100 protein-coding genes and 1 pseudogene (2 of these 101 only partly in view) are annotated in these 115,343 nt (G+C 52.3%); 65 read left to right on the plus strand and 36 right to left on the minus strand.

All coding sequences use genetic code 11. The annotated features are described in order from the left end of the window. The 5 genes from AC27KL_RS06810 to AC27KL_RS06830 all read right to left on the minus strand — a co-directional run. Positions 1 to 576 carry the 5' portion of an ABC transporter ATP-binding protein gene (locus AC27KL_RS06810; protein ID WP_487169237.1) on the minus strand. The gene continues 384 nt to the left of window position 1, outside the view, so 576 of the gene's 960 nt are visible here — the first part of the coding sequence; its start codon is at positions 574 to 576; its stop codon lies beyond the left edge, outside the window. Continuing rightward, on the minus strand, positions 573 to 1,565 hold the full coding sequence (locus tag AC27KL_RS06815; protein ID WP_487169238.1) for an ABC transporter ATP-binding protein: 993 nt from the start codon (positions 1,563 to 1,565) through the stop codon (positions 573 to 575). The genes AC27KL_RS06810 and AC27KL_RS06815 overlap by 4 nt, the downstream gene beginning before the upstream one ends. Before the next feature lie 19 nt (positions 1,566 to 1,584). Then, on the minus strand, positions 1,585 to 2,532 hold the full coding sequence (locus tag AC27KL_RS06820) for an ABC transporter permease (protein WP_487169239.1): 948 nt from the start codon (positions 2,530 to 2,532) through the stop codon (positions 1,585 to 1,587). Continuing rightward, positions 2,529 to 3,467, minus strand: coding sequence for an ABC transporter permease (locus tag AC27KL_RS06825; RefSeq protein ID WP_339321536.1), 939 nt, complete (start codon positions 3,465 to 3,467; stop codon positions 2,529 to 2,531). Before AC27KL_RS06825 ends, AC27KL_RS06820 begins: the two co-directional genes overlap by 4 nt. Before the next feature lie 127 nt (positions 3,468 to 3,594). After that, positions 3,595 to 5,301 carry a peptide ABC transporter substrate-binding protein gene (locus tag AC27KL_RS06830; protein WP_487169240.1) on the minus strand — a complete coding sequence of 569 codons (1,707 nt, stop codon included), beginning with the start codon at positions 5,299 to 5,301 and terminating at the stop codon, positions 3,595 to 3,597. 506 nt (positions 5,302 to 5,807) lie between these two features. Between AC27KL_RS06830 and AC27KL_RS06835 the strand changes: the two genes are divergently transcribed. Continuing rightward, positions 5,808 to 7,877: a GxGYxYP domain-containing protein gene (locus tag AC27KL_RS06835; RefSeq protein WP_487169241.1), complete on the plus strand. Its 2,070-nt coding sequence runs from the start codon at positions 5,808 to 5,810 to the stop codon at positions 7,875 to 7,877. Positions 7,878 to 8,029: 152 nt separating this feature from the next. Then, on the plus strand, positions 8,030 to 8,929 hold the full coding sequence (locus tag AC27KL_RS06840) for a divergent polysaccharide deacetylase family protein (RefSeq protein ID WP_340998027.1): 900 nt from the start codon (positions 8,030 to 8,032) through the stop codon (positions 8,927 to 8,929). On the opposite strand, the gene AC27KL_RS06845 is transcribed toward AC27KL_RS06840, so the two are convergent. Continuing rightward, complete coding sequence (locus tag AC27KL_RS06845) at positions 8,904 to 9,605, minus strand: N-acetylmuramoyl-L-alanine amidase (RefSeq protein WP_340998029.1); 702 nt, start codon at positions 9,603 to 9,605, stop codon at positions 8,904 to 8,906. The two genes, AC27KL_RS06840 and AC27KL_RS06845, sit on opposite strands and share 26 nt — an antisense overlap. Before the next feature lie 227 nt (positions 9,606 to 9,832). Between AC27KL_RS06845 and AC27KL_RS06850 the strand changes: the two genes are divergently transcribed. After that, positions 9,833 to 10,012, plus strand: coding sequence for a YqzE family protein (locus tag AC27KL_RS06850; protein ID WP_036706753.1), 180 nt, complete (start codon positions 9,833 to 9,835; stop codon positions 10,010 to 10,012). Between the two features lie 91 nt (positions 10,013 to 10,103). On the opposite strand, the gene AC27KL_RS06855 is transcribed toward AC27KL_RS06850, so the two are convergent. The 4 genes from AC27KL_RS06855 to AC27KL_RS06870 form a co-directional block, all read right to left on the minus strand. After that, entirely contained in the window at positions 10,104 to 11,093 is a 990-nt protein-coding gene (locus tag AC27KL_RS06855) for a hypothetical protein (protein ID WP_487169242.1), read from the minus strand. 252 nt (positions 11,094 to 11,345) lie between these two features. Further along, positions 11,346 to 12,275: a YqhG family protein gene (locus tag AC27KL_RS06860; RefSeq protein ID WP_339321530.1), complete on the minus strand. Its 930-nt coding sequence runs from the start codon at positions 12,273 to 12,275 to the stop codon at positions 11,346 to 11,348. A gap of 1 nt (position 12,276) precedes the next feature. Further along, complete coding sequence (locus AC27KL_RS06865; protein WP_036706761.1) at positions 12,277 to 14,013, minus strand: DEAD/DEAH box helicase; 1,737 nt, start codon at positions 14,011 to 14,013, stop codon at positions 12,277 to 12,279. Between the two features lie 135 nt (positions 14,014 to 14,148). Next, positions 14,149 to 15,069, minus strand: coding sequence for an ArsR/SmtB family transcription factor (locus tag AC27KL_RS06870; RefSeq protein ID WP_487169243.1), 921 nt, complete (start codon positions 15,067 to 15,069; stop codon positions 14,149 to 14,151). A 322-nt stretch (positions 15,070 to 15,391) separates the two neighbouring features. Between AC27KL_RS06870 and AC27KL_RS06875 the strand changes: the two genes are divergently transcribed. The 17 genes from AC27KL_RS06875 to AC27KL_RS06955 all read left to right on the plus strand — a co-directional run bounded on the left by AC27KL_RS06875 (position 15,392) and on the right by AC27KL_RS06955 (position 33,992). Further along, a complete protein-coding gene (locus tag AC27KL_RS06875) occupies positions 15,392 to 16,951 on the plus strand; it encodes a spore germination protein (RefSeq protein ID WP_487169244.1) in 1,560 nt (519 codons plus the stop codon). Then, complete coding sequence (locus AC27KL_RS06880) at positions 16,948 to 18,156, plus strand: Ger(x)C family spore germination protein (protein ID WP_487169245.1); 1,209 nt, start codon at positions 16,948 to 16,950, stop codon at positions 18,154 to 18,156. The genes AC27KL_RS06875 and AC27KL_RS06880 overlap by 4 nt, the downstream gene beginning before the upstream one ends. After that, the gene (locus AC27KL_RS06885; protein WP_487169246.1) at positions 18,153 to 18,377 is read left to right on the plus strand and encodes a hypothetical protein; all 225 of its coding nucleotides are present in this window, start codon (positions 18,153 to 18,155) and stop codon (positions 18,375 to 18,377) included. Before AC27KL_RS06880 ends, AC27KL_RS06885 begins: the two co-directional genes overlap by 4 nt. Before the next feature lie 13 nt (positions 18,378 to 18,390). Next, positions 18,391 to 19,503, plus strand: coding sequence for a GerAB/ArcD/ProY family transporter (locus AC27KL_RS06890; protein WP_487169247.1), 1,113 nt, complete (start codon positions 18,391 to 18,393; stop codon positions 19,501 to 19,503). 135 nt (positions 19,504 to 19,638) lie between these two features. Then, complete coding sequence (locus AC27KL_RS06895) at positions 19,639 to 20,118, plus strand: EVE domain-containing protein (protein WP_487169248.1); 480 nt, start codon at positions 19,639 to 19,641, stop codon at positions 20,116 to 20,118. Positions 20,119 to 20,336: 218 nt separating this feature from the next. After that, positions 20,337 to 21,389 (plus strand): hypothetical protein, encoded by a 1,053-nt coding sequence (locus AC27KL_RS06900; RefSeq protein ID WP_487169249.1) that lies wholly within the window; start codon positions 20,337 to 20,339, stop codon positions 21,387 to 21,389. 280 nt (positions 21,390 to 21,669) lie between these two features. Beyond that, positions 21,670 to 22,230 (plus strand): ECF-type riboflavin transporter substrate-binding protein, encoded by a 561-nt coding sequence (locus AC27KL_RS06905; protein ID WP_487169250.1) that lies wholly within the window; start codon positions 21,670 to 21,672, stop codon positions 22,228 to 22,230. Positions 22,231 to 22,272: 42 nt separating this feature from the next. Further along, positions 22,273 to 23,979, plus strand: coding sequence for an ABC transporter ATP-binding protein (locus tag AC27KL_RS06910; RefSeq protein WP_212951727.1), 1,707 nt, complete (start codon positions 22,273 to 22,275; stop codon positions 23,977 to 23,979). Beyond that, on the plus strand, positions 23,972 to 24,802 hold the full coding sequence (locus AC27KL_RS06915) for an energy-coupling factor transporter transmembrane component T family protein (RefSeq protein WP_487169251.1): 831 nt from the start codon (positions 23,972 to 23,974) through the stop codon (positions 24,800 to 24,802). Before AC27KL_RS06910 ends, AC27KL_RS06915 begins: the two co-directional genes overlap by 8 nt. Positions 24,803 to 25,118: 316 nt before the next feature. Then, complete coding sequence (locus AC27KL_RS06920) at positions 25,119 to 26,267, plus strand: TolC family protein (RefSeq protein ID WP_487169252.1); 1,149 nt, start codon at positions 25,119 to 25,121, stop codon at positions 26,265 to 26,267. Between the two features lie 24 nt (positions 26,268 to 26,291). Then, on the plus strand, positions 26,292 to 27,926 hold the full coding sequence (locus AC27KL_RS06925) for an efflux RND transporter periplasmic adaptor subunit (RefSeq protein ID WP_487169253.1): 1,635 nt from the start codon (positions 26,292 to 26,294) through the stop codon (positions 27,924 to 27,926). A 43-nt stretch (positions 27,927 to 27,969) separates the two neighbouring features. Next, positions 27,970 to 28,689: an ABC transporter ATP-binding protein gene (locus tag AC27KL_RS06930; RefSeq protein WP_487169254.1), complete on the plus strand. Its 720-nt coding sequence runs from the start codon at positions 27,970 to 27,972 to the stop codon at positions 28,687 to 28,689. After that, entirely contained in the window at positions 28,686 to 29,897 is a 1,212-nt protein-coding gene (locus AC27KL_RS06935; RefSeq protein WP_487169255.1) for an ABC transporter permease, read from the plus strand. The genes AC27KL_RS06930 and AC27KL_RS06935 overlap by 4 nt, the downstream gene beginning before the upstream one ends. A 110-nt stretch (positions 29,898 to 30,007) precedes the next feature. Continuing rightward, positions 30,008 to 30,886, plus strand: a complete 879-nt coding sequence (rarD, locus tag AC27KL_RS06940; protein ID WP_487169256.1) for an EamA family transporter RarD — start codon at positions 30,008 to 30,010, stop codon at positions 30,884 to 30,886. Positions 30,887 to 31,224: 338 nt separating this feature from the next. Further along, positions 31,225 to 31,983 carry a TrmB family transcriptional regulator gene (locus AC27KL_RS06945; protein ID WP_036706774.1) on the plus strand — a complete coding sequence of 253 codons (759 nt, stop codon included), beginning with the start codon at positions 31,225 to 31,227 and terminating at the stop codon, positions 31,981 to 31,983. 238 nt (positions 31,984 to 32,221) lie between these two features. Further along, on the plus strand, positions 32,222 to 33,409 hold the full coding sequence (locus AC27KL_RS06950) for an MFS transporter (protein WP_487169257.1): 1,188 nt from the start codon (positions 32,222 to 32,224) through the stop codon (positions 33,407 to 33,409). A 52-nt stretch (positions 33,410 to 33,461) separates the two neighbouring features. Then, positions 33,462 to 33,992 carry a hypothetical protein gene (locus AC27KL_RS06955; protein ID WP_487169258.1) on the plus strand — a complete coding sequence of 177 codons (531 nt, stop codon included), beginning with the start codon at positions 33,462 to 33,464 and terminating at the stop codon, positions 33,990 to 33,992. A gap of 107 nt (positions 33,993 to 34,099) precedes the next feature. Here the strand turns inward: AC27KL_RS06955 and AC27KL_RS06960 are convergent, their stop codons facing one another. Further along, entirely contained in the window at positions 34,100 to 34,327 is a 228-nt protein-coding gene (locus AC27KL_RS06960; protein ID WP_487169259.1) for a hypothetical protein, read from the minus strand. Next, positions 34,302 to 35,195: a DUF2268 domain-containing putative Zn-dependent protease gene (locus tag AC27KL_RS06965; RefSeq protein ID WP_487169427.1), complete on the minus strand. Its 894-nt coding sequence runs from the start codon at positions 35,193 to 35,195 to the stop codon at positions 34,302 to 34,304. The genes AC27KL_RS06960 and AC27KL_RS06965 overlap by 26 nt, the downstream gene beginning before the upstream one ends. A gap of 413 nt (positions 35,196 to 35,608) precedes the next feature. Between AC27KL_RS06965 and AC27KL_RS06970 the strand changes: the two genes are divergently transcribed. Continuing rightward, entirely contained in the window at positions 35,609 to 36,727 is a 1,119-nt protein-coding gene (locus AC27KL_RS06970; protein ID WP_487169260.1) for a hypothetical protein, read from the plus strand. Positions 36,728 to 36,789: 62 nt separating this feature from the next. Here the strand turns inward: AC27KL_RS06970 and AC27KL_RS06975 are convergent, their stop codons facing one another. Together AC27KL_RS06975 and AC27KL_RS06980 are read right to left on the minus strand one after the other, a co-directional pair. After that, positions 36,790 to 37,659: a copper amine oxidase N-terminal domain-containing protein gene (locus AC27KL_RS06975; protein ID WP_339321511.1), complete on the minus strand. Its 870-nt coding sequence runs from the start codon at positions 37,657 to 37,659 to the stop codon at positions 36,790 to 36,792. 240 nt (positions 37,660 to 37,899) lie between these two features. Further along, positions 37,900 to 38,076: a hypothetical protein gene (locus AC27KL_RS06980; RefSeq protein WP_339321510.1), complete on the minus strand. Its 177-nt coding sequence runs from the start codon at positions 38,074 to 38,076 to the stop codon at positions 37,900 to 37,902. Positions 38,077 to 38,245: 169 nt separating this feature from the next. On the opposite strand from AC27KL_RS06980, the gene AC27KL_RS06985 reads away from it, so the two are divergent. From AC27KL_RS06985 to AC27KL_RS07000, 4 genes are all read left to right on the plus strand, one after another. Then, positions 38,246 to 38,578, plus strand: coding sequence for a sigma-70 family RNA polymerase sigma factor (locus tag AC27KL_RS06985; protein WP_310860627.1), 333 nt, complete (start codon positions 38,246 to 38,248; stop codon positions 38,576 to 38,578). A gap of 532 nt (positions 38,579 to 39,110) precedes the next feature. Next, positions 39,111 to 39,458: a hypothetical protein gene (locus tag AC27KL_RS06990; RefSeq protein ID WP_339321507.1), complete on the plus strand. Its 348-nt coding sequence runs from the start codon at positions 39,111 to 39,113 to the stop codon at positions 39,456 to 39,458. 326 nt (positions 39,459 to 39,784) lie between these two features. After that, positions 39,785 to 40,171 carry a BlaI/MecI/CopY family transcriptional regulator gene (locus AC27KL_RS06995; protein WP_339321506.1) on the plus strand — a complete coding sequence of 129 codons (387 nt, stop codon included), beginning with the start codon at positions 39,785 to 39,787 and terminating at the stop codon, positions 40,169 to 40,171. After that, the gene (locus tag AC27KL_RS07000) at positions 40,171 to 41,985 is read left to right on the plus strand and encodes a M56 family metallopeptidase (RefSeq protein WP_487169261.1); all 1,815 of its coding nucleotides are present in this window, start codon (positions 40,171 to 40,173) and stop codon (positions 41,983 to 41,985) included. The genes AC27KL_RS06995 and AC27KL_RS07000 overlap by 1 nt, the downstream gene beginning before the upstream one ends. Before the next feature lie 66 nt (positions 41,986 to 42,051). Here AC27KL_RS07000 and AC27KL_RS07005 read toward each other — a convergent pair whose 3' ends face one another. The 5 genes from AC27KL_RS07005 to kduI all read right to left on the minus strand — a co-directional run bounded on the left by AC27KL_RS07005 (position 42,052) and on the right by kduI (position 46,419). Further along, a complete protein-coding gene (locus AC27KL_RS07005; RefSeq protein ID WP_487169262.1) occupies positions 42,052 to 42,684 on the minus strand; it encodes a glycoside hydrolase domain-containing protein in 633 nt (210 codons plus the stop codon). A 758-nt stretch (positions 42,685 to 43,442) separates the two neighbouring features. Further along, a complete protein-coding gene (locus AC27KL_RS07010) occupies positions 43,443 to 43,862 on the minus strand; it encodes an NUDIX hydrolase (RefSeq protein WP_339321503.1) in 420 nt (139 codons plus the stop codon). A gap of 121 nt (positions 43,863 to 43,983) precedes the next feature. After that, positions 43,984 to 44,736: a 2-dehydro-3-deoxy-D-gluconate 5-dehydrogenase KduD gene (kduD, locus tag AC27KL_RS07015; protein ID WP_339321502.1), complete on the minus strand. Its 753-nt coding sequence runs from the start codon at positions 44,734 to 44,736 to the stop codon at positions 43,984 to 43,986. A gap of 35 nt (positions 44,737 to 44,771) precedes the next feature. Continuing rightward, entirely contained in the window at positions 44,772 to 45,536 is a 765-nt protein-coding gene (locus AC27KL_RS07020; protein WP_036706788.1) for a DeoR/GlpR family DNA-binding transcription regulator, read from the minus strand. A 49-nt stretch (positions 45,537 to 45,585) separates the two neighbouring features. Continuing rightward, complete coding sequence (gene kduI / locus AC27KL_RS07025; RefSeq protein ID WP_339321501.1) at positions 45,586 to 46,419, minus strand: 5-dehydro-4-deoxy-D-glucuronate isomerase; 834 nt, start codon at positions 46,417 to 46,419, stop codon at positions 45,586 to 45,588. Positions 46,420 to 46,704: 285 nt separating this feature from the next. Here kduI and AC27KL_RS07030 point away from each other — a divergent pair, with 285 nt between their 5' ends. The 14 genes from AC27KL_RS07030 to AC27KL_RS07095 all read left to right on the plus strand — a co-directional run bounded on the left by AC27KL_RS07030 (position 46,705) and on the right by AC27KL_RS07095 (position 69,313). Continuing rightward, positions 46,705 to 47,895 (plus strand): glycine C-acetyltransferase, encoded by a 1,191-nt coding sequence (locus AC27KL_RS07030; RefSeq protein ID WP_487169263.1) that lies wholly within the window; start codon positions 46,705 to 46,707, stop codon positions 47,893 to 47,895. Between the two features lie 63 nt (positions 47,896 to 47,958). Next, entirely contained in the window at positions 47,959 to 48,921 is a 963-nt protein-coding gene (locus AC27KL_RS07035) for an L-threonine 3-dehydrogenase (protein WP_487169264.1), read from the plus strand. Positions 48,922 to 49,122: 201 nt separating this feature from the next. Beyond that, on the plus strand, positions 49,123 to 50,937 hold the full coding sequence (locus tag AC27KL_RS07040; protein ID WP_487169265.1) for a S9 family peptidase: 1,815 nt from the start codon (positions 49,123 to 49,125) through the stop codon (positions 50,935 to 50,937). A 262-nt stretch (positions 50,938 to 51,199) separates the two neighbouring features. Further along, the gene (locus AC27KL_RS07045; RefSeq protein ID WP_487169266.1) at positions 51,200 to 52,339 is read left to right on the plus strand and encodes a GntR family transcriptional regulator; all 1,140 of its coding nucleotides are present in this window, start codon (positions 51,200 to 51,202) and stop codon (positions 52,337 to 52,339) included. A gap of 485 nt (positions 52,340 to 52,824) precedes the next feature. Next, positions 52,825 to 54,237: an ABC transporter substrate-binding protein gene (locus AC27KL_RS07050; protein WP_487169428.1), complete on the plus strand. Its 1,413-nt coding sequence runs from the start codon at positions 52,825 to 52,827 to the stop codon at positions 54,235 to 54,237. A gap of 90 nt (positions 54,238 to 54,327) precedes the next feature. Next, positions 54,328 to 57,294 carry an extracellular solute-binding protein gene (locus AC27KL_RS07055; protein WP_487169267.1) on the plus strand — a complete coding sequence of 989 codons (2,967 nt, stop codon included), beginning with the start codon at positions 54,328 to 54,330 and terminating at the stop codon, positions 57,292 to 57,294. Between the two features lie 68 nt (positions 57,295 to 57,362). Further along, a complete protein-coding gene (locus AC27KL_RS07060; protein WP_246537002.1) occupies positions 57,363 to 58,271 on the plus strand; it encodes a carbohydrate ABC transporter permease in 909 nt (302 codons plus the stop codon). Positions 58,272 to 58,274: 3 nt separating this feature from the next. Then, complete coding sequence (locus AC27KL_RS07065) at positions 58,275 to 59,147, plus strand: carbohydrate ABC transporter permease (RefSeq protein ID WP_052147278.1); 873 nt, start codon at positions 58,275 to 58,277, stop codon at positions 59,145 to 59,147. 16 nt (positions 59,148 to 59,163) lie between these two features. Next, a complete protein-coding gene (locus AC27KL_RS07070) occupies positions 59,164 to 61,221 on the plus strand; it encodes a YIP1 family protein (RefSeq protein WP_487169268.1) in 2,058 nt (685 codons plus the stop codon). A 12-nt stretch (positions 61,222 to 61,233) separates the two neighbouring features. Continuing rightward, a complete protein-coding gene (locus tag AC27KL_RS07075) occupies positions 61,234 to 63,837 on the plus strand; it encodes a DUF5696 domain-containing protein (protein ID WP_487169269.1) in 2,604 nt (867 codons plus the stop codon). Position 63,838: 1 nt separating this feature from the next. Continuing rightward, on the plus strand, positions 63,839 to 64,735 hold the full coding sequence (locus AC27KL_RS07080) for a carbohydrate ABC transporter permease (RefSeq protein WP_036713845.1): 897 nt from the start codon (positions 63,839 to 63,841) through the stop codon (positions 64,733 to 64,735). Positions 64,736 to 64,750: 15 nt separating this feature from the next. Beyond that, a complete protein-coding gene (locus AC27KL_RS07085) occupies positions 64,751 to 65,704 on the plus strand; it encodes a carbohydrate ABC transporter permease (protein ID WP_052147280.1) in 954 nt (317 codons plus the stop codon). A 114-nt stretch (positions 65,705 to 65,818) separates the two neighbouring features. Further along, complete coding sequence (locus AC27KL_RS07090; protein ID WP_487169270.1) at positions 65,819 to 68,638, plus strand: alpha-mannosidase; 2,820 nt, start codon at positions 65,819 to 65,821, stop codon at positions 68,636 to 68,638. A 258-nt stretch (positions 68,639 to 68,896) separates the two neighbouring features. Then, complete coding sequence (locus tag AC27KL_RS07095) at positions 68,897 to 69,313, plus strand: VOC family protein (RefSeq protein WP_487169271.1); 417 nt, start codon at positions 68,897 to 68,899, stop codon at positions 69,311 to 69,313. Positions 69,314 to 69,392: 79 nt separating this feature from the next. Here AC27KL_RS07095 and AC27KL_RS07100 read toward each other — a convergent pair whose 3' ends face one another. The 3 genes from AC27KL_RS07100 to AC27KL_RS07110 form a co-directional block, all read right to left on the minus strand. Continuing rightward, positions 69,393 to 69,818 (minus strand): SRPBCC family protein, encoded by a 426-nt coding sequence (locus AC27KL_RS07100; RefSeq protein WP_487169272.1) that lies wholly within the window; start codon positions 69,816 to 69,818, stop codon positions 69,393 to 69,395. 75 nt (positions 69,819 to 69,893) lie between these two features. Then, positions 69,894 to 70,850 (minus strand): sigma-70 family RNA polymerase sigma factor, encoded by a 957-nt coding sequence (locus AC27KL_RS07105; RefSeq protein ID WP_487169273.1) that lies wholly within the window; start codon positions 70,848 to 70,850, stop codon positions 69,894 to 69,896. A 302-nt stretch (positions 70,851 to 71,152) separates the two neighbouring features. Then, a complete protein-coding gene (locus AC27KL_RS07110) occupies positions 71,153 to 72,100 on the minus strand; it encodes a helix-turn-helix transcriptional regulator (protein WP_487169274.1) in 948 nt (315 codons plus the stop codon). A gap of 112 nt (positions 72,101 to 72,212) precedes the next feature. On the opposite strand from AC27KL_RS07110, the gene AC27KL_RS07115 reads away from it, so the two are divergent. Continuing rightward, the gene (locus AC27KL_RS07115; protein ID WP_487169275.1) at positions 72,213 to 72,644 is read left to right on the plus strand and encodes a VOC family protein; all 432 of its coding nucleotides are present in this window, start codon (positions 72,213 to 72,215) and stop codon (positions 72,642 to 72,644) included. 49 nt (positions 72,645 to 72,693) lie between these two features. After that, positions 72,694 to 72,990, plus strand: a complete 297-nt coding sequence (locus AC27KL_RS07120) for an anthrone oxygenase family protein (protein ID WP_487169276.1) — start codon at positions 72,694 to 72,696, stop codon at positions 72,988 to 72,990. A gap of 137 nt (positions 72,991 to 73,127) precedes the next feature. Here AC27KL_RS07120 and AC27KL_RS07125 read toward each other — a convergent pair whose 3' ends face one another. The 3 genes from AC27KL_RS07125 to AC27KL_RS07135 form a co-directional block, all read right to left on the minus strand. Continuing rightward, on the minus strand, positions 73,128 to 74,582 hold the full coding sequence (locus AC27KL_RS07125) for a serine hydrolase domain-containing protein (RefSeq protein WP_487169277.1): 1,455 nt from the start codon (positions 74,580 to 74,582) through the stop codon (positions 73,128 to 73,130). A gap of 147 nt (positions 74,583 to 74,729) precedes the next feature. Continuing rightward, positions 74,730 to 75,410 (minus strand): response regulator, encoded by a 681-nt coding sequence (locus tag AC27KL_RS07130; RefSeq protein ID WP_487169278.1) that lies wholly within the window; start codon positions 75,408 to 75,410, stop codon positions 74,730 to 74,732. Continuing rightward, the gene (locus AC27KL_RS07135; protein WP_487169279.1) at positions 75,385 to 76,629 is read right to left on the minus strand and encodes a sensor histidine kinase; all 1,245 of its coding nucleotides are present in this window, start codon (positions 76,627 to 76,629) and stop codon (positions 75,385 to 75,387) included. Before AC27KL_RS07135 ends, AC27KL_RS07130 begins: the two co-directional genes overlap by 26 nt. A gap of 532 nt (positions 76,630 to 77,161) precedes the next feature. Between AC27KL_RS07135 and AC27KL_RS07140 the strand changes: the two genes are divergently transcribed. Beyond that, positions 77,162 to 78,916 (plus strand): glycoside hydrolase family 35 protein, encoded by a 1,755-nt coding sequence (locus AC27KL_RS07140; protein ID WP_487169280.1) that lies wholly within the window; start codon positions 77,162 to 77,164, stop codon positions 78,914 to 78,916. Positions 78,917 to 78,954: 38 nt separating this feature from the next. On the opposite strand, the gene AC27KL_RS07145 is transcribed toward AC27KL_RS07140, so the two are convergent. From AC27KL_RS07145 to AC27KL_RS07175, 7 genes and pseudogenes are all read right to left on the minus strand, one after another. Next, a complete protein-coding gene (locus AC27KL_RS07145) occupies positions 78,955 to 79,848 on the minus strand; it encodes a cation diffusion facilitator family transporter (RefSeq protein ID WP_487169281.1) in 894 nt (297 codons plus the stop codon). 261 nt (positions 79,849 to 80,109) lie between these two features. Further along, positions 80,110 to 80,757, minus strand: a complete 648-nt coding sequence (locus tag AC27KL_RS07150) for a metal-dependent hydrolase (RefSeq protein WP_339321483.1) — start codon at positions 80,755 to 80,757, stop codon at positions 80,110 to 80,112. Positions 80,758 to 81,016: 259 nt separating this feature from the next. Next, positions 81,017 to 81,220 (minus strand): annotated as a pseudogene (locus tag AC27KL_RS07155) (helix-turn-helix domain-containing protein); the annotation flags it as partial. Positions 81,221 to 81,392: 172 nt separating this feature from the next. Beyond that, entirely contained in the window at positions 81,393 to 82,313 is a 921-nt protein-coding gene (locus tag AC27KL_RS07160) for an aldolase (protein ID WP_487169282.1), read from the minus strand. 102 nt (positions 82,314 to 82,415) lie between these two features. Beyond that, on the minus strand, positions 82,416 to 82,541 hold the full coding sequence (locus AC27KL_RS07165) for a paeninodin family lasso peptide (RefSeq protein ID WP_036713858.1): 126 nt from the start codon (positions 82,539 to 82,541) through the stop codon (positions 82,416 to 82,418). A gap of 16 nt (positions 82,542 to 82,557) precedes the next feature. Beyond that, positions 82,558 to 84,507 carry an asparagine synthase-related protein gene (locus AC27KL_RS07170; RefSeq protein ID WP_487169283.1) on the minus strand — a complete coding sequence of 650 codons (1,950 nt, stop codon included), beginning with the start codon at positions 84,505 to 84,507 and terminating at the stop codon, positions 82,558 to 82,560. Between the two features lie 98 nt (positions 84,508 to 84,605). After that, positions 84,606 to 85,040 carry a VanZ family protein gene (locus tag AC27KL_RS07175; protein ID WP_487169284.1) on the minus strand — a complete coding sequence of 145 codons (435 nt, stop codon included), beginning with the start codon at positions 85,038 to 85,040 and terminating at the stop codon, positions 84,606 to 84,608. A 171-nt stretch (positions 85,041 to 85,211) separates the two neighbouring features. Between AC27KL_RS07175 and AC27KL_RS07180 the strand changes: the two genes are divergently transcribed. The 20 genes from AC27KL_RS07180 to AC27KL_RS07275 all read left to right on the plus strand — a co-directional run bounded on the left by AC27KL_RS07180 (position 85,212) and on the right by AC27KL_RS07275 (position 107,442). Then, positions 85,212 to 87,170: a glycosyl hydrolase family 28-related protein gene (locus AC27KL_RS07180; RefSeq protein WP_487169285.1), complete on the plus strand. Its 1,959-nt coding sequence runs from the start codon at positions 85,212 to 85,214 to the stop codon at positions 87,168 to 87,170. A gap of 243 nt (positions 87,171 to 87,413) precedes the next feature. Further along, a complete protein-coding gene (locus AC27KL_RS07185; protein WP_036713863.1) occupies positions 87,414 to 88,163 on the plus strand; it encodes a YveK family protein in 750 nt (249 codons plus the stop codon). Beyond that, positions 88,144 to 88,833, plus strand: a complete 690-nt coding sequence (locus AC27KL_RS07190; protein WP_487169286.1) for a CpsD/CapB family tyrosine-protein kinase — start codon at positions 88,144 to 88,146, stop codon at positions 88,831 to 88,833. The genes AC27KL_RS07185 and AC27KL_RS07190 overlap by 20 nt, the downstream gene beginning before the upstream one ends. Before the next feature lie 185 nt (positions 88,834 to 89,018). Beyond that, positions 89,019 to 89,909: a UTP--glucose-1-phosphate uridylyltransferase GalU gene (galU, locus tag AC27KL_RS07195; RefSeq protein ID WP_036713868.1), complete on the plus strand. Its 891-nt coding sequence runs from the start codon at positions 89,019 to 89,021 to the stop codon at positions 89,907 to 89,909. A 15-nt stretch (positions 89,910 to 89,924) separates the two neighbouring features. After that, the gene (locus AC27KL_RS07200; RefSeq protein WP_487169287.1) at positions 89,925 to 90,623 is read left to right on the plus strand and encodes a sugar transferase; all 699 of its coding nucleotides are present in this window, start codon (positions 89,925 to 89,927) and stop codon (positions 90,621 to 90,623) included. 15 nt (positions 90,624 to 90,638) lie between these two features. Beyond that, positions 90,639 to 91,568, plus strand: a complete 930-nt coding sequence (locus AC27KL_RS07205) for a glycosyltransferase family 2 protein (protein ID WP_487169288.1) — start codon at positions 90,639 to 90,641, stop codon at positions 91,566 to 91,568. A 26-nt stretch (positions 91,569 to 91,594) separates the two neighbouring features. Continuing rightward, on the plus strand, positions 91,595 to 92,971 hold the full coding sequence (locus AC27KL_RS07210) for an O-antigen ligase family protein (RefSeq protein ID WP_487169289.1): 1,377 nt from the start codon (positions 91,595 to 91,597) through the stop codon (positions 92,969 to 92,971). A gap of 1 nt (position 92,972) precedes the next feature. Then, on the plus strand, positions 92,973 to 93,755 hold the full coding sequence (locus AC27KL_RS07215) for an SGNH/GDSL hydrolase family protein (protein WP_487169290.1): 783 nt from the start codon (positions 92,973 to 92,975) through the stop codon (positions 93,753 to 93,755). Beyond that, positions 93,752 to 94,918, plus strand: coding sequence for a glycosyltransferase family 4 protein (locus AC27KL_RS07220; RefSeq protein ID WP_487169291.1), 1,167 nt, complete (start codon positions 93,752 to 93,754; stop codon positions 94,916 to 94,918). Before AC27KL_RS07215 ends, AC27KL_RS07220 begins: the two co-directional genes overlap by 4 nt. Then, complete coding sequence (locus AC27KL_RS07225; protein WP_487169292.1) at positions 94,915 to 96,258, plus strand: lipopolysaccharide biosynthesis protein; 1,344 nt, start codon at positions 94,915 to 94,917, stop codon at positions 96,256 to 96,258. Before AC27KL_RS07220 ends, AC27KL_RS07225 begins: the two co-directional genes overlap by 4 nt. Before the next feature lie 61 nt (positions 96,259 to 96,319). Further along, on the plus strand, positions 96,320 to 97,189 hold the full coding sequence (locus AC27KL_RS07230; protein ID WP_487169293.1) for a glycosyltransferase family 2 protein: 870 nt from the start codon (positions 96,320 to 96,322) through the stop codon (positions 97,187 to 97,189). Positions 97,190 to 97,218: 29 nt separating this feature from the next. Continuing rightward, positions 97,219 to 98,412, plus strand: a complete 1,194-nt coding sequence (locus AC27KL_RS07235) for a glycosyltransferase family 4 protein (protein ID WP_487169294.1) — start codon at positions 97,219 to 97,221, stop codon at positions 98,410 to 98,412. After that, positions 98,409 to 99,608 carry a glycosyltransferase family 4 protein gene (locus AC27KL_RS07240; protein WP_487169295.1) on the plus strand — a complete coding sequence of 400 codons (1,200 nt, stop codon included), beginning with the start codon at positions 98,409 to 98,411 and terminating at the stop codon, positions 99,606 to 99,608. The genes AC27KL_RS07235 and AC27KL_RS07240 overlap by 4 nt, the downstream gene beginning before the upstream one ends. Continuing rightward, positions 99,605 to 100,744, plus strand: a complete 1,140-nt coding sequence (locus AC27KL_RS07245) for a glycosyltransferase (RefSeq protein ID WP_487169296.1) — start codon at positions 99,605 to 99,607, stop codon at positions 100,742 to 100,744. The genes AC27KL_RS07240 and AC27KL_RS07245 overlap by 4 nt, the downstream gene beginning before the upstream one ends. 2 nt (positions 100,745 to 100,746) lie before the next feature. Beyond that, complete coding sequence (locus AC27KL_RS07250) at positions 100,747 to 102,123, plus strand: sugar phosphate nucleotidyltransferase (protein ID WP_339325195.1); 1,377 nt, start codon at positions 100,747 to 100,749, stop codon at positions 102,121 to 102,123. A 59-nt stretch (positions 102,124 to 102,182) separates the two neighbouring features. Then, a complete protein-coding gene (locus AC27KL_RS07255) occupies positions 102,183 to 103,514 on the plus strand; it encodes a UDP-glucose dehydrogenase family protein (RefSeq protein WP_487169297.1) in 1,332 nt (443 codons plus the stop codon). Between the two features lie 39 nt (positions 103,515 to 103,553). After that, on the plus strand, positions 103,554 to 104,723 hold the full coding sequence (locus AC27KL_RS07260) for a nucleotidyltransferase domain-containing protein (protein ID WP_212950849.1): 1,170 nt from the start codon (positions 103,554 to 103,556) through the stop codon (positions 104,721 to 104,723). Between the two features lie 104 nt (positions 104,724 to 104,827). Continuing rightward, complete coding sequence (locus tag AC27KL_RS07265) at positions 104,828 to 105,124, plus strand: lasso peptide biosynthesis PqqD family chaperone (protein ID WP_036711668.1); 297 nt, start codon at positions 104,828 to 104,830, stop codon at positions 105,122 to 105,124. Next, positions 105,121 to 105,600, plus strand: coding sequence for a lasso peptide biosynthesis B2 protein (locus AC27KL_RS07270; protein WP_036711672.1), 480 nt, complete (start codon positions 105,121 to 105,123; stop codon positions 105,598 to 105,600). The genes AC27KL_RS07265 and AC27KL_RS07270 overlap by 4 nt, the downstream gene beginning before the upstream one ends. A 36-nt stretch (positions 105,601 to 105,636) precedes the next feature. Next, positions 105,637 to 107,442, plus strand: coding sequence for an ABC transporter ATP-binding protein (locus tag AC27KL_RS07275; protein ID WP_487169298.1), 1,806 nt, complete (start codon positions 105,637 to 105,639; stop codon positions 107,440 to 107,442). An 89-nt stretch (positions 107,443 to 107,531) separates the two neighbouring features. Here the strand turns inward: AC27KL_RS07275 and AC27KL_RS07280 are convergent, their stop codons facing one another. The 4 genes from AC27KL_RS07280 to AC27KL_RS07295 all read right to left on the minus strand — a co-directional run bounded on the left by AC27KL_RS07280 (position 107,532) and on the right by AC27KL_RS07295 (position 111,112). Next, positions 107,532 to 108,539, minus strand: coding sequence for an ABC transporter ATP-binding protein (locus tag AC27KL_RS07280; protein ID WP_487169429.1), 1,008 nt, complete (start codon positions 108,537 to 108,539; stop codon positions 107,532 to 107,534). Positions 108,540 to 108,566: 27 nt separating this feature from the next. Then, a complete protein-coding gene (locus AC27KL_RS07285; protein ID WP_339321458.1) occupies positions 108,567 to 109,367 on the minus strand; it encodes an ABC transporter permease in 801 nt (266 codons plus the stop codon). Further along, entirely contained in the window at positions 109,364 to 110,140 is a 777-nt protein-coding gene (locus AC27KL_RS07290) for an ABC transporter permease (RefSeq protein WP_487169299.1), read from the minus strand. The genes AC27KL_RS07285 and AC27KL_RS07290 overlap by 4 nt, the downstream gene beginning before the upstream one ends. A gap of 144 nt (positions 110,141 to 110,284) precedes the next feature. Continuing rightward, positions 110,285 to 111,112, minus strand: coding sequence for a hypothetical protein (locus AC27KL_RS07295; RefSeq protein WP_487169300.1), 828 nt, complete (start codon positions 111,110 to 111,112; stop codon positions 110,285 to 110,287). A gap of 331 nt (positions 111,113 to 111,443) precedes the next feature. Here AC27KL_RS07295 and rhaD point away from each other — a divergent pair, with 331 nt between their 5' ends. The 3 genes from rhaD to AC27KL_RS07310 form a co-directional block, all read left to right on the plus strand. Then, a complete protein-coding gene (rhaD, locus tag AC27KL_RS07300; RefSeq protein WP_487169301.1) occupies positions 111,444 to 112,292 on the plus strand; it encodes a rhamnulose-1-phosphate aldolase in 849 nt (282 codons plus the stop codon). 307 nt (positions 112,293 to 112,599) lie between these two features. Then, positions 112,600 to 113,859: an MFS transporter gene (locus AC27KL_RS07305; protein ID WP_487169302.1), complete on the plus strand. Its 1,260-nt coding sequence runs from the start codon at positions 112,600 to 112,602 to the stop codon at positions 113,857 to 113,859. A 182-nt stretch (positions 113,860 to 114,041) separates the two neighbouring features. After that, positions 114,042 to 115,343, plus strand: partial view of an NAD-dependent succinate-semialdehyde dehydrogenase gene (locus tag AC27KL_RS07310; protein WP_487169303.1) — the 5' portion only. Its footprint extends 123 nt past the window's final position; only the first 1,302 of its 1,425 coding nucleotides appear in the window; its start codon is at positions 114,042 to 114,044; the stop codon falls past the right edge of the window.

The raw sequence follows: 115,343 nt of genomic DNA on the forward strand, positions 1-115,343 counted from the left end.
ATTGACGACCTGGGCCTGGATCGATACGTCCAGCGCCGATATCGGCTCGTCGCAAATGATGAACTTCGGATCGACCGCGAGCGCGCGGGCGATCCCAATACGTTGGCGCTGTCCGCCCGAGAACTCGTGAGGGTAGCGGGTGGCATGATCGGGGTTTAAGCCAACCATGTGGAGCAGCTCCTCGACCCGATGCCTGCGCGCCGAACGGCTGTCGGCGAGACGGTGAATGTCCAGCGCCTCCCCGATAATGTCCATGATCGTCATGCGCGGATTCAACGATGCGTAGGGATCCTGGAAGATCATCTGCATCTCCCGGCGGAGCGCCTTCAGCTGGCGCGGCTTGAGCCGATAAATGTTCGTTCCCCCGTACCAGGTTTCCCCTTCCGTCGGCTCGTACAAGCGGAGAATCGTCCGTCCCGCCGTCGATTTTCCGCATCCCGATTCGCCTACCATTCCAAGCGTCTCTCCTTGGCGGACGCTGAAGCTCACGTCATCGACGGCCTTCAAGGTCTGGCCCCGTCCCAAGTGAAAATGCTTGCTCAGCCGGTGGACCCGGAGCAATGGCTCTGTGCTCATCTGGCCACCTCCCGTGCCAGCGGATGCAGCAGCCAGCAGCTTGCGCTGTGCGTTTCCCCGATGGCGGTCGTTCCCGGCAGCCGCTCCTGGCAGATGCGCATCGCATCCCCGCAGCGGGCCCAAAACGGACAGCCGGCCGGCGGCTTGGAAAGGTCGGGCGGCGTGCCGTAGATCGGCACGAGGGGCTCATCCTTGCTCCGGTCGATGCGCGGCAGGGATCGCAATAATCCACGGGTATACGGGTGCTGCGGCTGCTTGAATATTTCCCGCTTGGTGCCGGTCTCGACGATTTGGCCGGCATACATGACGATCACGCGGTCGCACAGATCCGCCACGATGCCCAAATCATGCGTAATCAGGATGATCGATGTCCCGAATTCGCGCTGCAGAGATTTTAGCACCCGCAGAATCTGGGCCTGGATCGTCACGTCCAGAGCCGTTGTCGGCTCGTCCGCGATGAGCAGCGCCGGGCGGCAGGCCAGTGCCATGGCAATCATCGCCCGCTGCCTCATCCCGCCGGAGAATTCGTGCGGATATTGCGAGAAGCGCGAGGCGGGATGGGGAATCCCGACCATCTCCAACATATCGATCGCCCGCCGTTTGGCTTCGCTTGCCGTCAAACGTTGATGTTTGTGCAGCACCTCGGTAATCTGGCGGCCGACCGTCATCGTCGGATTCAGCGATGTCATCGGATCCTGGAAGATCATCCCGATATCCTTGCCCCGAATGGATTGCATCTCCCGCTCTTTCAAACGCAGCAGATCTTTTCCCTGGAACCGGATCGTTCCTTCGCGGATTCGGGCGGTCTGCTGCGGCAAAAGCCGCATGATCGCTTGGGCCGTCACGCTTTTGCCGCAGCCGGATTCGCCGACGATGGCGACGGCTTCGCCGGGCTGGACATGGAATCCGATGCCGCGCACGGCCTGCACCTCGCCGCCGCGGACGGGAAAGGAGACGCGGAGATCTTGGACTTCGAGCAACGGTTGCATGGGAGAACCCTCCTTGTCCTTATTTTTTCATTTTCGGATCGAGCGCGTCGCGAAGCCCGTCTCCGAACAGATTGAAGCACAACATCATCAAGCTGATGAACAGCGCAGGGAAAGCAAGGCGCCAAGGATAAATGATCATGGTCTTCAGCGCGTCATTGATCATCGTCCCCCAGGACGCGGCCGGGGATTGCACGCCCAGCCCAAGGAAACTCAGCACCGCTTCGCTGAAGATGGCCGTCGGCACGGCCAAGGTCAAGGTGACGATAATCGGGCCCATCGCATTCGGCAGGAGGTGCCGGAACAAAATGCGCATGTGAGGCGAACCCAGGGAACGGGAGGCGAGGGCATATTCCTGGTTTTTGAGCTGCATCATCTGCCCGCGCACGATCCAGGACATATTGATCCAGCCGGTCACGCACAGCGCCAAAATAATCGTGCCCAGGCTCGGCTCGAAGACCACCACGAGCAGGATCGCCACCAGCAAATCGGGAACGGAGTAGATGATTTCGGAGATTTTGTTCATCGCGTCGTCGAGGCGTCCGCCGACGTAACCCATGATGCCGCCGTAGACCACGCCGATCACGAGATTGATGGCCGCGGCGGAGAAGCCGACGGTGAGCGAAATGCGGGCGCCCATCCACGTTCGGGCGAACATGTCGCGGCCGAGATCGTCGGTTCCGAACCAATGTTCGGCGGAAGGGGGCAGATTCGTCTGATCCAAGTTGTTGGAGTAGTAATCGTAGGGCGTCAGCACCGGGCCGATGATCGCCATCAAGATGATCAGCAGCAGGAAGGCAAGGGCCGCCATGGCAACCCGGTTGCCGAGCAGGCGCAGCCAGGCTTCGCGCCATGCGGACAAGCCTGGTTGTCCGATCGCTTCCGCCGCATGTTCGCCGACGTCGGCCTTCCGGAAATCTTCCAACGTCAAGGCGCGTTCTTCGGCGGTCGAGGAATGGGGCATGGTCATACGGCTTTCTCCTTTCCCGATACGAGCGTGATACGGGGATCGATGAGTCCGTACGCGATGTCGGTGATGAAACGGGCGCACATGAGAATGAGTCCATAGAATAGGGTAATGCCCATAATAAGCGAGTAATCGCGGTTGCTGATGCTCGTGACGAATATTTTGCCGAGCCCTCCGATCCCGAAAATTTGCTCGATGATGAAGGATCCTGTCACGACGTTGGCTGTGAGCGGCCCAAGGTAGGTGACAACGGGCAGAATGCCGTTGCGCAGCACATGCCTCCGGATGATGGCGCTGCTGGACAAGCCTTTGGCCTTGGCGGTTTTAATGTAATCGGCCGTTAACACTTCAAGCATGCTCGAACGGGTCAGGCGCGCGATAAAGGCGATCGGCAGGGCGGAGAGCGCCAGGGTGGGCATAATGTAATCGAGCGGCCCGTTCAGGCCGACGACATGCAGCCATTTCAGCTGTACGCCGAAAATATATTGAAAAAACGAAGCCAGCACGAAGCTGGGAACCGATACGCCCAAGACGGCGATAACCATCGAGGCGGAATCAAGCAGCTTGCGGTGCCGCAGCGCCGCCACCATGCCCAGGCCGATGCCGACGATCACCGACACGATAATCGAGACGACGCCGAGCTTTAGGGAATAGGGGAAGGCATCGCGTATGGTTTGACCGACTTCCCGGTCCTGCATTTTCATCGAAATGCCCAAGTCGCCTTTTGCCAGGTTGGACAAATAGACGAAATATTGCTCGTAAAGCGGCTTATCGAGTCCGTATTGGGCCATGAGCCGGGCGCGGATTTCCGGCGGAACCGCCTTTTCCGACATGAACGGATCGCCGGGGATGGACTTCATGAGCAAAAACGTGACGGAAGCGAGTACCCACAGCGAAAGCACAAGATAGAACAGCTTGGTCAAGGAGTACCGAATCATGGCTGCATCCTCCTTCTAGTCAGGTTCGTTCCTTCCTCCGCGGATATGAAGAAGCGGGACGCACCGGCAGCCAGCAGCCAAGCGCATCCCGAACGGACTTCATGCCGGGCAGGTCAATAAGCGCCCGTTATTCGAAGTAACCCCGGTTGTAGACGATATTTCCTTGATAGTCGATATACACGTTTTTGAGATTCGGTTTTCTGAGGGCGACGTTGGTATAGTAGTAAAGCGGAAGGATGGCCTGATCCTGCTCGATCAGTATGCGCTCGGCCTTCACCATCAGTTCCATCCGCTCCTTGTTATCCTGCGACTCCTTCGCCTCGCGGACGAGCTTGTCGTACTCCGGATTGCTGTATCCGATATCGTTGTTCCCGCTGCCTGTCATGTACAGATCGATGAAGGACATCGGGTCGTTGTAGTCGGTAATCCATCCGGCCCGGGCCATTTGATAATTGAGCGCGGTGCGGTTCTTCAGGAAGACGCCCCATTCCTGGTTTTCGATTTTCGCCTTGATGCCGAGATTTTTGTTCCACATGTCGGCGACGGCTTCGGCTACCTTTTTGTGGCTTTCGTCCGTATTGTAACTGAGCGTGAATTCAGGCATGGCGGACAACCCCAGCTCGCTAAGCCCCTTTTGCAGCAGCGCTTTCGCTTCCTCAACGTTCTCCTTGAAATAATCGTCCTTGTGCTCTGAACGGAATTCGCCATTTTCCCCGGCGATACCCGGAGGAACGATGCCGAATGCGGGCAGCTGTCCGCCGAGCGTCACCTTGTCGACGATCTGCTGGCGGTCGATCGCCATCGCCAGTGCTTTGCGGATATTGACGTTATTAAATGGCTTCTGTTTATTGTTGAACAAATAGTAGTAGGTGGAGGCGATGCCCTTGATCTCGAGTTCGTTCTGCTTCGTCTGCTTCAGGACCGGAATCTGTTCGTTTGGAATGCGTCCGGTCGGCATGCCGGCAAAATCGAGCTGGTCGGTTTCGTACATGTTCAGCTCCGAGCCGGAATCGTCGACCATGGTCATCTGCACTTTCGTGAATTTGATGTCGTCCTTGGCGTAGTACTGGTCGTTTTTCACCAGCACAAGCGAGCTTTGCTGCTTCCATTCGCTGATTTTGAACGGGCCGTTCGATATGATGGTGCTTGCGTCGGAGGCCCACTTCGGATTGGTTTTCGCCGAAGAATGAACAGGGAAATAGGTCTGGAATGAAAGGAGGCTTAAAAAATACGGAGTGGAGTGCTCCAATTCGACCTCAAGCGTATTGGCGTCGACGGCTTTGACGGCAACCGAATTCGGATCGGCGTTTTTTCCGGTGTTATATGCTTCCGCGCCTTTGATGTAGTACAGCTGATAGGCGTACGGAGGCGCAGGCTCGGTCTTCGGATCGAGCACACGCTTCCACGAAAACTCGAAGTCAGCCGCAGTCACGGGATCTCCGTTCGACCATTTCGCGTCCTTCCGCAAATGGAAGGTATACTTGGTTCCGTCCGAAGAAACATCCCATTTCTCCGCGGTACCCGGGACCACCTCGCCGTTTTCATTGCTCCGGGTCAGCCCTTCATACAGCCCGTTAAGCACGGCGAACGACACGTTGTCTTGCGACTGGCCGGGATCAAGCGTGGGCGGATTCGAATGCAAATTGAAGCGGAAGACCTGCTCCTTCGGCGTTTCGGTCTTGTTCCCGGGCGCCGGCTCGGCGGGTTTTTCGTTGTTCGCCTTCGGAGGCGGGGAAGAGTTGGCGTCCTGGCCGCTGCTTCCGCAAGCACTCATAAAAACGCTTACAGCCGTTAATAGCAGCACCGCCAGCATGGATTTTCGTTTTTTTCGCATAGCGTACCCCTCTCTTTTGATATGAAGTGGTCCACCGGGCCGAAGTAAAAACGATGAAGCGGGTGCGATCCAGCCATCGGCGTATACCCTATCATTTTATAAACATGCCGACTCGTCTCCATTTATTCCCAATCGCGATAAATTTCGTGAAAAGCGTCATGCCGCCGCAATCGATCGATAAGCCGGCCGGCCTCATGGCCAGAGAGTCGTATGCGAATTGGGGTAATGCCGGAGTATCAATCGCCGGAATATCAATCGAAAGAGACGGGCTGAATGAACCGCTTAACGATGCGCCGACAGCACTATTTTTACACTACTTTTGTCGAATGTCTTGAACATGCATATTTAATATATTAAATATGTATTATATATCTGCAGTGAAAGAAATATCGGTTCAGTTTTCAGGCGAGACAGCGTGTGCGGGATTCTTGAATGTTCAGCCGGTAGAACAAGGTCTTTTCTTTCATTTGCCGACCAATTCAGCGTAAAGTTGAGGTGCATTGTTCATGTTACGAAAGTTCACCACGCTTTGTCTCGCATTGGTTTGCGTGCTGTCCATGTCCCTTCATGCAACAGCGGAATCGGCAGCCGGCCCGTCATCCTCCTCCAAGGGGATCAAGTGGCCCGATTCGCAAGCGCTCCCGTCGTTCGCCAAAGTTAAGCATCTGGATGTGGCGGATGTCTACGACGCGCCTGGGGATGTCAAAATTTTGCTGGCGACGCTGCAGGGCATCGTCAACCGGAATCAACCGCGGATTTATTTGCTTGAAAACGAGGAAGAAGGAAAAATGACCTGGCTGAACGATCTTCAGGTGCCTTATACGGTGCATAACGACCCTTGGGAAGTGGTATCGGAATTCAAACATGAAGCGAAGGGACTTATCGTATACGATCCGAAGGTGCCGGACAGCATCAACGTGGCGACGACGCTTGCCGGATTGAAGGATGCCGTTGTGGCCAGTCCGGACCTCGTGCCGAACCTCACGGCCGCTCCATACGGCCTGAACGTGCTCGATGATCTTCAAGGCAAATTCAAGGATCGGATGGACGCCTACAATTGGCAGTACGAGAACTTGTGGAAGCAGACGACGCACCGGATGCTCATCGGGCTCAGCCCGGATACGTCGGTGAAGCTGCCTCCGGGACTTCCGCCGTCGTTTAAGGTGGTGGCGGAGGAGAAGACGCAGGAACGCGATGCCAAAAACCGCAACACGTATGATCTCGATCTGACCTCTTTTTTGGGCAGGGATGCGGTATACCTTCGGTTCGAGGATGCTTTCCAGCAGGACGGATGGGGCTCCGCCGTTCATGAAGTAACGGTACAAGCCGACGGCCGGACCATCGCCCGATTCGTGCCTGGAACCGACGGCGAAACCCCTTTCCTGTACGATGCCCAAAGCTCCCAGCTCTCGAGCGGCAGCGGCGGACACCGGTTTGCGGACAACGGCCGGTACTTCGTCTACGAGTTTAAATTGCCGGCAGGGACCAAGTCGTTGACGGCTTCGGTGGACATGTGGAACCAGTTCAAAGTATATGCCGGCAACGAAGCGCCGCCTTCTTCGGAACGGAAGGAGCCTTACGGGTATTTGCGCGATTACGCGGTCGCCAACAAAGCGATGGTGTTCTGGCTGGGCACCAATACGCCGGAGCAAAAGGCGTTGTTCGACAAAATCCTGTCCGATGTTCCGGCGGGGACGCCCTATCTCGGCTGGTTCAGCAATGATACCGAAGGCGAGTTCAACGGGGTGGAGCTTTTGTCGAATCACAGCGTATACGTGCTGGCTGCCGATTGGTTCAGCAACCTGACGGTATTCTCCGGCACGCAGGCGAAAGGTCTCGGTCCGCTCCCGAACGAAAAGGTCAAGGCGCCGAAGCTTGAAAATAAAATATATGTCACTTATACCTTCAGCGAAGGCGATAACTTCCAGTACAACCAGCACCGTTTGCGCCATTTGTGGGACGACCCGAACCGCGGCAAAGTGCCGATCAATTGGACCTCCAGCCCGCTGCTCTATGACGGCGCGCCTGCGATGCTGAGCTATTACCGGAGCACCGCCACCGCCAACGACCAATGGGTCGCAGGCCCGTCCGGCGGCGGTTATTTCTACCCGAACGCCTGGCCGGAGACAACATTGCCCGATTTCCTGAAAAAAACTTCTTCCTATCTTAAAAAGACCGGCATGACCGTTCCATATGTCCTGAACCGTGTGGCGAACCAAAACGTTCCGCTCGGCGATACGGTGGTCAAAGCGTATGCGGAGACTTACCGGCCGAACGGGCTTTTCCTGAGCTGGGAAGACCGTTTCGGAGTAGATATTCTAAACGGGAACCTGCCGGTGTCGACGATCCGGGGCATCGGCACGGTAGAGGACGGGCAAAAGGTGCTGGCGGAAGCCAAAGCGAACTGGGACGGCCAATCGCCGCTGTTCGTATCGCTCGGACTGCTGGCCTGGAGCATGACGCCGACCGATGTGGTGAGGTTGACGGATTCGCTGGGTCCGGAGTTCCAGCCGGTTCTCGCTGACCCGTTCTTCACCCTGATCCGGGAGGCGAACGGACTGCCGGCGAAACCGTAACCTTGGCTAACATGACGAAGCGGTCAACGCGATGATACGCGTTGGTCGCTTTTTTATCTTTTCCTTTTTGGAGACGAATACATATTTCCACCTGCTTTCTCAAACAATGAGGGAAGAAGTATTGCAGCAAGCGAAAAGGAGGAAGAGGGCTCTTGAAATCATCGAAGACATCACGTTGGGGCATGTGCATGAAGACCGCCGGGCTGGTCCTGCTTCTGGCTGCCGTCCCCGCATTCGGCGCATCGGCGCAGCAGTCGTACGGTGCGTATGCGGATTTGAAAACGTTCCTTGAACAGGGAAAACACGGGGAAGCCGCTCAAAAGGCCGCGAAAAAAGAAAAAAAGGTTGCGGTAATCATCGATGACTTCGGGAACGGGCAGGGGGGGACGCAAGAGATGTTGTCCTTGCCGATCAAGCTCACCGTCGCGATCATGCCGTTCCTTCCGACGACGCAAACCGATGCGGAGCTGGCTCATCAAAAAGGTTACGACGTCATTGTCCATATGCCGATGGAACCGAAGCATGGAAACCCGAAATGGCTCGGACCGGGAGCGATTACGTCCAAAATGAGCGATGAAGAGGTGCGGAGAAAGGTCGAAGAGGCGATCGACAACGTTCCCCATGCGATCGGGATGAACAACCATATGGGATCGAAAATTACGGGCGACGAGCGGATCATGTCCATCGTGCTGCAGGTATGCCGCGAGCGGGGGCTGTTTTTTGTCGACAGCAAAACGAACTACCACTCGGTCGTGGGCAAACTGGCCGCAAACATGGGCATGCCGCCGGTCGCCAACCATATTTTTCTCGACGACTCCCACACGGTCAGCCATATTGCCAAACAAATGAAAGCCGTCGAAGCGTATGCCCTCGAACATGACAACTGCATCACGATCGGACATGTCGGAACGCAAGGCAAAAAGACGGCCGAAGTGCTGAAAAACGTTGCCCCGAAATTGCAGGAGCATGTCTCTTTCGTCGGCATCAGCGACTTGGTGCGGGATATTTGGGGCTGGCAACCTTCGCCTATATTACCGTCAAATAATAATTGATCCCGTCCGCAATCGCCTTGGCGATTTGCAATTGACCTCTGCGGTCGGTCAGCATGGCGCGGTCTGCGGCATTGCTGAGAAAGCCGGTTTCGACAATGACGGCCGGATCGGCAATTTGGTTCAACAGGTAAAATGGACGGCCATGCTCGATATTTCCTTTAAAGCCGTATAGCTGATCCAGCTGTTGCTGAATGGCCGAGGCAAGCAGGACGCTGCGGCCTTCGTTTTGAAAAAGGACAAGTCCGCCGCGTTTGGAGGTGTTTCGTCCCCAATTGACATGCAGGCTGACGACCACCAGGGTCGGGATTTGCCGGCTGAGCTCTTTTCGCTGCGCCAAATCCCGCAAATGCCTGGACCTCGTGCCAAGCCAATGGTTTTCCTCGCTCAGCGCGTAGTCGCCTGTCCGGTTCAGCACGGCATGGTAGCCCATGCTGCGAAGGAGCATAAACACTTTTTGCGCGATGGCAAGATTGATGTCTTTTTCCATAATATTCTGGAATGACGTTCCTCCGTCGATGCCGCCATGTCCCGCATCGATGATGATGACGTCGCGGATAAACGCAGGGTGATCCTTCACTTCCTCCGGGCTTAGCGCATGCTGAGCCTTTACAGTTGGAGGAAAGGCAAGCACAGACGCCATAAAAACGAGAAAAACGGGCTTCAAAAGTTTGTTCATACGTTGAGGCCATCCTTTCGAAACGTATCCGGATGAACCAAAGTCTGGTCCAGTCCGTTCCTGCACAGCTTTAGAATGCGCAATTGTCGGAAAAAAATGCATGTGTAGGATGGACGTTGCAAATCATGGGATAAACTGCCGCGGTGGATTCCGGGGAAGCTTTGTTTAAAAACGCGGGGTTTTGCGAAAGCTAATGCTATCACAGCTGCGAAAGGGGATGCGCACAAGTGGCTAGCGGAGAAGAGCTTGTCAAATACATCACGGAACGCGTCGTGACGTTTATGGAAACTCCCAAAGAGGAACGGCGGCGCAGAACGAAGGAACCTTGGTCGGAAAAATGGTTCGGCATGATCCCGCTCGGAATCATGTTGATGAAGCGGCCGTCCGACAAAAAAGACCGGAAATAAAAAATCGGGAATACATTTGAAAAAGACGCCTTGCCGAGTATGGCCGGGCGTCTTTGTTATGTTCAACATATCGGCTGCTTCGCACTTGGCTTCATAAATAGGATACGTTCAATGATCGGAATTCGCCCCGCGCCATGAGCTCGGAGGCAGGAAGAAACCTGGTGCCGTTCGGTCCGGTGGCCGCGTATAACGTTTCTTTGCCGATGCCCGCAACCTGCCAAGCATGCAGTCCGTTCACGACGAAAGGAGCTCCAAAGTCCGCATTTCGCCCGGGGGACGTAAATACGAGGCTGCTTCGTCCGTTCCGCATGGCTTGAAGCAAATCCTGGCTGCCAGTCAGCGATAGCTTCGGCGATTGAAGCCAAAGCAGATTATCGTACGGATCGCTTGTCCGCTGCTGCTTTGGCAGCATCGTGCTCGTCAGATGGAGTCCTTTTCGGGAAGCGAGGCCTCCAAGGGGCGCTTTTTCTCGGCCGGACGGCACCGGAAGCTCTTCGCCGGTAATCGCGTGAAGATAAATCGTTGATTTGCCGGGCAGCGTAATTTTCCACACCGGCAGCAGGGTAAAGTAACGCGCTTCGACGTTTGAGCCGGCGGCCAGCTTCGAACCCGGCCCGAGGATGCCTCGTTCTTTCAATTGCTCACGCAGCGCTTGGGCGTTGAACGGCATCGCATCCTCGCGTCCGTATTCGCTCAGCATGTAGTTGCCGTCATCGGTTGAGGTCAGAAACAAATAGCCGACCGGTTTGCCGTCTCGGCTGACGGTCACAAGCCAGCTGTGCGTGCCCGGTCCGAGCGGATCGTACGAGATGCCGGCGTCCTTCCAGTCCTGGAACGAATCTTGTTTCGAAAGCTCGCTCACGATGGTCTCCGTAAAGCTTTGCAGCGAAGACGGGACGGCGGCTTGACGCAGGCCGTAAACGGCAGTAGAGGCCGGCAGGGCCAAATGGGTCGCTGCGTCGGAATTCGAGGCGCCGCTGCTGCCGGATGCAAGCGCGGCCCCTGTCGGGACGAGACATCCGGCGAGAAGGAGCGCAGCCGCCGTTTTTGTGGCAAAAGAAAGCATAGTCGCAGGGTTCATTGGGTTCACCCTTTCCTTTTTTCCGCTTTTTCCCGAGATACATAGGCTTTTAAAGTTTACGGCAGGACGAACATTCGGTTCATCCCGGGATAAGCTCGCTAAATGGCGATTGATTTTCTTTGAAGCACGCCGATAGACTTTTTTCTTATTGTAATGGACAAGCCGTAAAAAGGCTGTTGCATGCTGTCACGCGGACGGAGGCGGCTCCGGTTCTATTTTTGCCTGCTTTTAGCGAGGAAGGTCTAAATAAATCTACCCTTTTGAGCGGAGATGAAACAGGCCGCAGGTTATGGCGGACAGATGTACTTTGGGCTCGTATTGCCATGTCGTTTCGCTCCGTCTGCTGGCGAATTGCTCTCGGATCGCGGCCAGCTTCTCCTCGTCGGGTTCCTTCAGAAGATCCTCGTAATAGATGTCGATGACCGCGAGTTCCTCCTTCAGGCGTTCCTTTGCCTGTTCGGCCCAGCCGTAGTCCATCTCGGCAAGCTTTCCGGTCAAATAGGATTCCAGCAGTCCGGCTGCGGCGTCAATCGAAAGCGTTGCCGGCTTGATATGAACGTTTTCGGGCAGGCGCGGACTCAAGGCCAGTCCCTTCAGCCGATCGGGAAACGGGGAAGCGATCTGCCCGCTGACAAGGGAAATTCCGATGAAATGAAGTTCTTCCTTTTTCATGTCGCACGCCATTTCCGCTTTGAAGCAGACGCCCAGCCACGGCTCGTAAGGGGCCGAAAACAGCGTTTCGCGCTGCAGCGAAGGCGGCTGCTCGAACAGATACAGGCAGAAACCTTCCTGGCGGGCGGCATTCCAAATCTGCTGCAGCCTTGCGCTGCCGTAAGTGACGTCCTCGCGTTGGATGCGCCCGGGGCCGAGCTGCGGCAGGAGGGGCGCCGTTCCGTAATAACGCGACAGGAGATGATCCTGCTGCCGCGCGGCCGCGGTTTTTTCCTGCTCGTGTTGGTCGTAGCGTTCCGGGTCGAAAACGAACGTAAAGGATAACGTCTCCGGTTCCGCGCCGGTTCGGTCGACGAATCCCCAATAATAAGGCCTGCCCGTCAGCTGCCGGTCAGCCTGCGGAGACAGCTTGACCGTCACATGGTACGGCGATTTTTCGATGATCTGGCATTCCGTGCTTTCCAGGTAGGTCATCATATGTTCCTGGACCTCCTGCGGAGACATGCTCATCTCAGGCTTCCTCCTCCTTCATCGTTTCCGATTCATAATCGACCTGCTGCTTGATTTGGTCCAGGGTTTGGCCAAGCGAGTTCACTTTTTGCCGGATTTCCTCGTTCGAGTCGGATTCGAGAAACATTTTGACGAGTCTTTTTTCCAGCGATTCCTGTTTTTCGAACCGTTCGAGGATGACGTCGAGCCCGCCGATAACCATTTCGAACATGTTGATCTTTTCGTGGAGCAGATGAAGAATATGCTCCTCGATCGTCCCGGAGGTGGACAGGTTATAAATTTTGACGTCGTTTTGCTGTCCGAGGCGGTGGACCCGCCCGATCCGCTGCTCGACGCGCATCGGGTTCCACGGAAGGTCGAAGTTGATCATATGGTGGCAAAACTGCAGGTTGATGCCTTCGCCGCCGGCTTCGGTCGCGATCATCACCTGGGCGCGCCCGCGGAAAAGATCCATCATCCAGTCTTTTTTGCCGCGGTTCATGCCGCCCCGGTAAGGAACGCAAATCAGGCCGTGTTTTTGAAAATATTGGAGCAAATATTCCTGGGTCGCCCGGTATTCGGTGAACACGATGACCTTTTCGTTCATTTGCCGGATCAGCTCGATCGTTTTTTCGGCTTTGGTATTGGCCTTGATCGCGCGAATGGCGTTGACCAGCTCCCACACCTTGGCGGTGAGGGGCGATTCGTCCGGGATTTTTTTCGAAAGATTCACCAGCGTCAGGAATACCGCGTCCCGGCTGCTGCAAACCTCCCGCTGCAGGGTCACGAGCGACAGCATGCTGCTCAGATTTCCTCCGGACGCCCGGTATTCGTCTTTGACAAAGGCCGTCACGCCGTCGTACAAAGCCTGTTCTTCAGGCGACAGCTGCAGGCTGACGTTGGTGACGTGCCGTTTCGTGAACTGGACGGGGCCCTCGCCCCGGCGGTTTCGGATCATGACTTTGGCGAGTTCGTCCTTCAGCTGCTCCTGGTTTTTCGGCTGCCGCTTGCCGACGACGAAATTGGTGGCGAAATCGCCCTGGCGGCCCAGCTGCCCGGGTTTCAGCAGCGTGATCAAATTAAACAGCTCCGTCATGTCGTTTTGCACCGGCGTGGCCGTGAGGAGCAGGCAATATTTTTTGCGCAGCTTTTGAATGAACTGGTAGTTGGTCGTCTTTTTGTTTTTCAGTTTATGGGCTTCGTCTATGATCAGCATGTCGTATTCCTGGCTGAGCAAAAAGTCTTTGTGCGGATCCCGTTTGGCCGTATCGATGGACGCGACGACGATATCGGAATGCCAGGTGTAGGCTTTTTTCTGGGCGATGGCGGGAATGCCGAATTTGCTGTTGAGCTCGCGCACCCACTGCAGCACAAGGGAAGCAGGCACGAGGATCAGCACTTTCGATACGAGGCCGCGAATCATGTACTCCTTCAAAATCATCCCGGCTTCGATCGTTTTGCCAAGGCCCACTTCATCGGCCAAAATGGCTCTGCCGGACATTTCGAACAGCACCTTGCGCGTGGTGTCAAGCTGATGCGGGAGCGGGGAAAGTCCCTGCAAATGCTTCAGGCACTGCAGTTCGTCGAAGCTGGTGACCAGCCGCGCTTCCTCTCCCCGGATGGCCAGCTGCGCCAGCCCCCAGTCTCCCCAAGGGCCTCCTTTTTCCAGGCGGTTATTCAGCTGATCCAGCCAGCTGCGGTCGATATGCAAGGGAACCGGAAGGGTATGCGGGTTCTCGCTCGTATTGGAAGTGTTCATGCCCCTACCTCCTTCGATGTTTTCGTATACTAGAGGATTCAGCCAAAATCCATGCGTAGCATTTAGTATGCACGTAATCGAAAGAGTTCATAACCGGCAACGAAGGAGGATGGGGCCGGGGGATATAGAGGAGGGTTAATAACGGATCTGCACTTCGATGTCTTGTTCATAATTGCCGAAGTTTCTGCCGAACAGGCTGACGCCGCCGGGATATTTGGCATCTTCGGGCGAACTGATCCGGAAGCGGATCGGTTTGGCGGGGGCGATGGGAATGTCCTGGATGCTGACCCTGGACAGCCGGACGCCGTCCATGAACGTGCCGTCGGCATTGATCCAGAGCGTTTTGAGCAGCCCGTGCTGGGTGCTTCCCTGATCCCACCAAAGCGGGGTAAGCTTTCCGCGCACGCTGCCGAAGTCTCCCGGGGACGTCCATTTGCAAACCTCAACCCCGCCGACCGAAAACAGAATGTCCGACGGCCAGTTTTCATCGTAACCCGGAGCTTCGGAACAGATCTCCAGCGAGATGCGGATGTCGGTCAGAAGTTTGCTCTCTACCATGTAATTGGGGATTTGGTATTCGACGTAACCGCTGGCGAACCAGAGATGCTGGGCATGGACATGTTCCGGTTCGGCAAAATAGCGGGGGTCGTCCCGCATGCCGATCAGCTTGGCCTCCGATGCCAGCCCGCAGGTAGGCTTGACTTGATAGGACACGTAATGGCCGACCGGAATCGATACCGAATAGCCGTTTTGGTCCGGATGGATAATTTCGTCCGCGCTGCCGGACGGCTTGAAAACGAGCGTGAGCCGGTCCAGGACCAGAAAGCATTTTTTCTGCATGCCGCGCTTTCCGGACGAAATTTCGGTGTCGATGATGCCGGCTTCCTTCAGCTGTTGGACATGTTTGGTGACGATGGCCGAAGAGATGCCGAGTTTTTGGGCCATTTCCTTGATATTGAGCGGTTCCCGGCTCAGCATCTCTACCATTTTAATTCTCGTGTCGGAGGCCAGGGCCGCAAATAAGGAAAGGCTGTCTCGGTTTACGTTGAATTCCATGAAAATATCCACCTTTTGTCGTATTCATCATGCGGTCGAACATGTAATAAACATGCGTACGGAATGAATTATATAATTAAACGGTTAATCAAACAAGCGGAATCAACGGCAGGGAGGAGGGGGATTCGGGATAACCTGCAAAGGGCAGCGAAACATATGGTTAACGAAAGGGTTAACGGGGATGGATGGACGGATGGCTGTTGGTCACCCGCCGGAAAGAGCCCGCCAAGTTGAATAAAATTTTCCTTGCGGAGCAAAGCTTTGAATAACAAACTATTGAAGCGTTTGGGTGACCCACATTACATCAAGGACGGGAGCAGCTATGTCGATACGTTTTTGGTCGCAAAAAAGAAAAAACGCAGAAAAGCCGCAGGAGTCCCGAGAGTCGCTGCCCGCGGACCGGAGCGCCAAACGTCCGGAAACCTTCGATGAACGGCTGGAGTGGGTGCGGCAAGAACTGGTCCACTGCTCCGACTTGATCATCCATACGTTTCATGCGGGCGCGGACCGGAGATGCGCCTTGGTATTTTTCCGGGGCATGATCGACAAAAACACGGTCCAGGACGAATTGTTGCGGGATTTGCTTTCGCTGGAAGCCGAAGACGCACGGAGGTTCAACGAGCAGCTGTTCGAGCAAAAGCGTTTGTCCGTCACGGACCTGAGCGTCGTCACCGACATGGATCAGGGACTTGCCGCCGTTTTGGACGGGCACGCGCTGCTGTTGGTCGACGGAGACCCGCGAATGCTTGATATACCATGCAGTTCGATCGAAAAAAGGGCGATCGAGGAAGCGCCGAACGAATCCGTCATCCGGGGGCCGCGCGAATCCTTTATCGAAGACCTGGACGTCAATATCAGGTTGCTCCGGAAACGCCTCAAAACCCCGTCCTTTAAACTGGAGTCGATGGACATCGGCACGCAAACCAAAACCAAAGTGGTCATTGCTTACATGCAGGGGATTTGCAAGCCGGAACTGCTGGAAGAAGTAAAAAAACGATTGTCGGGAATCGAGATCGACGGCGTCATCGGAAGCAGCTATTTGGAGGAGTTCATCAAAGACAGCCCTTTTTCTCCGTTTCCCCAAATGCAATACACCGAACGGCCCGACGTGGCCGCGGCTTCCCTGCTCGAAGGAAGGGTAGCCATTCTCGTGGACGGAACGCCGATCGTATTGATGGCGCCGGTGACCCTGTTCATGCTGATGCAGGCCGCCGAGGATTATTTCCAGCATTACGTGGCGGCGACATGGATCCGGTGGATCCGGTACGTCTTTCTGATTGCTTCCTTGACGCTGCCTTCCACCTATATCGCCATCACATCGTTTCACCCGGAGATCATCCCTTCGAGTCTGCTGATATCGATCGCGGCCTCCAGGGAGATCGTTCCCTTTCCGGCGCTTGTCGAGGCTTTTATCATGGAGATCGCCTTCGAGGCGCTGCGGGAAGCCACCGTCCGCATCCCGAAAGCGATCGGCCAATCGGTTTCCATCATCGGTGCGCTGATTATCGGGACGGCCGCGGTGCAGGCGGGAATCGTCTCGGCCTTTATGGTCATTATCGTTTCCCTTACCGGCATCGCCTCTTTCATTAGCCCCCACTTCGATTTGGGATTGGCGTTTCGGCTGCTCCGGTTTCCCATCATGATTTTATCGGGGGTGTTCGGCCTGTTCGGACTGGCTTGCGGCTTGATTTTAATTTATATCCATCTGATCAATCTGCGTTCGTTCGGGACGCTGTATTTATCGCCGCTGACGCCATTGATCATCAGGGATCTCAAAGATACGTTCATCCGGGTGCCGTGGCCGCTGATGAACAAACGGCCCGCTTTCGCAGGGGCGAACCGGAGAAGGCAAAACGTCGTGCAGGAGGATGAAGGGGATTGAAAAAGGCACCGATGATACGAAAAGCCGTCATGTTGGCCGTCTTTTCGCTCCCTCTGCTCATGCTGAGCGGCTGCTGGTCTTCTTTGGAGCTGAACGAGCGGCTTTTCGTGCGAATGTTGATCGTGGACAAAGCGGAGCAAGGCATCGAACTGACGCTCGTTTTTCCGCTCCCGAACCGGTTGATTCCGGGAACAGCGGAGGGTACCGGGCAGCAGGAGGGGAAGGCCCATTCTTACATGACGCAAGCCGGAGCCGACATTGGTCAAGCTTACCGCAATATACAGGCCAATCTGACCCGAAGAATCAATTTTGGGCAAACGAGGGTGATCGTCGTCGGCAGGGAGCTGGCGGAGGAGGGGATCGAACCGGTACTCGAGTTTATCGGGCGCAACGCGCCTTTTTACTTGAATTCCAAAATATACGTCACGACGGAAAAAGCTCGTGATATCGCCACGATCGCCACCGTCAGCGAAAGGTTTCCCAGCGATGTTGTGGCGGCCTTTTCCCAATTCCGCTCCACGATCGATACGGCCTCCAAAGATGTAATGGCAGCCAATTACAACGGCGGGGATGCGGTGCTTCCTTTATTGCGGCTTGACAAGATCAGGATCGAAACGGAAAAGGAAAAGGAGCAGACATGGGTTCATCCGGTGGGCGCCGCCGTCCTGAAAGAGGGGAGGATGGTCGGCATGTTAACCATGAAGGAAATGCGGGGCGGGTTATGGATCCTCGGCAAATTGAAGGATGCGGAGATTACGGTGCAATCGCCGACGGATGGAAAGGATATCAGCTTCATGATCCGAAATGCACATACCCGTACGAAACCGAAACTGTCGCGCAGCCGGATTTTGATACAGATCGAAACGGACGCGGACGCCGGCGTTCTGTCATCCGATTCCAACATCGATTTGGAAGATCCTCGAATGCTGAAGCTCGTCGAACAGAGCCTGAACAGCGAAATACACCGGAGAATTACCGGAGCCATTACCAAAACCAGGAGCATGAAAACGGACGCGTTCAATTTCTCGAGCTACATCGATTGGACTTACCCCCGTCAGTGGGAACGCATCAAACCGCATTGGAGGGAGATTTACGCGGAATCTCTGGCGTTCAGTGTGCGGCCGGACGTGAAGATTCGGCAGATCGGCACGATCAAGGAATCGGTCGTGAATACATTGACTCCGAAACGAAGGGATGAAAAATGATCGTCATCGGCATCGCATACATCTGCATCATCGGTTATGAGTGGCGGTACCTCACCAAGAAAAGACGAAAAAAACGCACGTTTGCTGCCGTATTGGGTACTGCGATTGTGATGTGCCTGTTCCTGGAGGCATTATACTTTTGGGAACACCAGTGGACGATCGCCAAGCTGATCGAAGGGATATTCGGCCCTGTCGAGAAGCTGTTGAAAGCAGGGAAATGAAAGGAAGGCTGTCATGCCGAAGGAGAAGGTCTCGCAATCCCAGATCTATATGCTGTATTCGCAATACCTGTATACGACCACGCTCGGTTTTATCATCCCTCTGCTGATCAAAAGCGCCCAATACATGGCCTGGGTTTCCCTGCTTGTGGGAGCCGGCCTGGGCTTGGTAATGACGTACGGCGCCTACCGTTTGGCATTGAAGCGGCCGGATCGGACTTTTGCAAGCTACGGCGGGGAACTGATCGGCAAATGGCTGCATTATCCGTTGACCTTCGTGATGCTGTTTACGGCCTTGTTCGTCGCTGCGCTTATTTTGCGGGAGCTATTGGATCTGATTTTACAAATTTATTTGCAGGATACGCCGGATTGGGCGATTGCGATGCTGTTCGGGTGCACCTTCGTTTATGTCGTCCGTTCGGGAGTCGGAACCATTTTCCGGGCCGCGCAAGGTTTTTTCTTCATCAGCGCCGTTTGGATTTTTATGGTTCCGCCGTTTGTTTACAAAGAGCTTAATTTCAACATGGCCATCGCCCTCGTGAACCATTTCAATTTTGCGGGAATATGGAACGGGAGCTATTCGATGGCGGCACAGTACGGGGAAATGGCGTTTATCGTGTTCCTGTTTCCTTTTTTCGCAAAACACGCAAAAACGATGAAGTCCCTTTGTTGGGCGACCGTCACCTCGATCGTCATCGTTCTGGTCGGCCTGATATCATCGATTTTGCTGTTTGGGCCGTCCCTGGCCGGAAACTTGACTTATCCGGAGCTGGAGCTGATCCGGTACATTCCTCCGGGAGGTTTTTTTGAAAACTTGGACCCGCTCATTATCGCGATTTGGCTCTCCAGCTTGTTCATTAAGATCAGCTTGCTGCTGTTCATATCCGTGATCGGCTTGACGCATGCCTTCGGGCTGAAGGACCATAAGCCGTTTTCGCTTTCGATGACCGTCGCGATGGTGGGTCTTTCCCTGGTTATGGTGCGGACGGTGCCGGAGCTGGATTATTTGATCGATCACGGCTTTGTCCCGCTCCTGATCGTCGCCGAGCTGATTCCTCTGCTTTATTTGGCCGCCGACGGGATCCGCTCCTTGTACGGCCGGCGGAAAACCCGCGGAAAAAACATGTAAGTCTAAGTCGAAAAAACTTCCGAACGCTACTGACATAAGGGTGTCAGGAGCGTTTTTGTATATTGAAAAGGAAGACCAGGAAGGCTGCTTCATAGGAAAGCAAGCCTTCTTCATCCATAGGGAGGGAAAACGGATATGCAACTCGAACAAATCAACGAACAGAGCCGCTTCTGGATCGGCGTGGTATCGGCGTCTCATGTCAAACGGGGGGTAGCGGGAGGATTCGCCCAGCTCTGCCACGGCAAGTCGGCGCCGCTGCGAAAGATGCGTCGGGGTGATTGGCTGATCTACTACTCGCCGCGAACGGAAATGGGTACAGGTCGTCCGCTGCAGGCGTTTACCGCCATAGGGGAGGTTGCCGACGACGAAGTGTACGCATTCCCGATGTCGGAATCGTTTGTGCCCTTCCGAAGAAATATCCGGTATTCCCCTTGCCGCGAAGTGAAGATCGCCGGCCTGCTCGACCGGCTCACCTTTGCGCGCGGAAATGCGCATTGGGGTTATTCGTTCCGTTATGGCCATCTTGAGATCCGGCGGGACGATTTTATGACGATTGCCGGCGCGATGCTGCACGAAGCCGACCATGGTTGCGGCGCGATCGGCCGCGCCGAATGAAAATGCGGGTGGAAAGGGCCTTATTCCCCAGGAAATAAGGCCCCTTTTCGTTTGGCCTGATGGAGCTCGGTGTCATCCGAGTTCTGCACAAGGCTGGTCTAGGTACGCTGGTTGTCGGAAATGGCATGTTCACCCGGCCCGAAAAGGGCGATAAGGAGCTGAAACTTTTTCAGCGCCGCTGCGTTTAGATCATAAATCCATAAAAAGGGAGCAAGGAGATGAAAAGACCGCTTTTTATTCTATTGGCCGCATTGGTGATCGGAGGATGTTCCAATACGGAGGCGGGCAAGACGGAGCGTCATGCCGCCCCGGTGCCGTCCGGAACGGTCATGCAAGAGGGCGGCGAAACGGCGGATCCCGGCGGCAGCGGAACGGATCGTAAGGGTGCAGACGAACCGGCGAAGCAAGCATCGGGACCGAAAGACGGGACTTTCGAGGCTGCGGGCTCCGAGCCCGACCCAACCCGTGGGGCAGGCACGGAAGGAACGAAAACAACTGCTTCGCAGCAGCAAGCCGGAGCCCAGTCCGGCAGCCTGCCGCGGTTGGATGCGGCCCGGCTTGCAAATACCTACGGTTTTGCGGACAACACCGGAAAGTACATCCTTTCGTTCGAAAACATGGAGGCAGACGACCTCGATACAGCCATTGGAAAAGACGGTCGGCCGCTCAACATCCGATTCGTCAAAAAACAGCCTCAAGGCCCTCAGGATAACGGAACCCGGTCCGCGAACAACTTCAGCAACGTCCAAGGACTGCTGTACGAAGTCGTGGACGGCAATGCCGAGCCGAACGAAACCTATTATTTGGCCAACAGCGGCAGGTTTAACGTCGCCTCCCTGCTGCAGGTGAAGCCCGAAATAAGGGTAGGGGCAAGTGACGAAGTAAAGCGGAACATCGAGGCTGCCAAATCCCAAAAGATCGAGAAGATTTGGAAAATAGCCGACATTGCGCCGGACAAAGAGCTGTACGTGGTTCAATTCCGGAAGCGGGGAAAAAAGATCACGGCGTCTCTCGTGCTGCGGGAGGGGGAGCGGATCGCGGCGAAGGATTTCACGGCCGACTACGATCCGGTTTCGACCTGGCGCGTGGACGACGGCGGGGAGATGACACCCGGAATGTTCTCGGTTCTGTTCGCCGCATCGGGCGAAGGCGGGGTCGTATTGTGCGTGGCCTGGGCCGGAGCGGAGGGGGAAAACGACTATATTTTCAAACAGAAGGGAAATGAACTGGCGGACTTGAATTTAACGACGGGGCGGTACATGTCTTACTAACGCCATAGAAGCCAAACGGATGCTCGGAGCCTCTCCCCGAAAAGCAAACAATATTCAAAAGACCTTATTTCCGATCAAAGAAATGGGTCTTTTTTGGTTTTTTGCGGCCATTTTGCGTCACTCCGCGTTTAGCTGCAAAAAAATCTATATGCTATTTTACAAAAAAAGTTTTGCCTTCCCGCCCATGTGCCCTTATATTAAGAGTACAATCATCTATTAATGTTCGTATTTGGACGTGAAAGATGTTGGAATATCTCGCTTTCGGAAAGGTGATATTGCTTTGAAGAAATCCATTTTTCAATTAAGCACAAGAACCGTGGTGACCATCGGCATCGGCGCCGCCCTGTACGGAGCCACCAGCTTCATCGGCATTCCCGTCGGTCCCGATACGTCGCTGCGTCCGGCCATCGCGCTGCTGGCGATTTTCGGCGCGTTGTTCGGGCCGGTCGTCGGATTCGTCGCAGGGCTGATCGGCCACGTGCTGAACGACCTGCTGACCAGCGGTACGGTATGGTGGGGCTGGGCGCTCGGTTCGGGCATTACGGCCGCGTTTATGGGACTCATCTATTTGTCCAAAGGATTCGATCCGCAAAACGGAAGTTTTAAAGGAAAGCATATCGGACTGTTTATCGTGTACGGCATCGTCGGCATCGTCTTGTCGCTGCTTTTCTCCGGCTGGTTCGACATCGCGTTTATGGGCGAACCTTCCGACAAGCTGGTCGTGCAGGTGGCCGCGGCCTCGATTTCGAACATCGTCGTCTTTTTGGTGCTTGGCGTTCCGGCCGTCATCGGCTTTGTGAAAAGAAACGCCAAAACGAGCCATTTGAGCGTGAACGAGTAGGCGCGCGGGAAGCGCCCGAAGGAATAGGAGTTTTTGAAGGTTATGCAGCCAATCATCTCGTTTCAACAATACGGATTCAAGTATAAAAACCAGTCGGAGCCTACGCTGAAAGAGATTACGCTGGATATTTATCCCGGCGAGAAAATCTGGATCGCGGGTCCCAGCGGCTCCGGCAAATCGACGTTGGCCCATTGCATCAATGGGCTTATTCCTTTTACGTACGGAGGGGAGACCAGCGGCAGCCTGAAAATTGCCGGCCAGAACCCGTCGGAATCGAGCATATTTAAGCTCAGCCGCACCGTCGGAACGATCCTGCAGGATCAGGATTCCCAGTTCGTCGGGCTGACGGTTGCCGAAGATACCGCCTTCGTCATGGAAAATAAAGCGATGCCGCGCCCGCAAATGAAACGGGAAGTGGCGGCATCTTTAAATAGGGTCGACATGCTGGAATACGCCGAGCACAGCCCGTACGAGCTGTCGGGCGGTCAAAAGCAGAGCGTGTCTTTGGCCGGGGTGTTGTCCACCGACGCCGAGGTGCTGCTGTTCGACGAGCCCCTGGCGAATTTGGACCCGGCTAGCGGACGGAAGGCGATGCAGCTGATCGACGACATCCATCGCCAAAGCCAAAAGACGGTAATCATCATCGAGCATCGCGTGGAAGACGTGCTGCAGCAGCCGGTGGACCGGATCGTGCTTATGAATGAAGGGCGCATCGCGGCCATAGGAACCCCGGACGAAATCTTGTCTTCGGGCGTGCTCCACGGATTCGGCTTGCGGCCGCCGCTGTACGTCGACGCGCTTCGGTATGCGGGCGTACCGCTGGAAGGCGTGAGCGGCTTGCGGCTGCCGCAGCGGCTCGACATCCCGGACCTGAAGGAGAAACTCGACCATTGGTGCGAAACCTGCGGGGACGTTTCGGACCGGAAGACTGCCGCGCCGCTGCTGGAGGTCAAAGGGCTGAACTTCGGCTACGAGGCGGAGCATCCGGTCATCAAGGACGTGTCCCTGCGGATCGGCGCCGGGGAAATCGTGGCGCTGCTCGGCAACAACGGCGCGGGCAAGTCGACGTTGTCCCAGCTGATTACCGGCATTTTGAAGCCGCAATCGGGCGAGCTGCGTTATGACGGGCAGGATATCGGCTCCTGGTCGATCCGCCGCCGCGGCGAAGCGATCGGGTACGTGATGCAAAATCCGAACCGGATGATCACGCAGCATATGATCGCCGACGAGGTGGGCCTTGGGCTCAAGGCGAGAGGCGTGCCGGCGGCCGAGATCAAGCGGCGGGCGGAGGACGCGCTGAAGGTGTGCGGGCTGTTCCCGTTCCGCAATTGGCCGGTCTCCGCGCTCAGCTACGGGCAGAAAAAGCGGCTGAGCATCGCGTCCATTTTGGTGCTCGAACCGAAGCTGATCCTTTTGGACGAGCCGACGGCCGGACAGGATTACCGCCATTATAAAGAGTTTATGGATTTTATCGCTTCGTTGGCCGGACAAGGCATCGGCTTTTTGCTGATCACCCACGACATGTATTTGGCGCTCGAATATGCCGTGCGCGCAGTCGTGCTGAGCGGGGGGCGGGTCATCGCCGAAGATGCGGTAGCGCAGGTGCTGAGCGATCCGGCGGTGACGGAGGCCGCCCATTTGAAGGAAACGTCGCTGTCGCTGTTTGCGAAAGCCAACGGGCTGGCATCGCCTGAGCGTTTCGTGCAGGCGTTCATTAACGCAGAGAAAAAGGGGAAAGGCCATGAATAGAACGGGAAGCCTCTACGCCCCTGGGAACTCGCTGTTTCACCGGCTGGACGGCGCGGTCAAGCTGGTGCTTTTTATGGCCTGGACGGTCATGACCTACATGTTTATGGATTTGCGCGTCTTCGTGCCGATGCTGGTCGTCGGGATCGCCCTGCTTGTCACCGCGGGCATTCCGTTTAGGCGGATGGCGTTTTTGTTTTGGCTGATGATCATTTTTACCGTGCTGAACAGCATTTTTATCGTGCTGATCACGCCCACGTTCGCGACGCGGCTTACCGGTACAGATACGCCGGTCATTCCGCTCGGGTACAACACGATCAACAGCGAAACGCTTTTTTACGTGCTGACGCTGTCGGCCAAATATTTGACGCTGCTGCCGATCACGATCCTGTGCATCTTCACCACGCAGCCGAGCGCGTTTGCCGCAAGCCTGAACCGGATCGGCGTCCCGTACAAAATCGCCTACGCGGTCAGCATCGCCCTCCGGTATATCCCGGATCTGACGGAGGAATTCCGCAGCACGCTGAATTCGATGCAGGCGCGCGGCATGGGCATCTCCAAAGAGGACGGCAGCATCGCCCAGCGGATCCGCAACTTGGCTGCGGTCGTCGTGCCGGTCCTTCAATCGGCGCTGCACCGGATCGATTCCGTCACGAACGCGATGGAGCTGCGCGGATTCGGGACGCAAAAACGCCGTACCTGGTACAGCGGCAAAGACATGGAACCGCTCGATTGGACGATGGCCGTGCTTGCGGTCGTGCTGCTCGCAGCCGGAATCTGGCTGAAAGTTCAGGTGCTGCGCGGATTTTGGTATCCTTTTTCATAACATCCCGTCCCTCTTTGGCTACAACATAAAGGGAACCCGGAGAAGATCGTCATCCTCTTCGGGTTCTTTTTTTGCGTTTTGACACAAAAGGTTTACTTGCCCCTCCTTGATCTACGGGGAATCCCGCGTGAAAGACGGGACTTTCTTTCATCCATTCGATGTAGATGACAAAAATGTAAGGCGAATGTAAGGGAGAACGATGGAATGAAAAAATGCGCAATGGTACAGTGTTATGGGAATATGTCCCATGTGAAAGGGTTCCGGAAGTTTCGGCATAAGCCGGCATGAAAAAAAGATCAGGATCGGGAGGGCGACGATGAAAGGGACTGGACGTTTGGCTTTGACCGCTGCCGCGGCGGCTTTTGTTGCATTGGCGATGCTGCAGCCTGCCCGGGCGGAAACGGTGGTCAAAGGTTATATCGTGGAATCAAGCGCCGACCAAGTCAAACTGACGTTGGAGCAGGCCGTCCAATGGGCGAAAGCAAGCAGCCATTTGCTGAAGGCGGCCAATCAAAACGTGGAACGGAACGCGATCATGCTCCAAAGCGCGGCGGACGAGCTGAAGCAGGTGACCAGGCGGGACAACCATGACGGTGAGGATGACAACGGTCCAAGTGACGCGGAAGCGCTGCGCGCGGCGTACAAACGATACGAGGCCGCCGCAAGCATGTACGAAGATGCACAGAAGCAAGTTCCCCTTGCCATGGATCAGCTGGAATTTCAAACGATGAAAGCCTACCATGAGGCGATCATGGCTGCCGATCATGAGGCAGCGGACAAAGAAGCGTTGGACGTTGCGCTCCAGGAGGAGAACATTGCGCTCGCCAAGGCGGCCCGCGGCAAAATATCGGAGATCGACAAAGCGAAGGCGGTTCAGGCGAGAATGGAAGCCGAGAAAAAACTCGCGGAAAGCAAAGCCGCTTCGCAAAAAGCCGAGGATGCCCTAAGCAAACTGTTGGGGAAAAAGCAGGGGACGGCATACGAACTGGTAGACATACCGATATACAGCAAGCCCAAAGCGCTTGACATCGGGTTACATATTCAGGACATGACTTCTTCCGGCAGCCCGGCGTTGTACAAGCAGGAAAATGCGGTGAAGCAAGCGATGGCGGAAGCGTCTTTTTACAACGGGACGGCGGCGAGCGAATATCGTCTGAAAGCGCTGGACGTCGAAACGGCCAAGATGGAGCTTTCCCAAGCCAAGGAGCAATTGGCGGATACGCTAAAAAACGCTTATTTAAGCATTCAGCAGTACCAATCGCAATACGAAGAACTGCTGCGCAATCTTCAGAATGCCCGGAACGAGCTGGCGCTGGCCGAAAATAAATGGAAAAGAGGGCTCGTGCCCGGCATTGAAATCAAAACGATCGAGACCAAGGTAAAGCAATGGGAAAGAAAGGCGACGGAGCTTGCGATCCGGCAGAAGGAAGCGGAATTTGCGCTGTACAAACCATGGCTTTTATAAAGAAGGCCAAGCGGATGCGAAATGATGAATGTGGAGGAAAACGGCGTGCTTGAAATCGAAAATCATCAGACATTAACCTCTCTGAGGCGGAAGCGCAGAAAACGTTGGATTTGGATGGCGTTCGCGGTCGTTTTATTATGCGGCGCCGGCATTTTGATCTATTTCGAAACCACCCCGAAACCTGCCGCGGCGCTCCCGAATGAAACCGTGAAGGTCGAGCAGGGAGACGTGACGGATACGCTTAGCCTGGCAGGGATCGTTCAGGCGACCAAAGAGGCAAACCTGAACTTTACCAGCGCAGGGACAAGCAAACTGGTCAAGGTGAACGTCAAACCCGGCGACAGCGTGAAAGCCGGACAGGTCCTGGCGCAGCTGGACGATTCGGAAGCGAAAATGCAGATTAAAAGCGCCGAGTCCAATTTGGCGATTGTCAAAGCAAAGCTGGCCGAGGTGCAAAAAGGCGCCAAGCCGAACGAAATCGAGGCGCAAAAAGAGAATGTCGCAAAAGCGAAAATGGCACTCGATTCGGCGAATGATCCATTTGCCTTAAAGGAAGCCGAAAATCAGAAAGCGGCGGCCGAAGCCAATCTGGAAAAAGCCAAGCAGGCCGTCCTGGAGCCGGGGAAAAACGCCGCATTAAGGGAAGCGGAGCAGCAAGTTGCGGCGGCAAAAGCCAATTTGGATAAAAGCCAAAAAGAGTATGACGACCAGTCCTATTTGTTCGGCCTTGGCGCCGTTTCTTTGAATGAAGCGACGGAGGCCGAGAGAAACCTGGAAAAAGCCAACATCGAATATGAGAACGCCAAACTTCAATATGCCAAAGCGCAAACGGCATTGCAGGATGCGTTAGATAAGGCGCAAAAAGAATATGAAAACGCAGAGCTGCAATATGAAAAAACGGTGATCAAAGGCAAGCAGGCGGAGGAGGAAGCCAAACTTTCCTACCAATCCGCTTTGGCGGGCTTAAAAGCCGCCGAAGCGCCGCCGGAGCCTTCCGCGGTGTTGTCGGCCGAAGCTGCCGTATTGCAGGCCGAAGCAGATTTGAAACAAAAAGAAAGCGAGCTGTCCAAACTGCAGATCACCGCTCCGTGGGACGGATTGATTTTGAAGGTAAACGGGGATGTCGGAACAACCCCGACCGCTCCATTCATCGTCATGAACAATGCGAACTCCAACCGGCTGAAAGTGCAGGCCAAAGTGGACGAAACCGACATTGCAAAAATGAAAACGGGGCTTGAAGCGACCATGCGGACGGACTCGTATCCTGACAAGCAATACGAAGGCAAAATCAGCTTCGTTTCGCCGCAAGCCGTGACCGATGCCGGAATAACGACTTACACCGTGGAGCTTTCGATCCAGGATCCGGAAGGGACGCTGAAGACGGGGATGAATATGCAGATATCGATCCATTTGGCTACTCATAACAACGTTTTGTATATCCCTTTGGCTGCGCTGCAGTCGGAAGGCGGGCAAGACGGCGTGTATTTGGCGCCCGACCCGGCGCACCCTGAAACGTATGTGTTCCAGCCCGTTGAAATCGGCATTTACGCACCCGACCGGGTAGAAATCATATCAGGCGTGAACAAAGGAGCCACCGTCGTCATACCGGCCGAACCTCCGGCGGACAACAGCCCCGAGAACGCCGCTTGGAGCGGTTAAACAGCCGTACGCGTTACACACGCATAAGGGGGAGCATGAACATATGAAAACGGTAATCCAAATCGAAGACATGAAAAAGGTATATCATGTGGGAGATCAGAAGATAGAAGCCCTCCGCGGCGTAAACCTGACCATTGGCGAAGGGGAATTTGTAGCGATCATGGGTCCCTCCGGATCGGGAAAATCGACGATGATGAACATGATCGGTTGCCTGGACCGGCCCACTTCCGGAAAATACGATCTCGACGGCTATTCGATTCTGGAAGCGAAGGAACATGAGCTGGCGATCATTCGAAACCGAAAAATCGGGTTCGTATTTCAAAAGTTTCATCTTCTTCCGCGGGCGACGGCGCTAGCCAACGTGGAACTGCCGATGATGTACGCGGGAGTACCCGCCAAGGAGCGGCGTAAAAGAGCGATTGAAGCTTTGGTTCAGGTAGGGCTGGGGGACCGGCTGCTAAACAAGCCGAGCGAGCTGTCGGGGGGACAGCAGCAGCGGGTGTCCATCGCGCGGGCGCTCGTGAACCAACCGGTCATTTTGCTGGCCGATGAGCCTACGGGCGCCCTGGACAGCCGGACAAGCACGGAAATTATGGGAATCTTCCAACGGCTGAATGACCGGGGAGCGACCATACTGCTTGTCACGCATGAAATGGAAACGGCCGAATACGCCAAACGGCTGGTCGATTTCCGCGGCGGCGCGATCGTCGGGTCGAGGGACATCATGAACCGCAGACTGGCGGCGGAGGAATCGGGCGGATGAATGTAACGGAAATCGTACGCGTATCGCTGGCGAGCCTGATGGCCAATAAGCTTCGATCCCTGCTGACCATGCTGGGGATCATCATCGGGGTCGGAGCGGTCATCGCGATCGTAGCGATCGGCAAAGGTTCGGCGGCCAGCGTTGAAAAAGAAATCAACAGCATGGGCAGCAATCTCATCATTGTTTATTCTTATGTTCCGGACGTTGGCGCAAACGGAACAAATTCGTATGAAGCCAACCAAATGACGCTGGATGACGTTCAACGGATCGAAAAGCTGCGTACCGTTGCCGGCGTCGCCCCCAAAGGCGCCTCCGCCAGCGCAAAGGCGGCAAGGGGGCACCGGAATTTCGATATTCAAGTGGAGGGAACCCTCAGCCGGTTTGACAAGGTATTCAGATTTAAATTCGCGCAAGGCAGAAGTTTTACCCAACATGAGATGGAACACGGCATGAATGTGGTCATTCTGGAAAGCGAAGCCGCGAAACGCCTGTTTTCCGGGGATCAAGGGAATATCGTCGGCCAGACGATCCAGATCAACCGGATTCCATATACGGTCATCGGCGTGCTTGAAAAAATGGAAGGTTTCACTACGCAAAACGATCAATTATACATTCCGGTGACCACGATGAAAAACCGTTTTGGCGCAAAAAGGATCGACTCGATGTTCATCTCGGCGAAAACCCCGGAACTGATCGACAAAGCAAGCGCAGATATCGGAGAGTCGCTCCGGATTCAGCATAATCTGAAGCCAAGCGACGCCAGAAATTTCAGGATCGAAACCCAGAAGGAATATTTGGAGTCGGCGCAGGGCGTCAACCGGATCATGACCAACCTGCTTCAGGGCGTCGCCGCGATATCGCTGTTCATCGGGGGCGTCGGCATTATGAACATCATGATCGTATCCGTGACGGAAAGGACGCGCGAAATCGGGATACGCAAGGCGATTGGGGCCGGACGCGGACATATTATGACGCAGTTTCTGGCCGAAGCGGTGATCCTCAGCATGCTGGGTGGGGCAACCGGTATTTTGTTTGGCATCGGAGCGGCGGTCCTGCTCGAAAAATTCGCCTCTTTGCCGATCGTCATTACGCTTCCGCCCATCCTGCTGTCCTTCCTTAGCGCGGTAGGGATCGGCATTCTGTTCGGCGTTTATCCGGCCTACAAGGCTTCGCGTTTGAAACCGATCGATGCGTTAAGTTACGAATAAATTGCGCATCTATCAAGTGCGGCGACTGCCAAGCAATAATTTACTTTACTTAAGCGACGATCGAGGCGTATAATCCGTTCAGACATCAGAGAGAGCAGGGGGAAAGAATGATGAACAACGGGTTGATCAACGCGATCATCGCGTATATCATGTGGGGGGTTCTCCCTCTTTATTGGAAGTTGTTTGACCATGTGCCGGCAGGCGAAATTCTGTCACATCGGGTTGTCTGGTCGTTCGTCTTCATGGGTATTCTCGTCGCCGTCCAGCGCCGCTGGGGCGACATGAAGCGGATTGCGGCTAACCGCTCGCTCCTGCTGGCGCTTGCCGCCAGCGGACTGTTGATCGCCGCTAATTGGCTCATCTTCATCTGGGCAGTCAACAACGGCCATGTCGTCGAGACGAGTCTCGGCTATTATTTGAACCCGCTGCTGAACGTACTGCTGGCGGTCTTCTTCCTTCGTGAGAAGCCAAACCGCGGCCAATGGCTTGCGATTGCCATCGCAGGCGCGGCGGTGCTCATCATCGCCATCGACTACGGGCGGTTCCCGTGGGTCGCGATCTCGCTGGCCGCGTCGTTTGGCTTGTACGGCCTTGCGAAGAAGAAGATCGTGCAAGACGCTTCCGTAGGCTTGTTGTCGGAGACGGCTGTCGTTTTGCCCGTCGCGCTCGGCTACTGGATCTATTTGGCTGCCGCGGGAAAGGCGACGGCATGGACGCTGCCTGCGCCCATGTTCGTCGAACTGCTCCTTTCCGGGGTGGTAACGGCGCTGCCGCTGCTCTTTTTTGCGCGGGCGGCCGCCCGGATGACGCTGTCCGCGCTCGGCTTCGTACAATACATCGGGCCGACGATCATGCTGCTGCTGAGCGTATTCGTGTTCAAGGAATCGGTTTCGCCGGTTCTGCTCATCGGCTTCGCGCTCATCTGGACGGCGCTCGTTGTATATGGTGCGGCATCGGTTCGCGGCACGAAAATCGCAAAGGCGGGCTGACCGCAAAGGCGTCCCGGTACCCTCATAACGGGGAAACCATTTTGAGTTGTATGACTAACAGCAATACGTCGATCACACCGTAAACAAAATGACGGAATTCTTCGGAAAGTATCTTTCCGGTGAGAAGCCAGTTGCCCTGTTGGGCAGCTGGCTTTCATATTGTTCATCCGGATGACTGAATCAGAAAGGTTAGCTGGACGGAATCCTTCAATACCGGGGGGATGGATGCTGCGCAGCTTATTTCAAACAGCAATTGGCACAGCATGATGAAAATTGACATTGGATGCCGGAATTATGGTACATTAATACCAAGTTCGAAAGATCGGGAGTTGGACAAGTTGCTCTATAAATTCGGTTTTTCCCAGTATGAAAGCAAAGTTTATGAAACGTTGGCGCAGTCGGTGCAGCCGATGGACGCGACGATGATCGTCAAATATTCGGGCGTGCCCAAGGCAAAAATCTACGAGGTCATTTCCCGGATGGTGGAGAAGGGGATGGTGCTCGAGTCGATTTCCGAAAAGAAAAAGCTGTATACGGCGCTGCCGATTCCGCTTGTCGTCGAAAAGCTGACGGCCGAGTTTCAGGCGGATATCCAGGAGCTTGAGCGGCAGAAGCCGAAAAAAGAGATCGTGGACGACCGCGTCTGGAGTTTGAAGGCCGACGCCTCGATCCACGCCCAGATCAAGCAAATGCTGCTGGAAGCGAAAAGTTCGATCCGCTATTCGTCGTGGAAGGACGATTTCCAAACGGTATTGCCGATCCTCGAGGAAAAAGAGCGCGAAGGCGTTGCCGTCGAGGCGCTATCGGTCGGGGAAGTCCAAAGCGGGCTGAAAAAACTGGCGGTGATGGAGCCGAACGAGCAGCATGTGACGCTGGAACGATTCAGGCTGCTGATCGTGGACGATGCGGAAGCGATTTTTGCGGGCATGGAAGACGGCTCCTGGCAGGCGATCAAAACAAGATCCCAGCCGTTTGTGCGCGTTTTTACGGATTATTTCCACCATGACGTGCTGCTGACCCAAATTACGACCAAATATCATGATGTTTTGATGAACGACAAGGAAATCATGGCCCAGCTTCTGCAGCTGCGGTACTGATCCGCGTCGAACGCTGAAAGACGATCCCCTCAAGCGGGTGGAGCTTATGCTCTGCCCGCTTTTTTTATGCGATCCGCCGGAAGACGAGTCCAAAACGGCTCATGAACAGCCGGATGCGACTTCTTGGGCAGCTGAGCCTGGAAGGAAAAAAATGTGCTTGCTCACGAATTTGATATAAGTTACTATTACGGTAGTAACCAAGAAACGACAACCAGAGAGAAGGGAGCAACACCGGCATATGAATTTTAAAATTTACATTTTGGCGATAGCCTGTTTCGTGACCGGCATGGTCGAGCTGATCGTCGGCGGCATTTTGGATTTGATCTCCAGGGATCTTCACATTTCCCTGAGCGCCGCCGGGCAGCTCATTACGCTGTATTCGATCGTGTTTGCGATTTCCGGCCCGCTGCTGCTGACGGCAACGGCACGCATGGAGCGGAAGCGGTTGTACCAATGCGCGCTTCTCGTCTTTATTGCCGGGAACGTCCTGTCGATGGTCAGCCCTAATTTTGCGACGATGGTCGTCGCACGGATTTTGTCGGCGGCCAGCAGCGCGCTGATTACCGTATTGTCGATCACGATGGCTTCAAGAATGGCCAGCGAGGAATTTAAGGCCAGAGCCATCGGCGTCATTTTTATGGGCGTGAGCGGTTCGCTGGTGCTGGGCGTGCCGCTGGGCATGATGCTTGGAAACGCGTTCGGCTGGCGCGCGCCTTTCGTGATGATCACGGCGTTGTCCGTCGTTTCGCTTGTCGCGATTCAGCTTTTGATCCCGAAAACGGAGCCGGAGCCGGCCATTCCGCTGCGCCGTCAGCTGGCTTCCCTGAAGAACGGAAAAATCATTTTCGGGCAGCTGATCTCGGTCTTGATGCTGACCGGACATTTGACGCTTTACGCGTATTTGACGCCGTTTTTGCAGGAGACGCTGCATTTGAGCCCGTCGGTGCTCAGCTTGTTTTATCTCCTGTTCGGCATTGCGGCCGTGCTCGGCGGCGGTTTCGGAGGCTGGGTGACGGATAAGTTCGGGGCGGAAAAAAGCATTTTGGCGATCGTGGGCGTATTTGCCGTCATTATGTTCCTGATGCCGCTTTCGACCGTTTCGATGTATGTATGCCTGATCGTCATGCTGGTGTGGAGCGCGCTCAGCTGGTCGATTTCTCCGTCGATGCAAAGCTACCTGATCAAGTCGGCGCCGGAATCGTCCAACATTCAGCAAAGCTTGAACAGCTCGGCGACGCATGTCGGGATCGCCGTCGGTTCCGCGGTCGGCGGGATCGTGATCGAAAGCTCCTCGGTCTATTACAATGCTTGGGTCGGTGTGATATTCGTCATCCTGGCGCTCGCAAGCGCCGTGGCGTCGATCAAGTGGAAGTCCGCCCGGACGGCAGCCGCCGATGCGGCGCCGACGGCACGGACGCTGCACTAACCATGGATGGGAGGGAATGCCGTTCCCGGCAGTTCGGCGGGGCGGCGGAATTATGAGCGGATCCTATCTGTTGGAATCGGCCAAATGCATGGCTTTGACGCTGCAGCTGATGCAGGGAACTCCGGGGATGGATGGCGGGGCGGCCCTGGGCTTGGATCGCCCGGCAGCGGTGTGCGAGCAGCGCGCCGAAACGGCCGCCGCCGGGGCATCGGCAGAAAAGGGCACCCAAACCCCGGTTAGGCCTGCGGATCAAGCCCGGGGGGAGATCGAGATCAGCCGGCAATCGCTGCTGGATTTTTACGATCAATTGGCCCTGCTGCGGAGCGATCCGCTGATCAACGGACTTTTGGTCAACGGGGAATTTAAGCTGGCCGCCCCGGAAGATGCCCATGTGTTCGCCTATGAGCGCAGCCTTTCGGGCAGGCGTTTTCTGATCGTATCGAACTGGAGCAAGGAGCCGCTTGATTTTGCGCTCGGCCGCGATTTCGTCGAGGGCAAAGTGCGGGTGGCCGTTTATCCGGAAATCGTGTTGACGGAAAAGATGAGGCTGCGGCCATACGAGGCGTTTGCGGTGCTGGTATAGCCCGATATTCATGCAAGGTTATAAATGATGCGAGGCGAACTATTTCCGGCTACGGGCGTTCCTTTCGATTGCAGTTCTATGAAAAGGCTTGGCTTATCCGCCAACCTTCAGAGAAACCCTGTCCTTTTACGGAGGAACAGGGTTTCTTTTTGCGATTTTTTAGCCAAATCCTCATTGTTGTATTGATGAAAGCACTTTTTGATTCGGGCATCGAATTTGTAGGTATGGGCATTGCAAGCCGGCAACTCTGCATCGAGGCATGAAAAATGCAGGGTCCGGCTGGTAATGCCCGTAATCTGGACAATATTTTTAACCGTTAATAATGGTTTCTTCATCCCAAAATCCTTTTGCTTCGTCTAGTATTTGATCAGCAGGCGTTAGGGTGGCCTCAAAGATCGTTTTTCCTGTTTTTCTTAAATAATATTGAATCAAATAATATCCGCAAGCGTAACCAGAGCTATAAGGCATATGGACCGGTTTAAAGTTTTGAAGTTTCGCGATTTCGTCGCCGTAAAGATACGGAGCGATTTGATCAAACCCGGTTACGTGCCATTGCTCCCTAAGCACAGGCTTGATGCGCCTGTTCAGCGTGTCTGCGTTTGTTTTCGTCACCCAAGGGCCGAGCCATTCTTCGCCAAACATGAACGTGGCATAGTTTTCAGCCAATCCTTCGCTGACAATGAGCTCGCCCAAATGAACGGTATGATCCCACTGAATAAATTGATATCGCACGTTATGGTTGCATTCATGCGCCAGTGCTGCCTTCATTCGGGGAATCGTGTACCCATTCGGCAAGAGCGTGCCCCAGATAAACCCGGGAATGCCCCCGAAGCCGCTGTATCCTTCGTTTATTGTTAAGGAACGGTTTTCCGGATTCCCGAGTTGAATGGTAAATAAATAATCGGTTACGGGGAGGTTTATTCCATGCTCTACAAATAGAGACAAGCTTTTCTTCACAGCCTCCTCACACTCTTGCCAAAAGGATTCGGACGAAATCAGCCCGATCTCTGCCGAAAGCTGAGGGGTAATCTGATCAGGGGACCGATGCATCATGCTATTAAACGCAATAACATCAAACCCATGCGGCTCTTCAGCTTTAAAAGGAATCTGTTGAATTTGCCATTGCTTCATAAAGGGGGCCATCATTTCGTTTCTGAATAATTCAAGTTTTTCTTCGGGCGAAGCTTGGGCAACTTTTTGCATGCCTCCCTTGCCCACACCCACAGAAGCTTTTCGCTCCGTGCGGGGGGTGAAGCGAGGGACAGGAACGTAGAGCGCCTTAGCCGACGCTTTTTCCGGTTTAGGCGCTCTCGTTATCGGCCCGAGTACCCCCGCAGCGGTGCGTACCGGCTCTTAGGTGGCGTTTTTTGCCGCCTTAGAGCCGGTAGCATGAGCCTGTTCCCTATTCTTTTCTTAATTCTATTCAAAAAGAGTGCTATTATTTTTTATTTGTAGAGTTGTATTTGCCCCTCTTGAAGCTCCTATATGATTGAGGGGAACAAAAATCCCCTCAATCCACCAACCAGCTTGTGACCGTTCTAATGTTGTGAGGGATACACAACAAATAGAAAATCTATCCCCACAAGCTGTACTTCCAAAAAAAGAGGGGATTATATATGTCTTGTAATCAAACCACAAAAACAATTGTTAATATTCCTAAGCCAACCGGTACACCAACGCTATTGGTTGGTTCTCAGTCTGCTATAGGCACCCGTTTTTTTTGTTCTGACAATCCGGAAAAAATCAACTCCACAACAACCACATTCAAAAATGGATTTGCCACACTTTGGAGCGATACTTCTTCCGGTAATTCTTCGGTACGTTACCGCTTTTTTGTATGGCACTATAATGATACCGGAGCTTCTATCAAAGTCGGAATTACGGTCGGCAATGCGGGTACTTCCTCCTACTCGATCCATAATGTAAACGACGCCGTTCAAGTACTGCCAAGTGGTTCAATTCTTCAGCACGGAATCTGCGGAGCTACTGCACTTGTGGGAGGCACGATGGATAGTGTTACTCCGAAAAATTCTTCTGTTGCTGCTGGACAGGTTGGAGTAGTAAAGGAATGGACCGTTCCAGATAAGTCTATCGTTGGTGGAATCATTGAATTTTCGCTCAGCAACACTGTATCCAATACCGCTATGAATTATCGAGTTCGTACAGTTGCTGCCAATAATACAACCGCAGACCTGACAAAGAATCAAAATCCCGTCGTTAATTACTATTCAGAGGATGGGGCAACACATCCTCGTGGTTCCTGGAATTTTGCCGATATTAAAAGCTCTGTCAGCTATAGTGCCGGCAGTGGTTGGAAATATTACAATGCAAGTAACGGGGATACGGATGATCTAATGAAAGCAAGCAATTCATACAAAGACCCCGAAGCTCCTCCTGCGCAAGGACCAGCAAGTAGTAATAAAGGTCACTATGGAATTAAATATAACCTTGATGTTACGTTGAACAATACAACTGGTGCTGAAAAGACCGTCAAGGTTTATGTTGCCGCCCGCGGAACAAACTATTACGCCGGTGCAGTTCGGTGGAGCGGAGAAGGCGTAACATACAAGGTACCTAAGCTTGAATCATACCTGAAAGTCTCTGGAAATGAACAACCAGCGGTTGAGGTCGCTACTGTAAAGCTTGCACCGGGAGCCTCGATCACTCGAACAATTACTATGTCAACTGCAGGTGGGGCATCTACTCCTGCACTCATTGCATTCCAAACTGTATAAACAAAAAAACCAAGCAAAAAAGCCCTACGAAGGGGCTTCTTTGCTTGGTCTGAATAAACTAATTATTCATAAAATGCGTATCCTGTAATCAGAGTTCGAGATCCCCTGCTAACATTGTCCACCTTCCATACCCCATTTGTAAACACAAGCGTAATTGACCGATCCTCTATATATTGGTCTTCACCCATCAAACCATTTGCTAGTATGACAGACTGTGAAAGTAGAGCTTTTGTCTGACTGATATATTCAGGCAAAGTAATAGGAGCTGTATAAGTATTTTCTGTACCCAGTCCTTTATTTTGAACAACCGATTTTATCAGTTTATCAGTAAAATACGGTTTAAAATGTGCACTAACATTTTTCAGTGATGCTGTATTCCCTGCTTCGTTTAGCTTCTCGGACAACACCTTTAAACGTGCATCCGTAATTTTTTGTTTTTCTGGGATTTGAACAGACGGTTGATCCATGTTAATAATGATGTGCTTTCCATCCAATACGACGCTTGCTTTCTTCGCTTTATTATCCCATGTAACACTGGCTCCGAGTGATTGACTTACAAATCCTAACGGAACATAAGTCGTTCCTTTCATAATTTGCGTAGCAGTATCGAGACTAATGTATTCCCGATGAGGAGTATTAGGAAATTCAGCAGTCGGCGGCGTTTCAACAATAGCCCCCTTGAAATTTGCAGCAAGGCGAATTGTCGAGTCGCCCTTTTGAATTTTAACTTCTTTGTTTTCTTGAGACCATTTTACATTCGCTCCCAGATTTTCAGAAACGGCACGCAGCGGAATGAGGACTCGACCACTATTAATTTGACCATTATTAATTATCACTTCTTTTGATGCATCCGCAGCATAAATCGGAACAGATGTCATAGGCAAAGCAAATAAGGCGAAGGCAAGTACGGATGCAGTCCACTTTTTAAGCATAAAAATCCTCCCAACTTTCATGTCATCAGATATATAGACACTATTTCTTTCTACTTTGTTACATTACCCATGCAAAAAGACCATGATCCATTGACCATGATCTTCCGGAAAAAATATAACGAGAAGAATGAACAGAAAGCCTAGACCGACTTCTCATTAACCAGGTAATTTCGCAGATCCTGTTATACAAAATTGAAATTAACTTCAAAGTAATCACTTCAATTCATATAGACAACACCTTTAATCTTGTGTTTCTTTATGAACCGATTGAATGGCTTGAGCAAGCTGCTTTAAGGAGAAGTCCAAACGATCCAGTTTCTCACCTATCGTCTGTAAGACATAGCGTATCAAAATGAAACACAAAGTTACCGGAAAACCCACATTTGTAATTAATGATATTGTATCCGTAACTTCCATATACCGTACCCTCCTTTTCGAATTTCTATCTATTAGGAAACTCGATTTACCATTTAACAACAAAAAATGATACAATAAAAAAATGGGAACAAACGTTCCTATTTTAGTTGTAAAATTACCCCTTGTTTTCCCTATATATACACGATGATCACAAAAGGGAGAGATACAAATGGAACAAACAGAAATTTATGAACACTATAAAACAGAAATTTATCGTATTGGTTGGAGGGTTCAGTATCAAGCTAAAAAGATACGAAATCGTGAACATTCCTTCAATGATAAAGAGCCCTTCTACTCAAACTTTGCTACGGAAACAGAAGAAAAAATGTGGGTTCATCAATTGCTTGACACATTACCCCCTCAGGGGAAATCAATTATTGAAAAAATATATCTACAAGGCCTTACAGAAGTTGAAGTAGCGAAACAGCTTAACATTAGTCAACAGGCGGTGAACAAATGGAAGCGAAAAATGCTTGCACAACTATCTCTAATAGCGAAATGATAAAACTTCTTGAAGCTGCCAAACAAAAGGATCGTACTGCGATGTTACAACTCATAGACCTTTTTAGAGAGGATATTTTGAGAATTAGTCAATTTATCCATTTGCCTAAGGAAGATGCGATATCAGCTATCATTACTGAGAGAGTTTCTTGAACTTGTACAAGCTTCAGATAACAATGGTGTAATGCAATACAACAAGAATATTACATAAGTGCATTCCAACTTTAGAGCCATTGGCCATTTACCTCGACCTGACCCCAGAAAGACTGATCGTGCATTGACCTCGGCTAAAATCAGACAAGTCAGTTCTGAATAAGAGCTCTTCGATCAACTTGAGCTTGTTAACAAAAAATACGGAATAACCCGCATTATAATATGACCCTAGGGGGCCTCATTTCGATGGACCACGATACTTCATCATATTGCAGTAAAACCATGAAATTATTTGAATCTAAACAAATTAAAACGAAAATAGCCGAATTTTATCACTCTATGTTATTATGTAGGAAAATATTGGTGTGAGGAGCCGAATCATGGGGGCTAAAAACGCGGTTATAGCAGGTGACTATCAAAAAAAAATAGTGTTAAATACAGGCAAATGTATTGCGATTGCGACTGGTTTTCTCAAGAGAGTAGAGCTTACAAAAGATACGGTAGAAGCATATGAAGTTGTAGATGAAAGCAGTCAGACCAGCGCTGTTAGTGCTGTAGGTCGCGGATTAGCTGGCTCGCTTCTTTTGGGGCCTGTCGGTATGCTGGCAGGACTTTCGGCGAAAAAGAAAGGAACGCATACTGTCGCAGTACAATTTAAAGATGGTTCAAAAAGCTTGCTCGAAATCGATGATAAAATGTACAAAAAACTTATGACAGATTTATTTTAAAAGAAACTACAGAGAGCATAGAGCCCTAAAAGGGGCTCTTTTTTCTACTAGGGAGGTACGCCTTCTTACGAGGCCCGTAAAAAATCCCAATGGAACCTGCCGCTTTTTCCGGAAATAGTTGGAATTCAAGGCCGTGCTTAAATTAAACAGAAGGCTGAACGGGTTTCCGCTTGCATGCTTACACGAAACGTCCCCCACATGCAACCTTTCATCCTTTCGGGACGTCAAAGATCAGGGAAACAAAAATTTTAGGAATAACTTGCATTCCAATTATACAATTGTATAATTAATTGTATTAGACAATTGTATAACAGTGAGGGAAAACCATGGAAAAAATAAAACGATTGCCAGATGCAGAACTGGAAGTAATGCTAATCATCTGGAAGACGGGGCAATCGATAAATTCCTCTTACATTCTGGATCAACTTCGGGATAAGCGGAATTGGTCATTGCCTACTCTTATGACTGTCCTTGCACGGTTGACGGAAAAAGGATTTCTAATTTGTGAGAAAGAAGGTCGAAATAACAGGTACTATGCAGCCATATCGGAAAGCGAATATAAGGAGAGCGAAGGCAAATCCACATTGATGAAACTGTTCGGCAACTCGGTTCAAGACATGGTGATGTCCTTGTACAACGGGAAAGCGATTAACAAAAACGATCTTGCCGAGCTGCGGGAGCTCATTGACAAAGTGGAAAGGGAGGAGAGCTGATGACCAGCCTGTTTTCAGACTATCTGAACATTTCGGTTACGACCAGCTTACTCATTGTAATCTTACTTTTCCTGACTCCCCTGTTGCGCAAACATTATTCGGCAAAATGGACTTACTGGATATGGATGGTTTTGGCGATCCGATTGCTATTGCCTTTCCATTTTTCATTTGACAAGAGCTTAATCGACATTCCGTTACCCAGTAACCCAATTATGAACCCTACCGCTCAAGGCATGTCGCAAGTAAACACGCAAGTAGAAAATCCACTTGCAGCACAGCCCATACAGGTACAGACAGCCGTCGAACCGGCCGTCCATGCCCCGTCTCTTTTCTATATTCTAGCTACAATCTGGCTGATCGGGGCGGTGTTGTTTCTCGCGTATCATGTCGCAGGATACTACACGTTCAGAAAACAGGCGCTTCGCTGGAGCAGACCCATCGAAAGTAAACTAATCGCAGCCCGAATCCGAACCATGATGCTCGAAATGGGCGTTCCCTTGTCTATCCCTGTGCTAACCAGCGAAAAAGTGCCAAATCCGATGCTTGTCGGTTTCAGAAAACCACTGCTGCTTTTGCCGCATGAGCAGTATTCCGAAGAAGAATTGACGTTCATCATCAAGCATGAGCTGGTCCATTATCAGCGCCATGACATTCTGTATAAGTTGCTGCTCGTAACGGTGCATGCTCTACATTGGTTTAATCCTTTTGTATGGCTGCTCGTCCGGGAAGCCAGTCGAGAAATTGAATTGTACTGCGACGATACTGTCGTGTTTAAGCAAAGCCTAGCCTATCGCAAAAAATATTGCGAAGTCATTCTCTCTGTCATGCAGAAGCCGAGTCCTCGCTTTTTAGCATTATCCACGAATTTTTTAGGAGGGAAACATACCATGAAACAAAGATTCAAGTCCATCCTGAGTATGAAGAAGAAACGAAGTGGACTTATGCTGTTCTGTGCCGTTGTCCTTTCGCTGGGCGTATTAGCAGCCTGCGCCAATGTTACAAGCGGAAACAGCGCGGCCTTCAAACCCGGTACGATCTATTCTAACCTCGTCGGGGACCAAGTTGTCTCCTATGACGCGGGCAATTCCTATTCGATTGATAAGGAAGGCCATGTTTCCATCTCATATCGAAATGGGAAAGTGACTGCAAAAACGCCTTTACAATTAGATATGGCAAGGGAATCCTTCGACCGAGGACTAAGCGAAGGCAGCTTTTTCATCTCCGAAGATAAAACTGCCATTGTATATAATCCCGATCCTGACAAATTCGCTCCGGTTCATGTTCTGATCAGCGACAACATGGGCAAGACATGGAACGAGACCGTCGTTCAAAACGAAGACGCCAAGGGTGATGAGCTATTCATCGGTTTCACATCGGAAAAAGAAGGCTGGATGGTTGTCGGCCACGGATGCGGAGTCGCATGCGCAGAAAACTTTGTCTTTCAGACTTCGGATGGCGGAAAAACATGGATCGAAACAGGAAATCCGAATGATCAGTATTCGGAACATTTAACGGGGGTCGGTTTCTCTAACCCCGATACCGGCTTTTTAGGATACAGATATTTCACAGCGCCCGATCCGATCATTTATTGGACTAAGGATCGAGGAAAGACTTGGGATCGACTCCCTGTCAGCCTGCCAGAAAAGTTTGAGAATTATTCAAAAAACCCGCTCTCGCCTTTCTTTAACGGGAAAGAAGGACGTTTTCCTATTAGCCTGTCCGGGGATAATGGAATTATTGGAACCATTTATTTATCCAGCAAGGATGGAGGCTTAACTTGGGCTTATGACGCATCCCTGGATAAGTTAAAATAACCAAAAAAATTAAAGAAAGAGCGGCTGTCTATACAGGCCGCTCTTTCTTTTGCCATTCATGAAAAATTACTTTTTCCAACCTCCGCCGCCATTAGAAGAAGACTCTACATAGTCTACTTTAATTTTTGCAGCATCAGTGCCAAGGTCGGTGTTGTATTTATACTGCCGAAGGTTCCAATCATCGAAAGTGCCAGGCCAACTATCTACGATGAACGTATACCGTTCGGTAGCCGAGTAAGCGCCACGGATGTAAGAACAAACTGCTCTTGAACCGTAAATACCCATTTTGTACCCGTGCGGATTCTTGGAACTGTTATTCAAGACCGACAGTACCCCTTGAAAATAAGGAACGACCTTATCCTTGATCTCCTGTGTAGTCCAATCCCGAGTGTCCACTGTGAAATAAATGGGAGTTCCATTGGGTTGTCCCAAGTTGCCTGCCAGCTTTACAGCGTCTGTGGCATCGCTAACACCATTAGCGTTAGTAAAATAGTCTTGTTTGGTAGCCCCATTCTTTTCATAAATGGATACAATGAACAATCCGCCGTCCGAAATGGTGTCCACTTCGGCAGTTGTCAATTCGTCATGCGCTCCCTCAACGCGGTTCAGGTAGCGGCCAACAAAGGTCATTTTGTAATCTTTAAGCGTCTTCAACCGTGCCGCCGTCACTTTTGTTGCTGTGTCACAACCAAGTGCCATATGAAAACAACTCCTTATTTAATAGTTTTGACAATGAAAAGTCCGTTCCCGGGTTTGAACTTTTCTCGCCTTCACTTAATAAGGAGATTGATCAGTATGAATTACAACCAAATGAAGTGCCCTTTTATTCTTTTAGTACAAAAAAAGTGAATCCTCCCCTAAAAAGAGCAATGAATGTCCCGTGCGGCAAGGACTCCTGAAACGCAGGATCCTTAGTTCTACTTTAGAACTACCCCAAAGACACGGCTTTGCTCTTTTCAGTGCTCAGCTCTCCGAGTTATTCGTCTGTAGGAGTATTTATACTTTCTGGTTGACATGTAAATCCTTAAATCTTGACGAAATGATATTTCTCTGTTGCATCAGGCAAAAGGACCATCATACGAGAAACAAGGGATTTGATTTTATCTTTTAGGTACTTCTCATCAACCAGGTTTTGAAGCAAAGTGATCCCTGATTCAACTTTTTGCAGGTTACAGTAGCGCAACCAAATGCGTTATGGCCACTCCGTATCCAAGAAACAGAACCCGGTAATTCCTTAGCGTAGGAAATACCGGGTTTTTCGCATGCAAAAATCCGAATTGCCGTTAATCTCTGGTAAATCCGATCTGAACGCAGTGTTTTTATATTCATAACTCTCACTCCAAGTCGTTTTATAGTGAGAATTATGCGCTATGACCTAACGTCATAGTCAATACCTTGGATCAAATTCTAAACGGATTTGTTTTTTAACAGTTACGATGAAGCTTTTTGTAGCCGGCTTATTCCTTTGACTGCTGCAAAATGCCGCTCATGTTGACCTGCTCGATCATATGGCCGATATTGCCTTCGCCTGCGTACAAGGTCATGTCGAAAAAGTTTTGGCCAAGATCGCTCCAATACAGCTCGTTTTCGTCCCCCGCGGCATCGACGTCTCGTTTCAGCCTGCCGGCATACACCTCGACGTAACAGTGCTGCAAATAATACGTAAAATCCATGACGTGATGAAGCGTCACGTCTTCCGGGGAGATCCCGGTTTCCTCCATAAGCTCCCGGTAAGCGGCATCCATGCCGCGCTCGCCGGGTTCGATTTTCCCGCCCACCAGATTGCTTAAGCCTTTGTACGGATCTTTCAGGCGTTTGCACATGAGCAGCCGGTCCATGTCTTTGCTGTAGATCATGACGACATTGTATCCTTGCATGTTCGATTCTCCCTTATACAGAACTGCATATTTGATCATGACGATAGCACAAAAGAGGGGTGGCGGACAATGCAAAAGGCGTGCCTGTCGGGAGAACCCGGGCAGCACGCCTTGCTTCGTTTTATCTTGCCATCCAGCCGCCGTCCACGCAGAGGACATGGCCGTTGACGTAATCGGATGCGGAGGAGGCGAGGAAAATCGCCGCGCCCTGGATGTCCTCCGGCGTTCCCCAACGTCCGGCGGGGATCCGTTCGGTGATGGATTTTTTGCGTTGTTCGTCGGCCAAAATTTGCGCCGTATTATCCGTGATCATGTATCCCGGCGCGATGCCGTTGACCTGTACGCCGCTTGCGGCCCATTCGTTGGCAAGCGCTTTGGTCAAACCTGCGACGCCGTGTTTGCTTGCCGTATACCCCGGCACGTTGATGCCGCCTTGATAGGAGAGCATGGAGCAAATGTTGATGATTTTGCCGCTGCCGCGTTCGATCATATGCCTGCCGGCAATTTGCGACAGCAGGAACACGGAGTTCAGGTTCAGGTCGATGACGTCGAACCAGTCTTTTTCGCTGTGGTCTTTGGCAGGGGTCCGGCGGATGGTCCCCGCGTTGTTGACGAGTATGTCGATGCTGCCCGTCAGCTGCAAAGCTTCGTCGAACACGGCCTGCAGCCCCGAGGCATCGCTCAGGTCGGCCTTGACGGCAGAAGCTTTGCGTCCCAAAGCCGCGGCCTTTCCGACGGCCGCTTCGGATGAACCGCGGGCCACGCACACGACGTTCGCGCCGGCTTCGGCGAGCCCGATGGCGATGCCCTGACCCAGGCCGCCGGAGGTGCCGGTGACCAGCGCCGTTTTGCCTTCCAAACTAAACAGATTCATGCTTTCATCCGCTCCTTGACTGTGACTTTTATCCTTCACCGGTCTCCCGCAAGCTCGATCGGAAGGCCGGCTTTGCGGTACTCCGCAAGCACCGCTTCCGGCAAACCGTCGTCCGTGATGAGACCGTGGAGTTCCTCAAGCCGGGCAAAGGTCCGGAGCGCCGTCTGCCCGAATTTATGATGATCCGCTACCGCGATCCTTTCGCGGGCGGTGTCGATGAGCGCCCGTTTGAATGCGAGCAGTTCTCCGGTATAGACCGACAGCCCATGCTCCAGATGGATGCCGGTCGCCGAAATAAACGCTTTTTGGATGTTAAGCTCTTTGACGTACGCCACGGCTTCGGGGCCGGTCAAGATGTTGCGCACCCGGTAACCGCCCGGAACCACGAGATTGATTTTGTCTTTTTTGGAAAGCTCGCTGATGATATAGACGTCGTTCGTAATGACCGTATACGGCTGGTTGGGCAGCAGGCGCGCGATTTCCAGCGTGGTGCTGCCGCCGTCGAGGGCGACGATGTCGCCGGGCACGATGCGGTTCAGCGCCGCTTGGGCGATGTTTTTTTTCATCTCCAGGTTTTTGGAAATCGGCTCTTTGGAGGGCAATATGCCGAACTGGTCCGCCTGGGCCAAAACGGCGCCGCCGTGAACGCGGCGGATGAGCCCCTGCTCCTCCAGCTTGGTCAGGTCCTCGCGGATGGTTTTGCCCGTGACCTTCAATATGTCGCTAAGCTCCGCCACCGTAACTTCTTGATTGGTCAGCAGCGCTTCCATAATCTTCTCGTGCCGCAGGATCGGGTTCATGTACAAGCCTCATTTCGAATCAGGGTTAAACTTGAATACATTTTACGTTCTATTGTAATTCCTTCATGTCCACCGGGTCCATATCGGAATAAATTTTGTTGTCGCCGGCCATGCCCCAAATAAACGTATAATTGCTTGTGCCCACGCCGCTGTGGATCGACCAGCTCGGAGAAATGACGGCTTGCTCGTTCCGCATGACGATGTGGCGCGTTTCGCTCGGCTCGCCCATCAAATGGAACACGACGGCATCGTCCGGCAGGTCGAAATACATGTATGCTTCCATCCGGCGCGGATGCACGTGCGCAGGCATCGTATTCCACATGTTGCCCGTTTTGAGCAGCGTCATGCCCATGACAAGCTGCGAGCTTTGGATGCCGTTTTGGTGGATAAAGCGGTAGATGGTGCGTTCGTTGGAATTTTCGATCGAGCCGAGATCGGCCGATTCGGCATCGGCGAGCGTTGCCTTTTGGGTCGGGTACGCTTGATGGGCAGGCGCCGAATTCAGGTAAAACTTGGCCGGAGCGGCAGCGCTTTCGCTTTTGAAAACGACTTCCTTGTTGCCCATGCCGACGAACAGGCATTCCTTGTGGTCCAGCTCGTAAGACTCGCCTTCGACGACGACCGTGCCTTTGCCGCCGACGTTGATGATGCCGATTTCGCGGCGCTCCAGGAAGTAACCTACGCCGAGCTCTTTCAAATCCACGTCCAGACGCACCGATTCGTTCACCGGAAACGCGCCGCCGATGATCATGCGGTCTTCATGCGTGAGGACAAGCTCCAGACGGTCCGGGGTGAACAGCACCGGAATGTGGAATTCTTCGCGCAAACGCGCCGTATCGAACTGTTTCACTTCCCGCGGATGCGATGCATATCTTCTTTCCAAAAGAAACACTCCCTTTTCGTTCATTTATGTTCATATCGTTCATATACGTTCACTTTAGCTCTTTTTGCTGTTCTTGGCAACCACTTTTTGACGCCGGACCGGGCAGGAACTTTCGAAGGCAAACATGCGGCATGCAAAAATATTTTGCAAATAATGTCCTTGGTGGATGTACAAAACTTAAAAAAGGTGCTACATTGAATATACATAATTACTTGTATATAAAGGGTTTTTAACAATATTAATGTCCTCTGATTGCGGACATATGTATATTTAGGAGGGATTCGCATGCCGAGTCATTCGCTGGACCGGTTTTTAACGGAAAACATCGAGGATTTAAAAAGCAAAGGCTTGTACAACGTCATTGACCCGCTTCAAGGACCCAACGGACCGACCATCCTGATCGGAGGGAAAACGCTGATCAACCTGTCCTCCAACAACTATTTGGGGCTCGCTACGGACGAACGATTGGTAAACGCTTCCATTGAAGCCTCAAAAACCTACGGCGCAGGCGCGGGGGCGGTCCGGACGATCAACGGCACTTTGGATCTTCATCTGGAGCTGGAACGCAAGCTGGCCGAATTCAAACATACGGAAGCGGTCATCGCCTACCAGTCCGGCTTCAATTGCAACATGGCGGCCATTTCCGCGGTCATGGACAAAAACGATGCGATCCTCTCGGATGAGCTGAACCATGCCTCCATCATCGACGGCTGCCGTTTGTCGAAGGCGAAAATCATCCGGTTCAAGCACTCGGACATGGAAGACCTGAGAGCGCAGGCGAAAGCCGCCAAGGAATCCGGTTTATACAACAAAATCATGGTGATCACGGACGGCGTGTTTTCCATGGACGGCGATATCGCGAAGCTGCCCGAAATCGTGCAAATCGCCGAAGAGTTCGATCTGATCACGTACGTGGACGATGCCCACGGCTCCGGCGTGCTGGGCGGGGGAGCCGGGACGGTGAAGCATTTCGGCTTGTCGGACCGGATCGATTTCCAGATCGGCACCCTTTCCAAAGCGATCGGCGTCGTCGGCGGTTACGTGGCCGGCTCGAAAAAGCTGATCGAATGGCTGAAGCTGAGAAGCCGCCCGTTCCTGTTTTCGACAGCTTTGCCGCCAGCGCCCGTGGCCGCCTGCATCGCTTCGGTCGACATTTTGATGAACGACAAAACGCTGATCGAGAAGCTGTGGGACAACGGGAATTACTTGAAAGACGGGCTGAAAAGAATCGGCTTCGACATCGGAAACAGCGAGACGCCTATTACGCCGTGCATTATCGGGGACGAAGTCAAAACCCAGGCATTCAGCAAACGTTTGTATGAGGAAGGCGTATACGCCAAAGCGATCGTGTTCCCGACGGTGCCGAAAGGAACCGGACGGATCCGCAACATGCCGACGGCTGCCCACAGCAAGGAAATGCTGGATCAGGTTCTTGCCGTCTACGAACGCGTAGGCAAAGAGCTGGGGATTATTTAAGCGGGATCGATTGCGGGATGCTGCAAGTCCGGTTGCCGGGAAGCCAACAGGGGAGGAATAACGATGAAAAAAATATTGGTGACGGGAGCGCTCGGCCAGATCGGGTCCGAACTGGTCGCGAAACTGAGACAATTGTACGGCGCCGATCAGGTCGTTGCGACCGATATCCGAATGTCCGGACATGAGGTGACGCGATCCGGACCTTTCGAAACGCTGGACGTAACCGACGGTAAAGCGATGTTCGAGCTCGCCAAGCGCCATCGGGTGGACACGGTCATCCATTTGGCGGCGCTCCTCTCCGCAACGGCGGAGGAAAAACCGCTGCTCGCATGGAATCTGAACATGGGCGGGCTGGTCAACGCCCTGGAAACGGCCAGGGAGCTCGGCTGCCAGTTTTTCACGCCAAGCTCCATCGGGGCCTTCGGCCCGTCGACGCCGAAAAGCCATACGCCGCAGGACACGATCCAGCGCCCGACGACGATGTACGGCGTGAACAAGGTGTCGGGCGAGCTGCTGTGCGACTATTATTTTCATAAATACGGACTCGATACGAGGGGGCTGCGGTTTCCCGGGCTCATCTCTTACGTGACCCCTCCCGGCGGAGGCACGACCGATTACGCGGTCGAGATTTATTACGCTGCCGTGAGCAAAGGGCGTTATGCATCGTTTATCGACAAAGGCACCTTCATGGACATGATGTACATGCCGGACGCGCTTGATGCGATCGTGCAGCTGATGGAAGCGGACGGTTCGAAGCTGAAGCACCGCAACGCCTTTAACGTGACGGCGATGAGCGTCGACCCGGAAGCGATCGCCGCTTCGATCCGCAAGGTGCTGCCTTCCTTCGTGCTGGAGTACGACGTCGATCCGAAAAGACAGGCCATCGCCGAGAGCTGGCCGGACTGCATCGACGCTTCCGCCGCCGCGGAAGAATGGGGCTTCAAGGCGCAATACGACCTGGACGCGATGACGACGGATATGCTGAGCCAGCTCGGCGCCAAAGAGCGGATGGCCCGGAACGCTTGATTATTTTAACCTTCAGCAGCTTCAGCGAGCTGCCTGCCTTGCCCGATCGGGGGCAAACGCAGGCAGCCTTTTTTTTGCGGGCAAAAGCGGAATTCGCGAGGCATGCCCGAAGTGGTCATCCGGTCCATGGATCGACTATAATATGAAGCAAGCCCCGGTTTGACCGGAGGTCCATTTTCAGGGAGAAGGAGTTGCATAATCATGATCCAATTTCCGAGGCCTGACGTAGAGCAGTTTTTTCAAACCTATCTCATTCGTTCCTTCGGCATAAGCAAAGATGAACAGCGGCTGGTTTTCAGCAGCACGCTAAACGGCAAATTCAATTTGTGGGCGATGGATTTAAACGGGGATACGCAGTACCCGTATCCGCTCACGTACAACGATCAGATGTGCAATTTCGTGAAGGCGGACCCGCAGGGCAGACACCTGCTTACGGCCTTCGACCGGGACGGGAACGAAAACTACCAGCTGCACGCCCTTCGCTGGAACGGCGGCGAGCCGCTCCCGCTGTTCGAAAACGCATCGCCGGACGAAAAACATGAATTCGTGCATCTGTCCGAAGACGGCAACCGCGTTTATTACACGACCTCCAAAGACAATCCGAATTTCCTTAATTCCCGCGTTTACGATCTGGAATCGAAGCAGGACAGGCTGCTGCTGGAAGGCAAAGACACGGTGACCATGATCAGCGCCGTCAGTCCGGACGAAAAGACCTTTGCCTACACCAAAATGTACGCCAATACCCACTACGTAAGTTATCTTTTGCTCGAAAACGGCCAAGAGGTTTGCCTTACTCCTTCTCCGGAGCGGCCCCACATGTCGGGGAACGTGCAGTTTCTGGACAACGACAACGTCGTGTTCGCGACAGATTACGATTCGGATTTTACATACATGGCGCATTTCAGCATCAAGGAGGGGGCTTTCAAACGGCTGTGCGGAATCGGCCGGGAATCGATCGGCGCCCTTCGCTTGCATAAGGAAACGCAAACCGTCTATATCGTGACGGAAAAAGGCGTCGAAGACCGCCTCTACGCCTACGCCTTGGACAGCGGGGAACTGACGCCCATCCCGCTTCCGGTCGATATTCTCGAGCAGATGTTTGTCGCGGCTTCGGGCAACCTGTATATCCTGGGACGAGGCGCGGTGAAGCCGTTGAACATTTACCGCTACGACGGAAGCGGATGGACGATGCTCACCAAAAACGTGCTGACCGGGCTGACGGAGGAAGATCTTGTCGCGCCGGAAGTGGTGACCTATGCATCCTTTGACGGCATGGAGATCGAAGCGCTCCTGTTCCGGGCCAAAGCGGAGGCCGCCAACGGCTGCACCGTCTTTTGGCCGCACGGCGGGCCGCAGGCGGCGGAACGCAAGCAATTCCGCGCGATGTTCCAATATATCCTGGCCGGGGGGTACAACATTTTTTGCCCGAATTTCCGCGGCAGCACCGGTTACGGCAGCTCGTTTACGAAGCTGGTGGAGCAGGATTGGGGCGAAGGGCCGCGGAAGGATTGCCTGGCCGGAATGGATTGGCTGTTCGAGCAGGGCATTTCGAGCCCGGATCGCCTGTTCGTGGTCGGGGGCAGCTACGGCGGTTACATGACGCTGCTGCTGGCCGGGCGGAATCCGGAATATTTCAAGGCGGCCATCGACATTTTCGGCGTCAGCAACCTGTTTTCGTTTTACGGTTCGGTGCCGGACCATTGGAAACCGGTCATGGAGCAGTGGCTTGGCGATCCGGAGCGCGACCGCGAACGTTTCGTCAAGGATTCGCCGATTACGTATCTTGACCAAATGGTCAACCCGATGCTCATCATCCAAGGCGCAAACGATCCGCGCGTGGTCAAGGCCGAATCGGACCAAATCGTGGAGGCGCTGCGGGCGAAAGGGCGCGACGTCGAATATATCGTCTTTGAGGATGAAGGCCATGGCATAACGAAAAAGGCGAACGAAAAAGTCGCTTATGCGCGGATGGTCGAGTTTTTGGACCGCTGCCAAGCGGCCGTCCTTAAGCCGTAAACGGGAGTCCTCCCGCTTTAATGTTCCTGTGTAACGCAGATTCCATCGATCAGAGGCGGGGAGCGGCCTGCAGCCGGCAAGTTGGGCTGGGGCCGCCCTTGTATAAACCGGAGAAAGAACATAGAAAGATGAACGCTTATGCTTTGGCTTACATACTGGATGTATCACATTAGGTATATAGTTTGCATATACAAACCTTAATTTGATATAATCAATCGAGGCATTATTATGTGAATAAAAGGACAGACTGGAAGTGAGTGGGATGCAGTCAAGCCAAAAACCGCTATACATGATCATCATGGAAGACTTGAAGGAAAAGATCCTTACCGGTCATTACAAAGAAGAAGAGCAGCTTCCGACCGAAGTGGAGCTGGCCGAGCAGTCCGGCGTCAGCCGGATCACGTCCAAACGAGCCTTGATCGAACTGGAACGCGAAGGCCTGATCTACCGCAAGCGCGGCAGCGGGAGCTACGTCAAGAAGCAGGAGCCGAAACACGCGTTCGAAGGCGGCGCTGCGTCCACGGCCGCTCCGATCATTTCCATGGTTTTGCCCTACATGGCGACAAGCGAGCTTGATTTCATTAAAGGCGCAACGGATTACCTGGATTCGAAAGGTTATTATTTGAGCATCCACAACAGCAACTGGAGCAGCGAACGCGAGCGCGAATTTCTGCTCCGGATTCCGAAAAACGGCTCGGCGGGCATCATCCTGTATCCGATGAGCACGAACAGCAACATCGATTTGCTGAACATGCTGTATTGGAACGACTATCCGCTCGTGATGATCGATCAGTACGCCGACAGCCTGCCGGTGACGAGCGTCGTCTCGGACAACGTCAAAGGCGGCTACATGACCGCAAAACATCTGCTTGAGCTGGGGCATGAACGAATTGCGTTCATATCCAGCATCAGCATCGATTTCCGCAGCACGGTCCGCGACCGGTATCAGGGTTACTGCAAAGCGCTGCGGGACCACGGGCTGCCGATCGACCCCGAGCTTGTGATCACCGACTTTTACCGCGAAGCCGACAAGGACGCGAATGCCTTCTACCCGAAACTCGTCGCCAAGGCGATGGAGCTTGGGGTGACGGCGATTCAGGCCGAACATGACCATTTGGCGGTAGAGCTGCTGCGCAGCGCCATTGGGCTAGGCATTGACGTGCCCGGGCAGCTGTCCATCGCCGGATTCGATAACCATATGATTTCGAGCCTGGTCGAAGTGCCGCTGACCACCGTCGCCCAGGACTACAGCGAAATCGGCCGCAAAGCGGCCGAGCTGATCGCCTCGCGGATCGAAGAGCGGGGCAGGCCCGGCGAGCGGGCGCTCGTGCCGGTGCGGCTGATCGAAAGGGCGTCCACCTCCGCGATCGCAACCCATGTTTCCGAACAGCAACAAACCTGAACTTCGCGGCGAAATTTTTGCCAATACCGTCTTAACCAGCGGGCTCCGGAACGATTTCCGGGGTCCGTTTTTTTGGGTCGATGTCGGGTTCATGACGTTCACGTTTGTCATTCTCCGATCCTATTTTTTGAGTGGCCTATTCGATTTTGAGTATAATTAATGTCATAAAATTAGAATATAAGATATATTCACTATTTACAAAATCTAGGCACCAGATTATAATAACTCGTGTAAGCGGTATAAAAGATATATCTAATATGATATATGACGCAGTTCGTTCTGACTTCCAAGGTTTCAGAATCGCTTTTGCATATCGCTTATTTTTTTGTGCAATTCATGTAAGCGCATTCTTTTTTGCGGGTTCCGCAAGCGTGCAAAGGGGTGATCCGGTTTTATTGCTTTGAAGTTTCATCGGTCTTTTCTTATTGGCGATTCAACAATTCTAATCCGAAACGGAAAAAATGGGGGATGAACGCGTGAAGAAGATGAAAGGACTTTCCATGCTGCTTGCAGTGCTGCTGTTCGTATTCGTGATTGCCGGCTGCTCGGGCGGCGGCAACACTGAAAGCGGTTCCAATGAGAGCAATAAAGCCGCGCAGCAGGAGCCTGCGCAGGAGACGGCCAAAGAGCCCGACAAAGACAAGCCGGCCGCGGCGGAAGAGCAAAAAATCGATCTTGGCGGGGACACGATCAAAATCGGCGTATGGTACGACGATGCCGATCCAAGATTGCTGAAGGAAAAAAGCCCTGCGGATGAAGAGCAAATCAAGCTCATCGAAGAAGTGGAAAAGAAATACAACACCAAAATCGAATTCGTCAAATTCGGCGACTACAACAAATACGTCGAAAACTTCACCACGACCTCCCTTTCGGGCGAGCCTTTTGCCGACATCGTGCTGCTGGAGCTGTTCTGGGCTTTCCCGACGCTCGCCAACAAGGATTTCATCCAACCGATCGACGACAAGCTGGATCTGAACGATCCGAAGTACATCGACTGGATGAAAAAAGGCGGCAGCTATAAAGGCAAGCAGTACGGCATGACCGACTCCTCTCCTTCGCCGTACGGCCTGTTTTACAACAAAACGCTCGTGAAAAAACTCGGTCTCGAAGATCCGTACGAACTCCAGCAAAAAGGCGAATGGACATGGGAAAAGTTCCGCGACTTCGCCAAAAAAGCGACGAAAGACACAAACGGCGACGGCAAAACGGATATTTTCGGCATCGCCGGCGCTTACGGCAAAACGAATTATTTCACGGAGCAGATGGTGTACTCCAACAAAGGCTCCGTCGATAAGGATGCCGAAGGCAACATCAAATTCTCCCTGAACAGCGAAAACGCGATCGAAGCGCTTCAATTCGTCGCCGACCTGTACAACAAGGACAAATCCATCATGCAGCCCGTTCCGGAAGACGCAAGCAAGGAATTCGTCGCCGGCAAAGGCGTCATGTACGGCGGCTTCAGCTGGGAGCTTGGCGGGCTTCTCGACAACATGAAAAACCAGGAGCTCGGATACGTCTTTTTCCCGAAAGGGCCAAAATCGGATAAATACGTTTCTTATACGCCGTTCGGCAACATGTTCATGGTCGCGAAATATTCCAAGCATGCCGACGTGGCCGCAAAAATCATGGATGAAATCAGCCTGCACGATGCGGGCAGAAAGCTTGCGCAGCAATCTTGGGAAAGCTCCTATCCGAACAAGGAATCACTGGATACGCGCAAACAAATGGCGGACAGCATCGATTACATTTCCTACTATGCCATTCCGGACGGCGGAACGCTGTTCGAAAGCGTCGTCAAAGATATCACGGCAGGCAAAATCTCTCCTTCTACCGCAGTCGACAAGGTGAAACCGCAGTTCGAAGCCAACATCAACAAGCTGCTTCAGGACAGCAAATAACCGCGCGGCAGATAACAGCTCTATAACGCATGCCCCTGTTTCCTTTGGAAGAAGAAAATGGGGGCATTGCTCAAGAGAAAGGGGGAGCCCATGCACAGACCGATAATGAAGGCAGCATCCGTCCTGCTTGCCGCAGCGATCACCGTAAGCCTGATCGCCGCCGCGCAAGGGCCGCTTTCCCGCGATGTTTCGGCTTCGGCCGCGCAAACGCCGGAAAGGCTGGACTTGAGCGGCATCAAGCCATCCGTGAAAGCGGGCGGATACGAAGCATATTTGTCCAAGCATCAACATGAGGCGCCTTCCGCCGAAGACGTCGTCATTGAAGCAGATGCATTCAGCAAGGCCGAAGGGATGCAGGTGTCCGTCCTGCAGGACTATGAAGGCGAACCGGGCAAGTCCATCCGTACGGCGGATGCCGGCACCGTAACTTGGCAGTTCGATGTGAAGCAGGCGGGGCTCTACAACATACGCCTGAAAATGTTCACGGAGCCGGGCAAAGACTCCGATATCGAGCGGGAGCTGGCCATCGACGGAGCCGTGCCGTTTTCGGAAGCCAAAAGCCTGGTGTTCAACCGGGTTTGGAAAAACGAAAAACAGGAGTTCGACCGGGATGCATCCGGCAACGATCTGACGCCGGGGCAAGTCGAAGAGCATGTGTGGCAGGAAATCACTTTAAAGGATAGCGCCGGCTCTTATGAAGAACCGTTTATGTTTTATTTTTCCGCAGGCAAGCACAGCTTGTCGCTGACTTCGATCAAAGAACCGATGGTGATCCGTCAAATTACGCTTTTGGCGCCTGCCGGCGCGAAGGCGTACGAAGAGGTCGCGTCCGAATACGAGCGGCAAGGGATTCAGCCGGCATCGGGCGTTTTCTTGAAAGTGCAGGCGGAAAAGGCGGCGTACAAATCTTCGCCGAGCCTGCTTCCGTACAACGACAGGTCCAATCCGGCCGTGGAGCCGTTCCATGTTTCGAAGCTGCGCAACAACGCCATGGGAGGTTACGGCTGGCGGCTGCCGGGGCAATGGATGGAATGGGAAATCGACGTGCCGCAGGACGGATTGTACCAAATTGCGATTAAACATCGGCAAAACTATCTGCGGGGCCTTTCCGTGCTTCGTTCGATTTACATAGACGGCCGGCTGCCGTTCAAGGAGATGCAAAACGTCGCTTTCCCGTACGGCAGCGCCTGGCAAACGAAAGTGGTCGGCCCCGGCGGGGGCGAACCCTATCTGTTCCATCTGTCGCAAGGAAAACACCGGATCCGGATGGAGGTGACCCTCGGGGACATCGCTCCGATCCTGCGTTCCGTGGAATCGAATATTTTGGAACTCAACGCGATGTACCGGAAAATCATCAGCTACACCGGCACCGTTCCAGATACGTTCCGCGATTACAACCTGGAGCAGCGCATTCCGGAGATGACGAAAGTATTCCGCGAATCCAGCGAGCAGCTCGAGTCGATCGCCAAAGCCATCGAAGGGCCGTCGGGGCAAAGCGACGAGCGGACCTCGATCATCCACACGGTTGCTTACCAGCTGAAAGACATGGCCGATAAGCCGGAAACCGTGCCTTCCCGCGTCGAAACGTTCAAAACGAACGTCGGTGCGCTCAGCTCCTGGATGCTGACGGTCAACGAGCAGCCGCTTGCGCTCGATTACCTGATCGTAAGCTCGCCGGGAAGCAAGCTGCCGGAAGCCCAGGCCGGGGCCTGGAAGAAGCTTGTCACGGGAGTCGACGCTTTTTTTGCTTCGTTTTACGAAGATTATGACGACATTTCAGGCGATACCGACGGCAAAAACAGCGTTTCCGTATGGGTGACCTCCGCTCGGGACCAGGCGCAGGTCATCAAACGCCTCGTCGAGGATCAATTCACGCCGCAGACGGGGATTCAGGTGAACCTGAAGCTGGTGGCGTCGGACGTGATCCTTCCTTCGACCGTCGCGGGCAAAGGGCCGGACATCGCCCTGCAGATCGGGAACGATCTTCCCGTCAACTATGCCAGCCGCAGCGCGCTCCAGGATTTGTCGGCTTTTCCGGATTTCGGCGAAGTCAAGGACAGATTTCAAGCAAGCGCTCTCGTTCCGTACGAATATAACGGTTCCTATTACGCGCTGCCGGAGCAGCAAACGTTCCCGATGCTTTTTTACCGCAAGGACATTATCGAGGACGAGCTGCATTTGAAGGTGCCGCAGACGTGGGACGACGTATACGAAATGCTGCCCGTGCTGCAAAAGCATAACCTGCAGTTCGGACTGCCGCAGAAGCCGCTCGATTCCTTCGGCAACGAGGTGTCGAACGCCAATATCGCCACGATGCCGCCGAACCCCGCTTTTGCGATGTTCCTGTTCCAGAACCAGGGGCGGTTTTACAAGGACGGCGGCATGGCCGTCGACCTCGATTCCGAGACGGGAATCCAAGAGTTCAAGCAATGGACGGATTTTTACGTCAATTATAAACTTCCGATTTCGGTCGATTTCGCCAACCGGTTCCGCACGGGGGAAATGCCGATCGGCATCGTGGACTACACGATGTACAACAAGCTGAGCGTGTTTGCGCCGGAAATCAAAGGGCTGTGGTCCTTCGCGCCGGTGCCGGGAACGCCCGGGACGGACGGCAAGCTCCACCGCGAGGTCGGCAGCAGCGGGTCGGCGACGGTGATGTTCAAAGGGGCCGACAATAAGGACGCCGCCTGGCAATTCATGAAATGGTGGACCAGCAAAGAAACGCAGATCGCCTACGGACGCCAAATGGAAATCCGCATGGGGGCTTCGGCCCGTTATCCGACGGCGAACAAGGAAGCCCTGGCTCAGCTCCCGTGGCCGACGCAGGATTTGCGCAAGCTGCAGGATCAGATGCAGTGGGTCAAAGGCATTCCGGAAGTGCCCGGCGGTTACTTGACCGGCCGCAACATCGACAATGCGTTCCGCCGCGTCGTCGTGCAGGGCGAAGATCCGCGCGAGACGATGGATAACTACGTCAGGGCGATGAACGAGGAAATTACGCTCAAACGCAAGGAATTTAATCTCCCTGTCCAAGAAACGAGGGACCTTCCATGAAACAGCAAATCGCCAAACGTCCCATCATGGCGGGAGCGAACGCGCCGGGACGCGGCAAGCCGGGGCGCATGCTCCGGAGCAAGGCCGTCCGGGTGTGGACGGAAATGAAAAAAAACAAGCACGCTTATGTGCTGATGGCGCCTTATTTCCTTATTTTTTGCACGTTTACCGTCATTCCGGTGCTGCTGTCTTTCGCTTTAAGCTTCACGAACTTTAATTTGCTGGAGCAGCCGCGGTGGATCGGGTGGCAAAATTACGCGAGATTGTTCGTCCAGGACGACATCTTCCTGATCGCCTTGAAAAACACGCTGCTGTTCGCGGCGATTACCGGACCGATCAGCTACATGGCCTGCTTCATTTTCGCCTGGCTCATCAACGAGCTGCCGCCCAAGCTGCGGGCGGTGCTTACGCTGGTGTTGTACGCCCCTTCCATCTCGGGCAATACTTATTTGATCTGGACGCTGCTGTTTGCGGGCGATTCCTACGGGTATGCCAACTCGTTTTTGATGAAATGGGGTTTCATCATGGAGCCGATCCAGTGGCTGCAGGATACGCGGTACGTGCTGACGATCCTTATTCTGGTTCAGCTATGGCTCAGTCTGGGGACGTCCTTCCTGGCGTTTATCGCCGGACTGCAAAACGTCGACCGGACGATGTACGAAGCAGGCAGCATCGACGGGATCCGCAACCGCTGGCAGGAGCTGTGGTTCATCACCCTTCCGGCGATGCGCCCGCAGCTGATGTTCGGCGCGGTCATTCAGATCGCTTCGGCGTTTTCGGTCGCGGAAATATCGATCTATCTGCTCGGCTTTCCGAGCGTGGATTATGCCGCGCATACGATCGTCACCCATTTGGTTGACTACGGCACGATCCGGTTCGAAATGGGGTACGCTTCGGCCATCGCGACCGTGTTGTTCACGATCATGCTGACCGTGAATCTCGTAACCCAGAAGCTTCTAGGAAAAGTGGGTGAGTAAAGCGTGAAATTGGTTTTGAAAATGCCGAAACGATTGAACAGGTCCTGGGGCGTCGATATTTTGCTGTTTTTGCTGCTGGGAGGCGTGGCGTGTTTTATGGCGCTTCCGCTCGTCTTTACGATCAGCAACGCGTTTAAGCCGATCGACGAAATTTTTACGTTTCCGCCCAAGCTGTTCGTGCGCAATCCGACCTTTAAAAACTTTACGGACCTGGTAGGGATCTTCAGCGACTCCTGGGTGCCGTTTTCCAGGTACGTATTTAATACGTTTTTTATCGCGATCGTGGGTACGGTCGGCCATGTCATTTTGGCCTCGGCGGCGGCGTATCCGCTGGCGAAAATCCGTTTCCCGGGCCGAAAGCTGCTTTTCAGCATCGTGGTGCTGTCGCTGATGTTTACCGCCTACGTCACCCAGGTGCCGAACTATATGATCATTTCGTACCTCGGCATGATCAATACGTATTGGGCGATATTGCTTCCGGCTTTCGGGATGACGCTCGGGCTGTATTTAATGAAGCAATTCATGGAGCAGATTCCGGACGCGCTGCTTGAAGCGGGGAAGATCGACGGAGCGAGCGAATACCGGATTTACTGGCAAATCGTCATGCCGATCGTGCGGCCCGCATGGCTGACGCTCATCATTTTTTCGCTGCAAAGCCTGTGGACGAACGGCTCCGTCACGAGCCATAAATTTATTTACAGCGAGCAGCTGAAGACGGTGGATTACGTATTCGGGCAAATCGCAAGCGGCGGCCTGGTCCGGACGGGACCGGTCGCGGCCGTGACGCTGCTGATGATGCTCGTGCCGATTACGGTGTTTATCGTCACCCAGAGCAGCATCATTCAAACGATGTCCACGTCGGGCTTGAAGGAATAACGGAGGGGGCTAACAGATGAAGAGATGGTTCGCTGCATTCATGATCGCGCTGCTCTTGGCCTCCGGCACCGAGGCGGCCCCGGCGTCGGCTAACGATGCTTACAACTACTCATATTGGGGAACGCCGGTCCCGGCCCCCGATCCCTACGCCTTGGAGCGGGTGGTATACGGAAACGAATGGAGCGCGGGCCCGTTGTCCGCGCCCCAGGATCTGTACGCCGGTCCCGGAGGCAAGCTGTACATCGCCGATACCGGCAACAATCGGATCGTCATTTTGGATCGGGATTTGCAGCTTGCGGGGGTCATTGGCGAATTCGAGCATGAGGGCAAAAAAGACGGCTTGAACCAGCCGCAAGGCGTTTTTGTCGACCCGGACGGGAACGTTTACGTTGCCGATACGGATAACCGCCGCATCGTCGAGTTTGACGGAAGCGGAAAAGCGAAAAGAATCATTGGGGAACCGAAGTCGACGCTTCTCCGGCAGGGGTTCCAGTATACGCCGACCAAGCTTGCCGTGGATCAGGCCGGGCGGCTGTACGTGATCAGCCAAGGCAGCTACGAAGGCATCATGGAATTCGAGTCGGACGGCACGTTTAGCGGCTTTATCGGCACCAATCGCGTCAAATTCAGCCCGGTGGATTTGTTCTGGAAACGGATATCCACGAAAGCGCAGCGCGAGCAGATGCAGCAGTTTATCCCGATCGAATTCAACAACTTGGACGTGGACGAGAACGGATTCATCTACACCTCGACCTCCGAGGAAAATTCCGACCAGCCGCTCAAGCGGCTGAATCCCTCCGGCACGGACATTTTGCGCAGCAAAGGGTATTTTCCGCCGAAAGGGGACGTCGGCAATCTCGAAGGGGGAAGCGTCACGGGCAGTTCGATTTTCGTCGACGTGACGCCGGACCGGGCCGGGATGTACAGCGCGCTGGATGCGAAGCGGGGCCGGGTGTTCACCTACGACAAGGACGGCAACCTGCTGTATGAATTCGGCGGCCTCGGCAGCCAGCAAAGCAATTTCCGGACGCCGGTGGCGATCGATCTGCTCGGCGACCGGATGGCCGTGCTCGATAAGGACAACAACCGGTTGTCAGTGTTTGCGCCGACCACCTACGGCAGCCTGATCCGCAGCGCGGTCGTGGCTTTGAGCGAAGGGCAGACGGATGCCTCCACCGCGGCCTGGAGACGGGTGCTCCAGCTCAACGCGAATTTCGACGTCGCTTATATCGGCATCGGCAAATCGCTGCTGAAGCAGGGCGACAACCGCGAAGCCATGAGCTACTTCAAGCTCGGCAACAGCCGCGAGTATTATTCCGAAGCTTTCAAGCGTTACCGCAAGGAGGTCGTCTTTGAGCATTTCGGCACGATCGTTCTTGTCATCGTGATGGCGATCGCCGTCATAGCCGCCGCCGTCAAGCTGGCGGGGCGCAAGGCCAAGGGGCAGTTTTATCGGGAATTCGGTATTATCCGGAATCCCTTCTACACGCTGCTTCATCCGTTTAACGGGTTCTGGGAAATGAAATACGAACGGAAGGGAAGGCTCAGCGTGGCGTTTGCCATTGTGGCGCTGCTTGTCGTGGCGATGATCGTCAAACGCCAGCTCGGCGGCTTTGTCATTAACTTTAACGATCCGGATCAATTGAGCACGCTGAACGAACTCAAATTCATCCTGCTTCCGTTCCTCCTTTGGTGCATCGCCAACTGGTCGCTGACGACGCTGATGGACGGGGAAGGGAAATTTACCGAAATCATGACCGCGACGGCGTATTCCCTGCTGCCGCTGGTGCTCATCTATTTTCCGCAGGTGCTGTACAGCAACGTCATTACGGCGGATGAGAGCTCGTTTTATTATTTGCTGGATACGATCGCGATGATTTGGTTCATTTGGCTGCTGTTTACCGGAACGATGACCGTGCACCAATATTCGGCAGGGAAAACGGTCGTCACGATGCTGCTGACCTTGGTCATGATGGGGATCATCATTTTCCTCGGCGTGCTTTTCTTCAGCATGCTTCAGCAAATGATCAATTTCGCAAGCTCCATCTATAGGGAAATTACATTCAGGCTGTAGGAGGGATGAAACGTGGGCATTCGCAAAAAACAAGCGGCAGGCTTCCTGTGCGTTTTGCTCCTGACGGCGGCGGTTTGGGGCGCCGCGGACAGCGTGCCGCCGCGCAAAGAGGCGGAAGCTTCCGGAGCTCCAACCTCCGAAACGGCGGCATCGAAATCCGCAGCGTCGCAAACGGATCCGGCCGGTCACAGCGCCATGCCGGCGCTTACGCGCCATGCGCAGGCCGCTCCAAACACGCCGCAAGAGCTTGCAGCGCTGGAAACGATGGAGGTCGCGGCGGAAAATGAGCGGCTGAAGCTGTTCGTCAACCGGGAGACGGCGGAAATCGCCGTGCAGGAGAAGGACAACGGATACGTATGGTTTTCCAATCCGCCCGGGCGAAACGAAGACCCGAAAGCGTCTCCGCTGTACAAATCCGAGCTGTCCGCGCAGGTGCTGCTTACGTATTACAACGACAAAGGCCAGGTCAATGCCTTCAACAGCTTTGACGACAGCGTGGCCAAACAGCAGTTCAAGCTGACGCAGGTCGAAAACGGAATCCGGGTGGACTACCGGATCGGGAACGTGAAGCAATCCTTCCCGAACATTCCGAAGGTGATCGGCAAAGAGCGTTTCGAGCAGGACATCCTCGCCAACATCCAGGACCCGGACCAGCGGGACGACATCAAATACAAATTCCGCTTCGACGAAAAAAAGCAGGTATACGAAGTGCGGAAACTGCAGGATTACGTAGCCGAGGAAGTGTCCGCCGTATTGGAGGCGGCGGGCTATACGGCGGAGGATGCCGCTGCCGACAACCAGGCCAACGGAGCAGGCGGCGAGGCGGCATCCGAAGAGCCGGAATTTGCCGTCCCGGTCGTTTATGCGCTTGACGGGGACAGCCTGGTCGTATCGGTTCCGGCAAAGGAGCTGAAGGCCAACAAGTCGTTTCCGATCGCCTCGCTTCAGCTGTTGAAATTTTTCGGCGCGGCGGATACCGGAAAACAAGGATATATTTTTGTGCCCGACGGCTCCGGCGCACTCATCCATCTCAACAATCAAAAGCTTCATGCCGAAGGGTATGACCTGCCGATCTACGGGAATGACGGGGCATTCGACGTGAAGGAGAAAATCCAGACGAACGAAGCGTCCCGCCTGCCGGTGTTCGGATTAAAGCAGAACGACCATGCGCTCGTCGGCATCATCGAGGACGGGGAAGCGGGAGCCAGCGTTGCGGCCGACATCAGCGGGCGCAACGACTCCTACAATACGGTCGGCGCCAAATTCCAGGTCACGGCGATGGACTATTACACGCTGTCGTCCGGCACGAAAACGAGTGCGGTGCCGATGTTCCAAACAGGCAAATATGAGGGGAACCTGCAAGTCCGGTATGCGTTTTTGTCCGGCGATGACGCCGATTATACAGGGATGGCCGCAGCTTACCGCACATACTTGGAAGGCAAATACGGCTTGAAGCCGCTGCAGGCTTCGTCCGGCAGCCCGTTCGTGCTCGAGCTTGAAGGCGCGTTCCGCAAACAGAAATCGATGCTCGGCATTCCTTACCGGTCGACCGAAACGTTAACGACCTTTGAGGAAGCGCAAACGATCGTCGGCGAGCTGAAGGCTGCCGGGGTCGAAAACATCGACCTGCGGTTCGTGGGCTGGTTCAACGGCGGCATTCGCCATGGTTCGCCGGACGACGTTGAGGTGACCGGGGCTTTGGGCGGCAAAAAGGGATTGCTGAAGCTCTCGGAAGATATGAAGCAAAACGGATTCCGGTTTTACCCGGACGCCGCGTTCGTGGAAAAATACAAAGGCGGTAAAGGCGCGGCTACGCTCCTCGACCGCAGCAAAGCGGAGGTATTCGCTTATAATCCGGTGACGCATGCGAAGGATGCGAGCAAATTTTCGCACTATCTTCTGTCGCCGCGTCAGCTGCCCAAGCAGGTGGACGGATTTTTGGCCGATTATGCCAAGCTGGGAGTTCCCGGGCTGTCGCTGCGGGATTTGGGCCGCGAGGTCCATTCCGATTTCGACCCGGCGCATCCCGTGAGCAGGCAGGATTCGCTCAAAGCATCGGTGCAAGCCATGGAGCTTCTCAAAAATAAGACGGGCTCGCTGATGGTCGAAGGCGGCAACGCCTACAGCCTGCCGTATGCCGACGTGATCGTCGATGCGCCGGAACGCAGCAGCAGGCTTAACATTACCGACGAAGAGATTCCTTTTTTCCAGATCGCGCTCCACGGCTATTTCGATATTGCCGGAGCCCCATACAACATGGGCGGGCTGCAAAATCCGCGCCTGTCCATGCTGAAGTCGCTGGAAACCGGCTCGGCCGTCTATTACCAATGGTTCGCAAGCGACGCGTCCAAGGTGAAGGATACGGACTATAACCACTTGTACGCGCTGAACTACAAGGATTGGATCGGCGAGGCGGCGGAATTGTACAAGGAGTCGAACCAGGTGCTTGCGAAAGTGCGGAATCAGGTCATTACGGCCCATAGCACCCTGGCTCCGGGCGTCGTCAGAACGACGTACGCAAACGGCCTAACCGTAACCATCAATTACAATCGGGCGGCGGTGGCCGTGGACGGCCTGCAGCTTCAGCCGCAGAGCTATCACGTAGGCGGTGAATAACATGTTCAGAAAATCGTTAACTTTGTCCCAGAAAAAGCAGCTGTACGGCCTGCTGTTCGTCACGCCGCTTATTTTGGGGCTCGTCATCCTGTTCCTGCTGCCGCTGATCCAGTCCTTCCGGTTCAGCCTCAGCACCATTCGGCTCGTTGAAGGCGGCTTTGCCGTCGATTACAAAGGATGGTCCAACTACGGCAGCCTGTTTACGACCAACCCGGATTATCCGCGCAAACTGACCGAATCGGTCGTCAACATGGTCGTCAACGTGCCGATCATCATCATTTTCAGCCTGTTCGCCGCGGTGCTGCTCAACCAGAAGTTCCGGGGGAGGGCGCTTGCGCGCGCGATATTTTTCCTGCCGGTCATTTTGGCGTCCGCGGCGATCGCCAACCTGGACATCAGCAGCTTTGTCGGGGGTTCGACCCTGTCCGGAAGCAGCGGCGAAAGCGGCGGCGGGATGCTGCAAAGCTTCGAGCTCAAAAAAATGCTGACCGAATCCGGGCTTGCGCCGGTGTTCGTCGATTACATTACGGGCGCGGTGGACCGCATATACGAAATCATCAGCTCGTCCGGGGTGCAAATCCTGATTTTTCTTGCCGGGCTGCAGTCGATTTCGCCGGCCTTGTACGAGGCGTCGCGGATCGAAGGGGCGACGGGCTACGAAATTTTCTGGAAGGTGACGTTTCCGATGATGACGCCGCTCATCCTGACGAACACGGTGTATTCGATCATCGATTCTTTCAGCCGGAATTCGATCAATTCCCTCATTTCCGAAACGGCGTTCAAATCGTTCGAGTTTGGCCAAAGCGCGGCGATGTCCTGGGTGTATTTCGCGGTCGTGACGGCGATCCTGGGCATTTCGACGGCCATCATTTCCCGAAAGGTATTCTACTATGACTGATAGGAGGAGAAGGCCATGAAATCGCCCGCCGCATACGCGGATATCATCCAGTACCGATTCAATCCCCTGGAAAAATCCAAGCTTTGGCTGTGGAAAGCCGTCCGCACCGTCATGATCGTCGGCTTTTGCTTCATTATTTTGTTTCCGCTGTTTTTGCGGCTCTCGGTAGCCTTTCGCAGCAAAGCCGACATTTACGATCCGACCGTGCTTTGGATTCCGCGGCATTTTACGCTCGACAACATCAAAATCGCGATGGAGGCGACCCAATATTTCCCGGCCCTCCTGAACACGTTCCTGATATCGGCCGGAACGACGATCGTCCAGCTGGCTTCGTGCGCGCTTGCGGCTTATGCCTTTGCAAGGCTGAAGTTCCGGGGCAGCGGCCTGCTGTTCGGCCTCGTCATTTTCACGATCGTGGTGCCGCCGCAAACCATCATGATTCCGCTGTACCTGACGTACCGTTATTTCGATTTGTTCGGTTTGATCAAGCTGTTTACGGGCAAATCCAGCCTGAACCTGATCGATACCTTCTGGCCGTTCCTGATTTCCTCCGCGACCGCGATGGGGCTGAAAAACGGCTTGTACATTTATATTTTCCGCCAGTTTTTCCGCGGGATTCCGAAAGAAATCGAGGAGTCGGCGTTCGTCGACGGCGCGGGCGTGCTGAGAACCTTTTACCGGATCATGCTGCCGAACGCCGTGCCGGCCATCATTACCGTCGTTTTGTTTTCGTTCGTCTGGCAGTGGAATGACAGCTATTACGTGTCGCTTTTCCTGAGCAAGGTCAAAGTGCTTTCCACGCAGCTGATGGATATGGGGTCGGCGCTTGGCAAGGAGCCGGATCTGGTCTATCAGTCGATGCTCCTGAACACGGGCGTGCTGCTCCTGACCGCGCCGCTGATCATTTTATACCTGTTCGTGCAGCGGTATTTCGTGGAAAGCGTGGAACGGACGGGGATCGTCGGTTAAACCGGCACATACGATAGCCTGTTTCATGCATGCGGCCTGCGCATCGCCGATCGAGGGGCGTTGGCGGGCCTGTCATGCGGCATTAGAAAAAATCTTAGAATGGAGAGCGGAATATTGGCACAATCAAAGACGGTACATATCGTTTCGCACACGCATTGGGACAGGGAATGGTATCTGCCTTATGAAAAACATCATGTGCGCCTGGTCAAGCTGATGGACGAGCTGCTGGCCATCCTGGAAAAGGATCCGGGTTTCAAAAGCTTTCATCTCGACGGGCAAACGATCATGCTGGACGATTATGTGCAGATCCGCCCGGAAAAGCGGGAGCTTCTCGAGAAATACGTACGCGAAGGCCGCATCCATATCGGCCCGTGGTATGTTTTGCAGGACGAGTTTCTGACCAGCAGCGAAGCCAACGTGCGTAATCTGCTATACGGTCACCGGGATGCGGCCCGTTACGGCGCGATAAGCAAAACCGGGTATTTCCCCGACTCCTTCGGCAATATGGGGCAGGCGCCGCAGCTGCTGCGCCAGGCCGGCATCGGGAACGCCTTTTTCGGACGGGGCGTCAAGCCGACGGGGTTCAACAACGAAGTCAGCGAGGCGGCGGCGTACGAATCGCCGTATTCGGAAATGATCTGGGAAGCTCCCGACGGTTCGCGCGTGCTTGGCATTTTGTTCGCCAATTGGTACAGCAACGGCAACGAAATGCCCGTGGAACCCGGGGAAGCGGCGGCCTATTGGGAGCAAAAGCTGCAGGATGCGGAAAAGTACGCTTCAACGCCGCATCTGCTGATGATGAACGGATGCGACCACCAGCCGGTGCAGCAGACGGCCGCCGCGGCGATCCAAACGGCGCAAGCCCTGTTTCCGGAACATCGTTTCGTCCATTCCAACTTGGCGGATTACGCCAAGGCCGTATCCGAAAACGTGCCGGAGCATCTGTCGGTCGTCCGCGGCGAACTTCGCAGCCAACATACGGACGGCTGGTCGACCTTGGTCAACACCGCGTCATCGAGAATATACCTGAAGCAAATGAACAACCTGGGACAAACGCTGCTGGAAAAAACGGCCGAGCCGCTCGCCGTTTTCGCCCATTTGAGCGGGAAAGCGCCGTATCCGCATCACCTGTTCGAATATGCCTGGAAAACGCTGATGCAAAACCATCCCCATGACAGCATTTGCGGCTGCAGCGTGGACGAAGTGCATGACGAGATGGTGGCCCGGTTCGCCAAAAGCAGGCACGTGGCCGAAGCGATCGTCAGCGACAGCCTGGACGCGCTTGCGGATGAGATCGATACGAGCCGGTTCGGCCGGTTCCTTCGGGAAGGGGAAACCGCACATCCGCTGGCGGTATGGAATACGACCGGCTGGAAACGTTCCGGCGTGGCGACGGCGGAGCTTGAGATCGAGCGGATCTATTTCCGGAGCGGCATCGGTTTTGCCGAAATGAAAAAAACGCTGAAGACGCTGCCGATCGGCCAGTTGCGCATGATCGATCCGGACGGGGAAGAGGTGCCGTTTGCCTATGAGGACCTCGGCATCGGGTTTGGCTACGACCTGCCGGATGACCGCTTCCGCCAGCCTTATTTCGCAAGGAAAATCCGGGTACGCTTCGAAGCGGGGCGCGTGCCGGGGCTCGGGCATAAAACGTTTGCCGTCGTCCGCGGAAAGCAAGGAGGCGCAGGCATCGCAGGCCGAACCGCCGCCGGTATCGCATCGGCCAACGCTCCGGCAGGAAACGATGCGCCCCGTCCATCGCTGGTGACCGGACCTAACCGCATGGAGAACGAATATTTGGCGGTGACGATCGAACACGACGGTTCCCTGACCGTCATGGACAAGGCAACCGGCCGGATGCTGCGGGACCTGTGCATCTATGAGGACACCGGCGATATCGGCAACGAATATATGTACAAGCAGCCTGACGGCGATCTGCCGATCACGACGAAGGGCCTGGCCGCCGACGTCACGTTGGCCGAAGACGAGCCGTACCGGGCTTCCTTCGATATTGCGCATACGCTTCGCATTCCCGTTTCCGCGGACGACACGCTCGGGGAGGAGCAGAGGGAGCTGGTTTGGTTCACGGGACGAAGGGCGGGCCGTTCTTCCGTCATGACGGATCTGCGCATCTACACCCGGATCACGCTCGAACGCGAAGGCCAAGGCATCCTTGTCGAGTCCGCGTTCGACAACCAAGCGGAAGACCATCGGCTTCGGATGCTGTTCAAACCGGGCATCGTCGCCCATACGCACAAGGCGGATTCGATCTTCGAAGCCGCGGAAAGAAACAACGTCCCGGCCGCGGAATGGAAAAACCCGAGCAACTGCCATCATCAACAGGCCTTCGTATCGATCCGGGACGAACGGCAGGGCCTCCTGATCGCCAACCAGGGGCTGCCGGAATACGAAATCGTGCAGGAGGAATCGACGGCGGGAATGGCGGTAACGCTGCTGCGGGCGGTGGGGGAAATGGGAGACTGGGGCCATTTTCCGACGCCGGGGGCGCAGTGCAAAGGAAAACATACGGCGCGCCTGATGATCGTCCCTTTTTCGCCGGAAGAATCCGGTCAAGGAAAAGGAGGTTTGGACGAGGAGGGCGCCATGGTTCTGGCGCATCAATTCCAGGTGCCGTGGCTGGCGCAGCAAACGGGGATGCATGGGGTCCGCCTTCCGGCCGTTCATTCTTATCTGTCCTGGGAAGGGAAGGGGCTCCTGTTCTCGGCGCTGAAAATGTCCCCGGAGGATGCCGTTGTGGCTCGGTGGTTCAATACCGAAAAAGACCCGCGGCTTCTGCGCATCGAACCTTCCTTTGCCGTTCAAGAGGCAAGGGAGAGCAACATTATGGAGGAGCCGCTGGAACGGGTGGATCTCATGGAGATCGCCGCAGGCCCCGCGGAAATCAAAACGGTTTTGCTTCAGCCCAAGAGATAAATGCTTGCAGCCGCTGCAGGGACGCTCGCGTCTTCTGCGGCGGTTTTTTTATGCTCTAGCCAGTTGAGCTCGCGAAGAGTGCGAAACATAAAAACGACCGGCTATGCAGATGGGGGGATCGAGGGGATCCGAACTCAATATCTTTCAAAATTCACGCTTCCGAATCCATGAGACCGATGAATTCCCGGATCGGCTGTCGTCTATATAAACAAAGGCATAAATGAACACAAACTAATCTGACGAAGAGGTGTTTTGAAAATGGCATTAACGTCCGCATTCACGAGCTTCAACCTGCCTGTAAAAAACGTAGAACAATCGAAAGCGTTCTTCACCGGACTCGGATTCGAGCTCAACCCGCAATTCCCCGAGAGCGAGAATTCGGCAGCCATCGTGATCGGCGACAACCTGCAGGTCATGCTGATCAATCAAGCATTCTTTAATACGCTCACGGGGAAGGAATCCGTCGATACGAGCAAGTATGCGCAGATGACGGTCGCACTGGCCTTCGAGAGCCGGGAAAAGGTCGATGAAATCGTGAATACCGCGGTCTCCTTGGGCGGGAAATTGCACGCTGAACCTGAAGATCATGGGTTCATGTATCATTGGGGCTTCGTGGACTTGGATGGCCATCTGTGGGCCATTAACTACATGAACATGAATGCGGCACAAGGTTAAGGCTAACGGAGAAAACACTCGTACTAGGGTTCAAAATGAAAGACGCCGGGCATCTTCCCCGGCGTCTTTTTCGCGATGATTAGTTTTGTTCGGTATAGGCTTTGAAATTGTCCATGATCGCTTGCCAGCCTGCTTGCTGGAACTCGACGGGATTGGAGCTTTCCGCGTCGAACGTTTCAATGACCTTCGTCTTATTCCCTAGATCGATGAAAGCAATATCCACTCTTCTTCCGTCTCCCATGGTGTAGCCGATCGCCTCATGCCGATTCACGACATCGTAAACGCCGCCAAAATCAAAGCCCATGCTCCCATCCTTCGCTTCCATCCGTGTCACAAACTTGCCGCCGACCCGCAGATCGTTTTCGGCTCTCGGCGCATGCCAGTCCTCGGACGCTTGATTCCACTTCGTGATGTGATCCGGCTCGGTCCAATAGCGCCATACCTTCTCGACAGGGGCCTCTATGACGGCTTGCACGGTTACTTTCGTCGGTTGATTCGTTTCCATTTGATTGGACACCTCTTTCATCATATTCGTCGTTTGGTTATTCTCAATAATATAGACGTAAGCCAATGGCGAAATTCATCGGTCGAGTCGCTCAGGCAGCCCAAATCGCGAAAATAATTTTGTATTAATGAAGTTTTGAACGTGCAGAATTTGATTTTCTCTGGCCTCAATGACGTGGATGCCCCAGGGTACCAGGCTGGAGCCGTCTTTGTCCGGCATATACTGGGCCAGCGCAGGATAACCGCCATTCACCGTAATGGGCACAAATCGCGAACCTTCGCAATGCCAGCGAGTAAGCGAATAGAAGGCGGACAAATCTTCCTTGCCGCGGATCCACATCTCGAAGGGCGGCATCGACATGCAGCCTTCCTCGTGGAACAACGCGACGAGCGCAGCAATATCGAATTGCTCGAAGGCCTCCACATACCGGGCCAGCAACTGCTGCTCCGGTTGAACGTCCATGCTGCTGAGCTCATCCGAGCGGAGCTGCGCCCGGTCCAACGTCTCTCGGGCTCTTTGCAAGGCGCTGTTCACCGCTGCCGGCGACATTGCGAGCGTCTCCGCGATCTGCTTGGAGGACCATTCAAATACATCCTTCAAAATGAGTACCGCGCGCTGCCGCGGTGGCAAGGTCTGCAGAAGAGCGATGAAGCACAGTTGAAGGGTATCTCTGCGGACGAGCCGATCCTCCGGGTTGCCCCCAAAGTCGGGAGACGGCCAGATCCAGGCAGAGTCCGGCAGCGTGTCGCGCGGCTCGACGATGGCGACGGCCGGGTCGAACAGGTCGACGGGAAGCGCGCGGCGTTTGGATTGTCTCAGTTTGTCCAAGCACAGGTTGGAGGCAATCCTATAGACCCAGGTTTTGAACGAGGAATCCTGTCTGAACGTGCTCCAGCTCTGCCAGACCCGAATACTCGTCTCCTGAACGGCATCGTCCGCATCGTCCATCGAGCCTAGCATTCGGTAACAGAACGCGGTTAAGCCCGGCTTCAAGCTTGCAAATAATGTTTCGTCAAATGCGGTCTCGTTCATCGCGGCCTCCCTTAACGATCTCCCCGAAGGGGGATACCTTCATTTTTTTGCTACCTATCATTTCTTGGCCCATAGAAACCGCCGCGGGTATTTGCTCAATCATTGCGGTATGGAAGTGGATGGGGGAAGTCAGGGGGTTCATAAATCTTCTGCTACTCATCTTGTTTCACCTCTATCCGAAATTTTACCATGGTCCCGGTCCTCCAGGCCCAAAGGGTCCTCCGTCCGGTTTTAAGGAATATGCGTCGAGGAATTTAGGATGGCTCGTGGTGTAAACTGCAGCCTTGGCGCTGAGAGGATCCTTACCGATATTGAGCCATTATTTCGTCCAGCATTTCCCTCATAATATGGATCAACTCCTCTGGCGCTTTTACCTTTGCATCCGTACCCAATCCAATAAAAAATTGGCCGAAAAAGGGAAGGCTGCCCGCGGGGACAGGATTGCCGAGCCACCCCGTGCCGTCTTCTCGAACATGAATTTGCATTTTGTGCGGGGGCCACATTTCGGACTCGTATCTTTGCACCCCGGTCGCTGTAAGCTCGACATACAGTTCAAGATCGGGACTTTCCTGTTCCATGTAGGACTCCCAGTTTCCTGTATGCACATGCGTCAAATCGACCGCTTTCAGATCGGACAGTTCAACAGACCTAACCCGGTCACAGCGAAACAAGCGAATAGCGCGGCGGTGAAAGCAATAGGCCGGACAATACCAAAACCCGTTGCTGGCATAAATTCCGATCGGCTGAACATCTCTTGACCGCTTATGCTGCTTCGATTCGTACTCCATGCGCACCACTTTTTGATCGATCGCAGCATCCAGCAACACGCTCAAATAAGGCGTGCTTGCTTGTCTCATCGGCGTAACCAGATCAAACCGTTTCCGCATCCGATCGATACGGTCCCGAATATCATCCGACATATAAGAGTAAAATTTCCGCAACACTGAATCTGTTTCCGCCTCAAAGGGAAGATCAGCGAAGTGCCTCAAGGCATGGCTGGCAAAAAATACAGCGAGCGCCTCATCTTCCGTAAAAGCAACCGGGGGAAGCGTTCTCTCGTTAAGCATTCTATAGCCCCCATGCTGACCGACCTCCGAATAAAAAGGCACCCCCAGCGCGCTCAGCTCCTGCATATACCGCATAATCGTCCGCGTGGAAACTCCAAATTCACTGGCAAGCTCTGTGGCGTTGAAGGACTTCTTTTTGTTAATGGCCATCATAATCTCGATCAGTCTTTTGGACTTTGCCATAATTTACTCCTTTATATGAATCACGACAAGTATTGTCACTATAGTACGATATGATGCTAATGAAGTGAAGTCCAAAACCATTGGACCATTAAATTTATAAGGAGATGTTTACATGTCAATGCGTTCAACCTCGTTTATTATGCTGGATGGGCAAGCTGCGGAGGCGATTGAGTTTTATCAGGAAGCGTTGAACTCGAAATTGCTGTACAAAACGACGTATGGGGAAGGCAAGGATGCCGATGGTTTGCCTGAAGAAGCGAAAACCCGTATTGCCCATGCCGTGTTGCAAACCGGTGAAAATGATATGATGGTCGCTGATATTTTTCCGGGGCAACCTTATGCAGTTGGAGATCAGGTGAATATTTGCATTACAGCGACGCAACGAAGCGAGATTGAAGATATGTTTAATAAATTTAGTGAAAAAGGGCAAGTGTTGTTCCCGTTGCAAGAAACTGAATTCAGTCCCTGCTTCGGAATCGTAAAAGATCATTTTAACATCACGTTCCAATTCTTTCTGAATGATACAACAAGCAGTTGGAGCTAAAAAGAGCATCAATTCGACGATTCTACAATCGTCCTTTATGTGGGTTTTCATGGGCACAACGGTATTAAGTGTCGTATTGGGGATCGCTTCATTTATCAAAATGGGCAGAGCCAGCGCGATATACGTGATTGTTGGAAGCCTGCTCATAATCGTCGGCGTATTTATGGTTACGGCTATATTCAATGTTCCGCTCAACGATACTTTAGCCGCCGCGATTTCCGGTAGCTCGGAGGGGACTCAGACATGGCGGGAATATTTGGACAGTTGGGTGCGATGGAATCATTTGCGGACGATCGCATCAATTGGGGCGCTCATTTCATTCATATGCGCTATTCGCAGGTGGTAAGCTTGGTTCAATGTTAAGTCATATTCCTTGATGTGCTCCCCTTTAGGCAGGCAGGTGAAATAGCAGAACCTGTCTGCCAAGGGGAGTTTTTATATGTCCAAACTTACGAGTACTGCGGGATAGAAGAGTTAGCCATCCTATTTTCTATATACGAGCCTAGCGATTGTGTTAATGGTTAGAAGTGTCAGGAAACCGAGCAGAATCATAACCCCGTACAAAGTCGTATTTGGCATCCAGTCGTTAATAAAGCTCCAATCCGCATTGGGGAAAATAAAAGCAGGCAACCGGATCATAAGAACGTAGAGAAACACAAGAACCGATAGGAGAAGAAAGGAGATGAGGACCCGCAGCGGTCGCAACCGGAGAGTTATGCCTCCAGTCCGGATGGCTCTCCAGGTGTTGCCTATAAGCCAAAACATCACTAGGATTAGCAGACCCATGATCAAAATGATCGAAGAAGCAACCTGGTCGATCAAGAGATACATGTCCAAGCTTCCGCCCTTTAACGCGGGCTGTCCCTTCAACAAAGACATGATTCCCTCGCCAATGGTTGTTGTGTAGGTCGAATTCAAATTGGCCAAGACGACAACGCCTGTTCTTTCCCGGGAGTCCATCACAATAAAAGAAGAGTAATTCTCCAGATTCCCAGCGTGCTGCGTCTGACTGGAAACCGTATCGAATTCCCAGCCGCCGTAATAATGAAAGGGAGTCGCAACTGTCGGATGAACAACCTCATAGCCGTCGACACGTTCAATTCCTAAGTTGAATCTCAGCCACTTTTCCATGTCTGTCCCGTTCGTAATAATTGAACCCGCAGGGGCTTGGCTTAAACTGTAGGGAACTGAATATGGGCTTGCCCCGAAAAATGAAGCCTTGTATCCCGTTGCCAGATTGTGCGGTAACCGTTGCCCGCGAACGTTCGTATGCTGAAGACCAAGCGGTTTGAAAATATGATCTTTCATGTAGTCCTCATAAGACTGACCCGAGACGTTCTCGATAAGAAGGCCTAAGATGTTAAAGTTCACGTTCGAGTAAGCATACTTTTCGCCAGGAGAGGAGTTCAAGGAGGCGTGTGCCAACTTCATTACACCTTGTTCCAAAGCATCCTTGTCCGAAGAGGCGGGAATATCGATGAATGTCTCCGTGCCAAATCCGCTCGTGTGCTCCATCAATTGATTGAGCGTAATCTCCGCAGGAGCCTGACGGTACCGAACTTGGAACCAAGGAAGATAGAAAGAGACCGCCTTATCTAATTCCAATAGATGTTGATCGGCAAGATGTGTAATCGCCAGTCCCGTAAATGATTTAGACAACGAACCCAGTTGGAATTTCGTGTCCATCGTGACTTTTCGCTTGGACTGCGTATCCGCGTAACCGAATCCTTTGCTCATTACCGTACGGCCGTTTTTGACGACGACTAGAGAGACGCCGGGAATTTTGCCTTTGGCCATATGATCGCGTACCATTTGCTCGATTTGCTGGTTATAACCGTTTACATCATCGCTTTGAAGCCGGGAATCAGCGTAGACATGACTATAGCTTGCAGTTAGTACAACAAAGATGGACAGCAGAATCCAGATGGGTCTGAACAAGTTGAAACGCCTCTTTCCATTTCGTGTTTATCGATCTGGAAATAAGCATAACAAAATCAATAACCGATCGAATCTGTAATCCGATAGAACATGCATGTAAACGAACGTATGCATTTCCATACTTATGGCATAGGACTATGCACAAAGTCATGTTTCAGGTATCGTGATACCGCGTTGCACAGCGAAGATCGCCACTTGCGTCCGATCGCGCAACTCCAGTTTGGAGATGACGTTGGAGACATGATTCTTCACGGTTCCTTCGGTAATGATCAATTCGTCTGCAATTTCTTTATTGTTCAACCCGCGGCCGATTAATCGAAGTACTTCCATCTCTCGAACCGATAATTGCTCGATCAAGGATGAACCGGGATCGTCTCTAATAACGGAATTGCCATTGATTCTGCTCTCGCGCTTCTTCCATTCCTCGAGAATGCGGGCTGTTATGCTCGGTTGCAGCACGGTTCCTCCTGAATGGATGGTGTGAATGGCTCTGACGATCGCTTCCGATGGCATATCCTTTAGAAGATAGCCGTTAGCTCCCTGTTCTAGCGCCCTGACAATAAGCTCGATATCCTCGAACGTCGTCAACACCATCACTTTGACTTCCGGCAAGTGACTGCGAATCAGTCGCGTACCCTCCACACCATCCACGGCTGGCATGCGAATGTCCATCAGAACAATGTCCGGACGCAGCCCCAAGGCCTTCTCGTAAGCTTCTTTGCCGTCTGATGCGGTACCCACCACCTTAATATATGGGTCCAAACTGATGAGGGCGGACAATCCGTCCCGCATTAGACGTTGATCATCGGCAACCAGCACTTGAATCATTCATTTCGCCTCCATCCATTTTTATCTCATCCAACGGGATTGTAACCCGCACTTCGAATCCTTCTTCGGGACCTGTTACAATCCGCAGAGTTCCACCATGTTCATGGACCCGTTCCCGCATATTTAACAAGCCGAATCCTGGGGAATATTCGGGATTTCCAAGCCCGTTATTGAGGATGCTCACATCAATCCCATGTTCCGCGCAGCGGAGAGTCACCCAAACTTGCGAAGAATCTCCGTGTTTCCGGGCATTGGTCAACGATTCCTGAACAATCCGAATGAGGGTGAGACGCAACGCTTCGGACACATCTGGAAAATGGGGATCCACCTCGACCGAAACTTGCATACCTGTTAACTCCGCGAACTGTCCAGTCAACCTTGTGACCGATTCGGCAAAAGTCAAACCGTTGTCCTCTTCGCGTATAGTACGTACCGAGAGTCTAACCTCGTGTAGTGCGGAGCGAACCAGATCCTCACATTGCTGCAGGCACTCTCGGCTTTTCTCAGCATCGGATGCTTGCAGCTTTCTGGCCAAGTCAAGTTGAATCAGAAGAGCGATCAAATTGTGTCCAACCGTGTCATGGATCTCTCTTGCAATGCGAATCCTTTCTCGGCTGACGGATAACTCTTCTACTTGTAGGGAATACTCAGTCAACTGTCTATACGAGTTCTCCAGTTCCTTATGCAAGCGCATGGTTTCAATCCTCGATTGTTTATAATAACGAATTAAAGATCCGATTAGACCTGCAAATACCACGAACGATCCATTCACAATATAATAGGCGCCTTCTATGTTCCCGTATTGATGCAGTTGAATCAGAATTAGAATGAGGATATTCACTCCGAAGAATATGTACCAAGCGATCATAACCCACCGGGATTGAACGAACATAAAGAGGAACAAGCTGGATAAACCCATGAACAGCAGATCAGGAGATTCTTCGTTCAGAAAAACATAGGAGTATGAGGTCGTAATGGCAATATCAATGCAGGCTGTTACGATTCTCTTCCATTTATCCTTAACCACCGGATAGAGAAAATGAACAGGAACAAACAGAACGATGCAGCCGATAATGAAGTAGTTCTTCCAAGCAGGAGTTGGAAACTTGATCAATAGATACATTAAACTAAGCACAAGAAAATAACTTAACCGAATCATCGTTAAAAGAACGTAACTGGGGGGCTCATTGGATTGCTTTTTCTTAGTCAATTCTGTCATGGGCAAGTACCTCGACGTCAATAATAAATATGATGTGAATTATACCATTACATCGTTTCCGCGATCCGTAAGAAAGTCATAGTAGAAGGTACTTCTGGAGATTTGCAGGGCAGAAAGACTAAGTTCATACTCTCTGGCAATCGCTGCCCTTAAGCTTTCAATTTTCATATACCTGGACCATTGATTTTTTAAAATCTGCTGTAAATGGACGTCTGAGTTTTGGCATAGCAGACCCGCTCCTAGTATTATTCTCTTCATTCTACTAGCCCCTATTTTTTCTGTCCAACTAAATGCGCACGATCCTTAACTCATTTCAAACCTGCATATGGCGGGTTGTTCATTGGAGAAGTGTATAACTCGTGCCGCTGTTCATCCCGGAGGCCAGATGCTCGGCGGGGTCAAGGGCTGATTTTTGCGGAAAAATTGTCAAAATAGTTCTCCCATTAACCCTCATTCTGGCTTATAATAAGCCGGATAGGGCTATTGGCAGGAAAGGCCAAAAAAAGGCACCGAGAGGGAGAGATCGAACGTAATGGCAGAATTCAAGGTTCAAGGAAACGATTTTGTTTATGAAGGGGAACCCCTTCGCATTTTTTCCGGTTCCATCCATTATTTCCGCGTGGTACCTGAATATTGGCGCGACCGGCTGCTGAAGCTGAAAGCCTGCGGTTTTAACACGGTCGAAACGTACGTGGCGTGGAACATCCACGAACCGGAAGAAGGAAAGTTCGTGTTTGACGGATTGGCGGACATCGAAGCGTTCGTCCGGTTAGCCGGCGAATTGGGGCTTCATGTCATCGTGCGTCCAAGCCCGTACATATGCGCCGAATGGGAATTCGGCGGACTTCCTGCCTGGCTGCTGGCCGATTCCTCGATGCGGCTTCGCTGCTTCGACCGCGCGTTCCTGGACAAGGTCGACCGTTATTTCGACGAGCTGCTGCCAAGATTGAAACCGCTTCAATGCACGAACGGCGGCCCGATCATCGCCATGCAGATCGAAAACGAATACGGCAGCTACGGCAATGACAAGCAATATTTGAATTACTTGAAAGAAGGCATGATCAGCCGCGGCATCGACGTGCTGCTGTTCACCTCCGACGGCCCGGAAAACCATATGCTTCAAGGCGGCATGGTGGAAGGCGTGCTGGAGACGGTCAACTTCGGTTCCAGAGCAAAGGAGGCGTTCGCGAAGCTGCGCGAATACCAGCCGGAAGGCCCGTTGATGTGCATGGAGTTTTGGAACGGCTGGTTTGACCATTGGACGGAGGAGCATCACACCCGCCCGGCCGAAGACGTGGCGAAAGCGCTCGAAGAGATGCTGGAGGAAGGCGCATCGGTGAACTTTTACATGTTCCATGGCGGCACCAATTTCGGGTTTTACAACGGGGCCAACCACGGCCAGCAGTTCGAGCCGACGGTCACGAGCTACGATTACGATACGCTGCTGAGCGAGTGGGGGGATCCGACGCCGAAGTTTTATGCCGTACGCGAGGTGCTTTCCCGTTACACGGACCTGCCGGAGCTGGAATTGCCTGAGCCGATCCGCAAAAAGGCGTACGGCACCGTGCAGATGACGGAACTGGCCGGATTGTTCGGCCAGCTGGATCGGTTGTCGCAGCCGATCCGCAGGGCGTGTCCGGAGCCGATGGAGAAGTTAGGCCAAAATTATGGCTTTATCCTTTATTCCACGCGGATCAGCGGTCCGCGGCACGGCTTTGAGCTGGTGCTCCAGGACGTGCGCGACCGGGCGCTGGTATTCGCGAACGGCGAATACAAAGGCACGGTGGAACGCTGGAACCCGGCAGGCATTCCGCTTGAAATCCCGGCCGAAGGGCTGCAGCTCGACGTGCTCGTGGAAAACATGGGCCGCGTCAACTACGGCCCGTTGATGAGGGATCCGAAGGGCATTACGGAAGGCATCCGCCTCGGCAACCAGTTCCTGTACGACTGGACGATCCGTCCGCTGCCGCTCAGCGACTTGTCGGCGTTGTCTTTTGCGCCGCTGAAGGAAGAAGCTTCCGTTAAGGGCGGAGCGCCGGCCTTTTACAAGGGAACGTTCGAAGTCGATGACAAGGCGGATACCTTTATCCGTTTGGACGGCTGGACGAAAGGCGTCGTCTATATTAACGGCTTCAATCTCGGACGATACTGGGAAGCGGGACCGCAGAAGGCATTGTACATTCCGGCGCCGCTGCTGAAGACAGGCAGCAACGAGCTTGTCGTTTTCGAGCTTCACGGAACAAGCAATCCGGAAGTCAGCTTGGTGGACGTGCCGGATCTCGGATAATAAACAGGGACTGTCCCGATCTCGGGGCAGTCCCTTTCTTATTCTTCCTCTCCGTCCGCGTACCACGGATTCAAATGCACCATGACGTCCCCGACGTGCTTCATCCGCTTCATGATGCTTTGCTTCACCTCGCGGCTTACGTCATGTCCTTCCTTCACGGTCAATTGATTCGGGACGCTGACCTTCACGTCCACGATAATCGCATTGCCGAGCTCCCGGGCGCGGATGCTGTCCACCCGTTTGACGTTCGGAACCGAATAAATGATCGCGGTCAGCTGTTCCAGCTGCTCGTTCGTGACGTTTTTGTCCATCAAAATGTCGATGGCTTCGCGTCCCATTTTGTAGCCGAGCCGGATGACGAGATAAGAGACGATAATGCCCGCGGCGGAGTCGCCGTATTCCGTATACGCGATATGGTATTTGTCGCCGATCAGCGCGATGCCGATCCCGATCACGGCTGCTGACGAAGCGTAGACGTCGGCAATATGGTCATAGGCGGTCGCGATCAGGCTGCGGCTGTTTTCCGCTTTTCCGATCCGGATGCAGTACATGTACAGCGCCTGCTTCCACGCCAAGGAAACAAAAGCGGCGACCAGCGATATCCAGCTGGCTGCGGCGGGGGGCGAAAAAAAGGATTCGACGGACTTGTAAACCATCAGCAGCGCCGCCATGATCAAAATGATGGACACCAGTCCGGAAGCAATCGCTTCGGCTTTGCCGTGGCCGTAAGGATGGTCTTCATCGGCCGGTTTCCTGGCGACGAGGGCGGAAGTCAAGGCGGCAACGGTTGCCACGACGTCCCCGGCGTTGTGAATCCCGTCCGCGACGAGAACTTTACTATTAAATACAAGACCCGTGACGATTTTGAGCGCCGTCAGCACCACGTTACTGATCAAGCTGATCCAAACGGCAACAATGGTTTTATTGGCCACCTGCTCTACTCCTTAAGGCAAATTAAAAATCGTTCGACCTCTTACAATATGTACCATTCATAGCGGAGAGCTTCAAGTTAAAAGTATTCTGCATATGAATAAATGTTATTCATTCCGGAAGGAACGGGCTGCCTGTTTTTGGTGAACCACGAAAAAACTCTCCCGGCGCGCACATTCCCTGCATAGGGGTGTGCTTTTGGCGCTTGGAGAGCTTTTTGGATCATTTTTGAATGGGACGCTTGTGCTGCTGGCGATGTTTGTTTACGCAATCGGAATTTTGAACGATTTTTTGATGATGGGGTACAGCCACTTCACGCCGCTTGGCGTCAGCGAATCGGCGACCAGATGCGACAGGTATCCGGCGGTGGCCACCAGCATGATGCCTTCCACCTGAAGCTGCTCCTCTAAGCCCGAACCTATGTATGCCCATAGTCCCAGCGCCCAGACCGTGTGCGTTAATCCCCGGTGCTTCAGCCAAGGGGCGACCGCCACGAACAACCCGAATCCGAGAAGCCACGTCATCTGATGGGACAGGCCGATATACGCAAGCGCGCAGCCGATCACGCTGACAAGGATGTTGCGCATGAGTCCGTCTTTAATAATCAGGCCGAGCAAAAACAAGCTAAGCGCCGCGAGCGAATATTCCACGACAAACAGATGTTTCGCGAAATAAAGCCAGATAAGCATGACGATCAGAAGCAGGCCTGACCAGTACAGCATCTCCCGCAGCCACTTGGAAAACTGCCCGATCTTTGAACTGAGCATGCTGGGCCCGTCCAGATCGGGGCTGAGCGCCGACAACGCGGAAACCGCGATATAAAGCGCGGCATGCTGCAGCGTAAAGGGATAATGGGCAGCCGCAGCCGCTCCGATGGCGACGCCGATCGCCATATGCGTTGAACCTTTCATGATGCCTCCTCTGACTGACCACGTGGATATAGGCAAACATATGTTTGCTATCCTATTATACATGCCGGGAGCGAGGCGCGCAAAGGTTCTTTTGATAAAAAAGGAAGTCTTATAGAACAGCTAGTTGTGGATCAATATGTATGTATTCCGTATCCAAGTCTAACCAATGCCAATGTATCCGCTTTAAATTTGTTGCAGGCCGTGCGTTGCGGAGGGTTCATTCTTTCGAATCGGCGGGTTCCGTTCCGGCCGAATCCTTGGGCGACGCCCCCCTTCCCAAAAGGTAATCAATTGAAACCTGAAACAGATCAGCCAGCCGGTCCAACGTTTCATAGTCCGGCTTTCTCCGGTTTTTCTCGTAATGAGACAGCGCCGCTCTGCTGATGCCGATCGAGGCAGATAACTGCTCTTGAGTCCAACCTTTCTGCTCCCGCAACTCTGCGATCCGGTGACCGTTTTTCATTCGTTCCCACCCTCCGTACATGATTCCAAGGCAATCAACTCATGCTTGGTGTGATACAAAACTGTATTTTGAAAATAACGATGCCATCAATGAGCCATTCCCAATTGAAGACGAAGAACCTGACAATCCAGACAATGGCTATCAAGTTTGAGCAGTAAACAAAGTCTTCCGGTTAGCCATTGATCGTATCAAGGATCATGCTTGTCAGTTGATGTACCGTTTGCCCGTGCAATGGGCGTCGAAGCTGATAAAAGTCTGTCACGCCTGCCAGGCGTGCCGTCGTTTCAAAGTGCCATGTCGTTAAACCGCTGTTTGGAAGGAAAAAATTCCGATATGTATGGCGATGCAGAAGCGGCAAGCGCTCAAGCTTTCCAACCGGCCGGATCTCGGCGTGGCTGCATTCAGTCTTCATCAATTCGAAAATACCTGCTAGTGGAAATGCGCTTGCTGAAAAGCGGGAATCTACCGGAATGGCGAATTTCGTTTCGCGCTCGAATAATGGGCGATACCTGTCCGAACGCATGCCGAAAGCATCAAGACTCTCCTGCCAAAGCTTCTGTTGCGGGTAGGAGGGGGTGACATATGGAATGTTTCGATGATCCAGTGTAACCGCGATAACATCATCGGTCAATAAATGAAACCCTCTATGCAGAAAAGCGGAAGCCAACGTCGATTTGCCGTGACCGGAATGACCGACGAAAGCATAAGCTTTATTATCGATGACAATGGCACTGCCATGTAAGGGAAGGACCCTTCTTTGCAGAAGAACGGCTCCCATGCATGTACCCAGCACGTATAATCTGATTTTATCTTCATCCGCATTTTGTTCGGGGGAAATGGTGATGGACGTTCCTCCATCTACGGCAAATATGGCCACATCAGGGACCCAAAACATGATCCGATCTTCGGTAACCGATACTTTTTTTGGTAGCTCAGAAAGTCTATTGCGGTTGTTTGATAAATCGGCATAACGAATAAATATGTCAGCGGTACAAGTAGCGGACCCTAATTTTTTTAATTCGGGCAAGGGAATATCACTCTGAATAGAGTACCCGAATGCGGTATATATGTCGTGCTTTGCCGTTATCAACAAATGCGCTCACTCCATCGTCTAGAATGATGAGAGGGGGTAACCCTTTACCCGTTAAGGCGCTATGAGTTTCCCCCTTTAATTTAAGAACGTTTGCTTTATGTACTAGCTATGATGTACAGTTTCGTCTGGATCTGGTTGTACTCCGTCCGGGAGTGCTTCGCCGGGACCTGCCATCGTCATGTTCACATCAAGGATTTCTAAAGCGGGTGCTTGCCATTCTTTCTTCATGGTTTATCACCTCCTTTCAAAAGTTATTTTGTAGAAAACGATACAGGATTAAGCTCCGCATCAATAACTTGATGGAAGGGCCGTAGGCCTGATTGGGGCTAATGCCTTGGCGTGCTTCCTCCAAAGCACTTTCCAGGACAGGCATGTTTATGATTTGCTGCATTCGCGAATCGCTTCTTAAGCGGCCGAGTTCGCCAACAAAAGCAGGCCAATCCTTTGACATTCTATGGATCGAATCGGCGGCCTGAATGCCCCTTGTTCGCTGATTAAGCCGAATGGAGTCCGGAAGCCAACCTTTGGTGGAACGCCGGATTAAAGCCCGATCCATGCCATCCTGAACGAATTCTTCCATCGGGACGGACAGGCAAAAACGAATAACCCGCAGGTCGTTGGTAGGATCATGGCCATATACGGAGTAACGAAGGGAGAGCTTGCATCCGGTCGTTCCGGTCGTGCTCCACATATTTACGCGTTCAAAATGTTGTTTTCTCGCCTCAAGCGGATCCGATGGGAGGTCCGACGTTGAGCCGATCCTCGTAAATTTGTCATCTTTGAGTTTTTCGTCAATGCCTGTTTGCTTTGCAAAATCCAAATTGATTAATGTCGGAATCTCATTTGAAGAACGGAAAGGTCTCAAATGATTCATCATTGGGAATGCCTTTCGGCATACGGCGGAATAAAGGCGTTTGCGTCCGATTCCGGCATTTTTGCTGTACATATTGACCTCGCGCTTCAATCGAAGCCAGCTAATGTTCCTCATTAGTTTGGCGTAGTATTCGATTGCAGGCCCCCAAGAAATGCTATAGTTCCCTCTTGAACCTTGAAGCAGAACCCCTATCCCTTGCTGTTTCGCTTCTTCGTAAATGCCTCTTAACCAAAAAGTGTTGTCGAAAAATTTATATGGAGTTTCCAACATGTCGAGCCAATCATCAATTTCCGAAAAGGGACTTCTTCCTTTAAAGTCCAGATAATGATCATGAATATTGCCTACGAATTGTACAGTCTGTTGAATGAGCGGCCTTTCATCGGCCAATCGATGCTTGGGTGTCCAATCCGAAAATCCTTCTTCGGGCACATAACTGAACGTATGAAGTTTACGGTGTTCCTTAGCCAGCGCTCGGGCAGCGAAGCTGACAACGGACCCGGAGTCCAACCCTCCGCTTAGATGGGCGCCGATATTTTGACGGGTACGCCTTAGCCTAGCTGTTACCGCCTTGTTGTAGACTTCCTGAAACGCTTCCACATATTCCTGGGAGGAAGCAAGCCTTAAAGGGGCAACATCTGCCAGGCTGTTGTATCTGCAAATGGTCACTTGATTATTCTTGATGGTCAGGGTATGCGATGGGGGCAGTTGTTCTATACCTTTATAAACGGTGGTTGAAAGATCAGGCGGTTCGAAGACACCGCTTATGGCAAGAAATTCGGCCAGCCATCGATCGTTTAGCTCTTTATTTATGTAAGGTAGCGATAATAAAGGTGCAATTACTGTGCAAAACGATAGCTGATGGTTGTCACGGTGAAAATAGAGTGTTCGCGATCCCGAGAAGTCTCTTGCTCCGAAAAGCTTTTTCTTTCTCTCGTCCCAAACAACAAAAGCAAAATCTCCTACCAGCCGCTCGACCATTGGTTCGCCCCATTTTTCATAAGCCCGCAGTAAGATCTCGCTGTCCGTGAGATTTCCCCTTAAGGAATGGGGGATTTCCAACTGTACCATCAATTCATCGCGGTTATCGATGATGGCATCTGCAGTAATGGCGAGGCCGCGCTTCGAATCGTAGTAAGGCAACGTTTCCTGAGAGGACTGGCCGGTCAACCATTGTGCATGACAGCCCAGCATCACATGGTCCTTTTGCCAAACCGCGGTTTGATCGGCCGGATAATGTTCCAATGCATCCATCATAAGGTGGCAATGTTCAGGTTGCACAGGATGTTGGTTAAATCGGTAGATGCCGGCGATTGCGCTCATTGAATTTTCCTCCATTGGTTAACGCCTAGCGACATGCGCTGGTAAAGTCATCTACTTTCGGATATATCATACAACATGTTACATTATGTATCAATATTTTATTGTGATTTATTTTTATTTCTTATCGACCTTGCATCTTTCCGAGCAACCTGCAAAATTTTGCAACCTAGAAAGGCGAGATAAACACCAGTTGTATCGATCAGGGCATCGTAAATCCGGCCTCCCCGAAAAAAATACAGCTGAAGAATTTCCGTCATGACAGCGTAAAGGATCGAGAGAAAAAATGCCGGTCTGTATTTGCCGAAATTGGAGCCGATGACCGCAAGGATAAAGAAGCCTGCGAGATGGCCTGCTTTTCGTTGAACCCAATCCGCACTCGACCAGTGAAAATCAAATTTCATTAGTTCAAGCCAATCCGGGGAGGGGTTAAACCTAAAATCAACGATATGATGGTGGATGAGCATATGGAAATTAAGCGAGCAAGTAAAGATTAAAAGGATTAACGCCCACACGACGGTCAAAACAATGCGCATAGTTACTCCCTTGTCGAAATGTAATCTTGAGGATACATATCGTATCATTTGAACAGAAAGTATCACAACTGCAGTCTTATTTCAAGGCTTTTCATTTTTTATGAACGTTGGGAATTTGTACTGAACCATTTATGGAATGGATGATTACTATAGGAGTAAGGAGGAGATCATATGACGGGTCCGTATACGAATTTCATGAAAATGAAAAAGTGGTCGGGAAATGAAACGATCGCACCCCAAGATCTAAGCTCTAATTTTGAAAAGCTCGATGATGATTTGGCAAACCGCGGTATCAATGTTAAATGGTTTGGGGCTGTCGGAGACGGGGTTACGGATGATACGGCGGCTTTCCAGGCTGCGATGGCAGCCTGTGCGAAGCGGTATAAACTATTTATGCCTGCTGGCGATTACCGGATCAGACAAACGATCGAGAACAATAGCCGGGGGATGTACGGTGTTGCGCCTTTTGTGGATAGCAAGCATCAAGGCACCCGTCTCATTTGGGACCCGATCGACAAAACAACGGACTTGCTCCCCTGTATACGAATCCAAGACGGAGGGATTAAAGCCGTATTCGAGGACTTCTCCGTTCATGGCGTTGTAGATTACAACTCTAAACAACTTGGAACTTGGGTAGATAAGGCATTATTCGAACAAAACTTGTATGAAGCTTTTGCAGTAGGGGCAGCGGCTATTGAGATAGCCGGTTCTTCTAATCCGATATTCAGGAACATCGCTACATCGAAAGTGAAGGTCGGACAATTGTTGAATAATATGAATGGGCATATATCTTCATACGATTGCATGTGGAATGGATTCATCGGTGTCTATTGCCGAAACAATTCAGGAGATTATTTTTTTCAAGGCGGGACGATTACGGGAGCATTTACGGGAGTCCTGTTGGGTACCAAGTTGGCTGCGGGCCATCGCGGGGGATTCAGTGCGCTTATTCATAGGACGCATCTTGGTTTTTCGCCGTATGCCATTTACCAGACCATTGACGGTGGACTGGAGGATTATAACAAAGCTCCTACGGTGCTAGGGTTAAGCGGAATATATATGAATGCCCAATTTGAACAATGCGGGGAAGCGGCAATAAAATTGCTTCCTAAATCGACCACCTCTAATATAAGAATATTTGGTTTCGGATTTACGTGGTCGGTAACAAGTTATTCAAATACTTCATCGGGCTGGGAATATGCGCTGCCGGATGATCTGAAACCGCCAAGCGAAAAACAGCAGTATGCAGCTTGGTTCGGAACGGTTTCAACGCCAGCAACATTCACGGATGACCTCGGTAAATTGAAGAAATCCACTGCGCCGGGGGCCGTTGGATCGGCCTATATCGATACATTAACTGGAGACAGGGAATCCGACCTCTCCGGATTGTCGATTGCCGATACCGTTATTCGGAGAAAGGTGACGCCTTTATACAAATCCGTTGACTTGCAGGCTCGCATGCAAGAAAGAGAGCATCGGGCGCTTATGCCGGTTTCGGCTCCAAATTTGCTTAGAAATCCGGAAGTGCTGTCGAATTGGACGGTGGCAAACGGATCAATCAGTTTAGTCACGACCGATCAAGTACCTGTACCCATTTCAAACGAAATGAAACAAGTTATTGGCAACAATCCCGCAATACTAAAAGTAACGCCTGACGGAACCGAATATCCGAGCCTCAGGATTAAATTCAATGCACAAACATTACCATTCCACGGCGATGCCAATCGTAATTTGGCCATGCAATATTTTATACTTGAAACCGAGTATACAAACGCCAGCGACTATATGTCGATCGGGCGGATTGCAGCCCAGAATGGGGAGTACATTTTTAATGATGCTGCCGCTTGGAGGGACAAAGGCTGGAAACATCTTCGAGGGAGAGAAATGGCAAGCAAGACAGGCTTGTTGTATGAATTCAGCATCGGATTCATCCCGAAAAAAGGCGAAACCTATATTGCTGGCGTGATGGTGACATGGGACCATATCGGTTCATATTCCCCATACCCCCATCACTATGTAGCAGGGCCACTTGAAATTGGCGGACAAGGGATTATACTGACCGATTCCGTGACGAACAGTAGGTATCAACTTACCATCCATAACGGCAATTTGCAGATTACTCCGGTATGATAAACGTTTTCAAAAAATCAAGTATGGCTCACGCACAGTTGGTTTTTGTTGATTCATTCAACATGACCAACTTTTTTATTTCAAAAAAATGAAAATCCATTCTTGACATGATACAGATTGTATCTTAGAGTATGGGTTGTAAATATACATATTGTATCAATCGGATTTTTTAAGCAACAATAATTGACTCACAAACTAAGCGTTTTTTATTTCAAACAGTATGAAACGGAGGGATGCAAGAGTATGGAACTGAAACAATACTTTAAGATCATTCAAAAAAAATGGTGGTTAATCGCGATCATCGTAGTCATTGCAATCACCGCCGCATGCGTAAAAAGTTTTTACTTTACAACGCCGATCTATGCCGCCAACGCCAAGTTGATCGTAAACCAGAAGGGATCGGCGGATGGCATTCTCAACACGGGGACGATACAAACAAGCATTTTCCTCATTAATTCTTATAAAGAAATTATCAAGTCATCGGCAGTCATGGATAAAGTGGTGGAGAAATTTCCTGACTTAGGGGCTACTGCTGGAGAAATCGCCGCAGGAATCTCTGTCACGTCTGCTAACAATTCACAGGTCATGAACCTGGTATACAAAGATATGTCTTACGCTAAAGCAGCCGCCATAGTAAATGCCGTCTCCAAGGTGTTCAAAGATCAAATTCCCCACATCATGAATGTCGACAACATTACCATTTTAAGTATGGCAGAAACGAAAGCGACTCCCGCTCCGATCAATCTCAACCCGATGATGAACATTCTGATTAGTCTTATCGTCTCCCTCATTTTAGGGATCGGGCTGGTATTTTTACTGAATTATCTTGACGATACATTGCGAACGGAAGCGGAAATCGTTGAGATTTTGAATGTACCTGTTCTTACTGCAATCGGTGAAATAACCAAGGGAGATCTGAAGGCGTCTCGCAAGGTGGCATCCGTGCAAAATTCAAAAGTAGGTGAGGGTAAGTATGCGGCGCTCAATCAATGATAGAAGTTTAATCGTATCCGCGAATCCTATGTCCCCCATATCAGAAGTATATCGTTTACTTCGAACAAAAATCCATTACTTGTCCAAAGATCATGAATCAAGTGTCGTCATGGTTACTTCCTCGCAGGCGGGAGAAGGAAAAACCACGACGATCTGTAATTTGGCGGTTACCTATGCTCTTGAAGGCAAAAGGGTGCTGCTTATTGATGCCGATTTACGCAAACCATCGCTTCATCGAGTTTTTTCTTTATCGAATGACCACGGTTTGAGCACGCTTTTAACGGGAAACGCGAACATGGAGGATGCGATCCAAGAAACGATGGTGGCCTGTTTGTCGTTGCTTCCTTCCGGACCGGTTCCTGCCAACCCTTCGGAGCTCATTGCTTCGGCAACACTGCAGGAGTTACTCGAAAGTGTAAAGCAGGAATATGACATGATTCTTGTTGACACTCCGCCTGTGCTCACTGCAACTGATCCGGTTATCACTAGCACGCTGTGCGATGGCGTTGTCATGGTGGTCGCTGTGGGAAGGGTTAAGAAGGATCATCTCAAGAAAGCCAAGGAACAATTAGACCATGTCAACGCCCGCATGTTGGGCATTGTTCTTAATCGAATCAACCGAGATGACCAGCAGTTATTTTACATGAAACATTATGGAGCGAAGGGCTAGTCGTTGTTCACGTGAAACGAAGGTAATGTCTACTGCACCTTTATCACTGTAGACACTCGGTCACGCTGTGGGTCTGATAAGACCTTAGACATGATTGTCAGGGGTGTGATGTGAGGGGGGGTTGAATGCCCTATTTGCTTCATTTATTTGTATTAAGAATAAACAAAGATGGGTAGAGGATGAAGATGAGAAAAGTTAAAAAAGCGATTATTCCTGCAGCAGGCCTTGGCACGCGGTTTTTGCCAGCCACCAAAGCGATGCCAAAGGAAATGCTTCCGATCGTTGATAAACCCACGATCCAATATATTGTGGAAGAAGCCGTAGCGTCCGGGATCGAGGATATCATCATCGTGACCGGCAAAGGCAAACGTTCCATTGAAGACCACTTCGACCATGCGTTTGAACTGGAAAATAATTTGTTCAGCAAAGGCAAATTCGACCTGCTAGATGAGGTGCGTCGTTCTTCTAACGTAGACATTCACTACATTCGCCAAAAGGAACCAAGGGGGCTTGGTCATGCCGTTTGGTGCGCCAGAAATTTTATTGGCGACGAGCCTTTCGCCGTACTGTTAGGGGATGACATTGTACAATCCGAAACGCCGTGCATCAGGCAACTTGCAGATCAGTTTGAGCAGGTGCAAAAATCGGTGATCGGAGTACAAACCGTTCCTTATGACCAAACGCAGCGTTACGGTATCGTGTCCGTTCTAGGCAAACTCGGCCATTTATATGAGGTTAACTACGTGGTAGAAAAACCTACGGAAGGTCAAGCCCCGTCCAATCTGGCGATCATGGGCAGATACATATTGACTCCGGAAATATTCGGTTATCTGGAATGTCAGGAAGAGGGATCCGGCGGAGAAATTCAGCTGACTGACGCGATTCAAAAATTGAACGAGGCCCAGGGAGTGTACGCTTTTGAATTCCAAGGCACCCGGTATGACGTCGGTGAGAAGCTAGGATTCATTATGACAACGCTCGATTTTGCGCTTCGAAACGAGGATTTGCGAAAACCGTTATTACAAGGCATGGAAAAGATTATGGAACGGGAACATCTCGGCAAAATAAATCGCTAATGAGGTGAACTTAAAGTGCCTCCTACGTTGCAACAAAATGAAATGGAAGTTGTATTTGACGGTGAAACCGCCGATTTGAAATATTCCTTTGAAAAACGGCGGTCCCGAGTTTTGTATATTTCAGCGAAGCGAACAATGGATTTTATCGGGGCTATCCTTGGCCTCGTATTACTATCTCCTCTATTTTTACTCATCGCCATAATGATCAAGCTGGAGGATCCTCGGGGGTCTGTCTTTTATTGTCAGATACGGATCGGAAAGAACGAAAAACCGTTCAAAATGTATAAATTTCGCTCGATGGTTTCCAACGCAGAGGAGCTTCTGGAAAAGCTGCTTGTCCAAAATGAAGTTAAGGGCGCCATGTTCAAGATGAAAGAGGATCCGCGGATAACAAAGGTCGGAAAATTCATCCGCAAAACAAGCATCGACGAGCTTCCGCAGCTATGGAACGTGATCCGCGGCGAAATGTCTCTTGTGGGACCAAGGCCCCCATTGCCTAGGGAAGTTGAGTTATACAGTAATTACGATAAACTCCGCTTGAAAGTAAGCCCAGGCTGCACGGGGTTATGGCAGGTTAGCGGCCGGAGCAATCTGAGTTTTGACGAAATGATCGAATTGGATTTGGAATATATCGAAAGTAGAGGGCTCTGGTTGGATGTGAAATTAATACTGCGCACAATCAAAATCATGATATTTCCCAATTCGGCCTATTAATGGAGCGTGTAAATCATGAAATTATCCATAAGTGTGGTCATTCCTACCTATAACAGAGTGGACACACTGGTGAAATGTATTGAGGGAATACGTTGTCAAACCCGGTTGCCGGATGAGATCGTCATCGTCGTTAGAAGTTCAGACCGTATTACGCAGCAGTTCCTATCCTCCATTGAAGCGGGCAATCTAAACGTTGCTTTAGTCGATAAGGGTGGAATGATAGCGGCTCTGAACACAGGAATTTCAAAAAGCAAAGGTTCGATCATTGCTCTTACGGATGACGATACCGTCCCGCATCCGGATTGGCTGCTGAACATGGAACGACATTACATAGAAAGGCCTGATGTTGGCGGGGTTGGCGGAAGGGATATTGTTTTTCATGATGGGAAACCGGTTCCGCCTCAAAAACGTCAGGTAGGAATGATAAGACCATACGGCCGTATTATCGGCAATCACCATATTGGTATGGGCAATGTTCGCGAAGTAGATGTTCTCAAAGGAGCCAACATGAGCTTCAGAAGAGAGGCTATCCGTGGACTGGCCTTCGACGAAAACCTGAAAGGGACAGGGGCGCAGGTTCATAACGAGCTGGATTTCAGCCAGGCCGTCAAAAAGAAGGGATGGAAACTTCTTTACGATCCAAGTGTGCTGGTAGATCATTATCCGGCAGTGAGATTCGATGAAGATCAACGAAACGGGTTCAATGAAACAGCCTTTTTTAATGCCGCCCATAATGAAACCTACGCGATGCTTAAGCACCGGGGGCTCCTCGACAGAATCATATATCTGGTATGGGTTGTGACGGTAGGAAGTAAGGCGTCGCCCGGCGTGGTCCAGGGCTTAAGGATGCTTCCGCGCCAAAAGGGCACGGCTTTGAAAAAAGTAGTGCTGGCATTTAAAGGCAGATGGGGTGGCTGGAAAACATGGAGAGGATCTTTGGAATAAGTACTGGGAGGATAACGTTCCCCCGTATGACGCTTTTTGCGGTAAAGATAACAGGTCTTATCACAACGGGAGCAGCAATCGGTTATGCCAGTTCTATTGTTTCGCTGCATATGAAACTGTTAGAAATGACATTTCTGCTCCTTGGCTTGTTGCTGGGTCTGCATATTTATAGTAAAAGTCCCCATAATCTTATCCCCTATACACTCTTCATTTGGACGGTCAGCCCGGAAGCACGGCGTTTGCTGGACTGGACATTTCAAACCTACAGCGATACTTCGATTATTATGCTGACACCTCAATGCGTTAGCTTAATTTTGCTTATTCCTACCCTAAAACATATTAAACGGATTAATTCCCGAGTAAGCCTGGTATTGAAAATTACTGGAGCTGCAATCTTGTACGGTTTTTTTCTCGGGCTTTTGAAGTACGGGCTATCTTCAGTGTATGAATTGCTAAACATAATCGTCCCATTTTTGGCGTTAGTCTATGTTCAGGTCAACAAATTCGACAGTACCGTTTGGGATAGGTGGTTGCGAAGCTTTACCTGTCTCGCTGTCCTGGTCGGAGCCTACGGGATATATCAATACTTGGTTCTTCCGCCATGGGATCATTTTTGGATGGTTAATGCAGATATGAATTCGGTTGGACTTCCCGAGCCCCAAGAATTCAGGTTGTTTTCCCTTTTGAATTCACCGGGTCCGGCCGGAATGTTCCTTGGATTCGCTTTATCGATCATGATCGTACAGAAGAAATGGAGAGCATTCGGACTTTTAGGCACGATGATCGTAGCGTTTGCGCTATTACTGACATTGGTCCGGGTAGGCTGGATTAGCAGCATCATCATGATTGTCGCGTACTTTGCCCGTTCTCATTTAAAGAGTAAAGTTCAACTGTTAATTCTTGCTGTGTTTTTGGCCCTGGCTTATGTATTTGTTCTCCCGGCATTGCCTGGCGCAAGCGAGGTGTCTTCTCGGATCAGTACGTTCGAATCATTAGAGGAAGACCATTCTTTTAATGAACGGCTGTTGTTTGCCAAATATATTATTTCGGATGTCGTATCCCACCCCATCGGAAGAGGAATAGGCAGTTCAGGATTGGGGGTTAAACTGACTCAAAGCGCTGATACGTTAAAGGTTTTTGATAATGGATATTTGAACCTGTTTTATTTATTCGGCTTACCGTTGGGGCTTGGCGTGATCCTCATGTTGATCTATATTTTCTTCCTTTTATTTAAAATCAGTAATACGGACAAAATGTATGCCCCTATTTCATTTGCAGCCATCAGCGCTACCTTATTTCTACTGTTGGGGAGCAATGTGCTTAGCGGGTTGACAGGGTACATTCTAATGCTTGTGATTTCGTTTGCTTTTTCGCATACGTCAATAAAGCGGAGGGACATGTAACATGCAGATCGTTTTTATAGGGGACTCCATTACCGAGGGGTTGGGTGTGGTAAGGTCTAATACAAATTATGCAAATTTGTTGCAAGCCCAACTTAAATCCTTGATGGCCCAGCCTGTTGATATCGTAAACTTCGGTTCTAGTGCCATGCAGGTAAACGAGTCCAGAGAAAAGTACGAGCAACGCATCTTGGAAATGCAGCCTGACATCATCGTATTTGCCCATGGAATTACCGAAGCGATTGTTCGTGTGCAGAAGAAGTATTTAAAATGGATGCCTATGCGCTGGAGAAAACCAGGTTGGATGGATCCAAGGCCGTATTATTCGACTCGAAGATGGCGGAGGTGCCTGGAGAAGGTTGAATCGGGAGTGCGCTGGCGTGTGAAGGTTGCCCTAATCAAAATGTTTGGAGGCAAACCATGGATGAGTTTGGAGGAATTCAGGCGGCACACGACGGAGTTTTTACGGAAAGTATTGGACGCTAGCCCGAAGACCAGCATCATTTTGCTTGCTCCGAGCGATATTGAGGAGAAATACTTCCCGGGATCGTCAGAATCAATACGGATATACCGCCGAGTGTTTCATGATATTTGCAACAATGCCCAATCGGAGAACCGAATATTTTTATGTGATGCCTCTCAATTCTTGCATAAATGGAATGACTATTTGGAAGATCGTTTTCACCCTAACGAATTGGGGCATGGCAAAATAGCGAAGGCACTGTTGAATACCCTATTGGAGCACTCTTTGGGAAGTCGCATTGTAAAGGAAGAGATTGTCCGATGAGAATTTGTTTTGTTACACATAAGGTATTAAAGGGAGACGGACAAGGTCGGGTTAACTATGAAGTTATTGTCAAGGCGCTGAAAGAAGGCCATCAAGTCATCGTCATCTCTTCGGAACTGTCCGAAGATTTGCAGAACCATTCATCCGTGGAATGGATAAAAATCCAAATTCCTAAACTGCCGACCGTGCTTCTGAGGTACCAATTGTTTGCCATTGCCTCTGCCTTTTCAATCTGGCTGCGCAAAAATAGTATAGATCTCATTGTTGCTAACGGGTTTATAACTTATGCCCGTTCCGACATTAATTGTGTGCACTTTGTCCATAGCGCCTGGGTGAAATCAAGTTATCATCCGATCAGGCAGCAGAAGGATATCAGGACTATGTACCAGTTTGTATATAATCGATTGAATTCGATGCTTGAGCGATTTGCATTAAAACGCTCACGGTACATCATTGCTGTTTCAGAACAGGTAAAACAGGAGCTTGTACTTGATGCCAAGATGACGGAACATCGGATTTCGGTTATTCATAATGGTGTTGATATTGGCGAATTTTACCCACGGCAGATGAATCGGAACGATTACGGTCTGGATGAGGATACGATTTATGCGCTTTTTGCCGGTGATTTGAATTCAGGAACCAAAAACTTGGATAATGTTCTTCATGCAGTGCATGACGTTGAGGGGGTCCACTTGCTTGTACTCGGGAACGCAGAGCGGAGTCGGTACCCGAAAACAGCAGAACAGTTGGGTATCGGACACCGGGTGCATTTTCTCGGTTACAGAAAAGACGTTGCGGATATTATGTCCTTAGCGGATTTATTTATTTTCCCTTCCAGATATGAGTCTTTTTCGCTCGTGATCTTGGAGGCCATGGCTTCGGGCTTGCCCGTCATCATGAGCAACCGCTGCGGAGTAGCCGAACTGATATCTGATGGAGCTGCAGTCATAATAGATGACCCTGAAGATAGGGAAGGCTTGGTTAGGGTGCTTAGGGAACTCGTTACTGACCCGGAACGACTGAAAGCTATGGCATTGCAGGCACGGGACATAGCGGTGAAAAACCATTGGGGAGTAATGGCGGACAAGTATATGAACATATTTAACCAAATAGTCAATCCATTATCAGTGGTTAATAAGGTCCGAAGGGAAGCACTGAAATGACAATATTACAGTTGATAAAACCAAGAAAGATCCGGGGGAGCATAGGGAACGTACTCCAAATTTTTGCCTCCAATATATTCATGCTCGGGATTAATGTACTGAACGGTATTATGATCGCAAGGTTTTTAGGCCCCGAAGGACGTGGCGAACAAGCAGCTATCATTATGTGGCCGCAATTTCTGGCTTACTGTTTAACTTTAGGTATTCCTTCGGCATTGGTTTATTACATGAAGAAAAAGGAAGAGGATCAGGGGACCCACTATATTACAGCTTTTTATATGAGTGTTATTCTCGGAATCATCGCGATGGTAATCGGGGCTGGATTGATTCCTCTTTGGATGAAAGGGTATTCCCAAGACGTTACTGAATTTGCAGTTTGGGCATTGGTAATGACGCCTGTAGCTATGGTCGGTACGGTGAACACGGCCGCGTTACAAGCAAGAGAAGAATTCATGCTTTACAGTGTGTCCAGATATTTTCCATTGGTTGGCACCATGATCTTGCTCAGTGGCCTGATTATCACGGGGCATTTCACACCTTTTTTCTCGTCGGCGGCCTATCTTTTTCCCGTGCTTCCGGTCGCCATATGGATCACATGGAGACTCGTTTCGCAATACAAAGTGAGGCAGAGGAACAAGCTGAAGTCAAGCCGAAAACTGTTGAATTATGGGATCCGTTCCTATGGAACGGATATCGCGGGTACCTTCTCCGGATATATTGACCAAATACTGGTGGTTGGTCTTCTTTCTCCGGCAAGTCTGGGTTTGTACGTGGTTTCGTTGAATCTATCCAAAATTGTAAATATGATTCAAAACTCGATAACATCGGTTCTTTTTCCCAAGGCTTCAGGACTTGGGCAATCCGAAGCCATTCATTTAACATTTAAAGTCTATCGTATCAGTACCTTGGTGACAATTTTCGTGGGTTTCGGTGTGTTCGTGGTTGCACCGTATTTATTGATTCTATTGTACGGAAAGTCATTCGGAGGTGCCATTCCGGTATTTCGTTTACTGATCTTTCAGACGGCGATTGCTAGCTTGTCCTGGGTCCTTTCACAAGGCTTCATGTCCACGGGTAAGCCCGGAACCGTTACGATCATCCGTATATTGTCCCTTGGACTTAACGTTGCACTTATGAGGGTTCTGATTCCGATGTTGGAAATCAAGGGTGCAGCCATTTCACTGTTAATAACAAGCGTTATTGAGTTTTTGGCCATACTTTCGATTTATCGGTTCAAGTATTCCATGAAGCTAAAAGACTTCATCGTCTCAAAAAGCGATATTTTATGGTTATTCCGGCAAGTTCGGGGCCGGGGTAAAATGAACGAAGTAAATTCATAAAAATCCTAGGTTTTTTCTGAAAAGGTTCAATAAATTCAAAAGTGTATAGGGTGACGATAATATGGAGATTTCGGTTGTTATTCCTACCAGAAACAGACCTAGTAAATTACAAAAGTGTCTTGAAGCATTGGAGAAAGCACGGGAATTTATTAACTTCACAGTATTTGTATGCGATTCGAGTACGGATGACGAAACGTATCAAAAGGTTGCTGAGGTATGCGGTTCTTTTGATTTTGTTAAGGTATTCAGGCATGAAGGAAAGAACGTTGCAGCTGCCAGAAATACTTGTGCGAAAGTTGCCACGGGCGACGTCATCGTGAATGTCGATGATGATATTTATGTTGAACCTCAATCGATCCTTAAGCTTTATAATAAATACATTTCTGAGCGGGGATGGAGAGTCGTGGCCGGGAGCGTTGCTTGGAGCAATGATTGGAGCACACCCGTGATCATGAGACCGATAGGGTACGCTCGAAAAATTAAACCCGGCGAAAAACCGAGTTTCATTATCGGTGCTTTCTTTATATATTCAAAGGATTTGGCTAACTCACTCCCATGGAACGAAAGGGTTCGTACCTCGGATGACAGATTTATGGGGGCGTTGTGGCGTAGTAAAGGGATTCAGATGTTATTCGAACCAGATGCCAGAGCATTCCATGATCATCAGCATACAAGTTATGGGGCGGAACATTACGAATCACATATTTATGTGAATATGTTTGACGCCATCATTTCCAATTTTAATTTTTCGAGGATACTGAGCTATCAGGTTTTAGGGTTTTTGGCGGGAGTTAAGCAATATAGAAGGAATCTGGCTGAGATGGGCAAGTTTGTTAGATCATGGTTCAAAGGAAACTATAAATTTATCAAAGATTTGAAATATCTCTACGGCTATAAGAAATTAGAGCTTGAAAATAATGTTCACTACTAGAATATTTTTTTGACGGGGAGACAAGAGCGATGGCTATGAATGTGCTTTCGACCGGCATGGGCTGGATTGATTATCAGCATGGCGGGTTGAACCGCTATTTCGCGGATTATACCAAGGCTATGAAAGAATACGGCCATACCGAACTGGGATTCGTAGTGGCCCCGCAAAGAGCGGAAATGCCCTCGGACCGGAACATCAGCAACGCAACGAAAGAACTTCGCATGAACCACTTCCTTCCCCGTATGAAGTCGGTCCAGAAGCATACGATCCAGGCAATCCGAAGCTTTCGTCCGGATGTGTTTAATCCACATTTTGCTTTTTATACGACGATGGTCACAAGAAACCATATACCTTCCCATATCCCGATCGTCACCCATTTTCATGGACCGTGGGCCATGGAGTCCCGGGTCGAAGAGAAGGACGGCACAGGCCTTATTCAAGGGATGAAGTATTGGGTTAAAAAACAGGTGGAATTGTTGACCTACCGTCGTTCGGATAGCTTCATCGTACTCAGCGAGTATTTCCGGGACATTTTAAAGAACAATTACGGAGTGGATGATCGAAAAATCCACATTATCCCGGGGGCCGTCGATCATCATTTGTTCCGGCCTCATCCGGATCGGGAGAAGTTGCGCTCACAATTGGGCATCCTTCCGGACCAGCCCGTATTGTTCTGCATTCGCAGGCTTGTTCGCCGAATGGGGATCGACCGGCTTATACACGCCATGGTCGCCGTTATTCGCGAACACCCGAATGTCCGTCTGTATATTGGGGGAGACGGCCCAATGCGGAATGAGTTCGAGGCGCTTATTGGTCAGCTGGGGCTTGCCTCCAACGTCCATTTGCTCGGACGGATTACCAACGAGGAACTCGTATCGTATTACCAGGCGGCCGATGCGAGTATCGTTCCGACGTTGACACTTGAGGGATTCGGCCTGATTACCGTGGAGTCGCTTGCTTGTGGAACACCTGTTCTCGGAACTCCTTATGGGGGAACGAAGGAAATTCTTCATCGTATATCGGATGACTTGATGTTCGAGGACGGAACCTCAGAGGCGATGAGCCGAAAAATCATCGATCTGCTTAATCGGAATATGTACCTTCCTTCCCGAGAAGCTTGCCGGGAAGAGGTCCTGCGCCGGTATACATGGAACCGCGTAGCTGAAGCTGTAACCGAGGTGTTCAACGAGGAAATTAATAAGAGAAGGATGTTTCGGAAATGAAGATTGCTTTTTATAACCATACGAGCACGATTAGCGGCGCAGAAATCAGCTTGCTCCTAACCGCCAAGCATCTTACAAGAGTGCAGCCGATCATATTCGCTCCAGAGGGAGAGCTTCTGGAGAAGGCCCGGGATCAAGGGCTTGAGGTTGTACCCCTCCCAAGCTACCGTGCAAGGTTAACCCGCAATCCGTTTTTAATGACAATATATGTTTTCGGTATGCTTATAGCCGGTTGGCGTCTGGCACTTCTCATGAGGAAAAGCGGGGTGGACATGATTCATGCCAACTCTATACGCGCTGGCATTATGGCCGGGCTGTTCCGTTGGTATCATAGGAAGCCGGTCGTATGGCACGTCCGGGATATGCCACCAAAAGGAATCATTGGCAGAGTGATCCGGAGGTTCGCGGGCAGCACGGCCAGTGCGCTTATTGGAATCTCTGAACCAGTCATTCAAGCGTTGAACCACCCGGCAGTAGCCGGAAACTGTCATCTTGTACATAATGGAGTCGAGCTCAGGCCATACCGAGCCGAAGAGCGGCAGAGCATTCGCCAGCGAATTCGAAGGGAGCTGGGGTTGCCGCAGGAATCGGAGGTCATGGTCATCATCGGCCAGATTGCGCCTTGGAAGAGACAGGAAGACGCCGTTGAGGCGTTCTCCCGCCTATTCCGGGAAGGGCGGCAAGCCTATTTGCTAATCGTCGGTGAAGCGAAGTTTCGACAGGAAAATGAAGAGTATCTTATTAGTTTGAAGAAAAAAGTCAAAACCTTGCGTCTTGAAGACAAGGTCATATTCACCGGGTTTAGGGAGGATGTTTTGGAGATCTGCTGCGCAGCGGATCTCCTTTTATTATGTTCGGACCATGAACCTTTTGGCCGCGTCATTATCGAAGCGATGTCGCAAGGAACGCCGGTGGTTGCCACCCGGGGAGGAGGCGTTCCGGAGATTATTCAAGATGGCGTGAGCGGGTTGATGTACGAAATCGGGAATGTCGAGGAGCTTCAACATCGGATCCGCGACATCCTTGATAACGAGACTTTGCGGTCGGCTCTTCGCCGGAACGGGCCGGAGAGGGTCAAGGAGAAGTTTTCCATTGCGCATACGTCCCAAAAAATCGAGCTTATTTATGACCAGCTGCTGGCAGCTTCAAACCACGAATATTTGGACCGGCCGCGTACGGGGGAGATGTTGAAATGAATGATTTAAAGGTTGCAATCGTCCATGACTACCTGAATCAAATGGGAGGCGCCGAACGGGTCGTGGCCGTCTTTCACAAGATGTTTCCGCAGGCGCCGATTTATACGACGATTGCGGATGGCGATAAGCTGCTTCCGGAACTAAAGGATGCCGTCATCAAGGTGACCTGGATGCAGCGGATTCCATGGGTGTTATCCAAATTCAAGCTGTTTTTCTGGTTATATCCGTTTGCGGTCCGCTCCATGAACGTGAAGGGATACGATCTGATCCTCAGCTCCAGCAGCGCGTATGCAAAAGGGGTGCGAAAGGGCAGGGGAAGCGTCCATGTCTGCTATTGCCACACGCCTATGCGATTTGCGTGGAATTTTGAGTCGTATATGGAGGGAGTCGAGGTTCCCCCTTCCGTAAAACGGATCGCCAAATGGCTTACGCACCCGCTGCGGATCTGGGACCGGTACAATTCCAAAAAGGTGGATCGGATCATCGCGAATTCTACGATCGTCAAGGAACGGATCGGCCAATGTTACGGCGTCCATTCGCCCGTTATTTTTCCTCCGGTGGATATCAGCCGATTCCACATTGCAGAGCAGCCGCCTGAAGATTACTTTCTTGTCGTCTCGAGGCTGGTGTCTTATAAAAAAATCGATCTGGCGGTTGAAGCCTGCACGCTGCTCGGACAGAGACTGCTGGTCGTGGGGGACGGACCGGACCGGCAAAGGCTCGAAAAAATCGCGGGGGCGACGGTCACGTTTTTGGGCAGGCGAAGCGATGAAGAAGTCGTCCAATATATGCAGCGCTGCAAAGCATTGATTTTTCCCGGCATTGAGGATTTTGGCATTACGCCGCTTGAGGTGAATGCATGCGGCAGGCCGATCATCGCCTTTTGCGGAGGCGGTGCCCTGGATACGGTCATGCCGGAAAAAACGGGACTCTTTTTTAAGGAACAGCGGATCGGTGCATTGATGGAGGCCATTGAGCGGTTCCATCAATATGATTGGGATCCCGCCTATATTCGGGCGCATGCCGAGCAATTCGGCGAGCATGTGTTTATGGCGCGGCTCCGGTCCAGCATTGAGGAGCTTGTCCTGGAAAAGACGAGTCGCGAAATGACTATGGAAGCAAAAAGGAGCTATTGATGATGCATATCATTTTGTTGTCCGGCGGAAGCGGAAATCGATTGTGGCCTTTATCGAACGACACCCGGTCCAAGCAGTTTCTGAAAATTTTGGAATGCGCGTCGGGCCAGCGGGAGTCGATGGTGCAGCGCGTATGGGGCCAACTGGGACAAAAGAATCTCCGGGAGCGTTCCGTTTTGGCGACCGGGAGGAGCCAGGTGGAACTGATCCAGAGCCAGCTTGGAGCCGAGGTGGAGTTGGTTGTTGAGCCGGAGCGCAGGGATACTTTTCCGGCGATCGCCTTGGCTGCCGGTTATTTATACTCCGTCAAAGGCGCCGCACTCAGCGATGTCGTGATCGTCCTTCCGGTGGATCTTTTTGTGGAGGACCTGTTCTTCGATAAAGTGAAAGAGCTGGAGTCGTTAATGGTACATACGAAGGCCGAGCTGGGCTTGATGGGCGTTTCGCCGGACCATCCATCATCTAAATTCGGTTATATCGTGCCCCAATCGTCCATAACCGAAGCGCATGGAACGGAGTTCTTCCGGGTGAGCCATTTCGTCGAAAAACCCGACGGACCGGCGGCCCTCCGCTTGATGGAACAATCAGCCCTATGGAATTGCGGCGTATTTGCTTTCCGGCTGGAATACATCATCGAACATCTGATCCAGCGTTCCCTTCCCATTCAATATGACGAATTGTTAAACCAGTACAGCCGGATGGAAAAAATCAGCTTTGATTATGCCGTCGTGGAGCAGGCAACCAATATTGTCGCCATGCCTTACCGCGGGATCTGGAAGGACCTGGGCACCTGGGACGCGCTGACGGAAGAGGTCCGTACGCCTTTGATCGGGAAAGGCACGTTGACCGAAGATTCGACCCGTACGCATGTCATTAACGAGCTGGACATTCCGATCACGGTCATTGGAGCTCCCAACTTAATCGTGGCGGCAAGTCCCGACGGCATTCTCGTATCCGAAAAAAACGCCAGTATGCGGATCAAAGACGTGATGAAATTCGGCGAGCAGCGTCCCATGTATGAGGAGCGCCGCTGGGGCCGCTACCGGGTGCTGGACTATATCAAGTATCCCAACGGAAATGAAGTATTGACGAAGCGGATATGCATACTGCAAGGGAAAAATTTGAGTTATCAATATCATTTGCATCGCAGCGAGGTTTGGACCGTCGTGTCCGGCGTCGGGGAAATGGTGCTGGACGGCAAAGTGCGGAGCATTGGAAAAGGGGACGTCATCGTCATCCCTGCGGGTGCGAAACACAGCCTGCGCGCGATTACGGACATTGAAATGATAGAGGTGCAGACCGGCAGCGAACTGGTCGAGGAGGACGTCGTGAGACTGGCGATGAAATGGGAGGAAATCGAAGTCAATGTGTTGAGCTGACAGTGGAAATTACGAAACGGCGAAACAGCGAATTCTATTATAGAAGGAATGAAGCGAAAATGAAAATTGCGGTCATAGGAACAGGTTACGTTGGATTGGTTTCGGGCGTATGTTTCTCCGAGCTTGGGAACGAGGTGGTTTGCGTCGATAAGATCCCGGCAAAAATCGAACGCTTGAACGGCGGCGAAGTGCCGATCTACGAACCTGGGCTCCAGTCCATGATAGCTTCCAATAAAGAAGCGGGCAGGCTTCGTTTCACGACGGACCTGAACGCTTCCGTGAAATGGTCGGATATCGTCATCATCGCGGTGGGAACGCCGTCCTTGCCGAACGGGCAGGCCAATTTGGGGTATGTCGAGGAAGCGGCCCGGGAGATCGGAAACGCCATGAACGGTTATAAAATCATCGTCACCAAAAGCACCGTTCCGGTGGGCACGAATGAAAAAATCGCCAACATCATCGCGAACCATACGGAAAAACCTTTTGACGTTGCATCCGTTCCCGAGTTTCTGCGCGAGGGAACCGCGATCCAAGATACGCTGCACCCGGATCGTATCGTGATTGGCACGGACAGCCCAAAAGCGAGGGAATGGCTCGTCGAACTGCATAAAAGCTTGACGCCCGACATCATCGTAACCGATATCCGCAGCGCCGAAATGATTAAATATGCCTCGAATGCGTTTCTTGCAACCAAAATTTCTTTTATCAACGAAATCGCGAATATATGCGAAAAGGTTGGAGCCGATGTGACGAAAGTAGCCTCCGGAATGGGTTACGACAAGCGCATAGGCTCTTCTTTTTTAAAAGCGGGCATCGGTTACGGCGGTTCTTGTTTTCCGAAAGACACCCAGGCCCTTGTTCAAATCGCGGGCCAAATGGATTATGATTTCAAGCTTCTGAAGTCCGTGATCGAAGTGAACCGGGATCAGCGCCTGAACGTCGTTCGCAAGCTGGAGTCCTTGCTGGACGGATTGGCGGGTACGACGATCGGAGTCTGGGGACTTGCGTTTAAACCCGATACGGATGACGTCCGCGAGTCCCCGGCATTGGAAATCATCGCCGCGCTTGAGCGGCGCGGAGCACAGGTGAAAGCGTATGATCCAATCGCCGGGGACAATTTCAGGGAAATTTACGGTTCGAACACCGTGATCTACTGCGACAACGCGAAGGAAGCGGCTTGGCAATCGGATGCGCTTTGCATTTTGACGGAATGGCAGGAATTTCAGCAGATTCCGTTAACGGATATCGAAGGCTGGCTGAAGCTGCCGTATTTGATTGATGGCAGAAACATTTATGACGAAGGGCAAGTGGCTAATACGAATCTTGTTTATTATTCCGTGGGCCGGCCCGGCATGAATCGGGGCGCGAAGGAACAGGCGCCGGTCTTATAAATGGAACCTATTCGATTGAAGATAGCGGGGGAGGAATCTTTGAGAGCAGAAGCCATGGAGTTGGACCTCAGCGGTTTGCCGGAAGAATTGATTTTTTTATTGAGCTTGTTGGGGAGAACATCCCCGGATCAGCATCTGATTCGGGAGCTTGGAGCGGTGCTGGACTGGGATCGGTTCATGAAGCTTGCGATGCACCATCGGGTATATCCCCTGGCATATATCAAATTAAAAGAAGCGTATGCCGCCTCGGTTCCTCCGGGCGTCATGGAATCCTTGCATCGCCAGTACCAAAGCAATACCGTCAAAATGCTCCATCTCAGCAGGGAAATGAGCCGCGTCTACGAACGTTTGGACGAAGCAGGGGTACGGACGCTTTTGTTGAAGGGGCCGGCGCTCGCCTTCCAGCTGTACGGAGATTTGGCCCATCGGACATCCAAAGACCTGGATATTCTCGTGTCGCCGGATGAAGTGGAACGGGCGGAGGACGTACTGCTGCAGCTAGGTTATGAACTGATGGATTACCGCGCCTTGGGCAATTGGAAAAAAAAGTCCCATCATCTTTCGTACGAACACAAGGAGCACCGGACGCAAGTGGAAGTGCACTGGAGATTGAATCCTCACTTCAGCAAATCGTACTCGTTCGAAAAACTATGGGAGCGCAAGCGCGCCGTGGCCCTGGCGAACCAAACCTTCCACTGCCTGGGAAACGAAGATCAGCTTCACTACCTGACGGACCATGGGGCAAGGCACGGCTGGTTCCGGTTGCGGTGGTTAATGGATATCGAACGTTTGCTGCCTCAAATCAGCGGAACCCGGCTCAGGGACGTTCTGAAACAGCATGGCGGCAAACATCACGTTGGGCAGGCGCTGATCTTATCGTCCCAGTTGCTGTCGGCGGAGATTCCCGGTGAACTGGAGGAGCTGGCAAGGGATGCGAAAGCGCGCCGGCTTGCCGACCAAGCCCTTTTTTACGTTTCGCGCATCGTCCAATTAAACCCCGTACCCGAAAAAAGCGTTGCCTGGCATTATTACCGTTACCTTTTTTCGTTAATGTCAACCCGACAAAAGATCGCCTATCTCCTTAACAAAACGCTCCCCAGTTCGCGGGATGCATTATTGCTGCCGCTGCCGAAGCCGCTTTATTTTCTATATTACCCCCTTCGGCCGTTGCTATGGTTCTGGAGGCGGTTCAGGCAACAGTCCGCATAATACCGTCTGGCGGTTGTATACAAAACAACCTGTTTTTGCTATAATGATACAAAATGTATCATCCAAATGCAGTGCGCAAAATCCAATTAGAGGAGGCTCGCTTTATGGGCGTCGACGTGATTTCATCAGATGTGTTGGTCAAACAATCCGAAGGTTTTTTGGTCAGTGAAATGGATGGCGAAAAGGTGATGCTGAGCATCGAAAACGGAAAATATTATAATTTGGGGCAGACCGGAAGCCGGATCTGGGAGCTCATTGCTTCCCCCGTAACCATTTCCGGGATCGTGGATCAATTAGTGGAAGAGTTTGAAATCGGGCGGGAGGCCTGTGAGCAGCAAGTATTTGCTTTTCTGAGGCAGCTTGCGGCGGAGAAACTGATACAGGTGTGCTTTAAGCGATGAGCTTCTATCAAAAAGTGCATCGTTTTATGAATGATCCCGTGCAAGTCAAGGGGATGTATGCCGAAGCTTACGTTTACCTGGCGTGGGGGAGGATTCTTAAGCTGCTCCCCTTCCACAAAGTGGCCCCGACCTTGGGGGAGAAAATGAAAGAGACCCCCCATACCCATAGTACGGACCAGGAACTGCAGCTGTTGCGAACGGTGTCCAGAGCAGTCCATGCCATGAGCAGGCTCACATGGTGGGAAAGCCAATGTCTCGTCAAGGCGATTGCCGCGATGAAGATGTTGGAGAGAAGAGGGATTCCAAGCACGCTCTACTTGGGCAGCGCCAGAAACAACGAAGGACAGATGGTCGCCCATGCATGGCTGCGAAGCGGTTCGTACATCGTAACCGGGAAAGAAGGCCATGAAAAATACACGGTCGTAGGAATATTCGGGAACGGGATGGGCGCTGAAGGTTACAGGGACGTGAAGTGAAGCGCCGCCCGGAATCCGCATAAGGAGCTTTGCATAATGAAAGAGCTGTTTTATTATGTTCGCAAAATGCATCATTTCGCGGGCTTTAAACTATACCTGAACATGTCCATGGTGTTGCTCATCAGTTTGCTGGACGGCTTCGGCATCTATTTGATCGTGCCCCTTCTGAGCATCATCGGGGTATTTCCCATGGATACGTCAAGCATACCGCTCCTGTCCGCTATGATTAACATCATCGAGTCATGGTCGCTTGATTTGAATTTGCCGATCATACTTGCTTTATACATCGTGATCGTAGGGGGGCAGGCATGGCTTCAACGGAGCCAAGCCTTGCTGAACTCAAGGATATTGCAAAGCTTTATCCGTACGCTCCGCATGGAAACGTACCGTGGCCTGCTGCAAGCCAAATGGGAGTTTTATCTCCGGAAACGGAAATCCGAATTCAACCATGTCATGTCCAATGAGCTGGGCCGGGTAAACTTAGGCACATCTTTATTCCTGCAGGCGGTTTCTTCTTTTTTATTCACCCTTCTTCAAATCGCCATTGCCCTGTGGCTCGCCCCTGTTTTAACCATAGCCGTACTGATCAGCGGCGGTCTGCTGGCCTTGTTTTCACGTAAATTCATCAAGAAATCCAAACGGATCGGGGAACAGACAACGGAGCTCTCCAAATATTATTTTTCAGGCATCAGCGAGCATTTTAACGGTATCAAGGATATCAAAAGCAACAGGCTCGAGCAGTCCCACATCCACTGGTTCAACAAACTGACCGAACATATGGAACGGAATTTTATCCAGTTTGGCCGGGTGAATTCGTTGTCGCAATTCATCTACCGCGTCTCCTCTGTCGTACTCATTGCCGGCTTCGTTTATCTGGCGCTCGAAATGATGCATACCCCGGCACAACAATTGGTAGTGGTCGTGCTGATTTTCTCGAGGCTGTGGCCGAGATTTATCGGCATGCAATCGAACATGGAGCAGCTCGTTTCTTGTCTTCCGGCTTTCCACACGATGCGTCAACTGCAAAAGGAATACGAGGCCGACCAGGAGCTTAGCAAAACGGCGTTCGAAGATGAGCCGGAGGATTTCCGGTTTGTGGACGGGATCGAGTGTTTGGACGTGGATTACCGCTACGCCCCCCATGCTTCCCAGTACGCTTTGCGCAACGTTAACGTACATATTCCCGCGAACCGCATGACGGCCATCGTAGGCAAATCCGGTTCTGGCAAAAGCACGCTTATCGATATGCTCATGGGTTTGATCCAGCCTGAATCAGGACAGGTGCTTATCGACGGCGTATCCCTTCGGGACGAGCGGAAGCTTCTGTCTTTGCGCAGCGCCATCGGTTATGTACCGCAGGATCCTTTTCTGTTCAATGAGAGCATCCGGTACAATTTGAAGCTGGTCGATCCGGAGGCCAGCGATGAACAGCTGTGGAGCGCTTTGAAATTCGCCGCCTCCGACGAATTTGTGCGCCAACTCCCCCAAGGATTGGATACGGTCATCGGCGACAGGGGCATCCGGTTATCGGGAGGGGAACGGCAGCGAATCGTATTGGCAAGGGCGATCTTGAAGCGCCCCGCGATCCTCGTCCTGGATGAGGCGACAAGCGCGCTGGACAGCGAAAACGAACGATTAATTCAGCAGGCTTTGGAAGAGTTGAAAGGGAGCGTGACCATTATCGTCATCGCCCACCGTCTTTCCACCATTCGCAATGCCGACCACGTGATCGTCATGGATCGCGGCCGGGTCATTCAACAAGGCGGATACACGCAGCTGTCGCAAGAGAACAAAGGCGCCTTTAAGCTCTTGCTTAACTATCAGGCCGGATCCCAGATGTAGAATCCTTTTATCATACCTGTGAAAAAAACAAAAGCAGGAGGCTGCGGACGTTGTTCGTCCGCGCATCCTGCTTCTCCCCGTAAAAATCGTTAATACACCCGGTGGATGATATCCTCGAAATCGGGTTCCTCCATATGAATGTCCGCAATTTCTCCCCAGCCGCCGACCATCCGCAAAATGTCCATCGCCTTGGCCTGCTGCCGGTTCGCTTCGATCAGCACCTCGCTGCTGCTCGCTTCGATGATTCGGAATTCGCCCTCCGCGCCGTCCAGGCGGAGTTGCAGCGGCATCCTCGCGCCTTCCTGCGCCGGCAGACGGTAGGAGCCGCGGAAGACGATCCGGATGACGGTCGGGAGCCCGATTTTGTCCCGCAAATGCTCGATGGTTCCCTCGTAGCTGAGTTCCCCGTGATTGATGACCATGACCCGCCGGCAGAGCTGTTCGATGTCGTCCATGTCGTGGGTCGTCAGCAAAATCGTTTTTCCGAATTCGCCGTTCAGCGTTTTCAAAAATTCGCGGATGCTCCGTTTGGCGGTTACGTCGAGGCCGATCGTCGGCTCGTCCAGGAACAAAACGTCCGGATCGTGCAGCAGCGAGGCGGCGATATCGGCGCGCATCCGCTGCCCGAGCGACAGCTTGCGGACCGGCGTCTCCCAAAACTCCTTCAGGTTCAGCAGTTCCCCGAGCTCGGCCAGGCGCCGCTCTTTTTCGGCAGGGCCGACCCTATACATATGAGCCAAAATGTCGTAGGAATCCTTGACGGGCAAATCCCACCACAGCTGGCTGCGCTGCCCGAACACGACGCCGAGCTTTTGGGCCACCCGGCGCCTGTGCTTATGGGGATCGAACCCGTTGATTTTGACTTCGCCCGCAGAGGGGTGAAGAATGCCCGTCAACATTTTGATCGTCGTCGATTTGCCGGCTCCGTTCGGGCCGATGTAACCGACGAAGTCCCCTTTTTGGATCGTAAAGCTGATATCCTTCACCGCTTCCTTGAGGCGGTATTCCCTCGTAAACAACGTGCGGATTCCGGCGAAACGGCCTTCCTTGACGACGGGCGTCCGGAACTGCTTATGAAGCCCGCATACTTCAATCATTGCTCCCATGATCAGATCTCCTTTTCCTTAGCTTCCCGTGCTTTGATAACGCGAAAGCCCGAATTTCCAAAATGTAAGCGCAAGTCCCAGTACGCAGGCGGCAAGCAGCGCGACGGCCAGAATGAGCCAAGGGCCGTATTCTCCCCGCAAAATGAACAGGGAGGGGACATAATTGACAAAACCGACGGGAATGGCGACAAGCAGGAAGGAGCGGAGCCAGGACGGGTACAACACCAGCGGGTAACGGGCGGCCGTTTGCGAAGCGTCTTCCGTCAGCGTCTGCAGCTCGTTGATCCGCGTCATCCAAAAACCGACCGCGGCGGTCGCCAGACCGATCGCGAACAGGATCACGGCACCGGTGACGATCGCAAGAAGGGTATACGGCACGGCCGTCCATGTGATCTGCCCCGCTGACATCAACCCGTGCAGCGACCAATACAACACGGCGCTTCCTTGGAGCAATTCGGCGGGCATCAGCCGGACGTTTTGGCTCATCAAAGCAAGCAGGACCGGCATCGGCCGGGTCAGCAGCTGGTCAAGCTCGCCGGTCGTCAAATACCTTTCCAGGTGGTGCACGTCGCTGGCAAAGGTGCGATACAGCGTTTTGGACAACGTCATGACGGCAAATAGGTAACCGACTTCATGGAGCGACCATCCCTTGACGGCCCCGAATTTGTTCAAAATGATGGCGATCATCAGAAATTCCGCGATTTGGATGAGGGCGGCAAGGAGGGTGCCGAGCACGAAGTTCATCCTGTACTGCATCCGGCTTTGGATGCTCGAACGGATTAACACGGCATAAAGGTCGAGCCAATGCTTCATCTTCATCCTCCCTGCACCTCGACTTTCCGCCTGACCGCAGCGGTGACGAGCAGACAAAGCAGCGTAAGGAGCATGCACCAAGCAACTGAACCGAGCAGGATACCCGGTTGTTCATAACCCATGTAGATGCGCGTCGGAACGTACAGCAGATACGGATAAGGCGACAACCAGCCGACCGTCTGCAGCCAAGACGGCAGCCATTCGACCGGGATCAGAAACCCGGCGAGCAAATTGATGAGCGCGTGGTTGACCCAGTACAACCAGCTTGATTCGGTGGTCCACAGCGACGTCGCCCCGATCATGTAGTTGATGCAGATCGACATATAACCCGCAGCCGCGAGGGCGACGGCCGCAAACAGGAGCGTGTCCGGCCGGGTCGGCAGGGACAGCTTGAACGCGAGCATATACAGCAGATAGATCGGGACGGATTTATAGACGAACTGATACGCGATCTGTCCCCATTCCCTGCACATGCACATGACAAACAAATGGACAGGCCGCATTAAATCGAGGGAGATTTGGCCTGTCCTGACCGCTTGCGGTATGCCGAGCCCGTTGCTCACGAAGCCGGACACCCACAGCGATGCCTGATTAAAAGCAATGTAGCCGACCATGCCGTGCACGCCGTATTCGCCAAGCGAGTGGTCCTGTCCGATCCCGATCCAGATGCAGGCGTACAGATAGCCGAAGAGAGCGCTTGCGACATTGTGCAGCATGTGCGCCCCGCGGTAGTGCAAATTGCGGGCATACGCTTTTGAAGCCAAAGTGAAATAGAGCATTGAACACCTCCGATAAGTTTTGTGGCGACGAAAACCGTCAACTTCAGTCAAGGCGTAACGAGTGAGAAGGACTCCATCATACCAAAATCTGGTGGACGGCGCAATCACCATTTTCGAAAGGCGTTCAATTGCTTTGCAAGGCAGTTATGACACGGAGGCGAGCTGCGTTTTTGCGTTTTGCAGGATGCCGCCGATTTGATTTTCCAGCGATAGAATCCTCTGCTTCCGTTCCTGGATTTGGCGGAGCTGGGAGACAAGGGTGTTCAGCGCGTTATACACTTGTTTGCCGTTCCCGCCTTTAACGGCTTGGGTTACGTTTCTCCACAGCGGGCTTACGTTTTTGTTCAGGCTGCTGGCCGTGCTTTTTTCGGCCTTGATCCGGATGCGGAGCGGGTCGGCCTGCGCCATGATGCCGCGGATTTTCTTCTGTGCGGCGGTTCGCTTCGTTTTGGCGGCGCTGAGCGCCTGCTCCTTGTTTTTGATGTCCGCTTTGGCGATTTGGACCGCGACTTTCATCGTGTCGGCCTGGGCTTTCAGCGCGGAGGACAGCTGCTTGTTTTTGAGCTTGTTTGCGGTTTTGATCTGCTGGTTGATCGAGGTGTACATCGAAAACAAAGGTTTGTATTTGTCCTTTGCCTGTTTGGCCGCGGCTTCCAGTTTGGCGATTTTGTCCGCGTCGATCATTTTGACCTGCTTGGTCAGGCCGGACTTGGTTTCTTCGTTTTTGTAATGCTGGGCGTTGATGTTAAGGTCGCTTTGGCGCAGCTGTTCCTGCACATCGGTAAACATGCGGTACAGCGAAGAAAGCTGGCTGCGAAGGGCGCCGTCCGAGGCCGTGGCGCGGTCCACCGCCTGCTGCTGGGTTGGGGACCACTGCATGGAGGCCGCCGCTTCGGCCATCCGGGAGTCGTATAACGACAAGGCGATCATCAGGGACAGAAAAATAGCGGCGATTTTTTTGACGGGATTCATGGACATTCTCCTTTGCGATAAAAATGGGATGAGCGGCGAAGACAAAAAAGAGGCCAAAAGACGCAAAAAGCACCCGCAAAAAAGGCATGGAGCCTTTCCTTACGAGTGCTTCGCGTAAGCCGATCATCGAATAAAATTGATATTACTATAAAACATATTCCTAAATATGTAAACAGCAAAACATACGTGCGCAAAGTTTATTCTACTCAGACAAAAAAGTACAAAAACAAAAACAAAACAACATTTATATTTTTGTTTATGTTGACTTGGCGGATTCCCGGGAGTACGATGAAGGTGAAAAATACAGATCAGATCAAAGGAGAGGCTTACCGTGAGCACGACAATCATTGCTTCGGACCGGCATCATGTTTCAAAAACCGCGATCCCTGCAGTCCGCGAAATGGCAGAGATGGCTTACCATATGTGGACGCTCGGTTGGGACGAACGGAACGGCGGGAATATCAGCCGCATATTGGAAGAAGAAGAGGTTGCCTCTTACCTCCACCTTGGCGAAGTCGGGCGGAAGATCGCTTTATCGTTTCCGGTTCCCGAGCTTGCAGGCAAAATATTCCTCGTGACCGGCTCCGGCAAATATTTCAGGAACATCGTTTCCGATCCGGCGGGGAGCCTCGGCATCATCCGCGTAACGGCAGACGGGGAGCACGCCGAAGTATTGTGGGGATTCGAAGGGAATGCTTTGCCGACAAGCGAACTGGCCGCGCATTTTATGAGCCATATCGAACGTTTGCGGGCGGACCCCGAACACCGGGTCGTCATGCATTCCCATGCCACGCATGTCATTGCGATGACCTTTGTTCACGACTTGGATGAGAAAAAGTTCACAAAGACGCTTTGGCAAATGTGCACCGAATGCATCGTCGTGTTCCCGGAAGGAGTGGGCGTATTGCCGTGGATGGTTCCGGGAGGAGCGGATATCGGGCGGAAAACCGCAGATCAAATGAAAAAGAAAAAAGCGGTGGTGTGGCCGCATCACGGCATTTTCGGCAGCGGATCAACGATGGATGAAGCCTTCGGGTTGATCGAAACGGTGGAAAAGGCGGCGCAGGTGTACATGCTGACGGCAGCCCACGGAATCAAACAGTCGATAACCGACCGGGAGCTGTCCGAGCTGGCCGTGAAATTCGGCGTGATTCCAGCGGCCGGAATTCTCGAGGCATAGAACGGTTTTGAACCGATGCAACCCATGATGCGCCGTCAGAACAAGGCTGCTCAAGTCCGGGGGGCTTTGTTTGCGATGTTCGCGAGGGAGCTTTTGTTCATGAGCCGCGACCTTACAATATATCGCTTTCGGCAAGGGATTTCCACGTGAATTTCCACAAATATTTTTGTGATCATAAGGCCGTTTGCCCATATTGACTCGTGACCCTTTGCGAGTAGAATGATGATCAAAGACAAGAAAAAGAAGGCATCCGCCCCATATTTGAAATCCGGAACCAACATACGGGAGCTCCGAAGGAGAGTACATCATGATTTCATTAAGAACGAGACGGCAGTACGCGCGCAAAAAATCGATTCAGCGCAAAAACCTCAGGATTGCCACGATGGAAGGCGTGCCCGCGGTGATGTTCCAGACGCTGCTCGGGGGACAATTCCTGACGGGTTATCTGCTGTATCTCGGAGCCGACTCCAGTCAGCTGGGCTTCGTGCTGGCGATTACGACGTTCGTCAATATTGCCCAGCTGTTCGCCGCATTTTTGATCCAGCGGCTGCACAGCCGCAAGTGGACGCTTGTCCTGTTCGTGGCCATACACCGGATTTTGTGGGGCAGCACGGGACTGATTCCGTTTTTGTTTCCCAAACCGCTATGGGTCACCGCCTTTATCATTTTGTATACGCTTGCTTTTACGTTTAACACCGTCGGGGGGATTTTGTGGAACTCGCTGATCAGCGATATCGTTCCCGCGCGTGTCCGCGGGCGGTATTTCGGCATCCGCAACACGATGCTGAACGCCTTGGGGACGCTGGTCATGTACGGCGGGGGGATGCTTCTGGACCATGAACCCGGGGGCACGGGCTACCTCATCCTGTACGTGGTCGTCTGGATTTGCATCGCCGCCAACATTGCGATGTTTTTCTTGTATCCCGATATGCCGTTCGAGCATTCTTCGGAGCGCCGCTTCGTTCCGATGCTGAAAAAGCCGCTGAAGGACGGCGCGTTTATGAAGGCGACCCTTTTTTTGGGAAGCTTTCTGTTTTTGCAAAACCTGGTCGTGCCGCTGTATTCCTTCGTCATGCTCCAACTGCTCCATGTCAACCATCAAACGCTGTCGCTGCTTAACGTCGCCCAGACCGTGTTCATGATGGGAAGCTTTTACGTTTGGGGCAGCCTGAACACCCGCTACAGCAACAGGCGCCTCCTCTTTTGGACGCTGCCGGTCATCGCCCTTTCGTGTTTGATGTGGGGGTTGTTGTCCGTGCTGCCGATGCTGCCGGTCCTGTTTGCCGCCCATATCGTCTTTGGCATCGGGGTCGGGGGCTTTAACCAGCTGGCCTTCAATTTCATGATCGGCGACACGCCGAAAAGCGAACGTCCGATGTACATGGCGATGTATGCGGCGATTACGGGGGTGGCGGCCTTTTTCGGGCCTCTACTCGGCGGCAACGCCTCTGAGGCGATCCGGCATTGGCCGAGTTGGACGCAGGTGTACGGTATGCAGCTGATCGTGGGGCTGTCCATGCTTGCCGTGATATTCACCTTCGGGAGAAAAATATTGGGCAGAAGCTAAACGTCATCCGCCGCTTTCGCGTGCGGGGACAAGAAGCCATCCTTTCCGGCGGGAACGGGTGGCTTTTGGCATTTCATGCCATATGCTCCTGCCGACATTGACGGCACGGCCTATAAAAAGGGTATATTTATAGGTATGAGGGGGATCCATATCAGCCTTCGCAGGAAAGGGGAGACTTACGGATGTATATCCAGAACATGTATATTAATGGCGAGTGGAAAAGCTGCCGGGAGGAGCTGGAGGTTCGGAACCCGGCGACGCTTGAAGTGATCGGCTCGATTCCGAGAGGCGGCGCGGACGAGGCGCGCCAAGCGGCGGACGCGGCTTATGCGGCGCTGCCCTCCTGGTCCGCCTTGACGGCAAACGAACGGGCCGGATTGCTGATGAAATGGCATGCGCTGATCGAAGCGCACACGCAGGAGCTGGCCGAAATCATGACGGCGGAGCAGGGCAAGCCGCTCAAGGAAGCGGCCGGAGAAATCGGGTACGCGAACAGCTTCGTTTCCTGGTACGCCGAAGAAGGCAAACGGGTATACGGGCAGACGATCCCGGCTTCTTCCCCGAACAAAAGAATATGGGTGCACAAGCAGCCGGTAGGCGTCATCGCGGCGATTACCCCGTGGAATTTCCCGGCGTCGATGATCACGCGCAAGGTCGCTCCGGCGCTGGCCGCCGGATGCACGGTCGTGCTCAAACCGTCGGAGGAAACGCCGTTTACGGCCTTGAAGCTGGCCCAGTTGGCCGAACGGGCGGGCATTCCCGCGGGCGTATTCAATGTCGTGACCGGGGATGCGGCTCCGATCGCCGAAGCATGGCAACGGGACGAACGGGTCCGCAAAATTTCGTTCACGGGATCAACGGCGGTCGGGAAAATGCTGATGCGCGGCGCGGCCGACACGGTCAAAAAAATATCGCTCGAGCTGGGCGGCCACGCACCGTTTATCGTGACGGCGCAGGCCGATCTGGATCAAGCGGTCGAGGGGCTGATCGCCTCCAAATTCCGCAACGGCGGACAAACCTGCGTATGCACGAACCGGGTTTACGCGGAGGAATCGATCGCCGACGAATTCGCGAAAAGGGCGGCGCAGCGCGCATCCCGGCTCAAGGTCGGAAACGGCATGGAGGAAGGCGTGGACATCGGTCCGCTGATCAATGCCAAAGCCGTCGAAAAGGTGAAGCGCCAGATCGAAGACGCCAAAGCCAAAGGCGGCACGATTCTGACGGGCGGGGATGCACCGGAGGGTGCCAAAGGTTATTTCATGAACCCTACGGTCCTGATGAACGCTACCGACGCGATGGAATGCATGAACGAGGAGACGTTCGGCCCGCTCGCGCCGATTACGACCTTCCGCACGCTGGAGGAGGCCGTCGAGCGCGCCAACCGCAGTCCGTACGGGCTTGCGGCATACGTATTCACGGGAAACATCAAAGAAGCGCTGTATGCCGCGGAAGCGCTGGAATACGGCATCGTCGGGGTCAACGAC

Source organism: Paenibacillus sp. YAE3, assembly GCF_057546105.1.

Excerpts from the sequence above, each read along its gene's own strand:
- AC27KL_RS06890 (WP_487169247.1), top strand. The coding sequence starts at position 18,391 with ATGCCGAAGGAGAAGGTCTCGCAATCCCAGATCTATATGCTGTATTCG.
- AC27KL_RS07070 (WP_487169268.1), top strand. The coding sequence starts at position 59,164 with ATGAAGAGATGGTTCGCTGCATTCATGATCGCGCTGCTCTTGGCCTCC.
- AC27KL_RS07280 (WP_487169429.1), bottom strand. The coding sequence starts at position 108,539 with ATGATTGAAGTATGCGGGCTTCATAAGCAGTTCCGGACGCCCGTCGTC.
- AC27KL_RS07020 (WP_036706788.1), bottom strand. The coding sequence starts at position 45,536 with ATGAACCCGATCCTGCGGCACGAGAAGATTATGGAAGCGCTGCTGACC.
- AC27KL_RS06845 (WP_340998029.1), bottom strand. The coding sequence starts at position 9,605 with ATGAACAAACTTTTGAAGCCCGTTTTTCTCGTTTTTATGGCGTCTGTG.
- AC27KL_RS07210 (WP_487169289.1), top strand. The coding sequence starts at position 91,595 with ATGACGCTTTTTGCGGTAAAGATAACAGGTCTTATCACAACGGGAGCA.
- AC27KL_RS07215 (WP_487169290.1), top strand. The coding sequence starts at position 92,973 with ATGCAGATCGTTTTTATAGGGGACTCCATTACCGAGGGGTTGGGTGTG.
- AC27KL_RS06910 (WP_212951727.1), top strand. The coding sequence starts at position 22,273 with ATGCAGCCAATCATCTCGTTTCAACAATACGGATTCAAGTATAAAAAC.
- AC27KL_RS07175 (WP_487169284.1), bottom strand. The coding sequence starts at position 85,040 with ATGCGCATTGTTTTGACCGTCGTGTGGGCGTTAATCCTTTTAATCTTT.
- AC27KL_RS07165 (WP_036713858.1), bottom strand. The coding sequence starts at position 82,541 with ATGAAGAAAGAATGGCAAGCACCCGCTTTAGAAATCCTTGATGTGAAC.
- AC27KL_RS06835 (WP_487169241.1), top strand. The coding sequence starts at position 5,808 with ATGTTACGAAAGTTCACCACGCTTTGTCTCGCATTGGTTTGCGTGCTG.
- AC27KL_RS06980 (WP_339321510.1), bottom strand. The coding sequence starts at position 38,076 with ATGGAAGTTACGGATACAATATCATTAATTACAAATGTGGGTTTTCCG.
- AC27KL_RS07240 (WP_487169295.1), top strand. The coding sequence starts at position 98,409 with ATGAAGATTGCTTTTTATAACCATACGAGCACGATTAGCGGCGCAGAA.
- AC27KL_RS07305 (WP_487169302.1), top strand. The coding sequence starts at position 112,600 with ATGATTTCATTAAGAACGAGACGGCAGTACGCGCGCAAAAAATCGATT.
- AC27KL_RS06870 (WP_487169243.1), bottom strand. The coding sequence starts at position 15,069 with ATGGAATTCAACGTAAACCGAGACAGCCTTTCCTTATTTGCGGCCCTG.
- AC27KL_RS06855 (WP_487169242.1), bottom strand. The coding sequence starts at position 11,093 with ATGAACCCTGCGACTATGCTTTCTTTTGCCACAAAAACGGCGGCTGCG.
- AC27KL_RS07290 (WP_487169299.1), bottom strand. The coding sequence starts at position 110,140 with ATGCTCTATTTCACTTTGGCTTCAAAAGCGTATGCCCGCAATTTGCAC.
- AC27KL_RS06990 (WP_339321507.1), top strand. The coding sequence starts at position 39,111 with ATGGGGGCTAAAAACGCGGTTATAGCAGGTGACTATCAAAAAAAAATA.
- AC27KL_RS07250 (WP_339325195.1), top strand. The coding sequence starts at position 100,747 with ATGCATATCATTTTGTTGTCCGGCGGAAGCGGAAATCGATTGTGGCCT.
- kduD (WP_339321502.1), bottom strand. The coding sequence starts at position 44,736 with ATGAATCTGTTTAGTTTGGAAGGCAAAACGGCGCTGGTCACCGGCACC.
- AC27KL_RS07150 (WP_339321483.1), bottom strand. The coding sequence starts at position 80,757 with ATGAAAGGTTCAACGCATATGGCGATCGGCGTCGCCATCGGAGCGGCT.
- AC27KL_RS06930 (WP_487169254.1), top strand. The coding sequence starts at position 27,970 with ATGAAAACGGTAATCCAAATCGAAGACATGAAAAAGGTATATCATGTG.
- AC27KL_RS07095 (WP_487169271.1), top strand. The coding sequence starts at position 68,897 with ATGGCATTAACGTCCGCATTCACGAGCTTCAACCTGCCTGTAAAAAAC.
- AC27KL_RS07230 (WP_487169293.1), top strand. The coding sequence starts at position 96,320 with ATGGAGATTTCGGTTGTTATTCCTACCAGAAACAGACCTAGTAAATTA.
- AC27KL_RS06825 (WP_339321536.1), bottom strand. The coding sequence starts at position 3,467 with ATGATTCGGTACTCCTTGACCAAGCTGTTCTATCTTGTGCTTTCGCTG.
- AC27KL_RS07180 (WP_487169285.1), top strand. The coding sequence starts at position 85,212 with ATGACGGGTCCGTATACGAATTTCATGAAAATGAAAAAGTGGTCGGGA.
- AC27KL_RS07050 (WP_487169428.1), top strand. The coding sequence starts at position 52,825 with ATGAAAGGACTTTCCATGCTGCTTGCAGTGCTGCTGTTCGTATTCGTG.
- AC27KL_RS06985 (WP_310860627.1), top strand. The coding sequence starts at position 38,246 with ATGGAACAAACAGAAATTTATGAACACTATAAAACAGAAATTTATCGT.
- AC27KL_RS07130 (WP_487169278.1), bottom strand. The coding sequence starts at position 75,410 with ATGATTCAAGTGCTGGTTGCCGATGATCAACGTCTAATGCGGGACGGA.
- AC27KL_RS07225 (WP_487169292.1), top strand. The coding sequence starts at position 94,915 with ATGACAATATTACAGTTGATAAAACCAAGAAAGATCCGGGGGAGCATA.
- AC27KL_RS07035 (WP_487169264.1), top strand. The coding sequence starts at position 47,959 with ATGAAAAAAATATTGGTGACGGGAGCGCTCGGCCAGATCGGGTCCGAA.
- AC27KL_RS07140 (WP_487169280.1), top strand. The coding sequence starts at position 77,162 with ATGGCAGAATTCAAGGTTCAAGGAAACGATTTTGTTTATGAAGGGGAA.
- AC27KL_RS07040 (WP_487169265.1), top strand. The coding sequence starts at position 49,123 with ATGATCCAATTTCCGAGGCCTGACGTAGAGCAGTTTTTTCAAACCTAT.
- AC27KL_RS07170 (WP_487169283.1), bottom strand. The coding sequence starts at position 84,507 with ATGAGCGCAATCGCCGGCATCTACCGATTTAACCAACATCCTGTGCAA.
- AC27KL_RS07000 (WP_487169261.1), top strand. The coding sequence starts at position 40,171 with ATGACCAGCCTGTTTTCAGACTATCTGAACATTTCGGTTACGACCAGC.
- AC27KL_RS07010 (WP_339321503.1), bottom strand. The coding sequence starts at position 43,862 with ATGCAAGGATACAATGTCGTCATGATCTACAGCAAAGACATGGACCGG.
- AC27KL_RS07135 (WP_487169279.1), bottom strand. The coding sequence starts at position 76,629 with ATGACAGAATTGACTAAGAAAAAGCAATCCAATGAGCCCCCCAGTTAC.
- AC27KL_RS06925 (WP_487169253.1), top strand. The coding sequence starts at position 26,292 with ATGAATGTGGAGGAAAACGGCGTGCTTGAAATCGAAAATCATCAGACA.
- AC27KL_RS06830 (WP_487169240.1), bottom strand. The coding sequence starts at position 5,301 with ATGCGAAAAAAACGAAAATCCATGCTGGCGGTGCTGCTATTAACGGCT.
- AC27KL_RS07245 (WP_487169296.1), top strand. The coding sequence starts at position 99,605 with ATGAATGATTTAAAGGTTGCAATCGTCCATGACTACCTGAATCAAATG.
- AC27KL_RS07295 (WP_487169300.1), bottom strand. The coding sequence starts at position 111,112 with ATGAATCCCGTCAAAAAAATCGCCGCTATTTTTCTGTCCCTGATGATC.
- AC27KL_RS07005 (WP_487169262.1), bottom strand. The coding sequence starts at position 42,684 with ATGGCACTTGGTTGTGACACAGCAACAAAAGTGACGGCGGCACGGTTG.
- AC27KL_RS07205 (WP_487169288.1), top strand. The coding sequence starts at position 90,639 with ATGAAATTATCCATAAGTGTGGTCATTCCTACCTATAACAGAGTGGAC.
- AC27KL_RS06895 (WP_487169248.1), top strand. The coding sequence starts at position 19,639 with ATGCAACTCGAACAAATCAACGAACAGAGCCGCTTCTGGATCGGCGTG.
- AC27KL_RS07255 (WP_487169297.1), top strand. The coding sequence starts at position 102,183 with ATGAAAATTGCGGTCATAGGAACAGGTTACGTTGGATTGGTTTCGGGC.
- AC27KL_RS06920 (WP_487169252.1), top strand. The coding sequence starts at position 25,119 with ATGAAAGGGACTGGACGTTTGGCTTTGACCGCTGCCGCGGCGGCTTTT.
- AC27KL_RS06900 (WP_487169249.1), top strand. The coding sequence starts at position 20,337 with ATGAAAAGACCGCTTTTTATTCTATTGGCCGCATTGGTGATCGGAGGA.
- AC27KL_RS06875 (WP_487169244.1), top strand. The coding sequence starts at position 15,392 with ATGTCGATACGTTTTTGGTCGCAAAAAAGAAAAAACGCAGAAAAGCCG.
- AC27KL_RS06860 (WP_339321530.1), bottom strand. The coding sequence starts at position 12,275 with ATGAGCATGTCTCCGCAGGAGGTCCAGGAACATATGATGACCTACCTG.
- AC27KL_RS07080 (WP_036713845.1), top strand. The coding sequence starts at position 63,839 with ATGTTCAGAAAATCGTTAACTTTGTCCCAGAAAAAGCAGCTGTACGGC.
- AC27KL_RS07185 (WP_036713863.1), top strand. The coding sequence starts at position 87,414 with ATGGAACTGAAACAATACTTTAAGATCATTCAAAAAAAATGGTGGTTA.
- AC27KL_RS06935 (WP_487169255.1), top strand. The coding sequence starts at position 28,686 with ATGAATGTAACGGAAATCGTACGCGTATCGCTGGCGAGCCTGATGGCC.
- AC27KL_RS07060 (WP_246537002.1), top strand. The coding sequence starts at position 57,363 with ATGCTCCGGAGCAAGGCCGTCCGGGTGTGGACGGAAATGAAAAAAAAC.
- AC27KL_RS07110 (WP_487169274.1), bottom strand. The coding sequence starts at position 72,100 with ATGGCAAAGTCCAAAAGACTGATCGAGATTATGATGGCCATTAACAAA.
- AC27KL_RS06885 (WP_487169246.1), top strand. The coding sequence starts at position 18,153 with ATGATCGTCATCGGCATCGCATACATCTGCATCATCGGTTATGAGTGG.
- AC27KL_RS06965 (WP_487169427.1), bottom strand. The coding sequence starts at position 35,195 with ATGCAAAAAGTTGCCCAAGCTTCGCCCGAAGAAAAACTTGAATTATTC.
- AC27KL_RS06995 (WP_339321506.1), top strand. The coding sequence starts at position 39,785 with ATGGAAAAAATAAAACGATTGCCAGATGCAGAACTGGAAGTAATGCTA.
- AC27KL_RS07115 (WP_487169275.1), top strand. The coding sequence starts at position 72,213 with ATGTCAATGCGTTCAACCTCGTTTATTATGCTGGATGGGCAAGCTGCG.
- AC27KL_RS06970 (WP_487169260.1), top strand. The coding sequence starts at position 35,609 with ATGTCTTGTAATCAAACCACAAAAACAATTGTTAATATTCCTAAGCCA.
- AC27KL_RS07055 (WP_487169267.1), top strand. The coding sequence starts at position 54,328 with ATGCACAGACCGATAATGAAGGCAGCATCCGTCCTGCTTGCCGCAGCG.
- AC27KL_RS07265 (WP_036711668.1), top strand. The coding sequence starts at position 104,828 with ATGGGCGTCGACGTGATTTCATCAGATGTGTTGGTCAAACAATCCGAA.
- AC27KL_RS07105 (WP_487169273.1), bottom strand. The coding sequence starts at position 70,850 with ATGAACGAGACCGCATTTGACGAAACATTATTTGCAAGCTTGAAGCCG.
- AC27KL_RS07235 (WP_487169294.1), top strand. The coding sequence starts at position 97,219 with ATGGCTATGAATGTGCTTTCGACCGGCATGGGCTGGATTGATTATCAG.
- AC27KL_RS06975 (WP_339321511.1), bottom strand. The coding sequence starts at position 37,659 with ATGCTTAAAAAGTGGACTGCATCCGTACTTGCCTTCGCCTTATTTGCT.
- AC27KL_RS06955 (WP_487169258.1), top strand. The coding sequence starts at position 33,462 with ATGAGCGGATCCTATCTGTTGGAATCGGCCAAATGCATGGCTTTGACG.
- AC27KL_RS07190 (WP_487169286.1), top strand. The coding sequence starts at position 88,144 with ATGCGGCGCTCAATCAATGATAGAAGTTTAATCGTATCCGCGAATCCT.
- AC27KL_RS07120 (WP_487169276.1), top strand. The coding sequence starts at position 72,694 with ATGGGCACAACGGTATTAAGTGTCGTATTGGGGATCGCTTCATTTATC.
- AC27KL_RS06815 (WP_487169238.1), bottom strand. The coding sequence starts at position 1,565 with ATGCAACCGTTGCTCGAAGTCCAAGATCTCCGCGTCTCCTTTCCCGTC.
- AC27KL_RS07220 (WP_487169291.1), top strand. The coding sequence starts at position 93,752 with ATGAGAATTTGTTTTGTTACACATAAGGTATTAAAGGGAGACGGACAA.
- AC27KL_RS07270 (WP_036711672.1), top strand. The coding sequence starts at position 105,121 with ATGAGCTTCTATCAAAAAGTGCATCGTTTTATGAATGATCCCGTGCAA.
- AC27KL_RS07100 (WP_487169272.1), bottom strand. The coding sequence starts at position 69,818 with ATGGAAACGAATCAACCGACGAAAGTAACCGTGCAAGCCGTCATAGAG.
- AC27KL_RS07285 (WP_339321458.1), bottom strand. The coding sequence starts at position 109,367 with ATGAAGATGAAGCATTGGCTCGACCTTTATGCCGTGTTAATCCGTTCG.
- AC27KL_RS06950 (WP_487169257.1), top strand. The coding sequence starts at position 32,222 with ATGAATTTTAAAATTTACATTTTGGCGATAGCCTGTTTCGTGACCGGC.
- AC27KL_RS07085 (WP_052147280.1), top strand. The coding sequence starts at position 64,751 with ATGAAATCGCCCGCCGCATACGCGGATATCATCCAGTACCGATTCAAT.
- AC27KL_RS06960 (WP_487169259.1), bottom strand. The coding sequence starts at position 34,327 with ATGAAGAAACCATTATTAACGGTTAAAAATATTGTCCAGATTACGGGC.
- rarD (WP_487169256.1), top strand. The coding sequence starts at position 30,008 with ATGAACAACGGGTTGATCAACGCGATCATCGCGTATATCATGTGGGGG.
- AC27KL_RS07275 (WP_487169298.1), top strand. The coding sequence starts at position 105,637 with ATGAAAGAGCTGTTTTATTATGTTCGCAAAATGCATCATTTCGCGGGC.
- galU (WP_036713868.1), top strand. The coding sequence starts at position 89,019 with ATGAGAAAAGTTAAAAAAGCGATTATTCCTGCAGCAGGCCTTGGCACG.
- AC27KL_RS06865 (WP_036706761.1), bottom strand. The coding sequence starts at position 14,013 with ATGAACACTTCCAATACGAGCGAGAACCCGCATACCCTTCCGGTTCCC.
- AC27KL_RS07045 (WP_487169266.1), top strand. The coding sequence starts at position 51,200 with ATGCAGTCAAGCCAAAAACCGCTATACATGATCATCATGGAAGACTTG.
- AC27KL_RS06915 (WP_487169251.1), top strand. The coding sequence starts at position 23,972 with ATGAATAGAACGGGAAGCCTCTACGCCCCTGGGAACTCGCTGTTTCAC.
- AC27KL_RS07030 (WP_487169263.1), top strand. The coding sequence starts at position 46,705 with ATGCCGAGTCATTCGCTGGACCGGTTTTTAACGGAAAACATCGAGGAT.
- AC27KL_RS06820 (WP_487169239.1), bottom strand. The coding sequence starts at position 2,532 with ATGACCATGCCCCATTCCTCGACCGCCGAAGAACGCGCCTTGACGTTG.